At 63.2% G+C, this 113,091-nt stretch carries 110 protein-coding genes, 2 tRNA genes and 1 other RNA gene (2 of these 113 running past the window's edge); 66 read left to right on the top strand and 47 right to left on the bottom strand.

The annotated features are described in order from the left end of the window. The 6 genes from HBA99_RS18020 to HBA99_RS17995 form a co-directional block, all read left to right on the top strand. Positions 1 to 528, top strand: partial view of a TIGR02569 family protein gene (locus tag HBA99_RS18020; RefSeq protein WP_030096948.1) — the 3' portion only. 327 nt of this gene lie to the left of the window's left edge; the window shows 528 of its 855 coding nt (coding positions 328–855); the start codon falls outside the window, past its left edge; the stop codon is at positions 526 to 528. Between the two features lie 136 nt (positions 529 to 664). Then, positions 665 to 2,110: a nitrate/nitrite transporter gene (locus HBA99_RS18015; RefSeq protein WP_030096949.1), complete on the top strand. Its 1,446-nt coding sequence runs from the start codon at positions 665 to 667 to the stop codon at positions 2,108 to 2,110. A 5-nt stretch (positions 2,111 to 2,115) separates the two neighbouring features. Beyond that, positions 2,116 to 4,629 (top strand): nitrite reductase large subunit NirB, encoded by a 2,514-nt coding sequence (gene nirB / locus HBA99_RS18010; RefSeq protein WP_057966894.1) that lies wholly within the window; start codon positions 2,116 to 2,118, stop codon positions 4,627 to 4,629. A gap of 120 nt (positions 4,630 to 4,749) precedes the next feature. Continuing rightward, positions 4,750 to 5,103: a nitrite reductase small subunit NirD gene (nirD, locus tag HBA99_RS18005; protein ID WP_057966910.1), complete on the top strand. Its 354-nt coding sequence runs from the start codon at positions 4,750 to 4,752 to the stop codon at positions 5,101 to 5,103. Beyond that, on the top strand, positions 5,093 to 6,247 hold the full coding sequence (locus HBA99_RS18000) for a uroporphyrinogen-III synthase (protein ID WP_030096952.1): 1,155 nt from the start codon (positions 5,093 to 5,095) through the stop codon (positions 6,245 to 6,247). The genes nirD and HBA99_RS18000 overlap by 11 nt, the downstream gene beginning before the upstream one ends. Further along, positions 6,240 to 6,968, top strand: coding sequence for a sirohydrochlorin chelatase (locus HBA99_RS17995; RefSeq protein WP_070952144.1), 729 nt, complete (start codon positions 6,240 to 6,242; stop codon positions 6,966 to 6,968). The genes HBA99_RS18000 and HBA99_RS17995 overlap by 8 nt, the downstream gene beginning before the upstream one ends. Here HBA99_RS17995 and HBA99_RS17990 read toward each other — a convergent pair. Next, entirely contained in the window at positions 6,942 to 7,238 is a 297-nt protein-coding gene (locus HBA99_RS17990) for an MGMT family protein (RefSeq protein WP_005056371.1), read from the bottom strand. The two genes, HBA99_RS17995 and HBA99_RS17990, sit on opposite strands and share 27 nt — an antisense overlap. Before the next feature lie 2 nt (positions 7,239 to 7,240). Then, entirely contained in the window at positions 7,241 to 8,023 is a 783-nt protein-coding gene (locus tag HBA99_RS17985; RefSeq protein WP_070952145.1) for an alpha/beta fold hydrolase, read from the bottom strand. Positions 8,024 to 8,113: 90 nt separating this feature from the next. Between HBA99_RS17985 and HBA99_RS17980 the strand changes: the two genes are divergently transcribed. The 4 genes from HBA99_RS17980 to nudC all read left to right on the top strand — a co-directional run bounded on the left by HBA99_RS17980 (position 8,114) and on the right by nudC (position 16,591). Further along, positions 8,114 to 11,290 (top strand): ATP-dependent helicase, encoded by a 3,177-nt coding sequence (locus HBA99_RS17980; protein WP_070952146.1) that lies wholly within the window; start codon positions 8,114 to 8,116, stop codon positions 11,288 to 11,290. Then, positions 11,287 to 14,529 (top strand): ATP-dependent helicase, encoded by a 3,243-nt coding sequence (locus tag HBA99_RS17975; protein WP_070952464.1) that lies wholly within the window; start codon positions 11,287 to 11,289, stop codon positions 14,527 to 14,529. The genes HBA99_RS17980 and HBA99_RS17975 overlap by 4 nt, the downstream gene beginning before the upstream one ends. Before the next feature lie 72 nt (positions 14,530 to 14,601). Beyond that, entirely contained in the window at positions 14,602 to 15,687 is a 1,086-nt protein-coding gene (locus HBA99_RS17970) for a potassium channel family protein (RefSeq protein WP_030096957.1), read from the top strand. Position 15,688: 1 nt separating this feature from the next. Continuing rightward, the gene (nudC, locus tag HBA99_RS17965; protein WP_057966899.1) at positions 15,689 to 16,591 is read left to right on the top strand and encodes an NAD(+) diphosphatase; all 903 of its coding nucleotides are present in this window, start codon (positions 15,689 to 15,691) and stop codon (positions 16,589 to 16,591) included. Positions 16,592 to 16,609: 18 nt separating this feature from the next. On the opposite strand, the gene HBA99_RS17960 is transcribed toward nudC, so the two are convergent. Next, positions 16,610 to 16,882 carry a mycoredoxin gene (locus tag HBA99_RS17960; protein ID WP_057966900.1) on the bottom strand — a complete coding sequence of 91 codons (273 nt, stop codon included), beginning with the start codon at positions 16,880 to 16,882 and terminating at the stop codon, positions 16,610 to 16,612. Between the two features lie 99 nt (positions 16,883 to 16,981). Between HBA99_RS17960 and HBA99_RS17955 the strand changes: the two genes are divergently transcribed. From HBA99_RS17955 to HBA99_RS17940, 4 genes are all read left to right on the top strand, one after another. Then, positions 16,982 to 19,051 carry an ATP-dependent DNA helicase UvrD2 gene (locus HBA99_RS17955; RefSeq protein WP_070950734.1) on the top strand — a complete coding sequence of 690 codons (2,070 nt, stop codon included), beginning with the start codon at positions 16,982 to 16,984 and terminating at the stop codon, positions 19,049 to 19,051. 55 nt (positions 19,052 to 19,106) lie between these two features. Then, positions 19,107 to 19,931, top strand: a complete 825-nt coding sequence (locus HBA99_RS17950; RefSeq protein WP_057966902.1) for a dienelactone hydrolase family protein — start codon at positions 19,107 to 19,109, stop codon at positions 19,929 to 19,931. A gap of 166 nt (positions 19,932 to 20,097) precedes the next feature. Continuing rightward, positions 20,098 to 20,301: a hypothetical protein gene (locus HBA99_RS17945; RefSeq protein WP_030096962.1), complete on the top strand. Its 204-nt coding sequence runs from the start codon at positions 20,098 to 20,100 to the stop codon at positions 20,299 to 20,301. 170 nt (positions 20,302 to 20,471) lie between these two features. Then, positions 20,472 to 20,756, top strand: coding sequence for a WhiB family transcriptional regulator (locus tag HBA99_RS17940; protein WP_070940605.1), 285 nt, complete (start codon positions 20,472 to 20,474; stop codon positions 20,754 to 20,756). Between the two features lie 67 nt (positions 20,757 to 20,823). Here the strand turns inward: HBA99_RS17940 and HBA99_RS17935 are convergent, their stop codons facing one another. The 6 genes from HBA99_RS17935 to HBA99_RS17910 form a co-directional block, all read right to left on the bottom strand. Continuing rightward, a complete protein-coding gene (locus HBA99_RS17935) occupies positions 20,824 to 22,173 on the bottom strand; it encodes an ABC1 kinase family protein (RefSeq protein ID WP_064409361.1) in 1,350 nt (449 codons plus the stop codon). A 52-nt stretch (positions 22,174 to 22,225) separates the two neighbouring features. Further along, on the bottom strand, positions 22,226 to 23,557 hold the full coding sequence (locus tag HBA99_RS17930; protein WP_030096965.1) for an ABC1 kinase family protein: 1,332 nt from the start codon (positions 23,555 to 23,557) through the stop codon (positions 22,226 to 22,228). Between the two features lie 56 nt (positions 23,558 to 23,613). Then, positions 23,614 to 24,963, bottom strand: a complete 1,350-nt coding sequence (locus tag HBA99_RS17925) for an ABC1 kinase family protein (protein WP_070952147.1) — start codon at positions 24,961 to 24,963, stop codon at positions 23,614 to 23,616. A 49-nt stretch (positions 24,964 to 25,012) separates the two neighbouring features. Then, complete coding sequence (locus tag HBA99_RS17920) at positions 25,013 to 25,891, bottom strand: hypothetical protein (RefSeq protein ID WP_070952148.1); 879 nt, start codon at positions 25,889 to 25,891, stop codon at positions 25,013 to 25,015. Between the two features lie 98 nt (positions 25,892 to 25,989). Next, on the bottom strand, positions 25,990 to 27,342 hold the full coding sequence (locus HBA99_RS17915) for a zinc-dependent metalloprotease (protein WP_030096968.1): 1,353 nt from the start codon (positions 27,340 to 27,342) through the stop codon (positions 25,990 to 25,992). 70 nt (positions 27,343 to 27,412) lie between these two features. Continuing rightward, positions 27,413 to 27,826, bottom strand: a complete 414-nt coding sequence (locus HBA99_RS17910; protein ID WP_070952149.1) for a thiol-disulfide oxidoreductase DCC family protein — start codon at positions 27,824 to 27,826, stop codon at positions 27,413 to 27,415. Positions 27,827 to 27,887: 61 nt separating this feature from the next. On the opposite strand from HBA99_RS17910, the gene HBA99_RS17905 reads away from it, so the two are divergent. The 4 genes from HBA99_RS17905 (at position 27,888) to HBA99_RS17890 (ending at position 32,764) form a co-directional block, all read left to right on the top strand. Next, positions 27,888 to 28,922 carry a YlbL family protein gene (locus tag HBA99_RS17905; RefSeq protein WP_070952150.1) on the top strand — a complete coding sequence of 345 codons (1,035 nt, stop codon included), beginning with the start codon at positions 27,888 to 27,890 and terminating at the stop codon, positions 28,920 to 28,922. Positions 28,923 to 29,039: 117 nt separating this feature from the next. After that, complete coding sequence (locus HBA99_RS17900) at positions 29,040 to 32,006, top strand: UPF0182 family protein (protein ID WP_070924746.1); 2,967 nt, start codon at positions 29,040 to 29,042, stop codon at positions 32,004 to 32,006. Positions 32,007 to 32,155: 149 nt separating this feature from the next. Beyond that, positions 32,156 to 32,229, top strand: a tRNA-Met gene (locus HBA99_RS17895). A gap of 97 nt (positions 32,230 to 32,326) precedes the next feature. Next, positions 32,327 to 32,764, top strand: a complete 438-nt coding sequence (locus HBA99_RS17890; RefSeq protein WP_070933106.1) for a VOC family protein — start codon at positions 32,327 to 32,329, stop codon at positions 32,762 to 32,764. Positions 32,765 to 32,861: 97 nt separating this feature from the next. Here the strand turns inward: HBA99_RS17890 and HBA99_RS17885 are convergent, their stop codons facing one another. Then, the gene (locus HBA99_RS17885) at positions 32,862 to 33,221 is read right to left on the bottom strand and encodes an MmpS family transport accessory protein (RefSeq protein ID WP_057966983.1); all 360 of its coding nucleotides are present in this window, start codon (positions 33,219 to 33,221) and stop codon (positions 32,862 to 32,864) included. Positions 33,222 to 33,352: 131 nt separating this feature from the next. Here HBA99_RS17885 and HBA99_RS17880 point away from each other — a divergent pair, with 131 nt between their 5' ends. After that, complete coding sequence (locus tag HBA99_RS17880; protein ID WP_081347695.1) at positions 33,353 to 34,159, top strand: hypothetical protein; 807 nt, start codon at positions 33,353 to 33,355, stop codon at positions 34,157 to 34,159. A gap of 7 nt (positions 34,160 to 34,166) precedes the next feature. Here HBA99_RS17880 and HBA99_RS17875 read toward each other — a convergent pair whose 3' ends face one another. Beyond that, positions 34,167 to 34,613, bottom strand: a complete 447-nt coding sequence (locus HBA99_RS17875; protein WP_109494396.1) for a Clp protease N-terminal domain-containing protein — start codon at positions 34,611 to 34,613, stop codon at positions 34,167 to 34,169. A 52-nt stretch (positions 34,614 to 34,665) separates the two neighbouring features. Between HBA99_RS17875 and HBA99_RS17870 the strand changes: the two genes are divergently transcribed. Then, positions 34,666 to 34,962, top strand: coding sequence for a hypothetical protein (locus tag HBA99_RS17870; RefSeq protein WP_030096976.1), 297 nt, complete (start codon positions 34,666 to 34,668; stop codon positions 34,960 to 34,962). A 191-nt stretch (positions 34,963 to 35,153) separates the two neighbouring features. Further along, on the top strand, positions 35,154 to 37,226 hold the full coding sequence (locus HBA99_RS17865) for an AMP-binding protein (protein ID WP_234798103.1): 2,073 nt from the start codon (positions 35,154 to 35,156) through the stop codon (positions 37,224 to 37,226). Here HBA99_RS17865 and HBA99_RS17860 read toward each other — a convergent pair whose 3' ends face one another. After that, positions 37,227 to 37,649 (bottom strand): TIGR03668 family PPOX class F420-dependent oxidoreductase, encoded by a 423-nt coding sequence (locus tag HBA99_RS17860; protein WP_070952154.1) that lies wholly within the window; start codon positions 37,647 to 37,649, stop codon positions 37,227 to 37,229. Positions 37,650 to 37,651: 2 nt separating this feature from the next. Next, positions 37,652 to 38,155, bottom strand: a complete 504-nt coding sequence (locus HBA99_RS17855) for a hypothetical protein (RefSeq protein ID WP_070952155.1) — start codon at positions 38,153 to 38,155, stop codon at positions 37,652 to 37,654. Positions 38,156 to 38,272: 117 nt separating this feature from the next. On the opposite strand from HBA99_RS17855, the gene HBA99_RS17850 reads away from it, so the two are divergent. Together HBA99_RS17850 and HBA99_RS17845 are read left to right on the top strand one after the other, a co-directional pair. Then, complete coding sequence (locus HBA99_RS17850) at positions 38,273 to 39,112, top strand: ABC transporter ATP-binding protein (protein ID WP_070952156.1); 840 nt, start codon at positions 38,273 to 38,275, stop codon at positions 39,110 to 39,112. Beyond that, on the top strand, positions 39,109 to 40,194 hold the full coding sequence (locus tag HBA99_RS17845; protein WP_070952157.1) for an ABC transporter permease: 1,086 nt from the start codon (positions 39,109 to 39,111) through the stop codon (positions 40,192 to 40,194). Before HBA99_RS17850 ends, HBA99_RS17845 begins: the two co-directional genes overlap by 4 nt. A 66-nt stretch (positions 40,195 to 40,260) precedes the next feature. Here HBA99_RS17845 and HBA99_RS17840 read toward each other — a convergent pair whose 3' ends face one another. The 3 genes from HBA99_RS17840 to hisN all read right to left on the bottom strand — a co-directional run bounded on the left by HBA99_RS17840 (position 40,261) and on the right by hisN (position 43,889). Beyond that, complete coding sequence (locus HBA99_RS17840) at positions 40,261 to 41,472, bottom strand: acyl-CoA dehydrogenase family protein (RefSeq protein WP_030096980.1); 1,212 nt, start codon at positions 41,470 to 41,472, stop codon at positions 40,261 to 40,263. A 32-nt stretch (positions 41,473 to 41,504) separates the two neighbouring features. Next, the gene (locus tag HBA99_RS17835) at positions 41,505 to 42,908 is read right to left on the bottom strand and encodes an acyl-CoA dehydrogenase family protein (protein WP_057964393.1); all 1,404 of its coding nucleotides are present in this window, start codon (positions 42,906 to 42,908) and stop codon (positions 41,505 to 41,507) included. Between the two features lie 189 nt (positions 42,909 to 43,097). Next, on the bottom strand, positions 43,098 to 43,889 hold the full coding sequence (gene hisN, locus HBA99_RS17830) for a histidinol-phosphatase (RefSeq protein ID WP_070924738.1): 792 nt from the start codon (positions 43,887 to 43,889) through the stop codon (positions 43,098 to 43,100). A 23-nt stretch (positions 43,890 to 43,912) separates the two neighbouring features. Here hisN and HBA99_RS17825 point away from each other — a divergent pair, with 23 nt between their 5' ends. Further along, positions 43,913 to 44,431, top strand: a complete 519-nt coding sequence (locus HBA99_RS17825; protein WP_044105224.1) for a hypothetical protein — start codon at positions 43,913 to 43,915, stop codon at positions 44,429 to 44,431. Here HBA99_RS17825 and HBA99_RS17820 read toward each other — a convergent pair whose 3' ends face one another. The 4 genes from HBA99_RS17820 to HBA99_RS17805 form a co-directional block, all read right to left on the bottom strand. Beyond that, positions 44,432 to 44,908, bottom strand: coding sequence for an SRPBCC family protein (locus HBA99_RS17820; RefSeq protein ID WP_070924736.1), 477 nt, complete (start codon positions 44,906 to 44,908; stop codon positions 44,432 to 44,434). Between the two features lie 28 nt (positions 44,909 to 44,936). After that, positions 44,937 to 46,286 (bottom strand): FAD-dependent oxidoreductase, encoded by a 1,350-nt coding sequence (locus HBA99_RS17815; protein WP_070924735.1) that lies wholly within the window; start codon positions 46,284 to 46,286, stop codon positions 44,937 to 44,939. 147 nt (positions 46,287 to 46,433) lie between these two features. Next, on the bottom strand, positions 46,434 to 48,173 hold the full coding sequence (locus HBA99_RS17810; RefSeq protein ID WP_070952158.1) for an acyl-CoA dehydrogenase family protein: 1,740 nt from the start codon (positions 48,171 to 48,173) through the stop codon (positions 46,434 to 46,436). A gap of 78 nt (positions 48,174 to 48,251) precedes the next feature. Then, positions 48,252 to 48,917 (bottom strand): SDR family oxidoreductase, encoded by a 666-nt coding sequence (locus tag HBA99_RS17805; RefSeq protein ID WP_070924731.1) that lies wholly within the window; start codon positions 48,915 to 48,917, stop codon positions 48,252 to 48,254. Positions 48,918 to 49,029: 112 nt separating this feature from the next. Between HBA99_RS17805 and HBA99_RS17800 the strand changes: the two genes are divergently transcribed. From HBA99_RS17800 to HBA99_RS17790, 3 genes are read left to right on the top strand one after another with little or no spacing between them, the layout of a single operon-like run. Continuing rightward, a complete protein-coding gene (locus HBA99_RS17800) occupies positions 49,030 to 49,920 on the top strand; it encodes an IclR family transcriptional regulator (RefSeq protein ID WP_070924729.1) in 891 nt (296 codons plus the stop codon). 49 nt (positions 49,921 to 49,969) lie between these two features. Next, the gene (gene prfB, locus HBA99_RS17795) at positions 49,970 to 51,073 is read left to right on the top strand and encodes a peptide chain release factor 2 (RefSeq protein WP_030096989.1); all 1,104 of its coding nucleotides are present in this window, start codon (positions 49,970 to 49,972) and stop codon (positions 51,071 to 51,073) included. Next, a complete protein-coding gene (locus HBA99_RS17790; RefSeq protein WP_070952159.1) occupies positions 51,066 to 52,097 on the top strand; it encodes a mechanosensitive ion channel family protein in 1,032 nt (343 codons plus the stop codon). Before prfB ends, HBA99_RS17790 begins: the two co-directional genes overlap by 8 nt. A gap of 124 nt (positions 52,098 to 52,221) precedes the next feature. Here the strand turns inward: HBA99_RS17790 and HBA99_RS24880 are convergent, their stop codons facing one another. Then, positions 52,222 to 52,572: a hypothetical protein gene (locus tag HBA99_RS24880; RefSeq protein ID WP_234798106.1), complete on the bottom strand. Its 351-nt coding sequence runs from the start codon at positions 52,570 to 52,572 to the stop codon at positions 52,222 to 52,224. 29 nt (positions 52,573 to 52,601) lie between these two features. On the opposite strand from HBA99_RS24880, the gene ftsE reads away from it, so the two are divergent. From ftsE to smpB, 3 genes are read left to right on the top strand one after another with little or no spacing between them, the layout of a single operon-like run. Continuing rightward, positions 52,602 to 53,291: a cell division ATP-binding protein FtsE gene (ftsE, locus tag HBA99_RS17780; RefSeq protein WP_064409347.1), complete on the top strand. Its 690-nt coding sequence runs from the start codon at positions 52,602 to 52,604 to the stop codon at positions 53,289 to 53,291. 12 nt (positions 53,292 to 53,303) lie between these two features. Then, positions 53,304 to 54,206 (top strand): permease-like cell division protein FtsX, encoded by a 903-nt coding sequence (gene ftsX / locus HBA99_RS17775; RefSeq protein WP_030096993.1) that lies wholly within the window; start codon positions 53,304 to 53,306, stop codon positions 54,204 to 54,206. 9 nt (positions 54,207 to 54,215) lie between these two features. Beyond that, a complete protein-coding gene (gene smpB, locus HBA99_RS17770) occupies positions 54,216 to 54,695 on the top strand; it encodes an SsrA-binding protein SmpB (protein ID WP_030096994.1) in 480 nt (159 codons plus the stop codon). Positions 54,696 to 54,705: 10 nt separating this feature from the next. Here smpB and HBA99_RS17765 read toward each other — a convergent pair whose 3' ends face one another. Then, the gene (locus HBA99_RS17765) at positions 54,706 to 55,170 is read right to left on the bottom strand and encodes a DUF2834 domain-containing protein (RefSeq protein ID WP_057964390.1); all 465 of its coding nucleotides are present in this window, start codon (positions 55,168 to 55,170) and stop codon (positions 54,706 to 54,708) included. Between the two features lie 81 nt (positions 55,171 to 55,251). On the opposite strand from HBA99_RS17765, the gene HBA99_RS17760 reads away from it, so the two are divergent. Next, complete coding sequence (locus HBA99_RS17760; RefSeq protein ID WP_070919378.1) at positions 55,252 to 55,857, top strand: TetR/AcrR family transcriptional regulator; 606 nt, start codon at positions 55,252 to 55,254, stop codon at positions 55,855 to 55,857. Between the two features lie 52 nt (positions 55,858 to 55,909). Beyond that, positions 55,910 to 57,472 carry a phytoene desaturase family protein gene (locus tag HBA99_RS17755; protein ID WP_070933127.1) on the top strand — a complete coding sequence of 521 codons (1,563 nt, stop codon included), beginning with the start codon at positions 55,910 to 55,912 and terminating at the stop codon, positions 57,470 to 57,472. A gap of 154 nt (positions 57,473 to 57,626) precedes the next feature. On the opposite strand, the gene HBA99_RS17750 is transcribed toward HBA99_RS17755, so the two are convergent. After that, positions 57,627 to 58,196 carry a hypothetical protein gene (locus HBA99_RS17750; RefSeq protein WP_070952160.1) on the bottom strand — a complete coding sequence of 190 codons (570 nt, stop codon included), beginning with the start codon at positions 58,194 to 58,196 and terminating at the stop codon, positions 57,627 to 57,629. Between the two features lie 122 nt (positions 58,197 to 58,318). Between HBA99_RS17750 and ssrA the strand changes: the two genes are divergently transcribed. Beyond that, positions 58,319 to 58,687: a transfer-messenger RNA gene (gene ssrA, locus HBA99_RS17745) on the top strand. A gap of 103 nt (positions 58,688 to 58,790) precedes the next feature. Continuing rightward, a complete protein-coding gene (locus HBA99_RS24875; protein WP_234798079.1) occupies positions 58,791 to 59,432 on the top strand; it encodes a hypothetical protein in 642 nt (213 codons plus the stop codon). Between the two features lie 234 nt (positions 59,433 to 59,666). On the opposite strand, the gene HBA99_RS17735 is transcribed toward HBA99_RS24875, so the two are convergent. From HBA99_RS17735 to HBA99_RS17720, 4 genes are all read right to left on the bottom strand, one after another. After that, positions 59,667 to 60,155: a Pycsar system effector family protein gene (locus HBA99_RS17735; protein WP_199252979.1), complete on the bottom strand. Its 489-nt coding sequence runs from the start codon at positions 60,153 to 60,155 to the stop codon at positions 59,667 to 59,669. Beyond that, entirely contained in the window at positions 60,155 to 60,868 is a 714-nt protein-coding gene (locus HBA99_RS17730) for an adenylate/guanylate cyclase domain-containing protein (protein ID WP_070952161.1), read from the bottom strand. Before HBA99_RS17730 ends, HBA99_RS17735 begins: the two co-directional genes overlap by 1 nt. A 55-nt stretch (positions 60,869 to 60,923) precedes the next feature. Then, positions 60,924 to 61,658, bottom strand: a complete 735-nt coding sequence (locus HBA99_RS17725) for an adenylate/guanylate cyclase domain-containing protein (RefSeq protein ID WP_070952162.1) — start codon at positions 61,656 to 61,658, stop codon at positions 60,924 to 60,926. Between the two features lie 442 nt (positions 61,659 to 62,100). Next, positions 62,101 to 62,481: a hypothetical protein gene (locus HBA99_RS17720; RefSeq protein ID WP_131822826.1), complete on the bottom strand. Its 381-nt coding sequence runs from the start codon at positions 62,479 to 62,481 to the stop codon at positions 62,101 to 62,103. 754 nt (positions 62,482 to 63,235) lie between these two features. Between HBA99_RS17720 and HBA99_RS17715 the strand changes: the two genes are divergently transcribed. Continuing rightward, positions 63,236 to 63,799 carry a hypothetical protein gene (locus tag HBA99_RS17715; RefSeq protein ID WP_070952164.1) on the top strand — a complete coding sequence of 188 codons (564 nt, stop codon included), beginning with the start codon at positions 63,236 to 63,238 and terminating at the stop codon, positions 63,797 to 63,799. A 61-nt stretch (positions 63,800 to 63,860) separates the two neighbouring features. On the opposite strand, the gene HBA99_RS17710 is transcribed toward HBA99_RS17715, so the two are convergent. The 3 genes from HBA99_RS17710 to HBA99_RS17700 all read right to left on the bottom strand — a co-directional run bounded on the left by HBA99_RS17710 (position 63,861) and on the right by HBA99_RS17700 (position 65,574). Next, complete coding sequence (locus HBA99_RS17710; RefSeq protein WP_070952165.1) at positions 63,861 to 64,370, bottom strand: GNAT family N-acetyltransferase; 510 nt, start codon at positions 64,368 to 64,370, stop codon at positions 63,861 to 63,863. A 114-nt stretch (positions 64,371 to 64,484) separates the two neighbouring features. After that, positions 64,485 to 64,841 carry a hypothetical protein gene (locus HBA99_RS17705; RefSeq protein WP_044105227.1) on the bottom strand — a complete coding sequence of 119 codons (357 nt, stop codon included), beginning with the start codon at positions 64,839 to 64,841 and terminating at the stop codon, positions 64,485 to 64,487. Positions 64,842 to 64,932: 91 nt separating this feature from the next. Continuing rightward, positions 64,933 to 65,574 carry an O-methyltransferase gene (locus HBA99_RS17700; RefSeq protein ID WP_070952166.1) on the bottom strand — a complete coding sequence of 214 codons (642 nt, stop codon included), beginning with the start codon at positions 65,572 to 65,574 and terminating at the stop codon, positions 64,933 to 64,935. Between the two features lie 48 nt (positions 65,575 to 65,622). On the opposite strand from HBA99_RS17700, the gene HBA99_RS17695 reads away from it, so the two are divergent. The 3 genes from HBA99_RS17695 (at position 65,623) to HBA99_RS17685 (ending at position 68,408) form a co-directional block, all read left to right on the top strand. Next, on the top strand, positions 65,623 to 66,249 hold the full coding sequence (locus HBA99_RS17695) for a TetR/AcrR family transcriptional regulator (RefSeq protein ID WP_070952167.1): 627 nt from the start codon (positions 65,623 to 65,625) through the stop codon (positions 66,247 to 66,249). Between the two features lie 28 nt (positions 66,250 to 66,277). Next, on the top strand, positions 66,278 to 66,706 hold the full coding sequence (locus HBA99_RS17690) for a nitroreductase/quinone reductase family protein (RefSeq protein WP_057968159.1): 429 nt from the start codon (positions 66,278 to 66,280) through the stop codon (positions 66,704 to 66,706). Positions 66,707 to 66,827: 121 nt separating this feature from the next. Further along, positions 66,828 to 68,408: an LCP family protein gene (locus HBA99_RS17685; protein ID WP_070952168.1), complete on the top strand. Its 1,581-nt coding sequence runs from the start codon at positions 66,828 to 66,830 to the stop codon at positions 68,406 to 68,408. Between the two features lie 5 nt (positions 68,409 to 68,413). Here HBA99_RS17685 and HBA99_RS17680 read toward each other — a convergent pair whose 3' ends face one another. Further along, positions 68,414 to 68,887 (bottom strand): nucleoside deaminase, encoded by a 474-nt coding sequence (locus HBA99_RS17680; RefSeq protein WP_070924713.1) that lies wholly within the window; start codon positions 68,885 to 68,887, stop codon positions 68,414 to 68,416. A 64-nt stretch (positions 68,888 to 68,951) separates the two neighbouring features. On the opposite strand from HBA99_RS17680, the gene HBA99_RS17675 reads away from it, so the two are divergent. Then, entirely contained in the window at positions 68,952 to 69,860 is a 909-nt protein-coding gene (locus HBA99_RS17675) for a LysR family transcriptional regulator (protein WP_057968156.1), read from the top strand. Here the strand turns inward: HBA99_RS17675 and HBA99_RS17670 are convergent. Beyond that, positions 69,857 to 70,372 carry a DUF1990 family protein gene (locus HBA99_RS17670; protein ID WP_070952169.1) on the bottom strand — a complete coding sequence of 172 codons (516 nt, stop codon included), beginning with the start codon at positions 70,370 to 70,372 and terminating at the stop codon, positions 69,857 to 69,859. The genes HBA99_RS17675 and HBA99_RS17670 overlap by 4 nt on opposite strands. Further along, the gene (locus HBA99_RS17665; RefSeq protein ID WP_070952170.1) at positions 70,369 to 70,794 is read right to left on the bottom strand and encodes a winged helix-turn-helix transcriptional regulator; all 426 of its coding nucleotides are present in this window, start codon (positions 70,792 to 70,794) and stop codon (positions 70,369 to 70,371) included. Before HBA99_RS17665 ends, HBA99_RS17670 begins: the two co-directional genes overlap by 4 nt. Positions 70,795 to 70,911: 117 nt before the next feature. On the opposite strand from HBA99_RS17665, the gene HBA99_RS17660 reads away from it, so the two are divergent. Continuing rightward, positions 70,912 to 72,105 carry a thiolase family protein gene (locus tag HBA99_RS17660; RefSeq protein ID WP_070950753.1) on the top strand — a complete coding sequence of 398 codons (1,194 nt, stop codon included), beginning with the start codon at positions 70,912 to 70,914 and terminating at the stop codon, positions 72,103 to 72,105. Positions 72,106 to 72,120: 15 nt separating this feature from the next. Here the strand turns inward: HBA99_RS17660 and HBA99_RS17655 are convergent, their stop codons facing one another. Further along, a complete protein-coding gene (locus HBA99_RS17655; RefSeq protein ID WP_070950754.1) occupies positions 72,121 to 73,587 on the bottom strand; it encodes a DUF4185 domain-containing protein in 1,467 nt (488 codons plus the stop codon). 272 nt (positions 73,588 to 73,859) lie between these two features. Here HBA99_RS17655 and HBA99_RS17650 point away from each other — a divergent pair, with 272 nt between their 5' ends. From HBA99_RS17650 to HBA99_RS17625, 6 genes are all read left to right on the top strand, one after another. Beyond that, positions 73,860 to 75,380: a carboxylesterase/lipase family protein gene (locus tag HBA99_RS17650; protein WP_070952171.1), complete on the top strand. Its 1,521-nt coding sequence runs from the start codon at positions 73,860 to 73,862 to the stop codon at positions 75,378 to 75,380. Between the two features lie 44 nt (positions 75,381 to 75,424). Then, a complete protein-coding gene (locus HBA99_RS17645) occupies positions 75,425 to 76,930 on the top strand; it encodes a carboxylesterase/lipase family protein (RefSeq protein ID WP_057968163.1) in 1,506 nt (501 codons plus the stop codon). Positions 76,931 to 76,956: 26 nt separating this feature from the next. Next, complete coding sequence (locus tag HBA99_RS17640) at positions 76,957 to 77,280, top strand: YbjQ family protein (protein WP_030097012.1); 324 nt, start codon at positions 76,957 to 76,959, stop codon at positions 77,278 to 77,280. A gap of 49 nt (positions 77,281 to 77,329) precedes the next feature. Continuing rightward, positions 77,330 to 78,961, top strand: a complete 1,632-nt coding sequence (gene pgm, locus HBA99_RS17635; RefSeq protein ID WP_070952172.1) for a phosphoglucomutase (alpha-D-glucose-1,6-bisphosphate-dependent) — start codon at positions 77,330 to 77,332, stop codon at positions 78,959 to 78,961. Then, positions 78,946 to 80,223 (top strand): MFS transporter, encoded by a 1,278-nt coding sequence (locus HBA99_RS17630; RefSeq protein WP_109494286.1) that lies wholly within the window; start codon positions 78,946 to 78,948, stop codon positions 80,221 to 80,223. The genes pgm and HBA99_RS17630 overlap by 16 nt, the downstream gene beginning before the upstream one ends. A 55-nt stretch (positions 80,224 to 80,278) precedes the next feature. Beyond that, positions 80,279 to 80,354: transfer RNA gene (locus HBA99_RS17625), tRNA-Ala, on the top strand. Between the two features lie 102 nt (positions 80,355 to 80,456). Here HBA99_RS17625 and HBA99_RS17620 read toward each other — a convergent pair. The 4 genes from HBA99_RS17620 to HBA99_RS17605 form a co-directional block, all read right to left on the bottom strand. Continuing rightward, entirely contained in the window at positions 80,457 to 81,620 is a 1,164-nt protein-coding gene (locus tag HBA99_RS17620; protein ID WP_070952173.1) for a DUF3322 and DUF2220 domain-containing protein, read from the bottom strand. Then, positions 81,617 to 85,009 (bottom strand): ATP-binding protein, encoded by a 3,393-nt coding sequence (locus HBA99_RS17615; RefSeq protein WP_070952174.1) that lies wholly within the window; start codon positions 85,007 to 85,009, stop codon positions 81,617 to 81,619. The genes HBA99_RS17620 and HBA99_RS17615 overlap by 4 nt, the downstream gene beginning before the upstream one ends. Next, positions 85,006 to 85,581, bottom strand: a complete 576-nt coding sequence (locus tag HBA99_RS17610) for a DUF4194 domain-containing protein (protein ID WP_165615246.1) — start codon at positions 85,579 to 85,581, stop codon at positions 85,006 to 85,008. The genes HBA99_RS17615 and HBA99_RS17610 overlap by 4 nt, the downstream gene beginning before the upstream one ends. A 74-nt stretch (positions 85,582 to 85,655) precedes the next feature. After that, positions 85,656 to 87,176, bottom strand: a complete 1,521-nt coding sequence (locus HBA99_RS17605) for a DUF3375 family protein (protein ID WP_070952176.1) — start codon at positions 87,174 to 87,176, stop codon at positions 85,656 to 85,658. Positions 87,177 to 87,640: 464 nt separating this feature from the next. Between HBA99_RS17605 and HBA99_RS17600 the strand changes: the two genes are divergently transcribed. The 8 genes from HBA99_RS17600 to HBA99_RS24950 all read left to right on the top strand — a co-directional run bounded on the left by HBA99_RS17600 (position 87,641) and on the right by HBA99_RS24950 (position 92,301). After that, the gene (locus HBA99_RS17600; RefSeq protein WP_070952177.1) at positions 87,641 to 88,012 is read left to right on the top strand and encodes a hypothetical protein; all 372 of its coding nucleotides are present in this window, start codon (positions 87,641 to 87,643) and stop codon (positions 88,010 to 88,012) included. Further along, the gene (locus HBA99_RS17595; protein WP_070952178.1) at positions 88,002 to 88,571 is read left to right on the top strand and encodes a DUF3558 family protein; all 570 of its coding nucleotides are present in this window, start codon (positions 88,002 to 88,004) and stop codon (positions 88,569 to 88,571) included. Before HBA99_RS17600 ends, HBA99_RS17595 begins: the two co-directional genes overlap by 11 nt. A 78-nt stretch (positions 88,572 to 88,649) precedes the next feature. After that, positions 88,650 to 88,943, top strand: coding sequence for a hypothetical protein (locus HBA99_RS17590; protein ID WP_070952179.1), 294 nt, complete (start codon positions 88,650 to 88,652; stop codon positions 88,941 to 88,943). Next, entirely contained in the window at positions 88,940 to 90,301 is a 1,362-nt protein-coding gene (locus HBA99_RS17585) for an NlpC/P60 family protein (RefSeq protein WP_070952180.1), read from the top strand. Before HBA99_RS17590 ends, HBA99_RS17585 begins: the two co-directional genes overlap by 4 nt. After that, positions 90,298 to 90,846 (top strand): hypothetical protein, encoded by a 549-nt coding sequence (locus tag HBA99_RS17580; protein WP_070952181.1) that lies wholly within the window; start codon positions 90,298 to 90,300, stop codon positions 90,844 to 90,846. The genes HBA99_RS17585 and HBA99_RS17580 overlap by 4 nt, the downstream gene beginning before the upstream one ends. An 8-nt stretch (positions 90,847 to 90,854) precedes the next feature. Further along, a complete protein-coding gene (locus tag HBA99_RS17575) occupies positions 90,855 to 91,439 on the top strand; it encodes a hypothetical protein (protein WP_070952182.1) in 585 nt (194 codons plus the stop codon). 71 nt (positions 91,440 to 91,510) lie between these two features. Next, positions 91,511 to 91,708: a hypothetical protein gene (locus tag HBA99_RS25135; protein WP_234798080.1), complete on the top strand. Its 198-nt coding sequence runs from the start codon at positions 91,511 to 91,513 to the stop codon at positions 91,706 to 91,708. Between the two features lie 467 nt (positions 91,709 to 92,175). Next, positions 92,176 to 92,301 carry a hypothetical protein gene (locus HBA99_RS24950; RefSeq protein ID WP_268968002.1) on the top strand — a complete coding sequence of 42 codons (126 nt, stop codon included), beginning with the start codon at positions 92,176 to 92,178 and terminating at the stop codon, positions 92,299 to 92,301. Positions 92,302 to 92,364: 63 nt separating this feature from the next. Here the strand turns inward: HBA99_RS24950 and treA are convergent, their stop codons facing one another. Then, entirely contained in the window at positions 92,365 to 94,005 is a 1,641-nt protein-coding gene (gene treA, locus HBA99_RS17565; protein ID WP_268968094.1) for an alpha,alpha-trehalase TreA, read from the bottom strand. A 697-nt stretch (positions 94,006 to 94,702) separates the two neighbouring features. Between treA and HBA99_RS17560 the strand changes: the two genes are divergently transcribed. Next, entirely contained in the window at positions 94,703 to 95,422 is a 720-nt protein-coding gene (locus HBA99_RS17560) for an alpha/beta hydrolase family protein (RefSeq protein WP_070952184.1), read from the top strand. A gap of 68 nt (positions 95,423 to 95,490) precedes the next feature. On the opposite strand, the gene HBA99_RS17555 is transcribed toward HBA99_RS17560, so the two are convergent. Together HBA99_RS17555 and HBA99_RS17550 are read right to left on the bottom strand one after the other, a co-directional pair. Further along, positions 95,491 to 95,841: a hypothetical protein gene (locus HBA99_RS17555; RefSeq protein ID WP_078322593.1), complete on the bottom strand. Its 351-nt coding sequence runs from the start codon at positions 95,839 to 95,841 to the stop codon at positions 95,491 to 95,493. Between the two features lie 163 nt (positions 95,842 to 96,004). After that, entirely contained in the window at positions 96,005 to 96,307 is a 303-nt protein-coding gene (locus HBA99_RS17550) for a WhiB family transcriptional regulator (protein ID WP_064409326.1), read from the bottom strand. 282 nt (positions 96,308 to 96,589) lie between these two features. Between HBA99_RS17550 and HBA99_RS17545 the strand changes: the two genes are divergently transcribed. Continuing rightward, positions 96,590 to 97,402 carry an N-acetylmuramoyl-L-alanine amidase-like domain-containing protein gene (locus tag HBA99_RS17545; RefSeq protein ID WP_420063467.1) on the top strand — a complete coding sequence of 271 codons (813 nt, stop codon included), beginning with the start codon at positions 96,590 to 96,592 and terminating at the stop codon, positions 97,400 to 97,402. 28 nt (positions 97,403 to 97,430) lie between these two features. On the opposite strand, the gene HBA99_RS17540 is transcribed toward HBA99_RS17545, so the two are convergent. Beyond that, a complete protein-coding gene (locus HBA99_RS17540) occupies positions 97,431 to 97,757 on the bottom strand; it encodes a hypothetical protein (protein WP_131822828.1) in 327 nt (108 codons plus the stop codon). 9 nt (positions 97,758 to 97,766) lie between these two features. Then, the gene (locus tag HBA99_RS17535; protein WP_070952186.1) at positions 97,767 to 98,423 is read right to left on the bottom strand and encodes an MspA family porin; all 657 of its coding nucleotides are present in this window, start codon (positions 98,421 to 98,423) and stop codon (positions 97,767 to 97,769) included. An 81-nt stretch (positions 98,424 to 98,504) separates the two neighbouring features. On the opposite strand from HBA99_RS17535, the gene HBA99_RS17530 reads away from it, so the two are divergent. Then, entirely contained in the window at positions 98,505 to 98,975 is a 471-nt protein-coding gene (locus HBA99_RS17530; protein ID WP_057969869.1) for a MarR family winged helix-turn-helix transcriptional regulator, read from the top strand. Here HBA99_RS17530 and HBA99_RS17525 read toward each other — a convergent pair whose 3' ends face one another. From HBA99_RS17525 to HBA99_RS17515, 3 genes are all read right to left on the bottom strand, one after another. After that, entirely contained in the window at positions 98,976 to 99,500 is a 525-nt protein-coding gene (locus HBA99_RS17525; RefSeq protein WP_057967198.1) for a hypothetical protein, read from the bottom strand. A 157-nt stretch (positions 99,501 to 99,657) separates the two neighbouring features. After that, a complete protein-coding gene (locus HBA99_RS17520) occupies positions 99,658 to 100,026 on the bottom strand; it encodes a SpoIIAA family protein (RefSeq protein ID WP_057967193.1) in 369 nt (122 codons plus the stop codon). Positions 100,027 to 100,057: 31 nt separating this feature from the next. Then, positions 100,058 to 101,101, bottom strand: a complete 1,044-nt coding sequence (locus HBA99_RS17515) for an acyltransferase family protein (RefSeq protein WP_057967192.1) — start codon at positions 101,099 to 101,101, stop codon at positions 100,058 to 100,060. Positions 101,102 to 101,309: 208 nt separating this feature from the next. On the opposite strand from HBA99_RS17515, the gene HBA99_RS17510 reads away from it, so the two are divergent. The 8 genes from HBA99_RS17510 (at position 101,310) to HBA99_RS17475 (ending at position 110,987) form a co-directional block, all read left to right on the top strand. Next, positions 101,310 to 102,059, top strand: a complete 750-nt coding sequence (locus HBA99_RS17510) for an SIR2 family NAD-dependent protein deacylase (protein WP_057967191.1) — start codon at positions 101,310 to 101,312, stop codon at positions 102,057 to 102,059. Between the two features lie 27 nt (positions 102,060 to 102,086). Next, positions 102,087 to 102,407: a P1 family peptidase gene (locus HBA99_RS17505; RefSeq protein WP_081346168.1), complete on the top strand. Its 321-nt coding sequence runs from the start codon at positions 102,087 to 102,089 to the stop codon at positions 102,405 to 102,407. A 105-nt stretch (positions 102,408 to 102,512) separates the two neighbouring features. After that, complete coding sequence (locus HBA99_RS17500; RefSeq protein ID WP_234798104.1) at positions 102,513 to 103,403, top strand: SDR family NAD(P)-dependent oxidoreductase; 891 nt, start codon at positions 102,513 to 102,515, stop codon at positions 103,401 to 103,403. A 246-nt stretch (positions 103,404 to 103,649) separates the two neighbouring features. Further along, positions 103,650 to 104,885: an FAD-dependent oxidoreductase gene (locus HBA99_RS17495; RefSeq protein ID WP_070940584.1), complete on the top strand. Its 1,236-nt coding sequence runs from the start codon at positions 103,650 to 103,652 to the stop codon at positions 104,883 to 104,885. A 10-nt stretch (positions 104,886 to 104,895) separates the two neighbouring features. Continuing rightward, the gene (locus HBA99_RS17490; protein WP_198541575.1) at positions 104,896 to 106,434 is read left to right on the top strand and encodes a tryptophan halogenase family protein; all 1,539 of its coding nucleotides are present in this window, start codon (positions 104,896 to 104,898) and stop codon (positions 106,432 to 106,434) included. Further along, positions 106,331 to 108,136, top strand: coding sequence for a flavin monoamine oxidase family protein (locus HBA99_RS17485; RefSeq protein ID WP_109494403.1), 1,806 nt, complete (start codon positions 106,331 to 106,333; stop codon positions 108,134 to 108,136). The genes HBA99_RS17490 and HBA99_RS17485 overlap by 104 nt, the downstream gene beginning before the upstream one ends. Then, on the top strand, positions 108,133 to 109,767 hold the full coding sequence (locus tag HBA99_RS17480; protein WP_070952188.1) for an FAD-dependent monooxygenase: 1,635 nt from the start codon (positions 108,133 to 108,135) through the stop codon (positions 109,765 to 109,767). Before HBA99_RS17485 ends, HBA99_RS17480 begins: the two co-directional genes overlap by 4 nt. After that, the gene (locus HBA99_RS17475) at positions 109,764 to 110,987 is read left to right on the top strand and encodes a cytochrome P450 (protein ID WP_070924805.1); all 1,224 of its coding nucleotides are present in this window, start codon (positions 109,764 to 109,766) and stop codon (positions 110,985 to 110,987) included. The genes HBA99_RS17480 and HBA99_RS17475 overlap by 4 nt, the downstream gene beginning before the upstream one ends. On the opposite strand, the gene HBA99_RS17470 is transcribed toward HBA99_RS17475, so the two are convergent. After that, positions 110,984 to 112,630 (bottom strand): FAD-dependent monooxygenase, encoded by a 1,647-nt coding sequence (locus HBA99_RS17470; protein ID WP_081347698.1) that lies wholly within the window; start codon positions 112,628 to 112,630, stop codon positions 110,984 to 110,986. The genes HBA99_RS17475 and HBA99_RS17470 overlap by 4 nt on opposite strands. Positions 112,631 to 112,815: 185 nt before the next feature. On the opposite strand from HBA99_RS17470, the gene HBA99_RS17465 reads away from it, so the two are divergent. Then, positions 112,816 to 113,091 carry the beginning of a class I SAM-dependent methyltransferase gene (locus HBA99_RS17465; RefSeq protein ID WP_030097046.1) on the top strand. Its footprint extends 444 nt past the window's final position, so 276 of the gene's 720 nt are visible here — the first part of the coding sequence; the start codon lies at positions 112,816 to 112,818; its stop codon lies beyond the right edge, outside the window.

Genomic DNA, 113,091 nt, shown 5'->3' with positions numbered 1-113,091 from the left:
TCCAAGCTGGAACGTCCCCGATTCTTGACCCAGCCTCCCGTGGCGCCCTGGGCCGATGTCGATGTGTTCATCGCGGCCGATCGTGCGGCCTGGGAAGACCGGCCGCTGCAATCCTGGCCCTCTGCTGCCCGGGTGTCGCCCGGCTCGCCCGATGGCCAGCGATCCATCGATCTGATCAACCAATTGGCGAGTCTGCGGCGGCCCACCAAGAGTCCACCGCAGCTGGTCCACGGCGACTTGTATGGCACCGTGCTTTTCGCGGGCGCGGCCGCGCCCGGTATCACCGACATCACCCCCTACTGGCGTCCCGCGTCCTGGGCGGCAGGTGTCGCGGTGGTGGACGCACTGTCCTGGGGCGACGCGGACGACGGTCTTATCGAACGCTGGGCGACCTTGCCGGAGTGGCCGCAGATGCTGTTGCGGGCCTTGATCTTCCGGCTGGCCGTGCACGCACTGCACCCCCGTTCGTCGGCACAGTCCTTCCCGGGGCTGGCGCGCACCGCGGCTCTGGTGCGGCTCACGCTGTAACGCGCATCACTTTCGAGCCTGGATGTGACGCGTTCGGGGACCCTCACCGCGACATGACAGACTCATGTGAGCGAGATGTGATGGCTCGGTCATCGCCAGCAGCGCCGCTGCAACAAGATTTTTCTACCTTGCTTGCATGGCGAACAACACGGCAGCAGCCCCAATTGCACGGCGCGGACGCTGGATTGAGAACTGGGATCCGGAGGATGTCGCCGCCTGGGAAAACGGCGGTGCGAAAGTGGCGCGGCGCAACCTGATCTGGTCGGTGGTCGCCGAACACGTCGGATTCTCAGTTTGGTCCATCTGGTCGGTGATGGTTCTGTTCATGCCGCAGAACGTCTATCACATCGACGCGGCCGGAAAGTTCTTCCTGGTGGCCATGCCCACCCTGGTTGGTGCCGTGCTGCGGCTGCCGTACACCTTCGCCACCGCATGGTTCGGCGGGCGTAACTGGACCATCTTCAGTGCCCTGGTGCTGGCGGTGCCGACCTCACTCACCTTGTACTTCATGGCGCACCCGGAAACGTCGTACACCACCTTCATGATCGTGGCGGCGGTCGCGGGATTCGGTGGTGGAAACTTCGCCTCCTCGATGACCAACATCAATGCCTTTTACCCGCAACGGTTCAAGGGCTGGGCGCTGGGCCTCAACGCGGGTGGCGGGAACATCGGCGTCCCGGTGATTCAGGTGCTCGGCCTGCTCGTCATCGCCACCGCCGGGAACCGTTCACCGCACTGGGTGGCGGGTATCTACCTCGTGCTGATCGCCTTCGCCGCCGTGGGTGCGGCGCTGTTCATGGACAACCTGGCGAACCAGAAGACCGACGGCCGCTCGCTCATCAACGTGATGAAGTACCGGGATTCGTGGATCATCGCCTTCCTGTACATCGGCACCTTCGGGTCCTTCATCGGGTTCAGCTTCGCGTTCGGGCAGGTGCTGCAGCTGAACTTCCTTGCCGGGCTCGCTCACAGCGGCCTGACGCCGGCGCAGGCGGCGGCGCAGGCATCGCTGCACGCCGCGCAGATCGCGTTCATCGGGCCGCTGCTCGGCTCGCTGGCCCGACCGTTCGGCGGCTGGCTTTCGGACCGCACGGGTGGCGGCAAGATCTCGCTGTACGCCTTTGTCGCGATGATCTTCGGCGCGGGCATCCTGGTGTCCGCCGGAACCATCGACGACCGCACGGCCGGCGCGCCCTCCGGAGCCATCATGACCGCCTACGTCGTGGGCTTTATCGTCCTGTTCGTCGTCTCCGGAATCGGTAATGGCTCGGTGTACAAGATGATTCCGTCGATCTTCGCCGCCAAGGCGCATAGCGCCGGGCTCGATGAAACCTGGTCGCGAACCATGTCCGGTGCCTTGATCGGTGTGGCCGGAGCCATCGGCGCCCTCGGTGGTGTGGCCATCAACCTGGTGCTGCGTGCCTCCTACCTCAGCGCCGCAAAGTCGGCCACCATGGCGTTCTGGGTGTTCCTCGCCTTCTATGTGGTCTGCGCGGCGGTCACCTGGTACGCCTACGTGCGGCGCCCGGTGGGAGTTCCGGTGCCGGTAGTTCTCGATTCCAAAGACGAAGTGGCGGTGTGAAAGTCATGAACAAGAAAGTCGTCGTCATCGGCCACGGAATGGTCGGCCACCGATTTGTCCAGGTGCTTCGCGAGCGTGACGCCACCGATCAGTGGCAGGTCACCGTCCTCGGCGAGGAATCCGACGCCGCGTACGACCGCGTGGCGCTGTCCTCGTACATCGAGAGCTGGGACCGGGACTCGCTGGCGCTCACCGGAAACAGCTATACCGATGACCCCATGGTGACTCTTCATCTCGGCGACCGGGTGGTCGGCATCGACCGGGCCGGGCAGACGGTCACCACCGAAGCCGGCACCGTCCTGGACTATGACGCACTGGTGATGGCCACCGGTTCATACCCGTTTGTGCCCCCGGTGCCCGGTGGCGACGCCGACGGTTGCTTCGTCTACCGCACCATGGATGATCTGGATGCCATCAAGGCCGTCGCCGACAAGTCGCCGGGTGCTGCGGGTGTCGTCATCGGCGGTGGCCTGCTCGGCTTGGAGGCTGCGAATGCGTTGCGCCTCATGGGGTTGGCCCCGCATGTCGTGGAGCTCAATCCTCGCCTCATGCACCTGCAGGTCGACGAGGGTGGCGGTGCCCTGCTCACCCGGCTGGTCACCGACCTCGGACTGACGGTGCACACCAGTGTGTCCACGGCGGCCATCGAGAAGGCAGAAGACGGAACGCTGTCCGTACAGCTGTCGGACGGGTCCACGATCGACGCCTCGGTGCTGGTGTTTTCGGCGGGCATCCGGCCGCGTGATGAGCTGGCCAGGGAATGCGGGCTTGAGTTGGCCGAACGCGGAGGCATCTTCACCGATGCCGGTTGCCAGACAAGCGATCTGCACATCTATGCGATCGGTGAAGTAGCCGCCATCGAAGGTCGTTGCTATGGGCTCGTCGCGCCCGGGTACACCACCGCCGAGATTGTCGCGGACCGGCTACTCGGCGGCACTTCCGAGTTTCCGGGCGCCGATCTGTCCACCAAGCTCAAGTTGCTCGGGGTGGATGTTGCCAGTTTCGGCGATGCCCACGGTACCTCCGACGGTGCCCTGGAGGTCGTCTTCAATGACGCAACCAAGGGCACCTATGCCAAGCTTGTGGTCTCCGATGATGCGCGAACTCTGTTGGGCGGCATCCTCGTCGGTGATGCCAGCGCCTACGGCACCCTGCGGCCCATGCTGGGCCGGGAATTGCCGGCAGACCCGGCCGCACTGATCGCGCCCTCGGGTGCGGAGATCGGCGTCGGCGCACTGCCCGATGACGCGCAGATCTGCTCGTGCAACGCGGTGACCAAGGGTGCGATCTGCAGTGCTATCTGTGAGGGCGCCACCGATGTGCCGGCTCTCAAGGCGGCCACCTGCGCCGGAACATCCTGCGGTAGCTGCATTCCGATGCTCAAGCAGATCCTGGCCGCTCAGGGTGTCGAGCAGTCCAAGGCACTGTGCGAGCATTTCGCACAGTCGCGCGCCGAGCTGTTCCAAGTGGTGCAGGTGACCGGGATCCGGACCTTCTCGGAGCTGATTGCCAAGCACGGCACGGGAACCGGCTGCGACATCTGCAAGCCCACGGTCGCGTCCATCTTGGCCTCCACGTCCAGCGATCACATTCTGGAAGGGGAGCAGGCCGCGCTGCAAGACACCAACGACCACTTCCTGGCCAACATGCAGAAGAACGGCACCTATTCAGTGGTGCCGCGTCTGCCGGGCGGCGAAGTGACTCCGGAGAAGCTCATCGTCATCGGCGAAGTAGCAAAGGAATTCGGGCTGTACACCAAGATCACCGGTGGTCAGCGCATCGATCTCTTTGGTGCTCGCGTCGAACAGCTCCCGCTGATCTGGAAGCGGCTCATCGACGCCGGTATGGAATCCGGGCAGGCTTACGGCAAGTCCCTGCGCACCGTGAAGAGTTGCGTGGGTTCGACGTGGTGCCGGTACGGGGTTCAGGATTCGGTGGGCATGGCCGTCGAACTCGAGTTGCGCTATCGCGGACTGCGTTCCCCGCACAAGCTCAAGATGGGCGTGTCTGGATGTGCCCGCGAATGCGCCGAGGCCCGGGGCAAGGACGTTGGCGTCATTGCCACCGAGAACGGTTGGAACCTCTATGTCGGAGGTAACGGTGGCGCCACCCCGGCGCATGCCAAACTGCTCGCCGGAGATCTGGATTCGGAGACGCTGATCAAATACATCGACCGCTACTTGATGTTCTACATCCGCACCGCGGACCGGCTGCAGCGCACGGCGCCGTGGCAGGAGGCGATCGAGGGTGGCCTCGATCACATCCGGGCCGTGGTGTGCGAGGACTCGCTTGGTATCGCCGATGACCTGGAGGCCGCCATGGCCCGCCACGTTGAGGGCTATTCCGATGAATGGGCGGCCGTCCTGGCCGACGAGAGCAAGCTGCGCCGATTCGTGTCGTTCGTGAACGCGCCCGAGGAACTCGATTCCACCATCGCATTCGACGACAGCGGTCCGCGGAAGGTACCGGTGCTGTTGGGTACTCCGGGATTCAGGTCTGCCGCCGAGTCCGCAACGTAGCGGGCCGGTGGGGGTAATACTCGGGTAACACAACTCGGGTAGACATGACATACACAACGAGAAGGAGGGCCGGAGATGACAATTCTGGACGCGCGCCCCCGTCTGAAGCGATACCAGTACGTGTGGTCGACGGTCTGTGCGGTGGATTCACTCACCCCGGGCCGTGGTGCTGCGGTACTCCTTCCGGACGATGTACAGGCCGCACTTTTTCTGCTGTCCAATGGAGAGCTGTACGCGGTCGGTAACATCGATCCATACGGCCAGGCCGCGGTCATGTCGCGCGGTTTGACCGGTGACCGTGGCGGTGAGCCTACGGTGGCATCACCGCTGCTCAAGCAGGTCTTCTCGCTAATAGACGGGCGTTGTCTCGATGATGCGTCGCGCCGGTTGCCAGTCTTCGAGGTGCGGGTGAGCAATGGAAATGTCGAAATCGGAATGCTCAGGAGCCGACACCGGAACGCGGTTGCCGCGTAACGAACAAGAGCGTCGGCTCGACGGATTCACTATCGGTGTCACTGCTGCGCGCCGGTCGGAGGAACTGATCGCGCTCCTGGAACGCCGGGGTGCTGCAGTGGTGTACGCCGCAGCCATCCGGATCATCCCGCTCGCGGATGACGCGGAGTTGCGTGAGGCCACCGAGCTCGTCATCGCCGACCCGCCCGACGTCACGGTGGCCACCACCGGAATCGGGTTCCGTGGCTGGATAGAAGCCGCTGACGAATGGGGTGTGGCTGAAGGTCTCAAGTCGGCGTTGGAGTCCGGGCGTTTGGTCGCCCGCGGGCCGAAAGCCACTGGGGCGATTCGCCAAGCGGGTCTGCGTGAAGAGTGGTCACCGGCGTCCGAGTCGTCAGCGGAGGTGCTGGATAGGCTCCTGGAAGAGGGTGTCGAGGGCCGGCGTATCGCCGTGCAGCTTCACGGTGCTGCCACCGAGTGGGAGCCCATCGCCGATCTCTGTGAAGCGCTGACAATCGCTGGCGCGCAGGTTATTCGGGTGCCGGTGTACCGCTGGGAACCTCCGGAGGATCAGCGGCCGATGGACCGCATGATCTCCATGGCCATCAATGCCGAGCTGGACGGGATCAGTTTCACAAGCGCCCCCGCGGTGGCATCAATGCTTGGTCGCGCCAAGGCAACCGGGCGATTGGATGAGCTACTGTCCGCGCTGCGGGGCAGAGTGGCGCCGCTGTGTGTCGGCCCGGTGACCGCGGCGCCGCTGGAAGTACTGGGTGTGCAGACAACGCAACCCGAACGAGCGCGGCTGGGGGCGTTGGCCCGGCACGTTGCTGATGAATTGCCTAGGCGTGCACCACGTTTCCATGCCGGCGGGCATGTTGTGAGTGTGCGCAGCTGCGGGATTGCGGTTGACGGCGAGACGCGTCAGATCTCTCCGGCGGGAATGGCGTTGATGAAACGGCTGATGGTGCGTCCCGGTCAGGTGGTGTCTCGCGAAGATCTGTTGGGTGTCCTGCCCGGCGGCGGAGACGACACCCATGCGGTGGAGACGGCGATGACGCGCCTGCGGTCTGCGCTCGGTGCGCCAAAAGTGATTCAAACAGTGGTCAAGCGCGGTTACCGGCTGGCGATCGATCCGACCATGATTGGGGAATGCCATGGATGACGGTCTTCGCACATGCGGTTCGTCCGCTGTCGAATACGTCTTGGTCGCGCATGGAACGCGTTCGGCCGCCGGCGTGGAGAACATCGCGGCGCTCGCCGAGGCGGTGTCGCTGCGCATAGGTGCGGTGCGCACCGCATTCGTCGACGTGCTGGGTCCTACCCCGTCAGAGGTGCTGTCGACGATCGAAGGTCCCGCGGTCTTGGTTCCGGCCTTTCTGGCATCGGGATACCATGTGCACCAAGATATTCCGCAGCATGTTGAGCTGAGTGGACATCCCAATGTCGCGGTGACCCAAACATTGGGGCCCGATCCGGTGCTGGCCAGTGTGATGGCCGAGCGGCTGCGCGAGGCCGGGTGGCGTCATGGTGACGCGGTGGTGCTCGCGGCGGCAGGGTCTTCCGATCCCCGGGCTCGCCATGAGGTGCACACCGCGGCGAACATGCTGGCGCATCACACCGGCCCCGTCAGGGTGGGCTATGTCGCCACGGGCGAACCGCGGGTGCCCGACATGGTCGCAGCAGCGCGTGCGACCGGTCGGCGCGTCTTCATCGCGTCGTATCTGTTGGCGCAAGGTCTGTTTCAGGAGCGCCTGGCTGCGTGCGGCGCCGATGGTGTCGCACAGCCGTTGGGTGTGCATCCCGAGATTGTGAATCTCCTGGTGCGCCGATTTGCTTCGGCGGCGGTGCCGGGTGGGCTAGAAACCGTGGCGGACGTCGCGTAACGCGATTCGTCCGTCCACCGCCAGCACGCCCTCGGCCCTCAACAGTTCGAGCTGTCGGGTGCGGATATGAGGTGCGGGGCGACCGCTTGCCCCGATGACACGATGCCAGGGTAGGTCGGCCGAGTCGGTTCGCATGATCCATCCGACGATTCGTGCACTGGAAAGGCCTGCCGCGTCGGCGATATCGCCGTACGTGGCCACCCGACCGGCCGGTATCGACGCGACCAGCGAGCGCACCAGCTCTACTTGTTCTTCGGTGACGGCCGCCATGTTTACTCCAGGTGTGACCGTATCGCGGCGGCGGTTTCGGTGGGTCGTGATTGGGACACCATATGGTCGCAGTCGACGTCTACCAGCTCGAACCGGTCGCCAAGCTTGGCGGCAAGAGCATCCAGCAGTCCGGTGGTGACATAGGGCGGTGAGGTGCGGGTGGCGCGCAACAGGGTAACGCGAATGATGTTGTCCGGCAGGGCGATATCGCGTGCCAGCTCGCTCCACGCGGTGACCACGGCAGGCAGGTGCATGCGCCAGCCCCACCGGCCGTTCGGCAGTTGGATCAGGTGTTCATCCAGTTCTGCCTCGATGACGTGGTCCGGTACGTCCGACCACGCTCCGGCGACCTTGTCCGACTTTGCCTCGGCGCGGTCGGTGTAATCCGGATAGGCCACCATCTGCTCGGCGATCTGACGCATCCAGTCACCGTCCAGTCCGATCGCCGGGTCCAGCAGCACGAGCGACTTCACGAGGTCGGGTCTGCGTGCGGCCAGATGCAACGCGGTGGCGCCGCCGAATGAGTGCGCCACCACCACAATGGGCCCTGATTGCGTTTCGTCGAGCACCGCGGCAACTGCATCGGCATGCGCTTCCAGCGACCATGGCGCGGGTGCGGGGGAGCGCCCGTGGCCCAGTAGATCCAGTGTCAGGGTGGGCACATCGGGGAGGTGCTCGTCGAGAAGCGGCGCCCAGCGCTTGCCGTGCCCGGTGAGCCCGTGCAACGCCACCAGACGCACGGGTTGGTCGGGGCCGTACCGGTGGGTCTTCAACGTCGGTGTCACCCGCGGAATCCTGCCACGATCCGCGGGTGATCTCCGCGCGGGACACCCAGGTCAGGTCCGGTTGTCAGACCCTCGTGCTGTGATCTGCACATGCTGGCGCCGACCACCTCCCCCCGATCGTGGGATGGTGCGGCGGCAGATCTGCTGGACCCGGCCCGGCAAGGCCGGTTCGTCGTGGTCGGCGGTAGCGGAACCGGCAAGACGAGCCTGCTGGTAGACATCGTGGCGGCGCGGACCGCCGCGGGTGCGAGCCCGGAATCCATTCTCGTGCTCACCGGTTCCACCCGGGCCAGCGTCGAGCTGCGCAGCCGGATCTCTGCGGCGGTGTTCGAGCACCGCGGAACCATCGCCATCCGTGAACCCATGGTCCGCACCGTGCACTCGTATGCCTTTGCCATGCTTGCCGCCCACGCGGCCCGTCAGGGCAATCCGCCGCCGCGTTTGATCACCGCTGCCGAACAGGACAGCATTGTGCGGGACTTATTGTGCGGCAACGCTGAAGACAATGGCGGCTCCTGGCCCGCCTCGCTGCGGCCCGCGCTGACGACGGCCGGGTTTGCGACCGGTGTTCGAGATTTCATGGCGCGGTGCACCGAGCGCGGTGTGGACGCCAGAGACCTTCGCGCTATCGGGCGGCGGCACAACCGACCGGAGTGGGTCGCGGTTGCCGACCTTGCGCGACAGTATGAGGAGGTCATGCTGCTGCGGTCCTCGGTGGGGATGGCGGCTCCACAGGCCACGGTGCCCGCACTCGGCGCAGCCGAGTTGGTGGGATCGGCGCTGGAAATCTTCGCTGTCGATCCGGGAATCCTTGCCGCCGAACGCGATCGGATCGGCCTTCTTCTCGTTGACGATTCCCAGCATCTTGATCCGCAGGCGGCGCTGTTGGTGCGACTGCTGGCGGGGGGCGCCTCGCTGTCGGTGTGCACCGGTGACCCCAATCAAACCGTGTTCGGATTCCGCGGGGCCGACGCCCGGCTGTTGCAGACCGGCGCCGACGACGGGGCCACGACCATCGAACTTCACAGTTCATATCGCTGCGCGGCACCGGTCGCCGAACTTGCGAACACGGTGGCGAGACGGCTGCCGGGAAGCTCGCCCGCCCGCGTGATCGAGGGGGCGGAGAGTGCTCCGGGGGCTGCCGTGCGTCTTGCCGCCGTGCCCACCGAAACCGCGGAGGCATCTCTGGTTGTCGACCTGCTGCGACGCTCCCACTTGATCGATGGGGTGCCGTGGTCTCAGATGGCGGTCGTCGTCAGGTCGGTGCCGCGCAGTGGCGCGGCTCTGCGCCGCGCTCTGCAGTCGGCCGGCGTCCCGGTGCACGCGGAGTCCTACGACGGTCCGGTGGCCGCTGTTCCAGCCGTACATGCGCTGCTGCTGGCGGTGTCCTGTGCGCAAGGCAGTCTGAACGACGAGGATGCGGTGACATTGGTGACCGGCCCGATCGGGCGCGTGGATCCGGTAGCGCTCAGGCGGTTACGCCGCCAACTGTTGCGGGCCGAGGAAGCTGCGGGAGGGGATGCGAACAGCGCTGCGCTGTTGCGTTCGGTTCTGGTGGACGCCGAAGACACGCGCCTCAGGGTGCTCACCGATATCCAGGCCGCACCACTGCGGCGCGTGCGTGCGGTGATCGCCGCTGTGCGCGAGGCCATCACGTCTGATGCAGGCGTCCTCGATGTGCTGTGGGCAGCCTGGATCCGATCGGGTCTGCAACGCCGTTGGGACGGGCTGTCGCAACGTGGGGGTCCACTGGGCGCGCAAGCAGACCGGGACCTCGATGCGGTGTCCGCACTGTTCGACCTGGCATCCGAACATGTGGCGCGCACACCAGGCATCGGAGTGACGGGATTGATCGACCACATCCGGTCGTTGGCGCTCGCGGGTCAGCGCGCGGCGGGTGAGCCCGACGCGGTCTCCATCGTCAGTGCGCACGCTGCCGTGGGCCGGCAGTGGGATGTGGTCGCGATCCCCGGTGTGCAAGAAGGGCTGTGGCCGAACACGGCGCCACGGGGCGGGGTGCTGCGCACCCAGGAGCTGATGGATGTGCTGGCGGGCATTGACCACGCCGCGTATGTCGACGGGGCGGCGGTGGCACTCGCTGAGGAGCGTCGGCTGCTGCTGCTGGCAGTGGGCAGGGCGGCTCGCCGCGTTCTTGTCTCGGCCGTCGACAACGAGAATGCCGATGTGGGCGGCGGCTCCGCGATGGCCTCCCGTTTTCTCACCGAGCTCATGGTCGCGCATCCGCAATGGGTGATGCCGGAATATCGCGCGGGAGTGCCGGAGTCCCGGACCTTGACCACCGCCAGTCTCGTCGGCGAACTGCGGGCCGTCGTGACCGCATCCGCGGGTACCGTGAGCGATGCCCGTCGTCGCGCGGCGGCGCGTCAGCTGGCTCGCCTCGCGGAGGCCGGTGTTTCCGGCGCAGACCCCGGGTCTTGGTACGGGCTCGCCGATGTCAGTAGCGAGGATCCCCTATGGCACGCTGAGGACGGCCCGGTCCGCTTGTCGCCGTCCAATGTCGAGACGCTGATGGCCTGCCCGCTGCGCTGGCTGCTGGAACGGCATGGCGGCACGGATCTGACCGATCCGCGCCGTGCGCTCGGAACATTGGTGCATGCGCTCGTCGGTGAGCATCCCGCGGATAACGAGGCCATGTACCGCGAGCTCGACAAGGCTTGGGAATCAATGTCATTCGAGTCACAGTGGTATGCGCGTAACGAGCTACGCAGGCATCATGAACTGCTGGAGGCCTTTTCCGCGTGGCGTATGGCGACGCGCGGTGAACTCACCGAAGTTGGTCGAGAGATCGGCGTCGACGGAGTGCTCACGCACGCCGATCACCCGCAGGTGCGGCTGGTCGGTCGCATCGACCGGTTGGAACGTGACGCCGAGGGACGCGCCGTCGTCATCGATATCAAGACCGGCAAGAGCCCCGCCACCAAGGACGACGCGCAACAACACGCCCAGCTCGCCACCTACCAGGTCGCCGCTGCCGAAGGTCTCATCGCCGGACAACCCGCGGGTGAGCCCGGTGGTGGCCGATTGGTGTACGTCGCGAAACCGAACCTCGATGACGGGGCCACTCAACGCCATCAGGATCCGTTGACGCCTGCCGCTCAGCAGGCCTGGCGTGACACCATCCACACTGCGGCGGCCAACACGAAGGGGCCGCTGTTCATCGCCCGGGTCAATGATGGATGCGGGCACTGCCCGCTACGCGTATGCTGCCCCGCACAGGCAGAAGGGCAGGCGGTGTGCCAGTCGTGAGCACCTACTCTCCTTCCGAACTATCCAGGGCTTTAGGGCTTTTCGAGCCCACCGACGAGCAGGCCGCCGTCATCGGCGCGCCACCTGGCCCGATGGTGGTCATCGCGGGTGCTGGGGCGGGTAAGACCGAGACGATGGCCGCGCGGGTGGTGTGGTTGGTGGCCAACGGCTATGCCACCCCTGGCCAAGTGCTCGGGTTGACCTTCACACGCAAGGCGGCGGGCCAGTTGTTGCGCCGGGTCAGATCGCGACTGGCCCGGCTGGCGGGAAGCGGGATCATGGCTCCCGTCAGGGCCGACGAGCCCGATCCGGTGATCGCCACGTACCACGCCTATGCGGGAAACCTGCTGCGCGAGCATGGATTGCTGTTGCCCATGGAGCCCAACGCGCGGCTGCTGACGGAAACGCAGTTGTGGCAGCTGGCGTTCCGGCTGGTCTGTGACTTCGATGGGGATTTGGACACGGAGAAGACGCCCGGCGCGGTCACCGCTCAGGTGCTCGCGCTGGCCGGTCAGCTGTCCGAACATCTGGTGGACACCACCGATCTGCTCTCCTCGCACGATGAGCTGGAACAGCTGATTCACACTCTGCCCCCGGGCCCGTACCAGCGGGAGGGCCGCCCAAGCGCCTGGCTGCTGCGTCTGATCGAGACACAGCATGAACGAACGCAGCTCGTCGCGATCGTCGCCCAGCTGATGGAGCAGATGCGTGCCCGCGGTGTCCTCGATTTCGGAGCACAGATGTCGCTGTCGGCCCGTCTGGCCGCCGAACACCCCATCGTCGGACAGACCCAGCGAGATCGTTATCGGGTAGTGCTTCTCGACGAGTACCAGGACACCGGGCATGCTCAGCGCATCCTGTTGTCGTCGTTGTTCGGGCGCGGCGTCGATCCCGAGCTGGCGTTGACGGCGGTGGGTGATCCCATCCAGTCCATCTATGGCTGGCGGGGCGCCTCGGCGACGAACCTGCCCCGATTCACCACCGATTTCCCGCTGCCGGACGGTTCACCGGCGCCCACACGGGAGTTGCGCACCAGTTGGCGTAACCCGCCGGAGGCTCTGCACTTGGCCAACGCCGTGTCCGAGGAAGCGCGACGGCGCTCGGTGGCGGTGCGGCCGCTGCGCCCCCGCCCGGACGCTACCTCCGGCAACATCGCCTGCGCGCTCTTCGGCGATATCGTCGCCGAACGCGAATGGGTCGCAACGAAACTGGCCTCTGTGTACGAGGGGGCACGTCGCGGCGGGAACCGTCCGCCGTCGTCGGCGGTGCTGGTCCGCCGCAACAGTGATGCCGCCCCCATGGCTGAGGTCCTTGCTGCGCACGGTGTTCCGGTCGAAGTGGTCGGCTTGACGGGTCTGCTCGGTCTTCCTGAGGTCGCCGACACCGTGGCGATGCTTCGTCTTGTCGCGGACCCGACCGCGGGTCCGGCTGCCCTGCGGGTGTTGACCGGCCCGCGATGGCGCCTTGGCGCTCACGACCTGGCCGTGTTGTGGCGGCGGGCGATGGGGTTTGGTCGCGCCGGCTCCGACATGGCAGGGGAGAATGCCGACATACCGTGTCTGGCCGATGCCATCAGCGATCCCGGTACACCCGAACAGTATTCGGTGGAGGGCTGGACGCGCCTGACGGCCTTGCGGCGGGAACTGACCGCATTGCGCACCCGGCTCGGTATGCCGCTCACCGACCTGATCTGCGAGGTGCAGCGAGTGTTGGCGCTGGATGTCGAGCTCATCGCGGGGCAACGCAGCAGCGGCCTGGACCAGCTGCGCGCATTCACCGATGTGGCCGCCGGATTCGCCGAGGCTGCCGACCAGAGCGACCCGGTGAGCGTGATCGCCGCGTTCCTGCAATACCTGGATGCGGCATGGGAGGTCGAAAAAGGCTTCGCGCCGGTGGAAGTCGCGAGTAGCCCGGGCAGGGTACAGATTCTGACCGTGCATTCGGCCAAGGGTTTGGAATGGGATGTGGTGGCGGTTCCGCATCTGAGTGCCGGGGTGTTTCCCTCGGGTGTGGCCGCGCCGACCTGGCTGACAAGTGCCACCGAGCTGCCGCCATTGGTGCGCGGTGACCGCGCCACCCTCGGAGATCGTTTCGGGGTTCCGCAGCTGGACACCGAGGGCATCACGAACCGCAAACAACTCTCCGACGCCATCGCGCGACACAAGGACAGCCTGGCCACTCGCCGGATCGACGAGGAACGCCGACTGCTGTACGTGGCGGTCACCAGGTCGGCCGAGCATCTCTTCGTCTCCGGACACCACTGGGGCCAGACCGGACTCAAACCCAAGGGGCCGTCCGATTTTCTGGTCGAGCTGCGCGATGTCATCGAAGACGCGATCACCCAGGGCATCCCGTGCGGAATTGTCGAGGAATGGGCCCCCGCGCCTGCGGCCGGCGAGCGCAACCCCATGCTCGATCAGACCGTTGAGGCGCAATGGCCCGCCGACCCGCTGGCGGGCAGGCGCGGCGATATCGAAGCAGGGGCGCAGCTGGTGCGCGAGGCGCTCGCCGATACCGCCGCGCCGGCCGAGGATGAGGATCCCGACGGCTGGGCCGCCGATGTCGACGCTCTACTGCGCGAACGAGAGCAGGCCCATCGTCGTCCGGAACGGACTCTTCCTCAGCATCTTTCGGTGACCAGCCTGGTCGAGCTGCGTCAGGATCCGCAGGCGCTCGCGCGCAGGCTTGCCCGCCCGCGCCCCACACGTCCGGACCTCGAAGCCCGGCGCGGCACCGCCTTCCACTTCTGGGTGCAGCGCCACTACGGAGCGGTGCGTCTCATCGATTTCGAAGATCTGCCGGGCGACGGCTACGGGGAGTTCGAAGACGCCGAGGATCTCGCGGCCCTGCAGTCGGCCTTCCTCGCCTCGGAATGGGCGGATCGCACGCCCGTCGATATCGAGGTGCCGTTCGAGATCTCTGTCGCCGGGACCGCCGTCCGCGGCCGGATCGACGCGGTGTTCGGACCCGACAACAGCACAGAGGGAATCTGGACAGTGGTGGACTGGAAGACCGGGCATGAGCCGTCAGGTACCGAGATGGAAGCCGCAGCCCTGCAGCTGGCCGCGTACCGGCACGCCTGGGCGGCGTTGCAGAACATCGATCCGGCGCGGGTGCGCGCGGTGTTCCACTACGTGCGGACGGGGCGCACGGTGGCGCCTGCCGAACTGCCCGAGCTGCCCCAGGCAACCGAACTCGCGAAGCTGACTTCGGAGGCAACTTCGGCGCCAAGTCGCTAGCCAACGCGAATGACGGGCGCCATGTGAGTAGATTGACACCCGTGCAACCGGTGACTCGGACGCGATCGGCATATGGCCGGTAAGTTTCGCCAGCGGTTCCGTGGCATCGACCAGGCGCTGACCGCACAGCCAGACCATGCTCTTGTCGGCGTCCTGCGTATCCCGCAGAACGCCGCCAGCCCATGGCTCGCCATCGGAAAACGAATCCTCATCGCGGTCGGCACGCTCTTCGCCGCGGTGCTCGTGGTGTACGCCGATCGCAGCGGCTACCGCGATGTTGCATCCACCCCGGAGGAAAGCGATCCGCTCAGCTTCCTCGATTGCTTCTATTACGCGACCGTCTCGCTCTCCACCACCGGCTACGGCGACATCACCCCGTACACCGAGGGCGCGCGGCTGGTGAACATTCTCGTGATCACGCCGCTGCGGCTGCTGTTCCTGATCGTTCTGGTCGGCACCACGGTGGAAGCGCTCACCGAACGTTCGCGTCAAGCACTCAAGATCCAGCGATGGAGGTCCCGCGTGCGCAACCACACCGTTGTCGTCGGATACGGCACCAAGGGAAAGACCGCCGTCCAGGCGATGCTCTCCGATGGCGCTACCCCGGCCGAGATCGTGGTCGTTGACGAAGACCAGATGGCCCTGGATTCGGCGGCTGCCGCAGACCTGGTGACGGTGCGTGGCAGCGCTACCAAATCGGACGTGTTGCGGCTCGCCGGTGTGCAAAACGCCAAGTCGATCATCGTGGCCGCCAACCGGGACGATACCTCGGTGCTGGTCACGCTCACCGCACGTGAGTTGGCGCCCAACGCCAAGATCGTCGCCGCGATCCGCGAGGCAGAGAACGTGCACCTGCTGCGCCAGTCGGGTGCCGACTCGGTGGTGGTCTCCTCGGAAACGGCGGGACGGCTGCTCGGCATCGCCACCTCGACACCGCGCGTCGTCGAGATGATCGAGGACCTGCTGACCCCGGAGGCAGGGTTCGCGATCGCCGAACGCGAGGTGGAGCGCAGCGAGGTAGGCGGTTCGCCGCGTCATCTCTCGGACATCGTCTTGGGTGTGGTGCGCGACGGCACCCTGCACCGGGTGGATGCGCCAGAGGTCGATTCCATCGAGGCCTCCGACCGCCTGCTCTACGTCCGCAACGCCGGAGCATGACATGACTTTCCGTCTTCGCAACATTCCGCTGCTGTCACGCGTCGGGCTCGATCGGGCCGACGAACTGCGTTCCAACCCTGAGGAATTGGCGAAGGGTTGGGCCGAGGCGGGACTGATCACGCTGGACGTGCGGGGCCGGGTGAACATTGTCGACGGGCGGGTGGTTCTCGAAGACGCCGCACGCATCGGCGATGTGCCGCCGGAGCATGCGGTGTTCCTCGGGCGCATCCCGGGCGGCCGCCATGTGTGGGCGGTGCGCGCCGAACTCGACGACAGTGCGCCCCTGCTGGATTTGCGCCGCTCCGGACAATTGTTCGACGACACCAGTGCGGCCCTGCTGGCCACCGCGATGGCGATGCTGGCCTGGCACGACAGTGCCGGTTACAGCCCCGTTGATGGATCGCCGACCACTCCGGCCAAGGGCGGTTGGGTCCGGGTGAATTCGTCGACCGGCCAGGAAGAATTTCCGCGCACCGACCCTGCTGTCATCTGCCTGGTGCACGACGGCGGTGACCGCGCGGTACTTGGTCGTCAAAAGTTCTGGCCGGAGCGGATGTTCTCGCTGCTGGCGGGTTTCGTCGAGGCGGGCGAATCGCTGGAGGCGTGTGTGGCCCGCGAGATCGCCGAGGAAGTGGGTCTGACCGTCACGGATGTGCAGTACCTGGGCAGCCAGCCGTGGCCCTTTCCACGATCGATCATGCTGGGCTTCCATGCCGTGGGCGATCCATCGCAGCCGTTCTCGTTCAACGACGGTGAAATCGCCGAAGCAGAGTGGTTTACACGCGATGAGGTGCGCGCTGCACTGGAAGCAGGGGATTGGACCACCGCGTCCGACTCGCGCCTGATGTTGCCCGGGTCGATTTCCATCGCCCGGGAGATCGTCGAATCCTGGGCTTACGCCTAAATCAACCGGGCCCTGGGTTTAGACGCCGAGCTTGGCCTTCACCTGGGACAGCGACGGATTGGTCAACGCGCTGCCATCAGGGAACTTCACGGTCGGCACGGTCTGGTTTCCGCCGTTGACGTTGGCGACATAGTCGGCCGCGGCCGGGTCCTGCTCGATATCGATCTTGGTGTAGTCGATGCCCGCGGCCTTCAGCTGCGTCTCGAGCCGACGGCAATATCCGCACCAGGTGGTGCTGTACATGATGAGGCTGGAGTCGCTCGCTGTAGTCACACCGGCATTCAACGTCATACCCCTGGTGGGTGTTCCTCCGGGGGTATGTGAGATGTCTCAACGCCGAGAACGGGGTCAGCGACCGGTGTTGTCGGCGGTTGCTGCGAAGATGGCGGGGTGGCGCGTTCTCTCCTCGATGGTCTCGACGATGAGCAGCGTGCCGCCGTCACCGCGCCGCGCGGTCCCGTCTGCGTGCTCGCCGGAGCGGGCACCGGTAAGACCCGCACCATCACCCATCGCATCGCTCACCTGGTCGAATCCGGGCATGTCGCTCCCGGTCAGATCCTCGCGGTCACCTTCACCCAACGGGCGGCAGGGGAGATGCGCGGGCGGTTACGCGACTTGGGCGTGGGATCGGCTCAGGCCGTCACGTTCCACGCCGCCGGTCTGCGGCAGCTTCGCTACTTCTGGCCGCAGCTGGTCGGCGATACACGCTGGGAGCTCATCGACAGCAAGTTCACCATCGTGGCCCAGGCCGCCAACCGCGCCAAGCTGAGCACCAGCACCGACACCGTGCGCGACCTAGCCGGTGAAATCGAGTGGGCCAAGGCCTCTTTGATCAGCCCCGAGGCCTATCCGGCGGCCGCGGCCAAGTTCGCGCGGGATACGCCGGTGCCCGCCGAGCAGGTCGCGAAGGTCTACGCCGGTTACGAGAAGCTCAAGGCCCGGCCGGACGGATCAACCCTGCTTGATTTCGATGACCTGCTGCTGCACACCGCGGCAGCCATCGAGAACTCCGCATCGGTGGCCGACGAGTTCCGGGATCGCTATCGCTGTTTCGTAGTCGATGAATACCAGGACGTCACCCCACTGCAGCAGCGGGTGCTCGACGCGTGGCTGGGCCCCCGCGACGACCTGACCGTTGTGGGTGACGCCAACCAGACCATCTATTCGTTCACCGGCGCCACCCCGCAGTATCTGCTGGGCTTTTCCCGCAGATTTCCCGAAGCGACAGTGGTCCGTCTTGAGCGTGACTATCGCTCGACCCCGCAAGTGGTTTCGCTGGCCAACCGGCTGATCGCCGCGGCGCAAGGACGGGTGGCGGGCAGCAAGCTGCAACTTATCGGTCAACGGGCCGAAGGGCCTACCCCCAGATTCTCCGAACACGACGACGAGGCCGCCGAGGCGAAGTCCGTGGCGAAATCGATTGCGACACTGTTGGAATCCGGAACCCCGGCATCGGAAATCGCGGTGCTGTACCGGATCAACGCGCAGTCAGAGGTATACGAGGAGGCGCTCACCGAGGCGGGCATACCGTTCCAGGTGCGTGGTGGTGAAGGGTTCTTCACACGCCAGGAGGTGCGGCAGGCGCTGGTGGCGCTGCAGCGTGCCGCTGAGCGAGATCATGCAGACACTCCTGTGCCGCAACAGGTTCGGGAGATTCTGGAGCCGCTGGGTTTGTCGGCAGAGGAGCCGCACGGCGCCCAGGCGCGTGAGCGGTGGGAATCACTGCGCGCGCTCGTGGAACTCGCCGAGGAAGAATGTGTCCGTCTGCCGGAGCTGGATCTGTCGGGGCTCGTGCGCGAACTGCGGGTGCGGGCCGAGGCGCGTCACCCACCGACCGTGCAAGGCGTGACGCTTGCCTCGTTGCATGCGGCCAAGGGCCTGGAATGGGATGCGGTGTTCCTGGTGGGGCTGGCCGACGGCACCCTGCCCATCTCGCATGCCCTGTCGCGTGCCGGCGATATCGAACCGGTCGAAGAGGAGCGGCGGCTGCTGTACGTCGGGATTACCCGTGCGCGTGTGCATCTGAACCTGAGTTGGGCGCTCGCGCGCGCGGCCGGTGGCCGCAAGTCCCGCAAGCATTCGCGGTTTCTCAACGGAATCGCCCCCACCGCGCAACTCCCGGCCGCTGCTACGCCAAGACGTCGGGGCAGCGGTGCGCGCTGCCGAATCTGCAATGCCGCGCTCAGCACTCCGGCGGCGGTAATGCTTCGGCGTTGCGAGAGCTGCCCATCCGATATCGATGAGGAACTCCTTGTCGCGCTCAAGGATTGGCGGCTCAAGACAGCCAAGGAGATGAAGGTGCCCGCGTTCGTGGTGTTCACCGACAACACCTTGATCGCCATCGCCGAGCTTCTTCCGGGGGATGACGCCGCCCTAGTGGCCATTCCCGGAATAGGCGCGCGCAAGCTGGAGCAGTACGGACCCGATGTACTGCGTTTGGTCCGTGCCAGAGCCTCGTAGTTCCTTGTTCAACACGTGTCTAGCGCGCAGCGCAATCTCGTCCTAGGCTCGCCCCATGGCCGACGATGACCTCCGCGATTTCGAAGCAGGCACCTTCACGCACGAGGGTGAAACCAAGATCGTGTTGAGAAAGGGCAGTGGACCGGCGGTGATCGTCATCGCCGAGATGCCGGGAATCACCCCGAAGGTCGCCAACTTCGCACGCAAGGTGGCCGACATCGGCTGCACCGCCGTCATGCCGCACCTGTTTGGGAATCCCGGACAGAACACGGACCCCCGGGAAGAGGGGTGGTTGCGTACCGCGACCTATATGGCGTCCTCGATGTTCCGCGGCTGCGTGAGCCGCGAATTCACGGTCCTGGCCACCGGAAAGAGCTCCCCGGTGGTGGCGTGGTTGCGGGCACTCGCTCAGAACGAGCACGAGCGCAACGGCGGTCCCGGGGTGGGTGCCATCGGTATGTGTTTCACCGGGGGATACGCGCTGGCCATGGCGGCCGATGACAGGCTGTTGGCGCCCGTGCTGTCGCAGCCATCGCTGCCGTTCGGGCTCACCAAGTCGCATCGCTACAACATCGATATTTCTCCGGAGGACCTGCAGAAGGTCAAGCATCGCTGTCAGCACGACGGGCTCACGGTGCTCGGTATGCGCTTCACCTCCGACAAGCTGGTGCCTGCCGAGCGATTCCAGTTCCTCAGAGATGAGCTGGGGGATGCGTTTGTCGCCATCGAATTGCCCGGCGACGTGGCCAACCCCCATTCGCCGATGCCGGCGCATTCGGTGGTCACCGAACATCTCATCGACGAGCCGGGACAGCCCACGCGCGCGGCCCTGGATCAGGTATTGGATCTGTTCCGTTCCCGACTACTGACATCTGTGTAACCGGAGATCCGGAAAAGATGCCAGTTCGGAAAAACTGGTTTTGAAGTATCGCCGCAGGTCAAAAATAACTTGTCAACCAATAGATGACCTTTTACTCTGGGCTTCAGGAATTCGCGAGGATTCCAGACCAGACCTGTTCACGAGTGAGTAGACGGAAGGAGGAGCGATGAACACACCCACCAATTACGGCGACACCTTGTGGCGTGATGCCCATGGTGCCTTTGTCGTATCGCCGCTCGCTCCGCCGTCGCTCCTGACGCATGCCGCCGCTGCCAAGCCGGCGGCTCAGAGCATGTCGGCCGTCGGCATTAAGCACCGCGCCGCCGTCGCCGCCGCGAATGTCGCGTCCGTGAATAGGGGATACATCTAGGTAGCCCCTCAACCGCCTCCCAGGCCACGGACCCGACACCACCGGGATCCGTGGCCACTTTTGTTTGAGCCCCAAAACCTCAGACGTGGTTCCGGATCTCGATCGATAAGACACCGATACGAGACCAGCAGTTTTACGAGGAACCGAAGAGGAAGCAGGTGAACGGACACATGATGACCGTCGAAGTGGAGGCCCGAAGACTCGCGCTACCGTGCCACGTCGCGGATGCGGACCTGTGGTTCGCGGAAAGCCCGGCGGACCTGGAACGGGCTAAGACGCTGTGCGCGGACTGCCCGATCCGGACGCAGTGCCTGGCTGCGGCGCTGGATCGCGCGGAGCCCTGGGGCGTGTGGGGTGGCGAGATCCTGGAGCAGGGTGCCATCGTGGCGCGTAAGCGTCCGCGTGGACGCCCGCGCAAGAACTCGCTGCCGGCCGCAGATCCCGCCGCGGCATGACCCGGCATGTTGTGGGCCTCGACAACCAATGCTCCCCATCGCCATGTGGCGGTGGGGAGCATTGTCATCAGGGCGTTTTCGCGTTCGGTTCGAAGAACCCCGGCATCCATTCCTCGGCGATCGCCGCGTAGTTCACGTGCGCGCCGAGCTGCACCAGAACCCCGATCATTCCGCCGAGCGTGCGCAGCAGCATGACGTAACCCGGCGGCACCGTCATCTGACGTGCCAGCTTGAATCGTTCGGTGAATCCCTCGTCCAGGAGGTCCGTCGACGCCACCGCGGCTTGCTGGAACCATTCACGCGTGAAATGGAATTCACCGGAGCGCAGCGGATCGACATAGGGCCACAGCGGCCGGATGTAGTCCATCACCTGATCCCCGGACAGCTGGACCTCCGGTGGCATGAATCCGAGCTGCTTGATGAGCCGGATCACCTGCTCCCACTGCTCATCTCGGGCCCAGCACAGCACCTCGCCGAATTCGGGCGGAATGCCGCCGGGGTGCTCGGAGACCGCGCCGAAATCGATGATGCCGAAACGCCCATCGGGTAACAGCATGAAGTTGCCCGGATGCGGGTCGGCGTGCACCAAGCCCACCTTTTCCGGTGACTTGACCGTGAATTCGAGCATCAAGGCGCCGGCGGAGTCCCGTTCCTCGCGGGTGCCCTCGGAGATGATCTTCGAGAGCCGCCGCCCCTCCATCCACTCGGCGATGATCACCTTGGGTGCGCTCGCCACCACCGCCGGGACGAAGAACTTCGGATCTTCGGTGAAGGCCTTCGCGAATGCACGCTGGTTGGACGCCTCCTGGCGGTAGTCCAGTTCGGCCTCGATGCGGTCGCTGATCTCGGCCACCAGCCTGTCGATATCTGCTTTGGGCGCAATCTGTTTGGCCAGCGGCGTCATCCGCTGGATCAGCTTGAGATCGGCGCGCAGCGCATCGTCGGCGCCCGGGTACTGGATCTTGACGGCCACCTCGCGGCCGTCCTTCCAAATCCCTTTGTGTACCTGGCCGATGCTGGCCGAGGCGACGGGCGTGTCGTCGAAGGACTGGAATCGGTCGCGCCACTTGGTGCCGAGCTGTGCGTCGAGCACGCGATGTACCTTGGCCGCGGGCAGCGGCGGTGCCTCGCTCTGCAGTTTGACCAGAGCCTCACGGAATGGATCGGCGAACTGCGGCGGTATCGCCGCCTCCATCACCGACAGGGCCTGGCCGACCTTCATGGCGCCGCCCTTGAGCTCGCCGAGCACGTTGAACAGTTCGTCGGCGGCCTTCTCCAGGAGTTCGGCATTGACCTCGTCGGCCGAGGTTCCGGTCAGCCGTTTACCCACCCCGATGACCGCGCGACCGGCCATACCTGCGGGCAGGCTTGCCAGTTTGGTCATTCGGCTGAGCCCGCCGCGGCGAATATCTGCCATGTCACCTCATATCGTTCAGTGTGGCGTCGTTGCCTCACGTCTTCACGGAATGCTAGCTGGCAGCAACGGGCTCATCCTCGCGGAATCCGGGAACCCAGTCGCCGATGATCTGCGCGTACGGGACCGTCGCGTCGAGCTGGGCCAAAATGCCCGACAGACTGCCGAGAACGCGGAACATCATGAGATAGACGGGCGGCAGATCCAGATGCCGGCCGGTCTGGAACTGTGCCCCACGCAGGTCACTGGATTTGGCGGCGACCCGCTGCATCCACTTGCGGCTGAAGTGGAACTCGTCGGACTTGAGCGGATCGATGAACGGCTTGAGATACTCGTCGATCTCCTCCGGTGAGACCTCGGTGCGCGGCGGAATGAATCCCTCCTCGCGCATGAGGGGGATGAGCTCATCCCAGATCCCGTCGCGCTCCAGACGCCAGATGGGGCCCAGGTTCGGAGGGAACCCGCCCTCATGGGTGGCGACGGCGCCGAAGTCCATGACGCCGAGGCGCCCGTCGGGCAGCAGCATGAAGTTTCCGGGATGGGTGTCCGCGTGCAGCAATCCACATCGGTACGGGGAGCTGACCGTGAACTTCAGCAGCAGGCGGCCGCACTCGTTGCGTTCGTCTTCGGTTCCGCTGCTGATGATTTCGGAGAGCTTGCGGCCCTGCATCCATTCGCTGATAACGACCTTGGGTGCCGAGGCCACGACCGGTGACACATAGAACTCGGGGTCGCCTTTGAAGGCCTTCGCGAAGGCCCGCTGATTGGTGGCCTCGATGCGGTAGTCAAGTTCTTCCTCGGTGCGCTCGATCAGTTCGTCGATGATGCTTTTGACGTCTGCTCCGGGCACGATCTGTTTGAACAGCGAGGACAGCCGTTGCATGGTTTTCAGATCTGAGCGCACGGCCTCGTCGGCACCGGGGTACTGCACCTTCACCGCGACAACGCGCCCGTCGCTCCAGACAGCCTTGTGTACCTGGCCGATGCTGGCCGAGGCGACGGGCTTGTCGTCGAAGGACTGGAAACGTTCGCGCCACTTGGTGCCCAGCTGTGCGTCCAGCACGCGGTGGACCTTGTCGGCGGGCAGCGGCGGGGCATCGCTTTGCAGCTTGGTCAGCGCCTCGCGGAAGGGTTCGGCAAAGGCCGGCGGGATGGCGGCCTCGAACACCGAAAGGGCCTGCCCGAGTTTCATGGCCGCGCCCTTGAGCTCGCCGAGAACCTGGAACAGCTGTTCGGCCGCCTTCTCCATCATCTCGGCGTTGACTTCGTCCTTGGACTTGCCGGTCAAACGTTTTCCGACGCCCAGCGCGGCTCGACCGGCGATGCCTGCCGGTAGGGATGCCAGTTTTGCAGCGCGCGCGGCGCGGCCACGACGGATCTCAGCCATGCGTTACATCATGCCGGGGGCGGCGAGAGTCTGACAACGCAGGTTTTCCATCTCACCTACGTGGCGGCTGGAGCCTTGCTGTCCTCGTGGAACCCTGGAACCCACTTGTCGATGATGGCGGCGTAGTCGACCGGGGCGTCGAGCTGTGCGGCGATACCGATCAGACCGCCGAGAACCCGGAAGAACATCAGGTAATTCGGCGGCAAGTTCATCTGCCGGCTGGTCTTGAACGACTCGAGGAACTCCTGGCTGCGGAAATCAGTGGCCTTGGCGGTGAGCCGCTGCAGCCACTTGCGGCTGAAGTGGAAGGTCTCGTGGTTGAGCGGTTCGATGTACGGCTCAAGGTAGGAGTTGACCTCTTCGTGAGACACGGAGGTTGCGCTCGGCGGAATGAAACCCTCCGAACGGAGTACCTCGGTGAGCTCTTCCCACTTCTCGTCGCGGGCCAGGCGCAGGATTGGACCGAAGCCCGCGGGCAGACCACCCTCGTGCGCAGCGCAGGCGCCGAAGTCCATGATTCCGAACCGGCCGTCTTCGAGCAGCATGAAGTTCCCGGGGTGGGTGTCTGCGTGCAGCAGTCCACACCGATACGGCGAGCTGATGCTGAATTCGAGGAGGAAATGCGCGCACTTGCTGCGTTCCTCTTCGGTGCCCTTGGCAATGATTTCGGAGAGCTTCCGGCCTTGCATCCACTCGGTGATGATCACCTTGGGTGCCGAGGCCACGACCGAGGGGACGTAGAACTCGGGGTCGTCCTTGAAGGCCTTGACGAAGGTGCGCTGGTTGGTGGCCTCGATGCGGTAGTCGAGTTCTTCCTCGGTGCGCTCGATGAGTTCGTCGACGATGGCCTTGATATCGGCGCCCGGGGCCACCTGCTTGAACAACGAGGACAGACGCTGAATGGTCTTGAGGTCCGAGCGGACGGCCTCGTCGGCGCCCGGGTACTGCACCTTGACGGCGACGGTCCGGCCGTCCTTCCAGACGGCCTTGTGTACCTGGCCGATGCTGGCCGAGGCGACGGGCTTGTCGTCGAAGGACTGGAAACGTTCGCGCCACTTGGTGCCCAGCTGTGCGTCCAGCACGCGGTGGACCTTGTCGGCGGGCAGCGGTGGGGCATCGCTTTGCAGCTTGGTCAGCGCCTCGCGGTACGGCTCCCCGAACTCGGGGGGAATAGCGGCCTCCATCACCGAGAGCATCTGGCCGATCTTCATGGCCGCGCCCTTGAGCTCGCCGAGAACCTGGAACAGCTGCTCGGCAGCCTTCTCGACGAGTTCGGCATTCACTTCGTCTTTGGATTTCCCGGCGATCCGCTTACCCACACCGAGTGCGGCACGGCCCGCGATTCCGGCCGGAAGCGATGCGAGTTTTGCGGCGCGTGCGGCGCGGCCACGACGGATCTCTGCCATGTGCACATCATGCCCGGTCGTGATGAAGTTAACAAAAAGTGGGTCTTCGTCAATTTCCGGTGAAATAGGCGCCGCACGGGCACAACGGATGTGCGGTCCAGTGCCGGGCCGTCAACGCGTGAGTGGCCAGGTCGAGTTCAAGCGTCGCGTTGAGCGTTACCAGTGGTCCCGGCGCCTGTCCGCGAATCGCCGACAGCACTCGGTCTATCTGCGCCAGCGCCACCGCCGCGGTGCCCAGCACCGTGGCCGGCGCGGCGACACCCACGGTTCCGGTGAGTTGAGCGGCCACCGCGGGCCACTGTTCGTCGCGATCACGCCGGTGGCGGTCGGCGCATTGCAGGCAACTGGTGATACCAGGTAAAACCATGGGCCCAATCAGACCGGTGCCGTCGCGCGCCCGGACGGACAGATGCGGCACCTCGGCATCGGCCAGTACCCGAAGTAGCCGGGTGTCGGCAATCAGGTCATCGGCGAGTATCGCCAAATCTACGTGTTGCCAAGACTTTCCGTGTGCCGACTGGGTTGAGCGCTGGATACGCGCCGAGGTGTGCCGGAGCGCCTCGGTGAGGGCGTCGGACAGCGGGCCGCGGCCCACGAGCCGGATCACCGGCGAAGCGGCCGTGACGGATCGGGTGCGCCGGATGACGGCGCCGGTGTCGACCAATTCCTCCAGTAGCGACCGGATGTCCTCAGCGTCATGAAAGTCCTTGACGCACTGAAGGCCAAGGATCTGACTCCAGGTGAGTTCGTCGGTCAGGGAGTGCAGCAGCTGGCGTACCGCCGCGGCGGGCGCGGTGGATGAGGGGCGCACGATCACCGCATGACGCGGCATCCACCCGATCTGAACCCCGTCATCCGGCCTCGGCAGCACCGGACGTGCCGGATCGAGGGTGAAGGTCGGCTCGCTGGACATGACCCACTGTGGCATATCCGGCGTGCGCGCCGGGCGGCTGAAAGCCGTTTATCCACAGCCTTATTCGACCCCTGACCAGCGCCGAATGTGTGAGCCGCAGAATTTCTCCGGTTTTATTCGGATGTGCCCGGATCGAGCTTCTCGATCTGCGCGATCGGGTCGTCGATGGCGTCGGTGTCTCCGCCGACGATGCGATCGATAAAGGCGGCCGGGTTGTCCAGGTCGCTGGCATCGGGAATCAGATCGGGGTGTGCCCAGATCGCGTCGCGCTTGTCCACACCCACGGCGTCGGTGAGCCTGCGCCACAGATCTGCGGCCTCGCGCAGCTTGCGCGGCCGCAGCTCCAGGCCCACCAGGGTGCCGAAGGTCTGCTCGGCCGGGCCGCCCGTGGCGCGGCGGCGCCGCAAGGTCTCGCTAAGGGCCGCGGTCGCGGGGATGCGCTCGCCGAGCGCGTCGGTCACCACTGTCTGCACCCATCCCTCGATGAGCGCTAGCAGGGTTTCCAGGCGTTCCAGGGCCTGCTCCTGTTGCGGCGTGGTCTTCGGCTCGAAAATGCCTTGGGACAGAATCTGTTCCATATCGGACGGATCGCCCAGCGAAGCGGGGTTGAAGCCGCGTGCGGCTTCTTCGATGGCGCTCATGTCGATCGAGATGCCCTTGGCGTACTGCTCGAGGGTGTCCATCAGCCGGATGGTCAGCCAGCCCACGCCGCTGAACAAGCGGTGGTGCGCGGCTTCCCGGGCGGCCAGGAAGGTCATGATCTCGCTCTTGGACTGTTCAAGGCCCTCGGAGAACGCCTCGATGGCGACCGGAAGCAGAGCCGCGGTGCCCTTGGGGCCCAACGGCAATCCGATATCGGTGGAGGTCAGCACCTCTCGGGACAGCTGTCCGAGCGCCTGGCCCAGCTGCGATCCGAAGGCCATGCCGCCCATCTGGGTCATCATGCCCAGCAGCGGCCCGGCCATGCCCTGGGCCTCTTCGGGCAGGTTCGCCGCCCACATGCCTGAAATCTGTTCGGCGACAGGGTCGACGAGCCGCTTCCAGTTTTCCAGGGTGTTGTCCACCCAGTCGGTCGCGGTCCAGGCTGCGGTTCGGGTGGCCCCGGCGGGCAGCGCGGTGGCTCCGTCGAGCCAGGTGTCGGCCAGGTGCACCGCATCGGTGATCGCCGATTGGGTGCCCTCGGTGATAGGCGCGACGAAACCGATTGAGCTTGAAGCGAGTTGCCGGGCGATGTCGTAGTTGACCGCGCCAGCGGACTGACCACTGGCCGCACCGGCGGCAGCCCCGCTGAACATCTGGCCCAGCTGGGTGAAGATCTGCCCGAGGTCGGCGGGATTGAATCCACCAGATCCGAAGCCGAATGGGTCCGCGCCCGACGGTCCCGAGCCGGGGCCCGGCCGCGCGCCGTCGCCCGGCTCACGGTCGGGGTCGTCGCCAGCAGCGAATCCAAAGGGGAGGTCGGCCATATCTCCACGGTACCGCTGGTAGACATGGCCGGATCACGCTGTCAGTGAACGCACCCGTTTTGGCATGGGATCAGGCCAGGAAGCGCGCCCGGACCTCCGGAGGCGGCAACGGGCAGGTGTCGTACCGCCCGAACACCCGGTATCGGGTTCGGGCGACCAGCCGGTAGAGCGCATCGCGGATGGGGCGCGGAACCAGTGCGATGAGGGAGGCTCGTCGGGTGCCGCCGAGATAGTCGATGATCCGCACCACTCCGTCGGACCGGATATGAATTCGTTCGGCAGGATCGCCCGGGTTGTCGACGATCACGAAGGAATCGACACCGACGAGTTCGGGGTGCCGCGCGACCACCTGCTTGCCGTATTCACTGTCGAGCGCCGCGAAGCGCATCGTTCCGACCTTGTCGTCCCGCAGGATCTTCTTCACCGCCCCGTTGCACAGTGCGCACACGCCGTCATACAGCAGGACGGGGGCATGATCGTTCATCGGACCTCCACCATGAGACTACCGACGGGGTCCCGAGCAGGGCTTGCCATAGGGTGCAGGCATGAATCGCCGCGTAGCGACGCTGCTGGTCGCGCTGGTCCCGATCATCGCCTTCGCGTTGTTGATGTCGGTGATCACCGTGCCGTACGTCTCCCTGGGACCGGGCCCGACCTTCAACACCCTCGGTCAGGTCGAGGGCAAGGAGGTCGTCGACATCAAGGGCACCAAGGTCGACCCGGTGTCGGGCCACCTCAACATGACGACGGTCTCCCAGCGCGACGGACTGACATTGGCCGACGCGCTGCGGTTGTGGGCGAGCGGGCGTGAGCAGCTGGTTCCGCGGGACGCGGTGTACCCGCCTAATCGGTCCAAGGACCAGGTGGACAAGGAAAACGACCTCGAGTTCAAGAAGTCCGAAGAAAGTGCCGAATTCGCGGCGCTCGGATACCTCAAGTACCCGACGGCGGTCACCGTCCTGACCATCAGCGATGACGGACCGTCCAAGGGCAAGCTGCAGGAGAACGACGCGATCACCGCGGTGAACGGGCGACCGGTCGCCAACCTGGAGGAGTTCACCGGAGCGCTCAAGGCGACTAAGCCCGGTGAGGTGGTGACGCTGGACTACAAGCGCAAGAACCCCGAGGGCAGCAGTAAGACCGAATCGGTGAAGATCACGCTCGGCAAGAACGGGGATCGTGACTACGGGTTCCTGGGGGTCGGAGTTGTGCAGGCACCGTGGGCGCCGTTCACCATTGATTTCAACCTGGCCAATATCGGTGGGCCGTCGGCCGGGCTGATGTTCAGCCTCGCGGTGATCGACAAGCTGACGCCCGGTGAACTCGACGGTGGAAAGTTCGTTGCCGGAACGGGAACCATCGACGCCGAGGGCAAGGTGGGGCCCATCGGTGGAATCACGCACAAGATGCAGGCAGCCAAAGACGCTGGAGCAACGGTGTTCTTGGTGCCGGCGGCCAACTGTGCCGAGGCCAAGACGGACGGTGGGCAGGGGCTCACCATGGTCAAGGTCGGCACCTTGGCCGAAGCGGTTGACGGGCTCAACGCCCTTGATCGCGGTGGTCAAGCGCCTAGTTGTTAGCGAGCCTCACCACCCACGATGCTGGCCGATGCCCACTGTTCTGCGGCTACAGTGGGCCTGAGAATCGAAGCGCGAAAATTGAGCCGTGCTTGAACACTCGACGAGGAGCGTAGCGACGTGGGAATGCGGCCGAATGGGGCTCTGCCACGATTGACCCGACGGAGCCGGCGACTGGTCGCCGCGGCGTTGGTGATCGTGGTGTTGTTGTTGATCGGCCCGCGCCTGGTCGACACCTACATCAATTGGCTGTGGTTCGGTGAGCTCGGATTCCGTGGCGTATTCACGACCGTGCTGCTGACCCGGCTGGCCTTGTTCCTGATCGTCGGAATCTTGGTCGGTGCTGTGGTTTTCGCGGGCTTCGGATTGGCATACCGGGCGCGGCCAGTGTTCGTGCCCACCAAGGGGCCGGGTGACGCGCTGGCGCAGTACCGTGCTCTGATCCTCTCGCGGGTGCGGCTTTTCGTCATCGGTGTTCCGGTGCTTATCGGTGTGCTGGCCGGCATTGTGGCCCAAAGCTATTGGATGCCCGTGCAGCTGTTCCTGGAGGGCGGGGACTTCGGTATCAAGGATCCACAGTTCGGCCTGGATCTCGGGTTTTTTGCCTTCGAGCTGCCGTTCTATCGATTCGTGCTGACGTACCTGTTCATCGCGGTCTTCGTCGCGCTCATCGTCAACGCCCTGGTGCACTACATCTTTGGTGGCATTCGGCTGTCCGGTCGTTCGGGCACGCTGTCGCGTCCGGCACGCATCCAGCTGGTGACTCTTGCCGGAATTCTGGTGCTGCTCAAGGTCGCCGCCTACTGGCTAGATCGGTACGAACTGCTTTCGCACACGCGGGCCGGTAAGCCGTTCACCGGCGCCGGTTACACCGATATCAACGCGGTGCTGCCGGCCAAGCTCATCCTGCTGGCCATCGCGGTGATCTGCGCGGTCGCGGTGTTCTCGGCGCTGGTGCTCAAGGATCTGCGGATTCCCGCGATCGGCCTGGCGCTGCTGCTGCTGTCCTCGTTGGTGGTCGGCGCCGGCTGGCCGCTCATCGTGGAGCAGTTCAGCGTCAAACCCAATGCCGCGCAGAAGGAAAGTGAGTACATCGCGCGCAGTATCAAGGCGACGCGCGACGCCTACGGACTGACCGACGACGTCGTGACTTACCGGGACTACAGCGGTACCGCATCGGCGCCCACCGGCAGTGAGCAACTGGCCAAACAGGTTGCGGCCGACCGTTCCACGATCGCCAACATCCGCGTTTTGGATCCCAACATCGTGAGCCCGGCCTTCACTCAATTGCAGCAGGGCAAGAACTTCTACGCCTTCCCCGATTCGTTGTCGATCGATCGGTATCAGGACAGGAGCGGCTCGCTGCGCGACTATGTCGTTGCCGCACGCGAGCTCGATCCGGCCAAGCTTCGTGATAACCAGCGCGACTGGATCAACCGGCACACCGTCTACACCCACGGCAACGGATTCATCGCCGCACCGGCCAACACCGTGCGCGGGGTGGCCGATAAGCCGGACGAGAACGGCGGGTACCCGGAATTCCTGGTGAATGCCGTCGATGACAACGGCAAGGTTCTTTCCGACGGCCCGGCGGCGCTGGCTCAGCCGCGCGTCTACTACGGCCCGATTATCGCCAGCGACACCAACGACTATGCGATCGTCGGCAAGAACGGTGACGATCGTGAGTACGACTACGAGAACAACTCCGGAACCAAGAACAGCACCTACACCGGTACCGGCGGCGTGCCGGTCGGCGGTGCGCTGGCGCGGACGGTCTTCGGTCTGAAGTACGCCGAACGGAACTTCCTGTTCTCCAACGTGATCGGGGACAACAGCAAGATCCTGTTCAACCGGGACCCAAGCCGGCGGGTGGAAGCGGTGGCGCCGTGGCTGACGGTCGACAGCGGGACCTACCCGGCGATCGTCGACAAGCGCATGGTCTGGATCGTCGACGGCTACACCACGCTGGACAACTACCCGTACTCGCAGCAGACGTCGTTGTCGGAGGCCACCTTTGACAGCCAGGTCGGCAAGACCGGGGGAGCGCTGCCCAACCAGCAGGTGTCGTACATCCGGAACTCGGTCAAGGCGACGGTGGACGCGTACGACGGCACCGTCACCCTGTATCAGCAGGACGAGAAGGATCCCGTGCTCAAGGCATGGATGAAGATCTTCCCCGGAACGGTTAAGCCGAAGAGTGACATCTCGCCGGACCTCGCGCGCCACCTGCGCTACCCGGAGGATCTTTTCAAGGTGCAGCGGACGCTGTTGGCGCGCTACCACGTCAACGACCCGGTGACCTTCTTCTCCACCAGTGATTTCTGGCAGGTGCCCGATGACCCGAACGCGTCCACCGGTTCGCAGCCGCCGTATTACATCGTCGCGAAAGATATTACGAAGAACGACAATTCGGCGTCATTCCAATTGACCAGTGCGCTGAACCGTTTCCAGCGTGACTTCCTGGCTGCCTATGTCAGTGCCAGCTCCGATCCCGAAACCTACGGGAAGATCACCGTTTTGACGGTTCCCGGAACGGTGCAGGGCCCCAAGCTGGTGAACAATGCGATCACCACCGACAACCAGGTGTCTTCGCATGTCGGCATCATCAAGAACCAGAACATCCTGCGGTGGGGCAACCTGCTGACACTGCCGGTGGCCAACGGTGGATTGTTGTTCGTCGAGCCGCTGTATGCCTCGCCGGGCCAGGGTGATCAGTCCTCGTATCCGCGCCTGATCCGTGTGGGCATGTTCTACAACGGCAAGGTCGGCTACGCGACCACGGTCAGGGATGCTCTGGACATGGTGTTCGGGCCCGGTGCCGGTGCGACGGCCACCGCCCCGGCGGCCGAACCCGGAAATGTGAACCCGCCGCCGCCCAGCGGTCAGAATGTTCCGATCGTTCCCCCGGCTGCCGTGCCGCCGGCGGGGTCCTCGGAACTGTCCTCGGCGAAGGCCGCCGCGCTGCAGGAGGTTCAGCGGGCCATCGGCGAGGTGAAGGACGCCCAGAAGAGTGGCGACTTCGCCCGGTACGGACAGGCCCTGAAGAGCCTTGACGACGCGATGACGAAGTTCACACAGGCCAAGTAATTTCCGCCGAATGTCGACTTTTCGGGCCAAAGTCCGAGATGGAAGTCCGGAAAGTCGACACTCGGCCGAGGCGTTCGTGGGTGCGTAACTGCAGGCCAGGTAAACGATTTGGCGCCACGCACTGCGCCCGGTAACCTTGTGTTCACCACCGCGGGGTGGAGCAGCTCGGTAGCTCGCTGGGCTCATAACCCAGAGGTCGCAGGTTCAAATCCTGTCCCCGCTACTAGGTACGCAGGCCAGAGACTCAGTCTCTGGCCTGCGTCATTTTTACTCTGAGATGTTCGGCCACTCTCGCTGCCCGGCTCGGTAGCATCCCTGCGATGGCCATCAAGCTCGAAAACGTCGGCATCGCCGTTGAGGATCTCGAAGCCGCTATCGCGTTTTTCACCGACCTCGGGCTCACAGTCCTCGGTCGCGCCACCGTCAGCGGTGAGTGGACTGACACGGCCGTCGGTCTGGACGGCAATCACGCGAACATCGCGATGCTTCAGACGCCAGACGGCCATGGTCGGATCGAACTCTTTGAGTACATCCACCCCGAGGCAATCGCGTCGAAGCCCACTCGTCCCAATGACATTGGCATGCATCGCGTCGCGTTCTCGGTCGACGACATCGATGAGGCCATGGAGATAGCCGCCAGGCACGGCTGCCATCCGCTTCGCGGTGTCGCCACCTACGAGGACGTCTACAAGCTCACGTACCTTCGCGGTCCCAGCGGCATCCTCGTGATGTTCGCCGAGGAGCTGAAGAAGGGTTGAGGGAGGGTTGGCGGGCCGACCCGCCGAGACATGGAACGCCGTGGACTCGGCAATCCTGCTGACGGTCGCGAAGCATCGCTGAGCCGCGCGGCGAGGGCTATCCGTGGCAGGTGGCGGTTGAGTCCTGCGCCGCGGCGGTGTTTTCGACCTTGACTTTGCCGTTGACGATCAAGCGGCACGTCGCTTCGGCCCCTGCGGACTGGGCGCTGACGAAGTACGGGGGATCGGTGATATCGCTGGTAAAGGTCCAGGTCCAGGTGCGCTGAGAGCCGTCAACGGGCTGCTCACGCATATGCCCGAGGCTGTCTCGCCAGGTGATCGCCGTTAACGGGCGATCTGAACTGATGACGTAGAGAACAGTGTCCGGGGGCTGCGGAGTGATGGCGAGCGACGCGCCGAATGCTGTCGCACCGACCGCAGTGGTGCAGACGGTGATCAGAGTTGCTGCGAGTGCCACGGATCAGCCCTCGTCGCTCTCTGGGGTCGAGACCATGAGCTTCATTGCCCGTCCTTATCTTGTTGTGCTGAGGGCACAGTACGCCCGATCACGTTCACGCCGTGGCGATTTGACGGTCTGAATTCAGAGGAATCGATCCCCGTCGCGCGCGTGGACCCCGGCCGCGAGATGATGGGCATATGGGTCTCATCGCGTTACCAAATGCCGTGCTCTCCGATGCCGATATCGCCGACGCATTGAGCCGCGCTGTCCGGGTGATCAACCCCGTCCTGACCGTGCTGGCGCAGTCCGATCCCTTTGGACTCAAGGAGCGCACCTACGAGCTGGGCGAAGGCGACGGAGTCGTTGACAAGGCGCTTGATGCCCTGGCCTGCGCTCTGAACACGGCCACTACCCCGGGCACCCGCGCCTGGGAGCAGCTGGACACGCGCGGAAAGGTGCACTGGTGGGTGCAGCGCGTGGGCGCCGTCAACACCGTATTTGTCGCGTTCCCAGGGATTTTCGGTGCACTCGCCGCACGGCTGCCTGTGCAGGACCTGCTGGGATTCTCCAACCAGGCCATTGTCCTGGTGGCCATCGCCCGCGAGCTTGGTATCGGTGATCACCAGGAGCAAGTCCGGCTGCTGGCGAAGGTGCTGTGCAATCGCACCCTCAGCGATGCGGCGCTGGCCGGCGCCGACGATCAGGACCCGGAGACGCCGCGGAGCTGGTCGCCGTTCGCCCTGGCTCGCACCCTGTGGCACCTGGCGGGCATCCTGCGGGCCATCGGCGATGAGCTGGAAAAACGGCCGCAGCCCAAGCCGATTTTCCGTTATTTGGGAATGCTGCCTGCGGTGGGCAGTGTGGCCGGATATTTCGGCGAGTACGGGGCTCTGCGGCGGGCCGCGACTGCGGGGGAGAAGAGCATCGCCGCGCAGTCACGACCTGCGTACGCCTAACCGCGTCCTAGTCGCCGAGGTTCTCGTCCAGGTGGGCCCGGACATTATCCCAGAGGTCCAGAACGTCCACGTTGAGCTTCTCCCAGATTTGGATGATGAGGGGGTCGGCCGCGTCCACGAGCCCCAAAAGTAGGTGCCCCGTGCAGATTTCCGTGTGCCGCCTGCTTGTGGACGCGGTCATCGCCAGCTCGAGTGTCTGCTGGGCGCCCGGAGTGAACGCCATTTTCTCGGTTGGCGGCTCCTGGCCCAACGGCACGATCTGCTGAATGACCCGTGACCCGTTCTCAAAGCGGACTCCGGCGGTAGCGAGCAGCCGAGCACCCAGGCCGGTGCCTTCGCCGAGCAGACCCAGCAGGAGGTGTTCTGCTCCGAGATAGTTGCGCTGGCGTTCGCGTGCTTCCTCCTGTGCGATCACGATGACCTGTCGCGAGCGCTCGTTGAACAGATGGAACATGACCCTCCCTATCTCCGGCTCAAGGTACATCTTGCCGGAGCAGGGTTCGGTGATGAGTTACTGTCACGGCATGAGCGCTGTGAAGGTCTTGGCTGGAACCGGTTTCGTGGCAGTCGCACTGCTCTCGGGATGCTCGGGTGTCATCAATCAGGGTGGGGATACCCCATGCAAGGACTTCATCGCTGCCGAGGAGCAGAAGCAGAACGACGCGGTGAGCAAGATGCTCAAGGATCAGCGTGGGCGTGATGCCTCGAATCTGGAGATCTCCGCGACACGTACCTCGGTCACGATGTACTGCAAGACGCTGGGGAACGACAGCAGCAAGATCCGCGAGGCTCCCCACATCTAGGTAGGGCCTTCCACACAGTGTTTGCCTGGCCGCGGATATGTCCGGCTGGGGTTGCGGGCAATCGCCCCGCGCTGCGCTGGGCAATCTGGTCACGGCAGTGATAGGAACCACATCCGTTCCTGGGCAGTGATCCGCGTCATCGGGTACGCTCGCGCGGTGCATGACCGAAAACCCCAGGTAGGACTACTATTATAGTCGCTGATGTAATTAGTTGCGACAAGTTGCTCAGTCACCCGCGCGGGCTGGTGTGGGAACTGATCAGCTCACCCGACATGTACCCGATGTTCTTTACCGGGGTCGGTTCCTGCGAGACCTTGATCGAGAACACCGAGACGGGACCCGATCCCGAATACCTGGTGCTGTCGGCCAAGACCACGGCCCGCGTTCGGCTGATTCTCAGCAACACCAAGGAAAGCCTCGCCATCGAGGGCGTCGATAACGACGGTCTGATCTCCGTCCGGTTGTTCGAGGAACGTTCGGCGCAGACCCGGGTACGCATCACGGTGTTGCGGGCGGCCTCCGTCTTACCGCCCGGTATCAAGAAGCCGAGCGTGGCGGTAAACCAGTGGTTGATGGATGGGCTGGACAAAATCGACGACTATCTGTCCGGCGCGTCGACTTCCACCGTGTCCAACATGGGTGATGGCGGAAATATTCAACTCAGCATCGCCCGGCTGATGGTGGGGGTCGGCGTGGTGCGTATCCCGCGCCCCGACCGCGGACTTCGCCAGTTGGGCTCACTGGCGCGGTGGGGATTTACTCTTCAGGGTGGATACGCGGCCGCGGCGGCCCGCGCCCCCAAGCAGCTCGCGATTGCCGATGACGCCGGACAGCTGACCTTCGAGCAACTCGACCGGCGCGCCGAGGCGATGGCTACCGGTCTGATGCGCGACGGCGTCAATGAAACATCCAAGATTGGCCTGCTGGCTCGCAACAACATTGCCATGGTCGAGTGCCTCATTGCCTTCGGCATGCTCGGTGTGGACGTGATGCTTCTCAACAACGCATTGGCAGCAACCCAGATCCAGATTGCTGTGGCGCGGAACAATCTCACCAAGGTGTTCGTCGACGACAATCTGGATGAACTCGTCAGGTACGTGCCCTGGGAGGTCGAGCTCGTCAGCACCGGTCGGCGCAGTGCCATCAATGGCCGCCGCGGGCTCGATGACTTCGTTGTCGCCGACAAGCCGGGAGTGTTGCCGCCCACCCGTCCCGGCCACCAGGTGGTGCAAACCTCCGGAACGTCAGGAACCCCCAAGGGAGCGTTGCGGCCGACGCCGCGTGGGTTCGCCGTCATTGCCGCGATGCTTTCGCGGATGCCGATGAAGATGAACGAGACCATGCTCATCTCGGCGCCTGTCTTCCATGCCTGGGGACTGGGCTGCCTGCAGATCAGCACCCCGCTGCGCGCGACGGTGATCCTGCAAGAGAAGTTCGATCCGGAAGAATGCCTGCGGGCCATCGCCACCCGCAAGGTGACCACGCTGATTGCCGTCCCCGTGATGTTGCAGCGCATCGTCGATCTGCCCGCCACGGTCCGCCAGAAGTACGACACCTCGAGCCTGCGACTGGTTGCATGCAGCGGGTCGCCTCTGAATGCCTCACTGGTGCAACGGTTTACCGAGGCGTTCGGTGAAGTGCTCTACAACTTCTATGGCTCCACCGAAGTGTCTTGGGCCACCATTGCCGACCCCGCGGATCTTGCGATCGCTCCCACCACCGTGGGGCGGCCGCCGTTGGGCACCACCATCGCGATTCTCGATGCCGACCGGCGCCCGGTGCCGCGCGGCGTGACGGGGCGAATCTTCGTCGGCAATGAGATGTTGTTCGATGGGTACGTCGCCGATCCGTCTCCGGCCTCGGTCAACGGTCTGCTGGACACCGGCGATCTGGGTCACCTGGATGCCGATGGTCGTCTGTACATCGATGGGCGCGACGACGAAATGATCATCTCCGGCGGTGAAAACGTGTTTCCCCGGCCGGTGGAAGACGCGTTGGCCTTCTTGCCGCAGGTTGCCGATGTTGCCGTCGTCGGGACCTCCGATGACAGCTTCGGTCAGCGGCTGTCGGCGTTCGTCGTGCTGCACAAGGACGCCGGTCTCGACGGAGACATGGTGCGCGCCTTCATCAAGAATCGGCTCAGTAAGTTCCATGTGCCCCGCGACGTGTACTTCGTCAACGCGCTGCCGCGTACGTCCACCGGCAAGGTCATCAAGCGACTGTTGCTCGCGGACTGCGCGCGCGATGGGATCAGGCCGGAGTAGTCACGCCTGAAGGGGGGAGGCGGTCCACCCGCTCCATCGGGAAACATCGGTCAGCACCATAGGGCCGGCTGGCGGAGTTTCTCGATACTGCCGATATTTGTTGGCAAGCAGGCTGATCCAGGCCGGATCGGGCTTGTCGAGTGTCCGGGCTATGCCATCGGCGCGCGCCCACCACAACGCTGACCAATCCTCGTCGTAGTGGTCCACTAGGAAGCTGACGGCGGGATTCGCGGCGACGTTGCGCAGTCGCTGTAAATCGTTGCGTGACTTCGGCTTGTGATCAACCGCCCAGCAGATGACATCATCGGCGACCACGAAGGTCACCGGAACCAAGTGCGGCACAGTCGATGCGTGCACCGTCGCCAGCCTCGCCACCGTCGCCGTTCGGAAACGGCTCCGTGCGTCGGCCGGGTCGAGTCGCACGCCTAGTGCGCGCCCCCGTTGCAGATGTTGGACAGCACGTGGAAGTTGTTGACGCCGTCGAACAGTAGGCCCCCCACCGCAGCGCCACGATCGATGATCTCGGGGGAGGAGCGCACCTCGGGGGCGGCCACCAGCCACGTTCCGGAGAGGTCGTAGGCGCCGCTCAGGCCGTCGGCGTAGGCGGTGAGCTGCTGGCGGGGCCCGGGTTCGGTGATGCCGTCCAGGTTGGCGCGTACGCCGTCGTTGACTCGTCCCCACATGTCGCGGGCCTGCCCAATGGCATCGACCTGACGGTCCAGGCCGGAGTAGGCGGGGTTGTCGCCGCGCAGGTACATCAGGGCCTCGGTGACGATCGGGCCGTTGTTGGCCGGGTCATCGACGGCCTTGGACATCTGGTTGATCGCGGCGCAGGTCGATTCGTCCGCGCTGGCCACCGGGAGGCCCGCGCCGAACGGAATGAGGGTGCTGACGGCGACCGCGAGCAGACCAGATCGAACCCACGCCATGAAGTCCTCCAGAGGTGAAGCAAAGCTACTTGTCTCTAATTGATCAGCGCAGCCTATCCGAAGTGAGGCATTCCAGATACCTGAGCGGTGCCCGACGGTCAGCTAACATCGGCGAGCATGACTCTGGTTGCGGAGGGGCTGGCGCGGACTTTCAAGCGTCAGGTTGCGGTTGTTGAGGCCGACATCACACTCGTGCCTGGCCAAATCACCGGGCTGGTCGGGCCGAATGGCGCTGGAAAGACCACCTTGTTACTGATGCTGGCTGGTCTGCTGCAGCCCTCCGACGGCAGCATCCGAATAGACGGCGAGGTGGTAGATCCCGTTCGGCTCCGCGAACGTGTGGGCTGGATGCCCGATGTGTTCGGAACGTGGGAATCATTGACCGCCCAGGAGATCTTGATCGCTTTTGCGCGGTTGCACGGCCGGTCGATAGCGCAGGCGCGGCAACGTGCGGCGGCTCTGCTTGCCGAAGTGCATCTGACCGATTTTGCCGGGCGTCCGGCGCAGGAGCTCTCGCGGGGCCAGAAGCAACGACTGGGTTTCGCACGCGCTTTGGTTCATGAACCCCGTGTGCTGCTACTCGATGAGCCCGCCTCCGGTATGGATCCCAGATCCCGTGTCGAACTGCGTGATTCGCTGAGAGCTCTGGCGGATGGAGGTTGCGCGGTACTGGTTTCCTCACACATCCTGAGCGAGCTGGGGGAGCTGGTCGATCACGTCGTGATGATGAGGGCGGGCTGCACCACGCCGCCGCCGGCCGCATTGGGGAGCACGTGGCGGATCCGCCTCTTGGGTCAGCCCGTTGGCGCGTCGACTCAACTGACCTTCGCAGACGATGATGAGGCAGCTCAATACCTTGCGCACACCGTCGGTTCAGGGACCCGGGTGCTTGAGTTCGCGCGAGCGACGAGCGCCTTGGAAGATGCGTATTTCGCACTGGAAGCGGAACGTACATGATCGCGTGGTGGCAGCCCATCGGGACCATTGCCGGATTGGAACTGCGTCAACGTGTCCGGACTACACGTTGGTGGATGACCCTGGGGGCCGCCTTCCTGGTCATCACCCTGCTGGTATTCGGTTCGCGCTATGCCGCAACGGCAACCGGTGATGGTTCGGCCTCGGGCTGGGACCGGGAGTTCTATGCGATAGTCGGCGGGTTCGTCCTGCTCCTCGGGTTGGTGGTCGCACCAAGCATGACGGCGACATCGATCAACGGCGATCGCAAGGACGCGAATTTGGCGGTGGTACAGGCGACTCCGATTACCGCGGTGCAACTGGCAGTCGGCAAGCTGCTCGGAGGCTGGACTGCCTCGCTTGCGCTCCTCGCGGTATCGGCGCCCTACCTGATCTGGGCGGTATTGGTGGCGCCCTATTCGATCGTTACCTCGTTGTTGGGCATCGCCGTCGCCGCGTTGTTATTCCTGTGTTACTGCGGTATCGGACTCGGGTTCTCGGCGCTGTCGGCGCGCCCGGTGAGCTCCGCAGTGCTCACCCAACTGACAGTCTTCTTCCTGATCCTTGGCCTGCCGGCGATCATGGGCCTACTCACTCCGTTTGTCCGGGAGACGTCCGTTGTGCTGCGGCCGCGATGGGACTACTACAGCTCGGTGCCCACCAGCTGTAGGGAAGAGCCTCAGACGGTCACGGTCACCCATACCGAGCGAACCTGGTGGCTGGTGGCGGCCAACCCTTTCGTAATGGCCGCCGATGCGGTATCGCAGAGCGATCCGGCGTTGACTGCTAAGCCGGAGTCGCGCGGTGACGTCGTTGTGCACGAGCCCTATGACACGATCCTGCTGTCGCTGGCACGGGATGTGTCGCAGCTGCGGTCAGGATCCGAGGATAACCGGGACATCGGTTGTTCCGAGCGTTCCCGTAGCTGGGTCGAAGAACAGGAGCAACGCAGTCGTTTCGTGGGTGACACCTGGTATCTGGGTCTTGTGGTCAATCTCGCGTTGGGTGCGGGAGGCCTCGCGATTGCCATACGCCGCTTACGGGTGCCGGTCGAGACGTTGCCGCGCGGAGTGCGGATCGCCTGAGGCACAAACCACTGCGGCCCCTCCGGGTGAATCCCGAAAGGGCCGCAATGGATCTTGATCAGTGCATCACTTGAGTTCTGCGGAGCTCAGCCCCAGCAGGCGGCGGGCCACCACCAGCTGCTGGATCTGCTGGGTGCCCTCGAAGATGTCCAGGATCTTCGAGTCGCGGCCCCACTTCTCCAACAGGGTGCGCTCGGAATAGCCAGTGGTGCCGGCCATTTCGACAGCCTTGAGGGTCACATCGCTACCGACCCGACCGGCCTTGGCCTTGGCCATCGACGCTTCCATCGAGTTGGGGATGTTGTTGTCGGCCTGCCATGCGCTACGCAGGGTCAGCAGGTACGACGACTCCCAGTCGGCTTCCATGCGCAGGAACTCGGCCGCGGCCGCGTGCTGAGCGTGAGCAGGCCGGTCGTAGGAGATCTCGATGCCGGCGTCTTCAAGAATCTTACGCAGTTCCTCGAGCGAGGCCCGCGAGACTCCGACGGCCATGGCCGCGACGATCGGGCGGGTGTTGTCGAAGGTGCTCATCACACCGCCGAAACCCTTTTCGGTGTTGATCTCCGGATCGGACAGGATGTAGTCCTTGGGGATCCGTGCATTGTCGAAGCGGATGACCGCGGTGTCGGACGCCTTGATACCGAGCTTCTCCTCGAGACGCTCGATCGTCACGCCCGGGTGCTCACGCGGAACCAGGAAAGACTTGATGGCCGGACGGCCCTTGGTCTTGTCCAGGGTGGCCCACACCACGATGTGGGTGGCACGCGAACCGGCGGTGACGAAGATCTTCTCGCCGTTGATGACGTACTCGTCACCATCGAGCTTGGCGGTGGTGGTGACCGCGGCGGAGTCCGAACCGAAGCCGGGCTCGGTGATGGCCATGGCGGCCCACACCTTGCCGAACTTGTCGGCGTCTTCCTTGGTCGTCACGCTCGACACCGCGGCGTTGCCCAGCCCCTGGAAGGGGATGGTCAGCAGCAGACCGCAGTCGCCCCAGCTCATCTCGAGGGCATTCAGCAGCGCGGACATGTTGGCGCCGTTGACGTTCTGCTTCTCGGTGTTCTCCTCGGCGCGGAAGGCCTCGGCACCGGCGAAGGCGAACGTGCCCGCGGCGGTGACGCCGGCGAACAGCGTCTCCAGGGTGTCCAGCTCGACGGGGTAGGTGTGCTCGGCCAGGTCGTACTTGCGGGAGATCGGCCGTACCAGCTCGGCAGCGCCCTGGTGCCCCTTCTCCTGAACCGCCTGCAACTTCTTGGGGAGTTCCAAATTGATTGCCATGGAAAGACTTTCGTTTAGTAGAGGTTCGGGGCTTAGAGGACTACGACGCCTTCGGCGACACCGATGGCACGCAGGTTGCGGTACCAGCGCTCCACCGGGTGCTCCTTGGTGAAGCCGTGGCCGCCGAGTAGCTGCACGCCGTCGAGGCCGATCTGCATGCCCTTGTCGGTGGCCAGCTTGCGGGCCAGGGCGGCCTCGCGGATGAACGGCAGGCCCTGCTCGGCACGGGAGGCACCGCGCAGCGTCACCAGACGAAGGCCGTCGAGCTCAATGGCGATGTTGGCGCACATGAAGGCAACGGCCTGGCGCCGGGCGATGGGCTCGCCGAATGCCTCGCGCTGCTTGACGTAGGGGATCACGTAGTCGAGCACGGCCTGGCCGGTGCCGACCGCCAGGGATGCCCAGCCGAGACGGGCCAGTGCGACGGCCTCCGAGTAGTCGGACTCTCCGGCTCCGTCCTCGCCCAGCAGGCCGGCGGCGGGAACCGCGACGTTGTTCAGGTTCAGCCGGCCCAGGGCCGCGCCGCGAATACCCATGCTCGGGTCTTCCTCGACCGTGATGCCCTCGGTGCCGGACTCGACGATGAACAGCGACGGGCGGCCGTTGTAGTTGGCGGCCACGATGAACAGCTCGGCCTGGGCGGCAGCGGGAACCAGCGACTTGACGCCGTTGAGGCGGAAACCGCTGGGGGTGCGGGTGGCGGTGGTCTTCAGGCTGAACGGATCGAACAGTGCCTGCGGCTCGGCGATGACGACAGAGGCCTGCGGCACGTTCTCGCCCGCGAACTCCTTGAGGTAAGTGGCCTGCTGGTCGGCGCTGCCCCAGTTGGTCAGTGCGGAAGCCACACCCGACGGCGCGAGGATCGGCAGTGCCAGACCCAGGTCGCCGTATGAGAGAGCTTCGGCGACAAGGGAGTTGGTGACGGTCGAGCGCTGCGAGGCGATGCCGTCGAAATCCTCGGGGATGTTGATGGCGGTGACGCCCAGCTCGGCGACCTTGCTCAGCAGATCGGCGGGGTAGGTCTTGTTCTTGTCCGACTCGTAGGCGGCCGGACGGATGACCTCGACGGCGAATTCCTTCACCGTGTCGGCGATCATCTTCTGCTCGTCCTCGGGAGTGAGGTCGAAGTAGTCGGCGTTCGCCTTGTCGAGGCGCTTGGGGGCGCCCTTGCTGCCGGTCACCTTCTTGAAGGTGCGGTTGGCAACGCCGAGGGTGGTGAACAAGCCCTTCGTGGTCTCGAAGATGCCCTTGTTGAAGGCTCCGCGCAGGTTGTACTTGTCCAGCAGCTCCGAACCCGCGATCGGGGTCAGCACCGCGATGAGGATGTCGATCGCGCCGCGCTTGTGCTTCTGGAGGCCGACGCCGGTCTCGTGTTTCGCCAGGCTCTTGCTCTTGGCGGCCTTCTTCTCGTCGCGCGGGGTCAACGTGTTGGTCATGTCACCAGCCGTTTCTGGGGTCAAAGTGGGGTTCTGCCGGAGTAACTGATCGTTACCTTACTCCGAAGTAAGAACCGTATCTTACTAAGCGGTAAGGTCCGCACAAAACGAGGTGCATGTCACACCGATGGACCCCGCGGCACGCGGGCTCTACCGCTCGCGGCGCTGGGAGTGCGAGAAGCTGGGCCCTCAGGACAGGGCGCGCAGTACTTCCTCGTGCAGCAATGCGTTGCTTGCGACGGCACTACCGCCATGTGGGCCGGGCTCACCGGCCAGATTCGTGAAGGTGCCGCCGGCCTCGCGGACCAGGATGTCCAGCGCGGCCAGGTCCCACAACGAGACCTCGGGTTCGGCCGCGATGTCGACCGCTCCCTCGGCCACCAGGCAGTACGAGAAGAAGTCGCCGTATCCCCGGACCCGCCACACCGCGTCGGTGAAGTCGATGAATCGATCGCGCGTACCGCGGTCGGCCCAGCCCGACAGGCTGGAGAACGACAGACTGGCAGACGCCAGCTGGTCGACCCCGGAAACATGGATCAGCTCGTCCTCGCCGGAGCCGACCCGGCGGTGGGCACCGAGCCCGGCGGCCGCCCACCACCGGCGGGACAGCGCCGGGGCACTGATCACTCCGACGACGGGGACGCCGTCTTCAAGCAATGCGATGAGCGTGGCCCAGATGGGGACGCCACGTGCGAAGTTCTTGGTGCCGTCGATGGGATCGACCACCCACTGCCGACCGCTGAAGGCGGCCTCTCCGCCGTATTCCTCGCCCAGCACCGAGTCCGCTGGACGTGCTCGATGCAGCAGGGAGCGCAGGACGGACTCCACCGAGGTGTCTGCGTCGGTTACCGGCGTCAGGTCGGGCTTGGTGTCCACCCGAAGATCGAGCGCGCCGAACCGCGACGTGGTGATTTCATCGGCAGCATCGGCCAATTCGAGTGCCAGCCGACGATCTTCGCGCAAGGAGACGGTGGGCGTCATGCCTGCAGTCCTACCATGGACGTGTGTGGGAATTCGTGGTGCTACTGCTCATCGGCGGCTCGCTGGTTTTCGTCATCATGCAGATGCGACGCGGCAGGCAGGCGCAATCCGGTACGAACGCGGCGCAAGGGACCCTGTTGGTGACGGGTGTGAGCCCTCGTCCCGAGGGAGTGACGGGTGAGCAGCTGGTTACGATCACCGGTGCGCTCAATGGTCCGACGGTCGCCGAATACATCACCTATCGGCAGATCGTGCGTGACGTCAACGATTGGCCGCGCATCGGCGATCTGATTCCGGTGCTGTACTCACCGAAGAATCCCGAGCGTTGGGATGTGTTGTTAGCGCCGTCGCCGGGGGCCACCACTGCGCAGCAATACCCGAGCGGGCCGCCATCGATCGAAAACATCGATCCGGTACCCCCTCCACCGCCGCCTGCAACGCCGCCGCCACCTCCGGCAGCTTTTGGGGGTCCGTCGTCAGCGGAGGATCCGGCCAAGAAGCACGAACCGCCGCCGCGGTACTACGAACCTCCGCCGCTGTAGCTACGCGGTCTGCTGTAAGAAGTTCGCCAATGCGACGAGGCGATTCTCGGTCTCACGCTTGAACATTCGCTCCGCGATGGGCTCGATGATCGCCGGCCTGCAGGTGAAGGTCATGGTGTATGTCGCCAGCGACATGTCCTCGCGGTGCTCGGTGGCGAGGTCGGTGTCGTCACTGTCGATCGGTTCATGACGGAGCGAGGCGGCCCACTTGCTGAAGAAGGGCGGCGTGGATTCGAGCTTGATGGCCGCCAGATGCGGTGGTTTGAACGTGACGTATCGGGTGCGAAATGAGTAGCCGCCCAGGATCCAGCGCGCGGTACAGACAGCCACCTTGCCAACGTCGGCCTTGCCGCCCTCCACCGACGCGCGGCGTAGCAGGGTGTCCCATTCCAGTCGCCGGCCGTAATCGTGGAGCAGGTCGAACGTCCGCTCGCAGCTGGCGGGCATGACCTGTGACACCACGATATGGACGGTCACGGATGAGCCTCGTGGGCGAAGACCAATGTCATGGTTCGCCGTGTCGTCCGGTTGCGGCGAGCAGGTCGGGCACGGTCTCGAGCTTCACCCGGGGGCGGCCCTGTGGCTCGCCAGTTGCGCGCTCATGCGAATCGATGGTCAGCCAATCAGACTGGGACACGATGTGTGGTTCGTGACCCAAAAGCCATTCCTCCAGGGCTGCGGTATCTGGTGCGGCGCCCAGGTCGGCGGTCGTCAGATCCGCGAGCAGCGTGTCGACCGTCTCCTGTGAGTCGCTCTTGTTGGTTCCGATGACGCCGACCGGGCCACGTTTGATCCAGCCGACCACATACTCGTTCTCGCGGCCCTCGATGCGTCCCGCGTTGTTGAGGATGACCCCACGTCGGGAATCGAAGGGCAATCCCGGCACCGGAACTCCGCGATACCCGATGGCACGCACCACCAGGTGGGTGGGCAGCGTCTCGCGTTCGCCCGTGTCGCGGGCCGCGACGTACCCGTCTTCATCTACTAATTCGTTGTGGCCCACAGTGATTGATTCGACCTCGGTATCACCGTGCAGCTCGATGGGGGAGGTGCGAAACCGGAACACCACTCTGCGATGGCCTTCGGTGTGCGGTCGTTCCGAGAACTTGCGCAAGGTGTCGATGTTGGTGCGGGTGGGCTTGGGTGCGGCCGCCAACTGCTCGTCGGTGATGTCGGCCAGGTCGTCAGGGTCCACCACGACGTCGACGCCGGGCAGATCGCCCATCTCGCGCAGCTCCAGTGGGGTGAAGGTGGCCTGCAGCGGTCCGCGCCGGCCGATGATAACAACCTCACGGATCGCGTTGTGGTCCAACGAATCCAGGGCGCGATCGGCGATGTCCGTGGTGTGCAGCGACTCCGGATCCATGCCCAGAATGCGTGCGACATCCAGGGCCACGTTGCCATTGCCGACGACCACCGCGCGTGCGCCCGACAGGTCGACCGACACCTTCTGGTACGTGGGGTTGGCGTTGTACCAACCCACCACGTCGACGGCCGCGATGCAGCCCGGCAGTTGATCGCCCGGGATGCCCAGGGGCTTGTCGGACTGGGCTCCCACCGCGTAGATCACCGCGTCATAGCGCGACGCTAATTCCTCGGCGGTGATCTGTTCTCCCACTTCGATATTGCCGAAGAACCGGAAGCGCGGGTGCGTTGCCGTCTTCTCGAATACCGCACTGACCGACTTGATCTTGGGGTGATCCGGTGCAACCCCAGACCGGACCAAACCCCAAGGGGTGGGCAGCATTTCGAGCATGTCAACATGCACGTCGAAATCGGGGTGTTTGAGCAGCGATCCGGCGGCAAAGAAGCCCGAGGGCCCCGCACCGACGATGGCGACGTGAACGGCGCGCACCCTCGTCCATCCTTATCTGCCCGCCAGGGGGCAGCGGCTGTCGTCGGCTATGGGCTGGCCGACAGGGGGCTGGCCGCGGTCCTGTGCGGACGGGTTACCCCACCGATGCTAGCGACGGTTACGAGGGTGCGCGGGTAGACCTGCGGACTAGGCCCGCATTTCGTACACACCGGACAGCGCCTCGACCCGATTCCAAATCGCGTCGAAGCGTTCGGAATTGAATACCGGTTCTGAAATCACGTCCTTGGCCCACTGCCGTTGGGACGCGGTGGCCTCGCGCTTGCCGATCAGATCGACCGCGTACTGCGAGAAATCCCGGTTGAGGATCTCGAAGATCTGGTCGATGAGCTGCTCGTCGGCACCTCGCAGCTTGGCCTGTTCCAGGATCAGACCGCCGTAGACCACCAGGGTGAACAGCTCGCCGATGCTGAGCTGCAGATCCAGTCCGGCGCTCTTGATGGCGTCCTTCTCCGCGGCCACCAAGGTGGCCAGCGCCTCGGCGCGCTCGGTGAAGGCCGCGACATTCGGGATGCCGGCGTTCTCCGCGAACGGCTTGCGCCAATCGTGGAACTGGACCTTACCCAGGCCACTGGCCGGGCCCTGGTTGAACAGAAACTCGTCGTCGCGGGCTTCCAGCTGCACTCCGGGAACCGCGAGATCCTGGGAATGGTGCAGGTAGGCGGGCATGAACTTGAGGATCAGCGCCAGGTTGACGGCCACCGTGCCCTCGAGCTTGGGCAGGCCGGCCACGTCGATACGTGCCGCGGTGGTGTAGGTCTCGGCCTCGAATGCCTTGGCCGACATGACATCCCCCAGCAACGCCAGCACCTTCTCGGCTTCGGTGGTGGCCTTCATCTTGGTGACCGGGTTGAACAGCAGGTAGCGCCGATCCTCGGGGCTGGCGGTGCGGAAGTAATCCACGGCGCGCTCGCTGAACAGCTTCATGCCCATCAACCGGGCGTAGGCGTCGACGAACTCGCGGCGCACGTGGTCGAACTTGGTGACCGGGCTGCCGTACAGAATGCGGTTGTGTGCGTGGGTGACCGACTCGTACAGGGCGTGAGTCGACAGGCCGATGCCGCCGAAGCACAGGTTGAACTTGCCGATGTTGACGGTGTTGAGCGCGGCGCTGAAGGCGTCGGCGCCGACGTGCAGGATGTCGTCCTCGCTGACCGGGTACTCGTCGAGTTCGAACTCTGCGACGTACATCTGCGACGGCACGACGTTCTTGATCACCGTGTAGTTGGGGTGCTCGCTGTCGGCGAGGAAGAAGACGTACTGGTCCAGTCCGTCGCGGCCTTCGACCCGGCCGAACACCGACACGATGCGGGCGCAGTTGCCATTGCCGATGTAGTACTTGCGGCCCGATGCCTTGTATCCGCCACCTTCGACCGGAGTGAGCACCAGGTCGGTGGAGTAGATATCGGCGCCGTGGGCCTGCTCGGACAGGCCGAAGGCCGCGACGGCCCCACCGTCGAGCAGGTCGGCAGCGCGCTTGCGCGGGTCGGTGTTGGTGCTCTGCCACACCGGCCCGAGCCCGAGCACGGTCACCTGCCACGGGTACCAGTAGTTCAGGCCGTAGAAGCCGAGGATCTCCGACAGCTTGGCCACCCGGGCGGTGTCCCAGCGCTTGTCGGTGTTCCCGGCGCCGTCGGCGGCCGGGGTGAGGAAGGTTGCGAACAGCTTCTCGCTCGCCGCGAAGTCCAGGAAGTCCTGGTAGAAGACCTTGTCGACATAGTCCTTGAGCAGGCGCGTCTTGCCGCGATTCTCGAACCAGTCGACGGTGGCCTTCAGGAGCCGGCGTGTTTCACCGTCGAATTCGGCGAAGTCGTCCTGGGTGGGGTGAAGCAGCTCGGTCTTGGGGGCGATGTTCGTATCCTGACTCACGGTCAGGAACTTACCAGTGCGTCAGTTTGGATAGGGAGGGACGGGGATTTGAACAGCACGTGCACAACCGTCGGTGGGTCAGTTGGCGTCGCGTGCCGTGCGCCGGTCGGTCTGGTCACGTTGGTGGGTGCAGTGCCGGTGGCGCCGCCGTCCCAGGCGGGCCAGCGCCATCAGCGCCAGGTCGTCGGCATCCATCGCGGGCCGGTGCGGCACGTAATCATCGAGTAGGGCTACCTCGACGCCCTGCTTGTCCAGGTCATCGCGAATGCCCGCCGTAAACGTCGAGTCGGCGCTGCGGGGTTGAGTGTGGTGCGAAATCCTTTGTGTTGCCAGCGATCTCACCATGATGATGCCGCCCCGGCCGCGATCGGCGATGCGGTGGCCAAATCGATGGGTGAGGTAGAGCGTGCGCATTCGGTTCAGCACCGGTTCGCCGAAGCGGCTGCTGCCGCTGTCTTCGTCGGTGATGCATACCAGCAGGCCTACGTCGATATCGTCGGTCGCCGCGGCGAGCTCGCCGGTGAAGACGTCGGGCGATGCGGTTCGCACGCTCACGCCCGAGGTCACGGCCAGTGTGTAGGCGTCGGCCCGTCCGCCGTGCGCCGCGAGCACCACGTTGATGCCGTTCGCGGCGATATGGCGCGCGAATGCGGTCGCCGTTTCGGTCTCTCCGGCCGCGATAACGGCCCATGGCCCGTACCGTGATCTTGGTAGCGCGGCCAGCTGCCGCCCGAAGGAGTACATGTCTTTCGAGTCCCCCGGGTAGCTAAGTAGTTGAGTATTGCATTTCTTGTTGAAATTCGATATATCAAATTCAACGGAATAGTAACAGCCGGATAGTCGGATCGGGGTGGAAATGACGAAGTCCGCACCCGCGGTCGTGCGCGCAACCCAGGTTCTCGACTACCTGGCAGCGCGGCCCGTTCAGCCGCTGTCGATGACCGAGATCGCCGAGGCAATAGGCGTCAACCCGGCATCGACGCTCGCGATACTTCAGGCGCTCACCGAGGCCGGATACGTCGTTCGCCATCCCCGCCACAAGACGTATTCGATCGGTCCCTCCCTACTGATTACCGGTCATGCCGCCCGGATGCGATTTGAGATCGCCGACGTCGTGGACGCCGAGGTGAAACAACTCGCCACCGCTTTCGGCACGGCATGTACGGGGTCGATGATCGCGGGGGAGGACGTCGCGGTGATCGCGTCGTACGGTCGCTCACCCAGCGGTGGCAGCTACCAGGTGGGGCAACGCATTCGGCTCAGCGCGCCGGCGGGCCTGGTGTTCATGGCGTGGGCGTGCGATGCGGACGTGCGGCAATGGCTGCTTCGCGCTACTCCGGTGATTACCGATGAACTCTGGGACGGGATGCAGGCCATGCTGGCCGGCATTCGTGCGCAGGGATATTTCGCGTCCGTGCACAGTGATCGTGTCGACAAGTTCTACATGCAGTTCGGCGAGGCAGCTCGCCACGGCAGCGTTGGCGAGAAGCGCGACATCATTCAGTCGGTGCTCGCCGCTCTGTTGGCCCGCATGGGCGAGCCGATCGACTTCAGTGAGCCACGCCGGATCGGGTTCCTGGGGGCGCCTGTGTTCAACGCCGAGGGAGAGGTTGCCGTGATGCTCAGCGTGCTGGGAACACCCGACAGCCTCACCGAAGCCGAGGTCACCGACGCGGGCAATCGTCTGCGCTACAGCGCCGACCACATCACGTCGGTCACCCACGGCAGGCAGGGCGCCAGCACCTAGACATCGGGTCGGAATATTGCGCTCAGTCAGCCCGGTAGCCTGAACAGTTGTGGATCTGGACTGCCAAGCCGACATCGCTGACCTCGACACGACCCTCACCACGGTGGAGCGGGTGCTCGACGTCGACGGTCTGCGTGCCCGGATCAAGACACTCGAAGAAGCCGCCGCCGACCCCAACCTGTGGGATGACCAGGCGCGCGCCCAGCAGGTGACCAGCCAGCTCTCGCACGCACAAGGTGAGCTGCGTCGTGTGGAAGCACTGCGGCAGCGTCTCGACGATCTGCCGGTGCTCTACGAGCTCGCCGAGGAAGGCGATGACCCCTCGGTGGTGGCAGAGGCCGATGCCGACCGTGCCAAATTGCGCGAGGACATCGAGGCCATGGAGGTCCGGACGCTGTTGTCGGGCGAGTACGACGAACGCGAAGCCGTGGTCACCATCCGGTCCGGTGCCGGCGGTGTGGACGCCGCGGACTGGGCCGAAATGCTCATGCGCATGTACATCCGCTGGGCCGAGGCGCACAAATATCCCGTCGAGGTTTTCGACACCTCCTACGCCGAAGAGGCGGGTATCAAGAGCGCGACCTTCGCAGTGCACGCACCCTTCGCCTACGGCACGCTGTCGGTCGAGCAGGGCACGCACCGGTTGGTGCGAATCAGCCCGTTCGACAACCAGAGCCGGCGGCAGACTTCGTTCGCTGATGTCGAGGTGCTGCCGGTGGTGGAGACGACCGATCACATCGACATTCCCGAAGGCGATCTGCGCGTCGACGTGTACCGATCCAGCGGCCCGGGTGGTCAGTCGGTGAACACCACCGACTCGGCGGTGCGTTTGACTCACATCCCGACGGGGATCGTCGTCACCTGCCAGAACGAGAAGTCGCAGCTGCAGAACAAGGTCGCGGCGATGCGCGTGCTGCAGGCCAGGCTGCTGGAGCGTAAGCGGCAGGAGGAGCGCGCCGAGATGGATGCGCTCAAGGGTGATGGCGGCAGTTCATGGGGCACCCAGATGCGCTCCTACGTGCTGCAGCCGTATCAGATGGTCAAGGACCTCCGTACCGAGTACGAGGTAGGTAATCCCGCGGCGGTACTGGACGGGGACATCGACGGATTCATCGAGGCGGGAATTCGGTGGCGCAATAGGCGCGATGACTAGCGCCACCGAGTTCAACGCGGCGAGCCTTCGCCTCCACGAGCGCTGGAACACCCTGTGGTCCAGCGAGGTTGGTCGCTGGCTACTCGACAGCGGTCTGCAGATCGTCATCGCCGTCCTGGGTGCGATGATCCTCGTGCGCTTCATCAACTGGGGCGCGCACAAGATCACCCGCCGGCTGGACCGTTCGTTTACGCAGAGCGATGCGCTGGTGCGCTCCGAGGCCAGTAAGCATCGCCAGGCACTCGCCTCCGTCGTCTCCTGGATCGTCGTGGTGCTGGTCGTTGTCGTCACCACCGTGCACGTCGTTGGGGTGCTGGGCATCTCGATAGGCGGGCTCGCAGGTCCCGCCGCGGTGCTCGGTGGCGCGCTCGGTTTCGGCGCCCAGCGCGTCGTCCAGGACCTGTTGAGTGGCTTCTTTCTCATCACCGAAAAGCAGTACGGCTTCGGTGATCTGGTGGAGCTCTACGTGCAGGGACAGACCACCGAATCCCGGGGGACCGTCGAGGAGGTCACCCTGCGGGTGACCAAGTTGCGTTCCAGTGAGGGCGAGGTCATCACCATTCCGAATGGGTTGATCGTCAAGGCGGTCAACTTGTCGAAGGACTGGGCCCGCGCGGTCGTCGATATCCCGGTGCCCACGAGTGTGGACCTGGCCCGGGTCAACGATGTGTTGTACGACGTCTGCCAGCAGGCGCTGGTGGACCGTGATCTGTCGCAACTGCTGCTCGACGCCCCGTCGCTGATGGGTGTGGAGAGCATCGAGGTGGACCGGGTCAACGTGCGCATGGTGGCGCGGTCGCTGCCCGGTAAGCAGTTCGAGGTGGGCCGGCGGCTGCGCGCCAAGGTCATCGCGGCGCTGGCCAAGGCCGGCGTGGCGTTGGTGGGAGACAGCCGCCCGGTGGTGCGCACCATGTCGTCCTCGAGCTCCGGAGAGCTCAAACGTGACACCAAGCGCGAGGAGGGCCGCGAGGAGGGCGTTGACACCAAACCCCAACCGATCGTGAAGGACGAGGATCTCAAATGAGTGAACCTCGCCAGGAACCGCTCTGGGAGAAGCTTCTGTCCTCGGCGGCCAAGATTCGGGCAAAGGTCAGGATCCGCACCTCGACCGCCATGCTCATTCTTGCGTTCGTCGCGGCGAGCTGGCTCTACGAGATCAACAAGCCCGAGCCGGCGCCTCCGCAGCCGCCGCCGGGATACACCTGGGTGCCCAAGCCCAGCGTCACGACGACCACGCCGCGACCGGTACCGAGCACCACGAGGCGTCCGACGACCACTACGGCGCCCACCACGACCACGACGACGGAGCCCACGAACACCATCGTCACGACATTTCCGACGCTGACACCCAGCGGAACGCCGCCGACACCCCCGACGACAACCCCACCTCCGCCACCCGGATGGTTGCCCCCCTGGCTGGTCCCGCCGCAGCTTCCGCCGCCGGGTGCACCTCCCGCGACGCCTCCAAGCCCCGCGCCGTAGTGCGCCCTCACGGTCATCACGGGTTTCCCGGCTAGACTGGCGTGCCGTGATCAGCCTCGAAAAGGTAACCAAGCTCTACAAATCGTCGGCTCGGCCCGCGTTGGACAACGTGAGCCTCGAGATCGACAAGGGTGAGTTTGTGTTCCTCATCGGACCTTCGGGTTCGGGCAAGTCGACATTCATGCGGCTGCTGCTGGGCGAGGAGCTGCCCACGAAGGGCGAAATCCAGGTTTCCAAGTTCCACGTCAACAAGCTGCGCGGCCGCGAAATCCCGCACCTTCGGCAGACGATTGGCTGTGTTTTCCAGGACTTCCGGCTGTTACAGCAGAAGACGGTCTACGAGAACGTGGCCTTCGCGCTTGAGGTGATCGGCAAGCAGACTGACATCATCAACCGCATCGTGCCCGAGGTACTGGAGATGGTGAACCTGACCGGTAAGGCCAGCCGGCTGCCCTCGGAGTTGTCCGGTGGCGAACAGCAGCGTGTCGGTATCGCGCGCGCGTTCGTCAACCGTCCGCTGGTGCTGCTGGCCGATGAGCCGACCGGAAACCTGGACCCCGAGACCAGTGAGGACATCATGGCGCTGTTGGAGCGGATCAACCGCACCGGCACCACCGTGTTGATGGCGACACATGACCATCACATCGTCGACTCGATGCGCCAGCGCGTCATCGAGTTGGAGCTCGGCAAGCTGATCCGCGACGAGCAGCGCGGTGTCTACGGGGTAGATAGGTAAGTGGAATAGAACATGCGATTTGGATTCCTGTTCAACGAGGTCCTCACCGGCCTGCGTCGCAATGTGACCATGACGGTGGCGATGATCATCACCACCGCGATCGCGATCGGATTGTTCGGTGGTGGTCTGCTGGTGATATCGCTGGCCAAGAACTCTAAGGCCATCTACCTGGACCGCGTGGAGACGCAGATCTTCCTCACCGAGGACCTGTCGGCCAGCGACACCGACTGCAGCAGCGATATCTGCAAGGGTCTGCGCGATGAGATCGAGAAGCGTTCCGATATCAAGTCGGTGCGCTTCGTGAATCGCGAGGACGCGTACGCGGACGCGGAGAAGCGGCTGCCGCAGTTCCGGGACCTGATGAAGGACGTGAGCAAGGATGCGTTCCCGGCCTCGTTCATCGTCAAGCTCAAGAACCCGGAGACGCACGCAGATTTCGACGAGTCATTCGTCGGCAAGCCCGGTGTGAAGGGTGTGCTCAACCAGAAAGATCTGATCGACCGCTTGTTCGCGGTGCTGAACAGCCTGCGTGACGCGGCGTTCATGATCGCGTTGGTCCAGGCTGTCGGTGCGGTTCTGTTGATCGCCAACATGGTTCAGGTCGCCGCATACACCCGGCGCACCGAGGTGGGCATCATGCGTCTGGTGGGTGCCACCCGTTGGTACACGCAACTGCCGTTCCTGTTGGAGGCGGTGATCGCGGCGCTTGCCGGTGTCGCGCTGGCGGTGATCGGTCTGATCGTGGCGCGGGTGACCATCCTCAACGGCGCGTTGGAACAGTTCATTCAGGCCAACCTGATTGCCCCGATCACCTATGGAGATGTGTTCCTCGCGTCGATTCAGATGGCGGCGCTGGGCATTCTGCTGGCCGGAGTGACCGCCTATGTGACCTTGCGTCTGTACGTGCGTAGATAGGTCCTGGCGATGAGTAAGAAACCGACCGACGGGCGCCAGATCATCGCGTCCAATCGCAAGGCGCGGCACAACTATTCGATCCTCGACGTCTACGAGGCCGGGGTGCAGCTGGTGGGCACCGAGGTCAAGACCCTGCGCGAGGGCAAGGCCTCTCTGGTAGACGCCTTCGCCACCATCGATGACGGCGAGGTCTGGCTGCGCGCGTTGCATATCCCGCAGTACGACCACGGAACCTGGACCAACCACGCACCGCTGCGGAACCGGAAGTTGTTGCTGCACAGAGCGCAGATTGATCAGCTGGTCGGCAAGGTTCGCGATGGCAACCTGACGCTGGTGCCGTTGTCGCTGTACTTCCTGGACGGCAAGGTCAAGGTGGAGCTGGCGTTGGCGCGCGGTAAGCAGGCGCACGACAAGCGTCAGGATCTGGCCAAGCGGGACGCGACCCGCGAGATCACCCGCGAATTGGGGCGGCGCGCCAAAGGCATGTAACCCGAACGGGTTACGCGGCCACCGCCAAGGCCTTCTCGTGTCTGCGCTGGCGCTCGACGGTTACCAGGTAAAAGGCCCATGCGAACGCGAAACTCGTGAAGAGGCTCGATACGAAGTAAAGCCATGGGCGCCGGATGCCGCGGCGGTACCCGTCGATGATCGTCATCAGCGGTAGCAGAATGACATTGCCGATCGTGTAGTCCTGGCTGGCCGAGCCCGCCGCGGGATTGACGAACATCAGCTTGATGTAGTCGATCCACCCGGTGATGGGGTTGGACACGTGGTACTCGGCGACGTACCGGATGTTGAAGTACCAGCCCAGTGCGATCGAGGCAATGCCGACGGCGTAGTACACGATTTCGAGCAGCGATAACGCGGGACCCGTTGCGGTTCGGGCGAATATCGGTCGATTCGAGGCGACGATGAGCGCGATGACGGCGATTCCGAGGATCGCGTGCACGATGAGCGACACCATGTCCGGAGCCTGACAGCGCTCTGAAGTTTTGTCAATAGTGACATAACTTGCCTTGATTGATCCTTGCGGTACCTTTCGAGCATGGTCAGACCGGCCCAGACCGTCCGCAGTGAGCGGACCCGTGCCGCCCTTCGGCAGGCGGCGATCGTGCGCTTTCTGGGTCAGGGCGTGGAGGACACCTCGGTCGAGCAGATCGCCGCGGATGCCGGAGTCTCGTTACGTACCTTCTATCGTCACTTCGAGTCCAAGCATGACCTGCTCTTCCCGGACTACGACCTCGGTTTGGAATGGTTTCGCAGCGCGCTGGACGCCAGGATTCCCGGCGAGCCCATCCTGGAATCGGTGGAGTCGGCGATCTTCAGTGCGCCCTATGACGTCGACGCGGTGGTCAAGATCGCGACGCTGCGTAACCAGGAGCTCGACCGCGCGCGCATCGTGCGACATATCCGGCAGGTTGAGGCCGAGTTCGCCGAGGCGATCGAGGAGCATCTCGTTCGCGATGGTGACGGCGACACCAATCCTGATGTGCGCCTGCGTAATACCGTGACGGCGCGCAGCATTGCGGCGGCAGTCTTCGGCGCCATGGACGCGTGGATGCTGGGCGAGAATCGCTCGCCCGAGGAGCTTGCGCGGCTCAGTCGTACCGCGCTGGACTTCCTGAAGGCGGGAATTGGCGACGCCTCCTGAAACTAAGTTTTGTCACTATTGACAAAACTTAGGCGCCATGTCAGCGTGAGGCATGGCGGACTTCGAGGCGATCGTGATCGGCGCGGGGCACAACGGACTTACCGCAGCGGCGAAGCTGCAACAGTCGGGTCTGCACACCCTGTGCCTCGACGCGAAGTTGTACGCCGGCGGTATGGCGTCGACGGTGGAGCTGTTCGACGGCTACCGATTCGAGATCGCCGGATCCGTCCAGTTTCCGACATCTGCTGTCTTGAGTCGCGATCTCGGGCTCGACATGTTGCCGACCGTCGACCTCGATGTTGTGTCCGTGGCACTCAGGGGGATTGGTGACGAGCCGCTTGTCTACTACAGCGATCCGATGAAGCTGTTGACCCATCTCAACGAGGTGCACGGAGCCGAGGCGGTCAACGGCATGGCGGGGATCATGGCGTGGAGCCAGGCGCCCACGAGGGCGTTGGGGCGATTTGAGGTGGGGCGGCCGCCGAAAACGTTCGATGAGATGTACGCCTGTGCGACAAATGAATTCGAGCGGGCAAGCATCAACGACATGCTTTTTGGATCGGTCACCGATGTGCTGGACCGCTACTTTCCCGATAAAGAAAAACATGGCGTGCTGCGCGGAATGCTGGCGTTTCTGGCGCTCAACATGACCTATCGCGGTCCGGAAACTCCCGGTAGCGCTGCCGCACTGGCCTTCGGGTTGGCGATGCCGGACGCGACCGCGTTGCAGATGAAGAAGCTTCGTGGCGGCATTGGGGCGTTGACCTCGCATCTGCACGATCACTTCGTCGGGCACGGCGGGGAGGTGCGGCTCCGCAGCAAGGTGACCCAAATCCTGACATCTGATGGTCGGGTGAGCGGCGTCGGTTTGGAAGATGGCTCGACAATCACCGCGCCGGTTGTTATTTCTTGCATCGCACCGGATATCACCGTGGTGGAGATGTTGGACTCCTCTGTTGTTCCACCCGATCAGCGGGACCGATTCGCACGGGTCGATCACCGCGGCAGCTACCTGCAGATGCACTTCGCTCTCGACGCGCTGCCGGAGTTCGCGGCGCCGTACCAGGATCTGAACAATCCGGAGATGCAATCGACGGTCGGGATGTACAGCACGCCCGAGGAGTTGCAGGCGCAGTGGGAAGACTGTCGCCGGGGTGTGGTGCCCGCCGATCCCGCGGTGGTGTTCCAGATTCCGTCCCTGCATGACCCGCAGCTGGCGCCCGAGGGTAAGCACGCGGCCTCGGCGTTCGCCTTGTGGTTCCCCGTGGAGACGGGGCATGCCCGGTATGGCGAGATGAAGGTAGAGATGGGGGAGCGGGTGATGGACAAGATCTCCCGGCTGGCACCGAATTTCAAGGACACGGTGCTGCGGCACACCACATTCACGCCCCGCCACATGGGCACCATGTTCGGGGCGCCGGGCGGCGACTACTGCTTCGGGCTGGTGCACGCGGACCAGATCGGCGTCAACAGACCGGGGCCACGCGGATACCGGGGCGATCCCTTACCCGTCGAAGGCCTATATCTCGGGAGTGCGGGATGTCATGGAGGACCGGCGATTTCCTTCATTCCCGGATACAACGCCGCGCTGGAAGTGTTAGCAGACGCGCGCTAGAGCGCTCCTGCGCCGTGACCCCCTTCGCGCCGCCCGGCCGCGCCGCCCCCTTCGCGTCGACCCCCCTCGCGTCGACCCCCCTCGCGTCGAGACCAAGGTTGTGGCGGGTTCGTCTCGCATTTTTTCGCCACAACCTCGGTCTCGGCGACGGCGGCTAGAACGCTCGGCTGCCCGCAGGGGACAGCACGAATCCGTGCGGGCCGTCACCGGTGAAATTGTTGGGCAGTAGGCAGATCGTCTCGCGCTGCTCGCTCACCCCGCAGGTGATCACCTTGTCGGTGCCCTTGAGTCCGTAGGTGATCTTCTGGCCAGAGGTCAGCGGCCGATAGGCGCTGGGGTCCACGGGTGCCGGTCCGGCCGGGGAGGCGTCGGGCCGCGCGACGATCTCCTGCTGGCCCAGGTCGGCCATGTGGGTCAGGCTCGCGGTCGGAGTATTGAGCGACACCGCGGCGACGTTCTCGTCACCCGCGACGCCGGGGAGCTTGCCCCAGCAGGTGCCGTCGACTCCGGTGGCGCGGGAGTTCGAGGTGATGCGGCAGCGCAGGCCATCGGGGGTGAGGAACTGCACACCCGTGGTGGCGTACGCCGAGTACGTCTCAAAGGCAGTGGGCTCGACCGCCGTGTAGCCGTCAAGGCTGGGTATTGACGGCTCGGCGTACGCCTGAGCAGCGAATACGGTCGCGCCGGCCGCAACGGCGGCATAGGTACTCAGCAGCATGCGCATGGCGGTGACTCCCCAGGTTTGGCGATTTCCCGCACGTTACCGTGGCGTGGACGGGTAATTCGGTGGCTTCATGGATCTGCGGCGGTAGGATGGAGTGTCCCACCGAAGGTCGGTGGGGTGACGGGGCTGAAAGGTTTCGACAGCGAGTCTCGACTTAAGGGAAGCGTGCCGGTGCAGGCAAGAGACCACCGTAAGCGTCATTGCAACCAATTAAGCGCCGATTCTCATCAGCGCGACTACGCACTCGCTGCCTAAGCGACTGCGTGTCTGTCAGACCGGGAGCGCCCTCGGCCCGGACCCTGGCATCAGCTAGAGGGACAAACCTACGGGTTCGGTCGCGGGACCCGTAGGGACATCAAACAGCGACTGGGATCGTCATCTCGGCTTGTTCGCGGGACCGAGAGATCCAAGTAGAGGCATAGCGAACTGCGCACGGAGAAGCCTTAATGAACGGCCGTTGGACCCGGGTTCAATTCCCGGCAGCTCCACCGATAGCACACAGATAACTTCATATTTGAGACCTCCTTGCCACCGAGCAAAAGTGTCATACCCGTGGAGTACCACTGGATGCACAACCGGCAAGGAGGTCTCTGTATGCGGATAGTCGTGATCCAAAGAAGCGCTCATCCGGGCGACGTGCTGCGCACTCGGGACGGCGCGGGGTCGCTCCCGTGGTCGTCGGTTGTGGAGGTGCTCGACCGGCACGAGATCCCAGACGGCTTGCCGTTCATTGTCGACGACGACGGTTCTCTGACCGGTTACGATCGACTCAACACGTATCTACTTGCCGCGTGGCGTCAACGCGCCTACGACCTCCTAGTCCCACGCGAAAGCGCGTCAGCGATGCCGTCATGCAGGCCGTCGTCGATGCTACGACCAACATCCAGAACAGCGCTGATATGCCGCACCAAACGGCAGATCGAAGCGATCACCGGGCGAAGTCACGACGCTGTTGCGCACGCATTCGTCCAGGACCGAATCGAGAACAGTTCGTACCGACTGAGCGCTCGCTTCGAGCAACTCACCGCGAACCTGACGAGAGGCGACAGCCTGAATGACGCTGCGGTTCGCAAAGACCGGCAGACCATCGCTGAACTACGCCAGAAGAACCGCGATCTACACGATCAACTCGACCGCTTTGTCACCGCGCTGTTCGCGCGGCATCTCGACACCCAGACCGAACGACCGGAAATCGAACTTGTCACACGTATCCGGCGGGGGCAGGGAGGGGAGTGACCAGCCGTCTGCACACCATAGCGTCACACCTACGCCGGGCGGCGCCAAACAGTCACGCGGGCATGGCGAGCGGCATGTTGAATGTCTCCTGCGGAGCGAACTCCCGCACCTAATCGACATCGAGAGCGAAAGCTCCGCGGGACCGTGCCAAACACCTCGATCAGCCGGGAACGCAGTCCATACACACCCTGCTGACGCTGGCGACGCAGCAGGTAAATGTCGCCGCGATCCCAGTCAGTATGTCGCGCAGATGCCGAGTGCCAGGACACCAACAGGTGCCAGGCTCATCGATAGCTGCACGAGGCGGTGCTTCAACCACGCAATCTTGCTCATCTCCACTAGCTGCTTCGAAAGAACTGGGAGGAGCTCGGCGTTTTCAAGCCGCTCCTGAACAGTTTCGGGCATGAGATGTCGTAGATGTCCGAAGTAAATGAAGTTGTAGGCGGACTCTGCTTTAACTTCCGTCTTCCGAAGACGCGGGCGTACTACCCATGCAGCGCATAGAACGGCGGCAATCAGCAGAAGGATGCCAAGCACGTACCACGCCACCGCCCACCCGCTGAGGTTGCTAAAGACGCGCTTATCGCCAGACAGTGTGACGACTCCGGCGAGCAGCGCGGCTTCGATTGTCAGGGCGAACGATGCCTTTGTGTCGACCTTGCCAGTCCAGTCAACAATCGCGGCGTGGATTTTCCAGCCGGTATCGATGGGGTCGGGAGTCATCAGATGCCCCAATAGACGGTTGAGCCGTAGACGGTGTTGTACGTACCACCGATTTGTACGGAAGAGTGCAGCTTAGACCAGCAGTTCTGCCGATATCCGTTCGGCTCGTAGTAGAGGAGGTTATCGGTAAGTTCGCCGTATACCCGGTCGGTGATGTATGTCGTGTGACCATTCTTCAGGTCGCTGAGCTTCGCCGCGATGTTCGGTGCCGCACCGACTGAGATGAGGTCGCTGTTGTTACGCGCGCCGCCGCGGACGATCAGGGACTCACCTGTGTCGATGCCGACGCGGTGGCTGATGTTGCAGAAGTCTTCGCCGTCACTCCAATTCGATTTGATGGCAGGTCGAATAACCTCAACTACTGCCCAATTGATCGCAAATGCAGCACGCACCGCATTCCAATTTTTATCGTCGCCGATGAAAATCGCCATGACACGATCGCCGTCGAAGGACCGGATCTCTCCGCCGAAGTTCCGCAGAATCCGCGTAGCGCTGTTGACGAACGCGCGGATGATTTTTGCGGCAGCTTCCTTTTTGAGGGTTTGTGCGATCTTGCTCGAGTCGGCAAGATCGGCGTAGGCATACGTTGCGTCTATAAGTCGCCCGCCATTCCTCATGACGATGTCTTCGGTGGTGGGTACCACGGTTCCGTTCGTGATGCTCCAAGCGGCAGTCATAATGTCCGCAACGCTGGATTCGACCGTTGGGATCAACTTTGCTCCTCATCCGGATCCGACTGTCTGTCGAACGTGGGACGCGCGACGGGGTTTACGAGAATGTCCAGTGGTAGCTGCTCCGGTAATAGCTGTAGGTCTTATCTCCGATGTTCATCGAATATGTTCCTTCCCACATGCCCTTTCCTTTAGCCAACTTGTGTGAGTCCGAGAGGGCGTCGTAGGTGCCCTTCCCGATACGAGTCACATAGCCAGCCTCGGTCCCGTCACCGCGGATGTCGCTGAGCTTTGCTGCGAGATTGGGTGCGACACCTATCGAGATCATGTCGTCGCTTCCCCGAAAGCCTGCGCGGGCGAGCAACGTGTCCGCGGTTGCGATGCCACTTGTCTGCCTGAGTGTCCAGCCAGCCTCCTTGAGAGCAGGAATCTCTTTGTGAAGCGCGGGCGTCACGATGGTGTTGACTGCCCACTTGATGCGCATTGCAGACTTCACGGCGCGATCTTCCTTGTTTGGTCCAGTAAAAATGCCCATGACGCGATCGCCATCGAAACTCCGGATGTGGCCGTCCAGATGCCGAATGATCTTCGTACTGACATTGAGGAAAGCGCGGAACGTCCGGGCCGCATCCTCCTTATCGGCTGTGGCCGCGAGACCTGAGGAGTTGAGCATGTCTGTGTATAGATAGGTGGCAGAAATGAGCTTGCCTTCGGCGTATCCGAGGTCGACGGCTTCGGGAACAGACGTGTTGGATTGCTGCGTCTTTATGACAGTCATCCGCTTGTTGACTGTCTTTTCGAGTTGCTCGTTGACCTCGTCGAGTAAACCCATGTCACCTCCAGCGCTCCAAGGAAGCTCACTCTATTCGAGACGTCTGACATAGGAAGCGAACATCCGCGATCACCTTCGGGGCCGTTGCGAGAATCCGAGCGGGCACGTGCCTCCTCTGTCGACCTGTTTGGCTGGGCGGCACACCGATAGTGACAGGTTGACTACGGGATTGTGCCCCCGCCGTCGGCGGTGCCGATCTTGATCGGTGTTCGCGCCGTCATCCGTACCGGGCGGAATGCGCCAGACACGGATGACACTGTGAACATGACAGTTAGCTCCACCGTGAAGAAACAGGTCAGGGATCTAATCCCTGACCTGTTCTCTTTTCTATCAAACCCCGATCAACAATCGGGGTCTAGGCCATGCCGGTCATGGCATCACTGTGCAACGGCAGGCCGCGCAAAGACGGCTCTCAGTAAATAGTCCCGCACTGCCTGCGTGACTACGTAACTCGTGGAACTGTCGCCATTCGCAGCATATGGACCTGTCCCGCTGCGGGGGACATTTGCGGTCTGTGTACAGCGATCACTCGCGCTATCTCAACTTGGAAGCTTTCGACCGCGTAGTCAGGGTCTGGGTCTGGCGGCACCGTCAGCGGCTTACCCAGGGCGTCGAGGAGTTCGACCTCGTAGTAGGCCCTTTTCCCCAGCCCGAACAGCATCTGAAGATTTTCGAGGTGCTGGCGATCGGGCATGCATACTGCCCAGGCGTGCGCGAAGTCGCGATTGGAAGTGACATACAGCTTGTTGATGTCGTAGATGCGCCCGCTTGCGAAGTCGGGAACCTTCGATTGAGCACGGGCCTGCTGAATGCCAGCGCGCATGCATTCGGCGTAGAAGCTCTCCTGTTTCGCGATTGGCAGCAGGAGCTCACCGACCTTTCGCCCAGACCAACCCCCATGCCAGTAACGCACCGATCGGATTTCACGACGGTTCGTACTCATCGGGCGACGACCTTGCCCGATGAGTTGGCCGATAGCAGGGTGAAGACGACCGAGGCCAGCGGAAGCTCGGCACCCAAGTCAGCAACAAGCTCGACGTCGTCGGCAATCGGCACTACCCCACCGTAGGACTGTCTTGCGATGAAACTCGTGCGCGACACCCGCCAGGTCTTCGCATGGTCGTCGCCCGGTTCACCCTTCCGGCACCGTCCGGTTCTTCAGATTCCTGCAAGATGGGTCGGCGTACGAGCGGACCGCCCGCTTGATCGCATCGAGGTACTCGGGCGGTGTTGCTCGGACAAACCGCATGAAATCTCGTTGGCCGCCCGTCAGGCATCGTGATCGTCGTCGGCGATGTCTTCACCGAATGCCTACACAGGATTCGGTGTCGGCGAGGACTGACCATTCAGGACTTGAAGGAACGGGGGCAAGCTAGGCGTCGGACTCGAGAAGCACACGTGTTGGTGTCTCCAGTGTTGCAGGGCGATGATTGGGCAGGCTCGGTGTCGGGGGACTGTGTGGCCGGCTTGTTGAATCGAGGAGCTGTTTCGAACGTCGCGCGATCCGCGGCGATTAGCAGACGGGTGGGTTGGTGATAGACGCGATGCCTTGGAATGACTTCCTTCGAACTCCAGCGGTGGCTGGCGCCGCTGCGTTGATAGCCGCTTTGGTGGCCCTTTTTGGGGTTACCACCACGACACTCGCGGAGAATCGCCGACGTACACAACAGTTTCGTGTTGACGCCGTAGAGGAAGCAATTAAAGAGCTCCATAGGTCTCTGCATGCGATTCGGCAACGTCACTTGACCTTTCGGGAGGGTTCGAAAGCGGGCGAGGAGCTGAAGGAGAAGCGGCGTGACGAGGCGACCGCGCGGAACGCAACGCTGCCTGCTGCGCGTGCTCGCCTGAAGGTCGTTGGACTAAGTACAGGTAGCTTCGAGGCGGCGCACAGAGCTGTTGATGCCTTTTCTGAACGCAGTTGGGACGCTACAGACCCCGATGATCCTCCGCTAACGCGAATTCCAGACGATGAGATCTGGGCGAAGATGCGCGAGGCTCGAGAACAGATTTCAAAGTTCACAGATGATGTGACGGATGAAGTGAACCGTAAGCGCAAGTGGTGGAAAGCAACTGCAACGGTACTTGCCGTTCTTGTCGCAGCGGCCGTCTGTGTCGTTCTATCGGGAATACCGCTGAGCTAGTCCTGGTAGATGCGATCCTCGCTGCCGACCGTTTTGTTGAATCAGATCAACGGAGCGTGCGTCAGACGCCGAACGCTGCCGGGTAGACGATCTGGCCGCGCGGCGTTTCGCGCTGCGGGTCTAACGCCAGCGCGAGGAACGTGTCATCGGTGACGTCGAAGCCCGCGCTGACACCGAAGGCCGATGCCGGTGTGAATCCGAATCGTGGGTAGTAGAGGGCATGCCCGAGCACCACGATCAGGTTCTCGCCCAGACTGCGTGCGCGCTCGAGGCCGGCGCGAATGGCCGCCGAACCTGCCCCGGTGCGCTGACACCGTGGCAGCACCGCGCACGGCCCCAGGGCCAGTGCGGGTGCTGCGCCCACGGTGCACCGGGTGAGCAGTGAATGCGCCACGATTTCACCCCCGGTGTCGACACTCACGGTGGACAGGCCGTCGATCCATGCCGCCGGATCCGCGCGCAACGCATCAACCAAGTCGGCCTCGTCATGGGCAGGGAAGGCCGCGATATTGACCGCACGTATCGCCGAAACATCCTCGGGAAGCTCGGCGCGGGTGGTCCACGTCGTCACGACAGAAATCCTCTATCCGGAGAATGGTCAGCTACCTTGCGGCACTGATGATTTCAGGCATGCTACGTCTCCGGGGCGGCTCACGCATCCCATTATTTGCCAATCGCCACTAGTTCATTTCGCGGCGCGTTTGCACGCCACCGTGATGTATGCGATCTGGTGGTCAACATCGTGGCTCCACGTGACGCCTCCGCGGGTTCCGGCTCCGTCTCCAACGCCGCCACCGGCCTTGGTCTGGGTGGTGGTATCGGCCCACACCGCCGGGCCAATCCGGGTGCCGACCACCGAGCCGGCGTCCAAGGCGCAGTTGCCGATTCGTTCGTACTGAACTTTATAGCCCTGCGATTGCAGCTGGGCACCGAGTTCGCTGGGTGTCTGTGGGGATTTGGGTCCCGCGGAAGCGGGCGCCGCAGACAGCAATGCGAGCGAAGTACATGCCACTGCCGACAGGCCGAGGGTAGATTTGAACATGCCACACCTTCCTGGAGTGGTTCTGAAGGCGTTGGCGGCGGGAGACTTTGGCGAGACGACCGCCGCCAACGCTTTGGGTGAGATTGCACCGTTACGCACAACGGCAGCTGAGCTCCATGCATTCCCCGATGGGTGAGGCCACACTCACATAGCCGTTCTCTGGGGTACGGATGTACTCCAAATATGGCTTGCTGCTTTCAAATCCGACGTTGTCGGCGATGACGAGCGCGCCGGGTGCCAGCTTGTCCTCGAGGAGCTTGAGGATCGGCAGGTCGAGGTCCGGCCAGCCGTCAAGCAGCAGAAATTCGATGGGCCCCTCAACCGTCTTCAGCGTCTCGCGGGCGTCGCCCTCCAGGATGGTGATCAGATCGGACACCCCAGCCTCGGCGAAGGTCGCGCGGGAAGCCGCGATCTTCGTGGTGTTCATCTCGGTGGTGATGATGCGTCCAAAACCGTTATCGCGAACAGCGGCGGCCGAATGCAGGGTCGAGATGCCGTACGACAGGCCGTACTCGACGATCGTCTTCGGCTTGGCCGCGCGGACCAGGCTGTAGAGCAGCCGTCCGGCATCGGGCGCGATGGGGACGTAGGTGTTTTGGAACAGCTTGACGCGCTCCTCGACAGACTTTGTGTGGAAGGTGTCCCGGTCGACGGGGGGCGCATCATGCGACGCGTTCTCGAAGAGCCGGTCCACGATCGTGGCGAATTCAGGTTCATGAAGTGTTGTTGTCATGCGTTTAGAATAGACGCAACGTCTCGTCTAGTCTAGGGTGATGATTCGATGAATGTTGTGAAGGAGACGGCGAAGGCTCGCGAGTCCGACGAGGCGCGCCGTCATTACGGAAACCGGCATGGCCGCAGCGAGACCGCGCGCGAAGCGATCATCCATGCGGCCGATGATCTGCTGGTCGCCAAGGGCTATGCCGGAGTCACCATGGAGGGCATCGCCAAGGCTGCCGGAGTGGCCAAGCAGACCGTCTATCGATGGTGGAACTCGAAGGCGGACGTGTTGATGGACGTCTTTCTGGAAGATGCCGCTTTCCAGCTCGATCCACCAGACCTCGGCGGCCTCGAAGCCGACCTGCGGCACCACTTGGCCACCACCGCACAATTTCTCACCACCGACGACGCCGGCGCGGTGTTCCGGGCCTTGATCGGCCAGTCGCAGCATGACCCGCAACTCGCCGATGCGTTCCGCGCCCGCTATCTACGCGAGCAGCAGGCGCGCGACCAGATTCCGATCGCGCGCGCCGTGCGCCGAGGGGAGCTGCCGTCCGATGCGGATGTTGCTGGTCTGGCCGAACGGTTGGTGGCGCCGTTGTACTACCGCGTCATCGTGACGGGTGAGTCCGTCGACGGCGGGTTCGTCGACAGACTCGTCAAAGATTTCTTGCGGCGATCGGAATAGTGTCAGCTCGATTGACATTGAACCTGTTATGACCGAGACGACCCCCAATGATTTCCACGCCAATGTCATGACCGAGATCCGCGAAACCGGCGGTGCCGGTGGCTTCTTTGCGCAATTCGACATGTTGATCCTGCATACCGTGGGTGCCAAGTCGGGCGAGCCTCGTCAGAACCCGATGGCCTACCAGCCGGGCGGGGAGGGTGGCGAGATCTACGTATTCGCCTCCAACAATGGGCGGGAGAACAGCTCCGGTTGGTACTACAACGCGCTGGCTCACCCGGATCAGGTATCGGTGGAGATCGGCGACGACCACTACCCGGTGGCGGTGCGTGATGTGGTGGGTGAGGAGCGCGACCGGATTTACGGGCTCCAGGCTGAGCGCTTTGAGAACTTCGCCGAGTATGAACGCAAGACCACCCGCGTCATCCCGGTCTTGGGGCTCACGCGCGCGGATTAGCGAGCGGCCCTGGCAAATTCACACCTACCTCACAGTCGAACGTTGAAGGAGGACTCGCCGGAGAGGTCGGTGCGCGCTTGCCCTGTTTTGGCCGGATTGTCCAGAACAATGGTCAATCGTCATGGGCGATCTACAAACTGGGCAGGCGCAGCGCTGGGTGCTGCAGAAGGGCCGGCTGGTCGCCGGTATTGCTGCGGCATTTGTCATGGCCATCACGGGTTTTGGCTGGGCCGGGTACAACACGACGGTCGGGCAGATCATCACTTCGCATGTGTTGCCCGGAGTGCTGACACCTGCCGGGCAGGATCAGAACATCTTGCTCATGGGCCTGGATAGTCGGCTTGACCAAAATGGCCAGCCGCTGCCGCAGGAGATGTACGACGCGCTGCACGCCGGTGACGAGACGTCCGGTGGATACAACGCCAATGTGCTGATTGTGGTTCACATCCCGGGCGATGGTGGTCCCATGACGGCGGTGTCGATCCCGCGTGACGACTACGTGGATTTGGCGGGTTGCCCCGGGTCGGTGTGTAAGGGCAAGGTCAAGCAGGCGTACGGATTCGCCTACCAGCAGGCGCTGGATCGGCAGGCCAGCGGCGGCTCCGATGTGGCGGGCGCCAACGATCTGACCGCGCGCGAGCAGGCCGCCCGCGAGGCAGGGCGCAAGGCCCAGATCGACACGGTGAGCAACTTTCTGGGTGTGCCGATCGATCATTTCGTGGAGGTGACCCTTGCCGCGTTCTTCCAGATCGCCAAGGCGGTGCAGCCCATCACCGTGTGCCTGAACCACGACACGATCGACGAGTTCTCCGGGGCCAACTTCCACGAGGGCGTTCAGCAGATCGACGCATCCCAGGCGATGGCCTTTGTCAGGCAACGACGGGACGAAAACGACGGCTCGTTTACGGACATGGACCGCACCAGGCGCCAGCAGGCCTTCCTCGTGTCGCTGTTGACCGCGGTTCGCAAGGGCGGGGTGATGTCCAATCCCGCTGCGATACGCAACATCCTGAACGTCGCACACGAGAACGTCGCGATCGACTCCGGGCTCAACCTCGTCGACTTCGCAGCGCGCGCCTCTCAACTGACCAAGCGGCCGATGTCTTTTTACACGCTGCCCATCTCTGACTTCGGCCACGATGCCAACGGCTCGGACGTCAACATCGTCGATCTGCCCACGATCCGGCAGATCGTGCATGACCGCTTCTCCGCCGATATCCCTCCCGCGCCGCCCGCTGCGGCCGCGCCGCCGACGGCAGTTTCTCTGTCGGCGCCCGTAGTGCTCAACGTTGTCAATGCGACGGATCGGGATGGGCTGGGTGCGGCGATCGAAGATGCCTTTACCGCCCGGGGATTCACGCGTGGTCGGGCGACGACGGCAGAGTCCATGTCGACCGAGAGCTCGATCATGTACGGCTCAGATGCCCAGGAGGGCGCGCAAGCGCTCGCCGATCAACTGCACCTGCCGATGACGGAATCCGGTGCGGTTGCACCCGGGACGGTCCAGTTGACGGTGGGCTCGCAGTTTCCTGCGGACGACTACATCGCGCACCACAGTGCCGGTAAGAAGGCCGATTCGTCGGCGGAGGCCAATTCCAGCGACGTGATGACCGCAGTGGCGGCAACGGGAACCGGTGTTCAGGCGCCGGCGCCGACCGACTTGAGCCAGATGGGTGCCGACGGCGTCGCGTGCGTCAAGTGAGCTGATCAGCCGTTGCGGAAACGGACATGCAAGGCGTGTACCTCTGCTGCGAGATCCGGCACCGGACCGTCGGTCTCGATACCGGGGGCCACTGCATTGATCGACAGCGCCGCGACCGGACTCGGGGGCGCACCAAGCGCGGTGAGCCACTGCGTCAGCTGGGCCGAGGAGCTGGCGTACACGATCCGCCCTAGGCCGACCCAGGCATGGGCCGCCGAACACATTGGGCAATGCTCACCAGAGGTGTAGACGGTGGATGCCGCGCGCTCGCCCGGTGAAAGATGCTCGGCAGACCACCGTGCGAGTTCGAACTCGGGATGACGGGTCGAATCGCCTCCACCAACGCGGTTGCGATCTTCGGTCAGCACGGTGCCATCGGGTCCGGTGAGTAGTGATCCAAAGGGCTCGTCGCCCGCGTCAAGGGCTTCGGATGCCAGCTCGACACAGCGCCGAAGGTGGTGGATATCGTTGTCGTCCATAGCCTTCCCATCGTAATCAGGGGCAATGACCAGGCATTTTGACGGAACCTCATAAACTGTACTTATGCCTCTACCTCCGGGCACGCCCGACCTCGATGTGCTGGACCTGCTGGTGTCCGTTGCCGAGACGGGCAGCCTCGGGGCGGCGGCCCGCAGGCACGGCATCTCCCAGCCCGCGGCTAGCATGCGAATGCGGGCTTTGGAACGCCGTCTGCGGCTGGTGCTGCTGGAGCGAGGTCCCACCGGGTCTCGGTTGACCGACGCCGGACTTGCGGTGGTCGGCCACGCCGCCCCGGTCCTGGCGGCGGCGCGAGAGTTCGTTGCGGGTGTGGCGGCTCTGCATTCCGGTCACACGCCGCGTCTGGTGGTCGCTGCCTCGCGTACCATCGCCGATCACCGGATGCCGCTGTGGCTCACGGCACTTCGTGGACGGCATGCCGACGTCCCGGTGTCACTTGAGGTCGGCAACACGCAGCAGGTGTGCGAGCTGGTGCGGGCCGGAAGCGCGACCCTGGGATTCATTGAGGGACCGCACGCACCCGCAGGCTTGGCTGGGGAGGTGCTGGGCGCTGACGAGCTGGTCATCGTGGTGGGGCAGGGGCACAAGTGGGCGCGGCGCCGCAAGCCGGTGACGCTGCGTGAGCTCGCGACCACGCCGCTGCTGATGCGCGAGCCGGGTTCGGGAACCCGCGACACCGTCTGGGAGGTGCTGAGCCAGGTGTGCCAGCCGGCGGCACCGGCGGCGGAGCTGGGTTCAGCGGCCGCGATCAAAGCGGCTGCGGCAACGGGATTGGCACCCGCGGTGATCAGCCGCCTCATCGCGGCGCCCGAACTGTCGGCCGGGACGTTGGTCGAGGTGACGCTCGCCGACGGCACCGACTTCACGCGCCAGTTCCGGGCGGTGTGGCGACCAGGTGCTGCGCCGACTGGACCGGCACGCGCGTTGGTGGACCTCGCGGCCTCCGACGCCTAGGAGCGCAGCGACCGTAGGTATCGGCGGCGGAAGACCCATTGCGCCACCAGAAGCGCCGGAAACACCAGCCTCCAGAATCCGGATGGTGCAGGCTGCGTCAACGAGCGCAGCGTGAGGAACACCGTCCCGTCGTCGTTCCGGTGCACGATGAATGCTTCCTCGCCCGACACGGGATGGCCCGGCAACGTTCCGTACGCGAAACCGCACCGGTCGTCGGTGTTGGTCACGGTGACAACGCGTACCGGCTCGTGAACGCTGAATGGCCCCCATCCGAGGCTGATCTGAAACTCGGTACCCTCACACGCTGTCGCCTCCGGATTCACCCGGAACCCGCTGCGGCGCTTGACACCCCAGTTCAGCACTGCTTGCGAAGCCTCTTGCCATGCGTGCTCTCCGTGCCCGATGGTGACGGTCCGCTCGTATCGCCGTAAGGCGGGCGGGGTGGCGGGCCAGCCACTTTCGGTCAGGTATGTGGCTCCTGCGGGCTGATAGGTCAAAGGCTTTGAGCTCATCGCACCTTGCCGATTCGTCGCGCGGTAATGTCGTCGAAGGTCACTGTCTCTCCGCAACTTTCGCAGGCCGGATGGATATGCAGCACCGACCCGCATTCGTGTTCCCACACGCTCGGCGGAGGACCCTGCGTGACGAACTTGTCGCCCCAGTCCATCAAGGCGAACAGCACCGGCCGCAGCGCACGCCCCGATTCGGTCAGCAGGTATTCATAACGGGGAGGACGCTGTTCGTACTGGCGCTTCTCCAGCACGCCGGCGGCCACGAGCTTGCGCAGCCGGGTGGCCAGGATGTCGCGGCTGGCGCCGGTGTTGCGAACAATCTCGTCGAAGCGTCGATTGCCCAGCATGATCTCGCGCAGGGCCAGCAGGGTCCAGCGTTCCCCGATCACATCGAGGGTATTGGCTATCGAGCAATTTCTCATAGTCGTGAAATCCAACTTAGCACGTTATGCACTTGGTCACACTTAGTTGTGAATTCCAACTGACCGAGCGTATACCGGCAGAAGAGGAGTTCAACGGCGAATTCAGGAGGCAGGGCAATGAGAGATGCAGTCATCGTCGACGCGGTGCGTACACCCGTCGGAAAGGGAAAGCCCGGGGGATCGCTCTCGGGTGTGCACCCGGTCGATCTACACGCACACGCCATTCGCGCACTCGTCGAACGCACCGGGATAGATCCGGCTCTCGTGGATGACGTCATCAGTGGGGCGGTCGGGCAGGTGGGGGAGCAGAGTTCCAACACCGCGAGGTGGGCGGCGCTGGCAGCCGGATTGCCCGAGACAGTCCCGGCGGTCACCGTGGATCGGCAATGTGGCAGCAGTCAGCAGGCCATTCACTTTGCCGCGCAAGGGGTGATCGCAGGCGCGTATGACGTCGTGATCGCTTCGGGTATCGAGTCGATGAGTCGGGTACCCATGGGCAGCCAGAGCCTGGGCAAGGACTTTTTCGGCTCGGGGGTTGCCGGTCGCTATCCGGAAGGTCTCGTCCCGCAGGGCATTAGCGCGGAACTGATCGCGCAGAAGTGGAACCTGTCGCGCCGGGATCTGGATGCCTTCGCGGCCGAGAGTCACCGTCGCGCCGCGCAGGCCTGGGCCGAGGGGAGATTCGCGCGCGATGTGGCGCCGATCAAGGCCCCCAACGTCGATGGTGAGTTGGTTGAGGTGCTCACCGACGAATCCGTGAGGTCATCGACCACTGTGGACGTCTTGGCGGGGCTCAAACCCGCCTTCCGTAATGAGTTGTGGGAGCAACGCTTCCCGCAGATTGACTGGAAGGTGACGGCGGGGAATTCGTCGCCGATCAACGATGGCGCATCGGCTGTGCTCATCACCTCCAGTGAGACCGCCAAGCGTCTTGGGCTGACTCCGCGGGCCCGCGTGCATTCGGTGGCGGTGGTGGGTGATGATCCGTTGTACATGCTTACCGGAGTCATCCCCGCGACCGCGAAAGTCCTTGACCGCGCGGGTCTATCGTTGGCGGATATCGACGCCTTCGAAGTCAACGAGGCCTTTGCCTCGGTGGTTCTGGCCTGGCGGGCGGAGACCGGTGCCGATTTGTCCAAGGTCAACATCAACGGCGGCGCCACCGCCATCGGGCACCCGCTGGGGGCCAGCGGTGGGCGGTTGATGACCACACTGGTATCGGTGTTGGAGCAGACCGGCGGACGCTATGGTTTGCAAACCATGTGTGAGGCAGGCGGTTTGGCGAACGCGACCATCATTGAGCGGATTTAGGGCTGACGCGGCAAATTACGGAAGGGTTGTTCGCATCAACATCACGTTGTAGGCCGACCACAGCGACAAGTTGAAGTACAACTCCTTGCCGGTTGTCCACGGATGCAGGTACGGCGCGTAGGGGCCACCTGGCATCTGTGATTCGGTGACGATGACCTGTGGTGGACTCCACGGGCCCTGCGGCGCCGGGGAGGTCGAGAGCAGGACGTCTCCCTGCTTGTCGCCGTACATCACCAGGTACTTCTTGAGGTAGGTGTTGTATTGCGCCGACATCTCACCCACCGGGCCCGAGAGGATCGGGGTCGCCGCATTGGGGTCACCCGGCACCCAGGAGCCCCGGTCGGTGTTCCAGAACTCATGCTTGGTGGCGTCGGGCAGGTTGCCGGGCAACGCGCGCGACACGAAGCCGGATCCGCTTCGCCCGGAAGGGGTTCCGAAGATGTAGATGTAGCCGTCGTTGCCTTTGACGTAGGCGGCCTGTTGAAAGTTCTCATTGCCCGGCGTGAAGGGAACCTGGCTGATGGCGTCGGGGGAGGCCGGACGAATGCTCTGCGGGAAGGTCTTCCAGTTCTGACCGTTGTCGTTGGACACCGCGGTGGCCGAGTAGTTGGTGGTCCATTCCCCGGCGCTGTCCCAGCTCTTGATGGACATGTAGTTCATGTACTGCGTACGTCCGACGGAGATGGCGGCCGTGGGAATGATGCCCCGTTCCTGGGCGGCCCACTTGATGGGCGGGATGATCTGCTTGGAATAGCCGGGGCGTGACTGTGGAGATCCGGCGTACGGATTGGAGGTCGATCCCTCCGCCACGGCCAGGCCGCGTGAAAGCGACTTGTCCTGGGTGCGCAGCAGGGTGTTGTACCGCCACTGCTGGCTTCTCATTCCGCAGTATCCGTAGGTATCGCCAAAGGCCATCAGCACCTGGCGGCCGGCGGAATCGCCGTTGTCCCACATGATTCCGAGGTCGGTACCGGAGATGCTGAACTTCTGAAGGGTGTTGGCGCCGGTGTCCACCCCGGTCACCCAGCCGACGACCGACGTGCTCGGGGAGACGGCGGCCTCGGCGGCCGGGCCGACGGCAGGAGCCGGAGGAGCGGGAGCGACGGCAGCGGCCTGCTGATCTTGCAGATTGTTCGGTGAGCCGGGTTCTGGGGGGTTGGGCAGGCCCGGATGCGCCAGCTCCTGAGCCCATCCGGGCTTCTTCTTGGCGCTCTGTTGAGGCAGGACCTGCTTGAGGATGGCCAGCGGCAGCTTGCCCAGCTCCGGCAGTGGGGCCTTGTCATTGGCGCCCGCGGGCCTGCGGCCGATCGGGGGAGCCTGGCCGGGCATACCGTCGTCGGGAACCGGGGTCGGTGGCTGCAGGCCCGCGGCCGGGCCGGTGCATGGGTCGGCGTACGCCAGGGGCGCAACATCGATGGCGACGCTTGATCCGATAACGGCCGAGGTCATCAAAACCACGGAGATTCGGCGACGCCTCGACATGTCAGACCTTCCCGGGGCAGGACGCCATCTCGACGTCAGCAATTGACTCCCGTGACGATAGTGGCCTGTGGGGCCAATGTGGCTATTGGTGCATCGATAGGTATGTTCCCGTGACCGGGCTGAAATCAGCCGAGATGGCGGGCACTGATTTCTGGAGACCGTGATCAGTTATCTGTGGCGGAGGGCGTTGCTGCACTCGAATTACCCCGATTTGCTCAGTTTTCCGGCAACCAGCACGGCGCTCGACGTCGCGGACAGCTATCTTGACTGCCATGGCATCAGGGTCGAAGACGCCCACTGTCCGCGTGAGCACTCCCAACGGAATCGTCGAAGGCTTCGTGCGGGGAGGCGTGCGGCGCTTCCGGTCCATTCCCTACGCCCGCCCGCCGATCGGATTACTGCGCCTGCGGGCGCCGCAACCGGCTCTGCCGTGGGACGGGGTGCGTGACTGCACCGAATTCGGCGCGGCGGCACCGCAGCGGCGCCGCTACCGAGTGCTGGGGCCCGGGCGCGTGCAGCGGGCCAGCGAGGACTGCCTGACGGTCAACGTCGTCACTCCTGACCGCCCATCCAACGAACCGCTACCGGTGATGTTCTTCATCTACGGCGGCGGTTACCTCCTGGGTAGCTCGGCCACCCCGCTGTACGACGGCGGCTCGCTGGCCCGGCGCGGATGTGTGTACGTCTCGGTGAACTACCGGGTGGGAGCACTGGGCGCGCTCGATCTGTCATCGCTGTCCAATCGCGAACACACCATTGACGGCAACCTGTTTCTGCGCGATGTAGTGCTGGCCCTGCAGTGGGTGCATGACAACATCGCCACTTTCGGCGGTGACCCGCAGAATGTGACGATTTTCGGCGAGAGCGCCGGAGCGCACTGCGTGGAGACGCTGATGGCCACCCCCGCAGCCGGCGGCCTGTTTCACCGTGCGATCTGTCAGAGCACCGCCAGTGGAATGGCCGTGCCCGCCGATTCGGCTGCGCTTTATGCCCAGAAATTCGCCCACATCCTCGGGGCAGCACCGGAAGCGGCCGCACAGGCGGTGCTGCGTGCGACCCCCGCCGAACTGGGGGCCGCCCTCGACGCACTGATTGCCGACATCGTGACGAACATGCCCGGCGGATCGTTTGCGATCGGTCCATGCATCGATGGTCACTATCTGCCGCGTCACCCCGTCGAGGCCATGGAACACGGTGAGGCACATCGCGTTCCGTTGATCGTCGGGCACAACGCCGACGAGGCCAAGCTGTTCACGCGGGTGCTCAAGATGATGCCGTTGTCCGAGGAGGCGCTGGAGGGGATGCTGATGCGGGGCGGGCCCGTCCATCGTGACCGCATCGTGGCGGCATATCCGGGATATCCGGGGCGATCCGCACGGGTCAAACTCGCCGGAGATATGAATTTCTCGACGGCCGCCTGGCAAATGGCGGAGGCGCACCATCGGTACGCACCGGTGTATTTCTACCGGTACGACTATGCGCCCGGTGCGCTGCGCATGGCCGGAATGGGTGCCACACATGCCACCGAATTGCTCGCGGTGTTCGATAGTTACCGCGGTGCGATGGGCACTGTGATGGCGGGAGCTCTTGGCCAGCGTGATGCGGTGCGAGTCAGCAATGATGTGCAACGACGCTGGCTTGCGTTCGCGCGCAGTGGAATTCCCGGTGACGGTTGGCCGGTCTACGAGCCGTCGGATCGCGCGGTGATGGTGTTCGACCACGCCACGCGCGTGGAGCTGGACCCGGAGGCGACACGTCGCGCGGCGTGGGAAGGCTTCAGCCTCACCCTTTGATTTGACCATTGTGGCCCAACCGGTTGGTTACCTAGGATGTGCCGATGGCAAAGAAGCCCATCCGCATCAACACCGTCAACGGCACCGTCGAAGGATTCACCCGAGGCGGCGTGCATCGCTTCCGTGGGATTCCCTACGCTGAGCCGCCGGTGGGTCCGCTGCGCCTGCGCGCGCCACGCCCGGCCCAGCCGTGGACGGGAGTGCGCAAGTGCCGCACCTGGGGTGCGGCCTCCATCCAGCAGCATCGCTTCGCGATCATCCTGCCCGGCAAGCCGCAGAAGCTCAGCGAGGACTGCCTGACCCTCAACGTGGTCGCGCCCGAGGGGCCGGTCAGTGGGCCGTTGCCGGTGATGTTCTTCATCCATGGTGGTGGTTACTTCCTGGGTAGCTCGGCGACCCCGCTGTATGACGGCGCGAGTCTTGCACGCCGTGGATGTGTGTATGTGTCGGTCAACTACCGCTTGGGTGGGCTCGGCTGCGTGGACCTCTCGTCGCTGTCGGACGAGAAGCACACCATCGACAGCAACCTGTACCTACGGGACTTGGTGCTGGCGCTGCAGTGGGTGCGCGACAACATCGGTGCCTTCGGGGGTGATCCCCACAACGTGACGATCTTCGGGGAGAGCGCCGGGTCGCACGCCGTGAACACGCTGCTTGCGGTGCCCTCGGCCGCAGGACTGTTCCACCGGGCAATCTGCCAGAGCACCGCCAGCGGGCTGGTGGTCAGCGCCCAGGATGCCGTGGTGAACGCGCGCCAGTTCGCGAAGTATCTGGGTGCGACCGACTCGAACGCGGCCGAAACAGTTCTCTCCGCGAAGCCGAAGAATCTGGTGAAGGCCCTGTTCCGGCTGATCGGATCGGCCAAACACGTACCAGGGCTGTCGCTGCGGATCGGGCCGAGCGTCGACGGTGACGTACTGCCTCTCGATCCGGTCGAGGCCATGGAACGCGGTGAGGCACATCGTGTTCCACTCATCATTGGGTACAACGCCGAAGAGGCGACTCTGTTCACCAAGATCCTCAAGATCCTTCCGATCACCCCGGAGGCGCTGGAGCACGCGTTGTCCAAGGACGGGCCGGAGTTTGTTCAGCGCATTGTCGATAGTTACCACGGGTATCCGTCGGAGAAGGCGCTCCTACAGCTGGCCGGCGACCTGGCATTCGGCTCGGCGGCATGGCGCGTGGCAGAGGCGCACGGCCAATACGCGCCGACGTACTTCTACCGGTACGACTACGCGACGCGCGCATTACGCCGTTACGGGCTGGGACCCACCCACGCGATCGAACTCCTCGCGGTCTTCGGTACCTACCGGACCGTCGCCGGGCCCATCCTGGCGGGACGCAAAGATCGCGCCGCCGCACGGGCCGTCAGCGACGAGATGCAGAGGCGCTGGCTGTCATTCGCGCGCACCGGGAGCCCCGGTGACGGCTGGCCCGCCCACACGGTGCCGGAGCGTCAGGTGTTGATCATCGATAATCCGTCCAGGCTAGAGGCCGATCCCGACGGGGATCGGCGCCCGCTGTGGCAGGACGCCACGTCGATCGTCTGATCACGTGGCGGCGGTACCTTGGGCCCATGATCATTGTGACGAGCAACGACATCCCCGGGTACAAGATCGCCGCGGTGTTCGGCGAGGTCTTCGGTTTGACCGTGCGATCGCGGCACATCGGCTCCAACCTTGCCGCTTCGTTCAAGTCGATTGCGGGCGGTGAGCTCAAGGGCATCACTCAGTTGTTGCACGAGAGTCGTCGCGAGGCACTGTCCCGATTGGCGGCAGAAGCCGAGTCGCGCGGCGCGAATGCGGTGGTCGCGTTCCGATTCGAGACCACCGAGTACGCCAACACGGGCGTCGAGGTGTGTGCCTACGGCACCGCCGTCGGCATTCAGCCACTCCAATAGCGACCGTTCGGTAAGACACGGTTCACTTGATCCGGGCAGAATCAGGCGGGTGAGCAACGCGCGCGCCGGACAGCCGGCCCAGCCGGAAGACCTCATCGACATCGCCCACGTGGTGACGGCGTACTACGCGATTGACCCCGACCCGGGGGACGTGGCACAGCAGGTCGTCTTCGGGACCTCCGGGCACCGGGGGTCGAGTCTCGACGGCGCCTTCAACGAGGCGCACATCGTCGCTACTACCCAGGCCATCGTCGAATACCGGGCCTCGCAGGGCACCAGCGGGCCACTGTTCATCGGCCGTGACACCCATGCGCTCTCCGAACCCGCGTGGACCAGCGCCCTGGAGGTTTTGGTCGCCAATGGTGTTGTGGTGGACGTGGATTCACGGGACCGATACACCCCGACTCCGGCGGTGAGCCACGCCATCCTGCGGCACAACCAGGGCAAGACCACGGGGCTGGCCGACGGGATAGTCGTTACCCCGTCGCATAACCCGCCCCGCGACGGCGGGTTCAAATACAACCCACCGCATGGCGGCCCTGCCGATACCGATGCCACCGGGGCGATCGCCGCGCGGGCCAACGAGATTCTGCGCTCGGGCTGGCGCTCGGTGAAACGGGTCCCGCTGGCAGAGGCGCTGAAATCCGTGCAGCGGTATGACTTTCAGCAGACATATGTGGACGACCTCATCAACATCATCGACCTCGATGTCATCAAGGGCGCAGACATCCGGATCGGCGCCGACCCGCTGGGCGGGGCCAGCGTCGACTACTGGGCGGCCATCGCCGATCGCTGGTCGCTGGACCTGACCGTGGTGAACCCGCTTGTGGATGCCACCTGGCGGTTCATGACTCTGGATCATGACGGCAAGATCCGGATGGACTGCTCCTCGCCCGATGCGATGGCCTCGTTGGTGGCGTCGCGGGACAAGTACCAGATCGCGACCGGGAACGACGCCGACTCGGATCGACACGGCATCGTGACTCCCGATGCGGGACTGATGAATCCCAACCACTACCTGGCGGTGGCCATCGACTACCTGTTCAGCCACCGGGACGGTTGGGCCGCCGAGACCGCCGTAGGCAAGACGCTGGTGAGTTCGTCGATCATCGACCGGGTGGTGGCCGGGCTGAACCGAACGCTGCTCGAGGTGCCGGTTGGATTCAAGTGGTTTGTGGACGGGTTGATCGGCGGGACAATCGGTTTCGGTGGCGAGGAGAGCGCCGGGGCGTCCTTCCTGCGTCGTGACGGATCGGTGTGGACCACCGACAAGGACGGCATCATCGCCGCCCTGCTGGCCTCGGAGATCCTCGCGGTCACCGGGGCTACGCCCTCGCAGCGCTACGCGCAGCTGACCGAGAAGTACGGCGCGCCAACATATGCTCGTGTCGATGCGCCCGCGAGCCGTGAGCAGAAGGCTGTGTTGGGCAAGCTATCGCCCGAGCAGGTCAGCGCCACCGAACTGGCCGGTGAGCCCATCGTCGCCAAGCTGACCAATGCGCCCGGCAACGGTGCACCGATCGGCGGGCTCAAGGTTGTCACCGAAAATGCCTGGTTCGCGGCACGGCCGTCGGGTACCGAGGATGTATACAAGATCTATGCAGAATCGTTTCTGGGGGCAGAACACTTGCGGCAGGTGCAGGACGCTGCCCGCGAGGTGGTCTCATCGGTGATCGGGTAAGCGGCTGTCCCGGTAACGAGGCGGACACTGAACCGCGCCTGCCTTGGGAGATCTGGGTCCTGGTTGTCGCGTGCCTGGTGATCGCGCTGGGGTTTGGCGTGGTGGCACCCGCATTGCCGCAGTACGCGCGCAGCTTCGGGGTCAGTGTCACGGCGGCGACCGCGGTGGTGAGTTCGTTCGCCGCATTCCGGCTGGTGTTCGCACCGGCCGCCGGCGCGCTGGTGCAGCGGCTGGGGGAGCGCTGGGTCTACATGTCCGGGCTGCTGATCGTCGCGTTATCCACCGGGTGCTGCGCCTTCGTGCATGACTACTGGCAGCTGCTGGTGTTCCGTTCGCTCGGCGGTGTCGGCTCCACCATGTTCACCGTGTCGGCGGCCGCGCTGCTGGTGCGCATCGCGCCCGAAGAGATTCGCGGGCGTGCACAGGGTCTGTACGGGTCGAGCTTCCTGCTCGGGATGGTGGCCGGTCCGGTCTTGGGTAGTGCCGTGGTGGGCCTGAGTCTTTCGGCACCGTTCATCATCTACGCGGCGGCGCTGGTGGCCGTCGCCGTGCTGGTCCACTTCGGGCTGCGGCGCTCCACGCTGCTGGAGGTCGCCGACGAGCATCACGGCGCTCCGGTGACACTGAAATCCGCGCTGCATCACCGAACCTTCCTGGCCGCGCTGATGTCGAATTTCAGTGCGGGGTGGGCCATCTTCGGAATCCGTGGGGCCTTGCTGCCGCTGTTTGTGATCGAGGCGCTGCATCAGCGACCGGGCGCCGCTGGACTGGTGTTCGCCGCATTCGCGGCGGGGGACGTGTCCACGGCTTTTCTCGCGGGATCGTGGTCCGATGACATCGGGCGTAAGCCGCTGGTGGTGGCCGGGTTGGTGGTCTGCGGTTCGACCGTGGTGGCGATGGGCTTCACGTCGTCGCTGCCGGCGCTCATCGTGCTGTCGCTTATCGGTGGGATAGGCGCCGGTTTGTATGCGTCGCCGCAACAGGCCGCGGTGGCCGATGTGGTGGGCAGCCGGGGCCGGGCAGGGACGGCACTGGCGACCTTCCAGATGACCTCCGATATCGGGCTGGTGATAGGACCCGTCGTCGCGGGGGTCATCGCCGAGCACACGTCGTACGGATGGGCGTTCGTGGTGGGTGGTGCGATGCCGCTGATCGCGGCTGTGGCGTGGGTGTTCGCACCGGAGACGCTGGGGAGACTTGCGTCACCGCAGGTTAGGAGTATGCAGGAAGTAGCAGAGGATGTCGGCGGTCCTGAGCGCTGAGATTTTGAGAGCCCGTCGCCGTGGTGTAACTTCGTCCGAGCACACAACTAAACATGGGGCTATGGCGCAGCTGGTAGCGCACCACACTGGCAGTGTGGGGGTCAGGGGTTCGAGTCCCCTTAGCTCCACCAAAGAGGTTGCAGTTCAGGGACACTTTCCGTCAATCGGGGTAGTGTCCCTTCTGCTTGATGTCCCAAAGCTGTCCTAAGGATGTGCGAGCCTTCCTGGCCTCTTCAGCGCTGAGCGGTGAGGCGTTGCAGCTCCGCGATCGCGACCGGGAACGGGATTCGTTCCTGCTCGACGCGGCGATGCTGTGGCCAATCGGCGCTGACCAGGCACCGATAGACGGACCGTTCGCTGTCTGTGAGTGCGCCGAGGGGGTTCTCGGCTTGCGCGGCGAGACGACGGCCTCCTGGTGCGTCGCTGGTGCCGTACTGCTCGTATTGCTCATAGGCGGCGGCGTCCATCAGGATCGACTGTACGGTCGGCAGGACTTGGCGGAGTCGGTCGAGGATTTGGTAGCCGTCGGCGTCGATGTCACCCCAGTAGAGGACCTGTGATGCGCGCGCCACCCAGTCGAGTTGAGCGACGCGATGAGCGGCGTTGCCTTCAGTCCACACACTGATCAGTCCAGGAAAGCGCGGGAAAAGCAGTGCGGTGTCTTTGTTTTCGCACAGCACCACGACGCTCGGCTGATAAACCGGGCTGACGTTGTCGCCGAGCGTGTGCGAGTCCCATTGCCGCCCGCCGCTATCGATGTGTTGTGGGTCGCAGTACCGGAACCGAACCTCGCTGGGTCGCTGCGCGAGGTCGATGGACTCGATCCCGGCAAGCGCGGCGATCTCGCGGCGTTTGGAGTCGGTGAGCCATTTCGCGTGCACCCCGGCGATCGGAACTTGTCGAGGCGTTAACCCTTGCCAACTAGCGGGATTGGCGCGGAACCAGTCGGCGGCTCTGAGCAGGATGTCGAAGTCGAGTGCGTCCCAATCTCGGGTCCTGCGAAATACTGCCCCGATAAAAGCCGTGTCGAACTGCGCCTGTAGCCGGCTGAAACGGTACTGAGCTTGCTCGCGTCGGACTGTCCAGCTTCCGCCGGCGAACTGGACGCATGCGTCGAGGGAGGCGATGTCGATGTGCGTGGGGATTTCTTGAAGTGAGGTACCGACTCGGCGGGGCGTCTCGCGAAGGGTCACCCCGTCGGGGAGCAGAGCAGCAAACCACGTCGCCGCCCAGGGTTGAACGGTGTGCCAGCTCTTTTGCAGCGCACTCTTACTCGTCGACGGCAGCAGCGGCACCGTCAGTGGCTTGGGGAACGGCTCGTCGCCCGCAACGATCGCATGCAGGTGACTGTTCAGCCACCGGTCGAGGTGTACTCGAACGTGGTCGACTGTTTTCACAGTTGGTTCTCGGCGTTCTTCAATGTCATCTGCCACAGGCGGGATCGTTTGCGGTCGTCGATCGCGACTTCGTACACGACAGACGTTGCGTAGGTCATCGACATCGCCTTACCAACAGGCGTGGACACGATCGGTTGGAAGCCGAGTTTGCGCCACACATTCAGCGCCCGGAGCGTGTGCTCCGGGCCGGCTTTCGTCAGGGCTTCATCGAGGATGACTGTTGAGAATCGGGGCAGGGCAGAGCCTTCGCCGCTGACGTAGTAGCGGATCGCTGCGGCGAGGATGAACGACGTCAGTTCCTGCGTTTCACCACCGGACTGCTCACCAGAGAGCCGGTCGTAGGTGACTGACGGCATCACACCGGCAGGGTCGGATTTGCGGGCTTGCAGTTGCATGTGTTTGCGGACGTCAAACAATGTCTTGATCTTGTCGTCGGTAGATATCATGTGCATCACCGAGTCGAACCGCTCGTACCGGGCCGCGACGTCCTCATGCGACAGCGATTTTGTGGTGCGCGCAGCAAGCTCGCCGAGCGCGACCTGGAAATCCTTGGCTTCCTGCGGTTGTTCTTCGCGGACAATTTCCACTTCGAGGCGGCAGGAGCCATCGAAGTCGGCTTCGCGGAGCAGTGAGTTGACTTCATGCAGCCGGGACTTGATGTCGCGGCGAGCTGCTTCATAGCCTTCCGTCACCTGTCCGACGGTCATGTTGGTGTAGTCCATGACCTGCTGGGCGAACAGCTCCTGCGCCTCCTTGAGCCCCTCCAACGTGTTCTGGTTCAGGATGTATTCGTATGCCTCGTAATTCGCTTCAACCGCGCTCGCGATCTCGAAGTCCTTTGCCGCTGAAGCCTTTGGTAGCGCGTTGCCGAGCGGACCCGGCGGGAACGCGGCGTTGTATGAGTGCATCACCGCGAGAAGCGATTTCGCTGCGTCGTTCCGAGTCTTCGAGGCGGCTTGCAGCTTGGCGCCGAAGGCTCGAATCAGTGTTTGGGTGTTGGCTGGAACGAAGTGCTCACTGGCCAGTGTTTCGGTGCCGAAGGTCTCCCTAGCTTCAGCGTCAAGCCGCGCAGTGGTGGCGTCGTCGAGGGCAGCAACGCGCTCTTTGAGCTTTTCGATTTGCGCGTAGGCCAGGTCCTGGCGGGCAAGGTGCGTATCACGGTTCAACGTTGCTTGTTCGTACCACAGCCCGGCCCGTGCGGAGTCGCCTTGGGCTTTGGCGTGCGCCTTGTTCGCTGCTTCGGCCGCGTTCCGCAGCGCGATGACTTTGTCGCCGGACAATGCGTCGCGCTCAGCGATTTTCGCGGCGACGACGGCGGCTGCGGCGTGTGTGTCGTATGCCGGCCAGTTGTCTGCGGCGTCGATGAACCGCGTGTGTAGGTCCGCCGAGGCCGCGAGTTCGTCTTTTACGGTTTTCAGTTCGTTGCGGAGATCTGATGCTGCCTCCCATTCTGAGCGCAGGTCGGCGATTTCGGTGTGCAGTTTGGCGAGCAACGCTTCGGGTGAGAATCCGATGGAGCGTTGATCGGGTCGCAGTCCGCCGTGGACGCCGTCGTCGCCTTGGCGGACCTGCCCGTTGAGGCTGACACCTTTCTGGTTCGGGTTGAGTGCGTTGAGGGCTTCACCGTCGGCGACGCACATGTGCGCGAAGCGGTGGGCGATTTCGTGGGACAGCCAGCCGGTGTAGCGGTGGCTGGCGTATTGCAGCTTGGCTGCGAGTTGTTCGTCTGGTGCTTGGTGCAGATCCCGTGCACTGGTGGGGATTGCCTTGGAGCGGATGCGGGGTGGGCGTTTGTCGGCGTCGACTTTGCGGCGGAAGTCTTTGATCCGATCTTGCGGGACGAGCAGTGTTTGCGCGAACGAACCCATCACGCCTTCGGCGGCGGTACGCCACTGCTCGTGCTGAGTTTTGAGGTCGATCAGCTCTCCGACGAATTTAAGGTCTTCGGCGGGGATGCCGGTGATCCGCGCCCATTCGTCGCGGCGTTCGGTGAGGTGGCGGCTGAGGACGTCTTTGCGGCCGTTGTAGTAGTCGAATGTCTGTTGCTTGTCGTCGAGTTGGCGTTTGGTGTCGAAGAAGTATTGCTGCGCCGCTTCGAGTTCACCGTCGATGACCGTGGTCTGCGATTTCGCGTAAGCAAGGACTTGGGTCGATGCTGCGCGTTGTTCGTCGCGTTCGGCCACTGTTTCGGGGAGCGTGATTTCGTGGCCGATTTGCTCGGTGAGTCGTTCGCGTTGGAGGCGGACGGCTTCGAGGTCGCGGCGCGCGTAGGTGAGTTCGGTTTCGACTTCGCGTAGTCTTTCGCCGCCGCCGTTGCGGTATGCGCGGTCGGTGTCGAGCATTTCCTGCTTCGCCTTTTCGGTGGCAGCTTCGGCTGCGTCCCTGGCTCGGCGCGCTTGCTGTGCGGTGTCTTCGAGGGCGTCGTGTTCGGCGGCGAGCAGGTCGTAGCTGCGTTGGTGGAACCACCGGTAAAACGGGGTGTTGTGGTCCATTGAGCCGCGTTCGACGCCGAATCCGATGTCACGGTAGAACTTTCCGGTGGTGGTACTGCTGCTGTAGGTGTCCCACTGTCCTGGCAGGCTTTGCAGGATTTCGTGGCGCGTTTCGCGGTCGGTCATCTGCTGGTATGTTTCGCGGACCTTTTCCCATCCGCTGCGGGACTCGCGGACGGCGGCGAACAGCTCTTCGGGTTCGTCGAGGATGATGCCGGAGAACAGCCAGTTGACGGTGGGGATCTCGCTGCTCGATTGCAGTCGGTACAGCACGTCGGTGAGAGATTTTTCGCGGTCGCTCATCCCGAATTGCTCGAACAGCCATTGCCGGTTTCGGGTGCGGTTCTTCGCGATTGTCATGCCGGGGAATGCTTCTCGCAGTGCTGCTGGTTTGAAGACGGGTGCGTTGTGCGGTGACTTGGTGTACGGGTCGAGGTTGGTGATTGCGAACTGTCCGTCGATGTGGCCGTGAACCTCAGCACTTGGCTTGTCGTCGTGCGTATTCATGTACCAGGCGGAGAACATGGTGACGGTGCGACCGTCGATGTTGCACCACGTTAATGCGACACCACTCCATGTGGCGCGGCCTCCGCGCAGGTCGTAGTAGACGGTGCTGCGGCCGTCGCTGTCTTTGCCGTAACGGCCTCGGACGTAGGTCGGGATTGAGCGTGGAGAGGAGCCGCTGCCGCTGGATGCGCGGTTGAAGTCGCGGCCGGGATGTAGCAGCGCAGATACGGCGTCCATGAGGGTTGATTTGCCGGTGCCGGAGTCGCCGCTGATGACGGTGACCTCGGTGGGTGGTGCCGGGTCGAGTTGGAAATGCCCGTTAAACCCGCCCCAGTTGTAGGTTTGCAGGCCGTACAGGCACCAGCGGTCGATCCTCAGCGCGGTTGTCATTCCGTGTCACCAGCCTCGGCGTCGGTGTCATCTTCGCTGTTGGGACCGCCTAGCATTTCGGCCATGTGGTGCAGCGCGTCTGCTGTGTAGATGACGGGAACTGCGGGCGAGATTTCCCATTCTGTTGCGCCGTCGCTTGGTTTGGCGCCGACGATCAGGTCGGCTTCGTGGAGCGCTTCGAGGGCTGCGCTGGCGTTGGATGCGCGCGCAGTGCGGTTGCGGTCTGCGTCGGTGAGTAGGGAGTTGAATGCTTCCTCGAAGTCGCGCAGGGTGACCTTCGTGGTGGCGCGGTTCGCGAGGCGCGCGCGGTGCCAGCGGTCGTAGACGGTGAGCACTCCAGCGGCGAATTCACGGCTCATGCGCCGTGAACGCAACACCTTCAACGGCTTGTGTTTGTCGTCGGATGGTGTTATCTGCGCCTTGTACGCTATACGTTGCTCGGTGCTGATGATGATGTCGATGTAGAATTCATGGAAGCGTGACCGGATCAGTTTCTCGTGCTTTTCGAGGGTCTGCCATAGCTGAAGGTGCTTGTTGCCGTTGAAGACTCGATCCATGAGCAGGCGGATCATCACCTGGCGGACGTCGGCGTCAGTGGTGCCGAGATCGCCGTCGAATAGTGGCTCGTTGCGTGTTGTGAGTTCGCTCATTGTCGTATATCCGTGAGTTTGATGAAGGAGATGGCCGGCACTTCGCAGGCGATCACTTCTCCTTCTGGTCCGGTGGTTTCGATAGTTACTCGCCTACCGGCGTGTTCGTGGATTGAACCGTCGTCGCCGTGTCGGGTGGCGTAGGTGAAGTATGGGAATAGCTCAACCCAGCGGCGAAGATTGTGCGGTGCATCGGCCCAGACGTCCGCCAATGAGATTGTTACTCCGTCATCTGCATCCGTCAGGGCGCGGCTGATATGGGCTTCAATTTCGCGTGGATGCGGTTCGCCCCAGCGGGCGAGATAATCCAAATTCATTGGTGCGGCGTCGGATACGTCGCCGTTGTCCAATGGCGGGGTGTCTTCGGCGACCGCGCGGACGATTGGTGAGGCAGGTGCGGCACCAATGTCTGCGTTTACAGGTTCGGGCAGAGCATCGATAGGCAGTGTGCGACTGTCGTTGTCGCGGAGCGCTTTCCAGGCGCGCCGCAGTGCGTCGGTCCAACCGCCGCGGGCGAGGGATTCTGTCCGACGCCGGAATGCGTCTGCTGCGTCTTCGAGGTTGTCGGTAAATACGGTTAGGAGCGGAGCGAACTGGTTGTAGAGCCCGACGGGGTAGTCGCGCAATTCACGGATTTCGTTGGCGAGTAGCACTTCGGCTTGCTCGCTATTGATGATGGCGTCGGTGTTGCGTCCGAACTTCAATCTCAGTTCGGCATCGGAGAGGATGTCGCTGGCCTCGCGGGCGGCGCGGCCTTGCGAGTTGTCGAGCACCCTGCGCCATGCCTCGTCGTAGGCGTGGATGTGGGTGATGCCGTCCATCTCGTCGGCGGCGATTTCGTCGAGGAACTTGCGGCGCTCTTTCGGAAGTTGCTGCGCCGCATACACTATTCCGAGTCTGATGCGGCGTTGGAGGGCGCGAATGTTGTCGTACCAGTGTTGGAAGTCGTCGAGGGTGATACCCGCTTCTTCGCCTTCGAGGATGCGTAGTTCGCGTTCTTCGAGTGCGGCGATTTCAGCGCGGATGCGGGCCAGTTGGCGGTCGCGGTCGCCGCTGACCTTGGCGGCCATATCTTCCATCTGTTCGATGAGGACGCCGACCTGACGGGCGCCGGTGTCGCGGCGTGCGGTGGTGAGCTGTCGAAGCCATTCAAGGGATTCGTGGGTTTCTGCCGTGCGGCTATAGACGGGTGTTCCGGCTTCGCCATCAGGCGTCTTCCATAGCCAACCACCGTCCACCCAGCTTCGACACAGAGCTTGTACGGAAGCGCTGCCGCCATCGACTTCACGGGTGCGTGGTGTTGCGATTCCTGCCTGGTGCAGTGTCCGGAGGACTGTTTCAACATCCCCCTCGAACTCGTCCGCGGGGATTGCTTCACGGTCGGGCGCGAAGGTGTTGTCGAGCACCGTGACGAGCACTTCGGGGTGCTCTAGTCGGAGCAGGGTGACTGCCGCGTGTTTGCGGGTGACGTTCACAAGCGTGTTGTGATCGACGATCAACTCGGCAATCGGTTTCATGCGCGCACCATGTTCAACTAGCCCCCTGACACAAATTGTGGACTACTAGAGTCTGTTTACCTGGTGCTACCGACAAAACGCCTCGGGTCAGTGCAACGGCCCGGGTAAACACCTGGTCAACACCCACTTTCGCTGACATCGACGGGTGGACGCCTCACATCCAGCGCTGGCTGGCGCGGCGAACCCGATACCGAGGCCAGCTGGGACTAGTGCGGCGGCAGCTACGACGATGCGCATTCGGCTGGCGACGCTAATGGTTGTTTTCTCCCTCCGTTGAAGTTGAGCGGCAGATTGCAAGATCACGTGCAGGTCGGGGGTGGTAACGCCGGAGTCCAGGGTGCCTGCGGGCCCTGGCTTACGTGGTACCCGATCTATCTCCTTTGCCAAGCGCCCGGCTCGCCGGGGTTTCCTGGCCTACGATTGGCGCGTCGGCCGCACGCACGGCCACCATTCGGAGGGGAACGATGTCGATCGAAGACCTGATCAGCAACGCAAATGCTGGGCAGCTGGTGTTGCACATGGATGACGAGGCTTTCAACCAGCTGATCACGGCCTGCGATACCTACGTTGATTCGTTGCGCGATTTGCACCGCGATGCAACGAATCTGAGCTATCACCGTCTGGGGTTCTCGGAGGATCACCTTCCCTCGGGCGCCCAGCTTGCGCGCGAGTTCCAAGACAAGGCGGGCGCTCCGCAGAACAGTGCGGCAGCCACCTTCAAGTCGCACATCGATCGCGTCGAGGAGTTCAAGTCGCTGTTCATTGCAGCCCGTAAGGCGTACCAGCAGACAGACGAACACAACGCGCGCAACTTCAAGCCGGGCGATGGCCACTAGCCGATGCGTGCGGCCGGCCGTCGCGGCGGTGTCGGCCGCCTTGCTCGTCTCGTGCAGCCACTCGGGTATTCAGCCCAGCGCAAGCACCACGAGCGCCGTAACCACCACAACGTCCGCCGCTGCTACCAACGCTAAGGGTCGCCCCACGGTCACATTCGATCCGTGCACACAGATCCCGGCGGGTGTCATCGCACAGCAGAAACTAGATCGACGCCCGCCTAAGCCGAATCGCTCAAGCGACGGGGACATCGAGAACAACACCTGTGGTTACCTGGCGCAGAAAGACTACGGAGTGACGGTCGCCGCCTCGAACTACACACTCGACATGGACAAGAAGGCATACCCCGATTCGACGGAACTCGAAATCAACGGTCGGCGGGCGCGGAGCTTCCACCTGTTCGAGGGAAACACCGATACATGTGCCATCGACGTCGAGGCGCCTTTCGGTGTCTACGGGGTCAAGATCGACAGCACCTCTAGCAAGTTCGGTGAGTTCCCCGACTGCTTGGCCGCAGCACGTGCGCATCTGGATGCTTTCCTGCCCTATCTCCGTGCGTAGCAAACGGTTGGACTCTGGCCGGGACCGGTAACTACACGTATAGTTTTCCGGATATCCACGATCAGAGGGGGGCCTCTTATGCCTGAAGAACCGCTTAGCGTCCATCCCGAGACGTTGATCCGGCAGGCGAATCTGCTATTGGACGGAGTAGCTCAATCCAAGTCCGAGCACAGCGGCCACCACGACGCCCTCGCATCGACTGGATTCGGGATGCTCGAAGCCAGCAAGGCGGCCTTGACGAAGGCGCACGAGGCGCTGGTTGACCAGATGCGCATGCTGCACCACCAGCTGACCCAGCACGGGGTAGCGACGCAGGAGTTCAGCGGGTCGGTTGTCCAACTGGACGATCAGAACCGGGACGGCTTCAAGTGACCACCTGCGACGGTGTTGAGCACTGGGACGCCGAAGGGCTCAAAAACGTCATCGGGACCATGGATGGTATTCACACGTCACACGTCAAGCTCGGCGACACCCTCGACGGCGTGCAGGCCAACCTCGAAAGCTGGGGCGGACTCACGGCTGAGGCATGGCGGGCATATCACGGCAAGATACGCGTCGACGTCGATGCACAAGGACACCAAGCCAAGGCTGTCGCAGACAAGCTGCGACCTTTGTACGACGAAGTTTTGGGCATCAAGAGCCGGTTCCGCTACCTCAAGGCGACGATCGAGAACAACGGTCACTTCGGCGACGACGGCCAGATGGTGCACTGGAAGCTCAACAATGACGGCTCCATCGACACCGGCGGTACCACCAAGAGCGCCGATGAGGCCTTCGCCAGGCAACAACTCGAAGATGAGATGAAAGAGCTGCTGCACAAGGCCGATGGCGTAGACCGAGAGATCGCCGACGCGCTCGCGGCCATCACCACCCCGGGCGGGGTGCCGGCGAACGGGCCGCACTTCGGGCAGCCCGCGCCGACACCTACTCAGGAGCCGAAGCCGGACGATCCGCGCAAGCCTGACCCGACGATCGCTGCGGGTGCACTCACGCCCGCCGATCAGCTTCCGTTGCCCGCCAAGGACGGAACCCTGCCGAGCCTCACGGAAGCGAACGCACGGCACACGGGGCCGGAAAACGGCAAAGACTTCCTGCACAACAATCCCCGGCCTTCGCCGCTCCTTGCAGGGCTGTCGGCGAACGAATGGCGGCAACGGCTGGCCAACTTCAAACCAGGCGATCCGCTGCCCGATCCGCGAACTCCCACGGGCGACAAGAACATTGACACCATTGCACACGCTGCCGGGCAACAGAACACGACCTACGCATGGGGTGGCAACCGGGACAAAGACGGCCCATCTGTCGGCACACTGCACGGCGACCCTCCACCGGGCACTCCCGGTGAGGACCCTCTCGGCGGCGGTGCCCACAAGTACCAGGACAACCTGCGAACCGGCTACGACTGCGGCGGCCTGGTCCGCTACTCGCTGGAGCAGGGTGCAGGCATAGACGTTGACCAGGGCACCAACACCATTGACCGGGGTGGAAGGCTGGAGCGCGTGGCACCATTGGTCCCCGGCGCGAGTGTCGGCAACGACAACACCCAGGCTGGCAACATTCTGATATTCGGAGGCTCTCAGCCTTGGGCGGCCAACTGGGACACGACGCACACGGGCATCTACATCGGCAACGGGTTCATGATCAACGCGCCACAATCGGGCGACGCGGTACGGGTGGATGCTGTGAAGGGCCACGGTGACGCCGACATTCTGCGGATACCGGGATCATGAAACGAGCGATCGTCGTGCTGGCCGCCCTGGCAGTGGCCTGTACACCAACGGCGACGGAAACCAAACCTGTCGCCACAACCACCGCGATCAGTGATCCGGCGCTGAGCGCACGATTCACCAAGGTCCTGTGGCCAACGATCATGGACTACAGGTACTACGGCCAAGGGGACCCACAATCCCCGCCGGGACCGGATTCCGATATGGCCAAATTCAAGGCGGTGTTAGCGCCGGGAGCAACGGCCGACGTCAAGCACCGCGCACAAGGCATTGGCGAAGTGCTCGGACCCGATGGGGTAGCGCTCGGCGAGACCAACAATGTGAATCTCGCGAACACCTCAATTACGGATCTCAACGGTTCTGATGCGACGGTACTTGCTTGCTACACATACGACTTCACCGCGCGTAGCGAGTATCCCCACACCAACGACCACGCGGTTCCAGGCGCATCAGAAGTCACATTCACCCTGCATAAGGGCAACGACTGGCTCGTGAGTGACATCGCCAATAATCACACGGTGCCCGACTGCCAATCCAGTAAGGCGTAAATCGATACATGACCACTCTGATTTTCGCGGCCGATCAGGCCGACAAGGGCTCCGAATTGGCGGCGCTGGTGGCCTTTGTTTTTAGCAGTGGCGTTCTCGGCTCGATCGTTGGCATCGGTTCCTACGAGATGCTCGCTGATCTGGCCGCTCGCCATTCTAAGTACACCCGGTGGCTCGCATTCTGTTGCTTCCTTGTCGCATTCTGTGCGTTGGCATTCGGTGTCGGGGCGGGCGTAATTTCCGCTTTCACAGGCCAGTTTGATGGGCGTACCTACCTGGCGCTGGGAGGCCCCACGTTAGGGGGCTTCGCATACGCCCTCAACAAGTACTCGGCCGGGCAATCGGATCGACACGCCTTGGAGAGGTCGCGCATGATCGCTGAACTCACAGCTGAACGCCTAGCGACCCACGAAGCTGAAATGGCAATCGACGAAAGGCAGGCGAAGGCCCGGATCATGGATATCGAAATGGCCAAAGCTGAGCTCGACCTTCAGCGGGCCAGTCTCGAGCTTGAGCGGGCCAGTCTCGACCTTGAGCAGAAAAGGAAGCAGCTCGGACTCAGCGAATCACCGGACGACTCGGATCGATCCTGATTACGCCGCCCGCAACGGAGCCCCACTGCGGGGTTCCGCGAGCGGGGACACACCCTTAACATCGAACACACGTGTTCGATCGATGGGCCAGCCACTCGAGGTTCCCAACACTCAAGCGGGTCTATTGCCAGGTGTACGTCAACATGCGCCGGGCGCTGCTGGAGAGCGTTGGCGGGGCCATCGGGAGATGCATCATCTCGGTGCGCGCGGAGGGGCTCCGCATCGAGGAGTGGATGCGCGGCTATCAGATCGCGTGGATGCGGACGTAGGGTGGTCCAGATCGACGTGCTCAGTGACAACGAAATGTTGAGTGTGACGATGGCCCTCTGGTTAGCTCCGAGCATGTTCCATGTCGACCGGCCGGACGGTTTCTACGAGAGTCCGTACCGACGTCGCTATCGGTGAATGCTCAGATTGGTGTGTTGAATCTTTCAACAACCGTCGGGTTCCTGCAGGCCGCATCAAGTCTCAACAGGTCCGAATCTGTCCGGGAAATGACCTGCGTATATGCTCTCAAGTCAAGGGGTTCGAGTCCCCTTAGCTCGACCATAACGGGCCTACGCGAACCCCTGACCGTCACGGTCAGGGCGAGTCGGTCCGCTCTGGGAGAACCAACGCTAAGAGCCTCGGCAATGCCGGGGCTCTTGTGTTTTTTGTAGGGACTGGTAACGCGGTTGTGGCTGGTCTGGCGTCGTGTGACCGCTGTGCAGGCGGGGGATCGGCAAAAAGTGGTGTTGTGGTCGATGATGGCATCGTCGACTTGTTCAGCGGCCAGGTATGGCAGATCGCAGAGGCCGTCTTGACGGGCGTGGCACAGGAAGTAGCCGTAGCGGCGTCCACCTCGCCGGTGGCTTCGGTGTAGAGGAGGCGCGCAGATTCTGACTACCCGGCTCAAGTCGGGGCTAGCGGTGCGAAACTACCGGCCTCACATGCCGTAGAGGTCAAGCAGTTTCAGTGTGACGCCATTGGTCCAGCCGAAGCCGTCTTGCAGCGGGTACTCGCCGCCGCCTCCAACCCGCGCGCTGCCGCCCTCGACCACGTACTTCTCGACCAGCTTATCTTCTGTGGAATAGACGTGTTTCACGGTGTCGAGGAAGCGGACGCCGATTTCTTTGGCAAGCGCGGGCTCTCCATAGCGGCGCAAGCCATCGACCGCGATCCATTGCAGCGGCGCCCAACCGTTGGGTGCGTCCCACTGTTGGCCGGTGGTCGTGGTGGTCGTTAGCAGACCGCCGGGTTGCAGCAGCGTGTTGCGCGTTGCGATGGCTGTCATCTTGGCGCGCTCGGGTGACGCAACGCCGGTGAACAACGGATATAGGGAGGCCGCGGTGATCGCATCACGGGGCTGACGCAGCTGCCAGTCGTAGTCGCCGTAGTAACCGTGTTCGTTCCAAAGGTAGCGGTTGACTGCACTGGCGCGCTGCTGGGCGCGAGTCGAGAAGTCGGCAGTGCACGAGGCATCGCCCGTGATGGTGCAGCCTTTGGCGATTGTTGTCTCAAGTTGGAACATCAAGCTGTTCAGGTCGATTGGCACGATCGCGGTAGTTCGGATGCTCGCGAGCGTCTTGCCATCGCCGAGCCAGCGTGAGCTGTAGTCCCAGCCGCTCTCGGCGCCGGCCCGTAGGTCGCGCCATACTTCGTTTGCAGGACGGCCAGGTGCTTCCTCGGCGGTCTTGGTGTCTTCGAGATATGACTCATCACGTCTGGTGTCGCTGGCGTCCCAGTAGCGGTTGAGGACCGTGCCGTCGGGCATGGTAACCACATGGCGTGCCGCGGTGCCTGGCGGAGTTTCGTGCTCGCCCTGCATCCAGTACTCGTGCTCTTTGCGCAGCGCTGGCAGGTACTTTCGATAAATGCCATCGCCTTCCGCCTGCGCGGCGAGGTCCACCATGTTCGCGAAGAAGGGCGGTTGGGAGCGGCTCGCGTAATACGTGCGATTGCCGTTTGGCACATGACCTATCGTGTTGATGAGGTGCGCGAAGTTGTCGAGCATGTCATCGACGAGGTCCTCACGTCCGGACACCTGCAGGCCGAGCATGGTGGAGTACGTGTCCCAGTAATAGCCCTCCTGGAACCGTCCGCCCGGCACTACATACGGTTTGGGTAGCGCGATCAACGAACTGTTCGGCGGCACAGTGACGCTCGCTCGTGTGAGCCTGGGCCACAGCCAGTCGATGTGTTCGCGCAGTGTCTGGTTTGGCGGTGGCGTGATGTGCTCAGCGGCAGGTGGTGTGAAGTGCTGTTCGGTGAACGCCTTGAGGGAAAAACCCGGTTCTGCTCTTTGTTGCCGGTATAGCTGAACGATTGAGGCCGGGTCCGTATCTAACGTTGAATCGACAAAAGTCTTTTGATCGGGGTAAAGCTGTGCGCTCTGCACCGCAACGAAGAGATCGCCATAGAGTTGGTTTGGTGGCTGCGGCAGCGCCGTATTCGCGGTCGGCCGCGCCGGCTGTGTATCGGCCCGGTGGTCGCTTTCTGTCTGCGAGACACAGCTCGTGATGGTCATGCAGGCGGTGACTATTGCAAGGGTTTTGCGAAGCAGTGGTGCAGATTTCGGGTTAGTCAACCTGGCTGGTGCGGCCTGCAGTCGATTCAACGTGCGTGTCTCCTATTGTGGTTCTTGGGGTTTAGCCGCAGAGGTGACCTTACGGCAGGCCAACCGCAAGAAACCCGACGCCTGCGGGGTGCAGGCGCCTTCCTCGGTGGCGCAGTGACTGCGCCATCCGATGTCCAGGTCTCGTGCCGTGGATGCCTCTGCGGTGGCGTGGATAGGAGTTTATACGTAGGTCGGGAATGATGGTGGCGGTCCTCAAATTGAAGCCGCACGAAGACGGAAGTGGCTGACCGCGATTCGCCGCGAACCCCAAACATCATGGGGAGCTTGCAAGCTTTGCGCGTGACGTTTTCGACGCGACAGTGGCTCACTGGTCCAGTCCATTGCGACAAGCCGTTCTTGAACAAGCTGCGGACCGCTGTGGGTGCTGGGCAGAAGCTTGCGAAGGCGCCGGCTGTGGCACAGACATCCCAGCCCTGGCTGCTCGTGTGCTCAGTGATCGCTAGTCCGATCCCACGTCCGCACCGGTAACCAATACAGAAGGCATCTGTTTCTCATCTCGCCGCGTTGGGTTGAGCGGAGATACGCGGTCCCACCTGAAGCGGGCTATACCAATTGGTCTACTATCACTTTGGTGGTGCACGCTTGGTTTAGGCCCCGTGACTCTGTTCAATGCTTGTACGTGTGAACCTGATTCGGAAGGGAAGCGATGCCACAAAAGAGGCGACTGGTCTACGGAGATCACCCGAGTCAATACGTCGACATTCTTGAGCCGGCCGCGCCTGCTCTGGGCCTGCTTTTTGTTATCCATGGCGGTTTCTGGCGAGAAGCGCTGGGTGCTGAACTCACCGCACCGATAGCCGAAGACCTGTGCGCCGAGGGCTTTCTCGTCGCGAATATCGAGTACCGCAGGGTCGGCGGTGGCGGAGGGTGGCCACAAACATTTGACGATGTCACCGCGGCGGCCGAAGCGGCCAGACGCGCCAATCCAGATCTCACGCAATCATTTGTGGTGGGACACTCCGCCGGCGGACATCTCGCTCTTCTTGCCCTTGCTGCCGGATCGGCCGACTTCGCCGTCGCGTTGGCTCCTGTTAGCGACATCGACCGCGCATTGCGGGAGAATCTCGGTGATGGTGCTGCGGCAGAATTTCTTGGGGCCGTGGGAATTTCGCCGAATGAGGTTGCGTCGGCATCGCCGGTTCGCAAGCTTGGGCACCGGCGGCATCATGTCCTCGTACATGGCGTGCGTGACATCAATATCCCCGTCGAACACTCCCAGCACTACGTCTCCGCTGCGAGAGCACTGGAGACTCCCGCTGACTATTTCGAATTCTCCGAACTGGACCACTTCGATCTGATCGACCCGTCCTCGTCGGCTTGGTATGCGGCCAAACAGTGGATTCGGTGTCAGCTGAAGCCGAGGTAAGCCGGTCTCCGCCCGCAGGCCCGCCGCACGGATTACCGGTACGGCGGGCCGAGCGTGTGGCCCCGTGCTTAGGCCACGAAGACGGCGAGTTGCACCCTGATATCGACTCCGAAGTCGATGAATCCGCGGACTCGTACGCCGCCGTTGTCAGGCACAACATTGTGGACTTGGCAGACGGCGTTGCCCTGGAAGGGCACATCCTGGGCGTTGACTTCCGAAGTGGACACCATGACCACACTGAACGGACTCACGCCCGGAATAGCCAGGCGCGTTCGATATCCGCCGTGGGATGTCACAACAAATCGCTTCACGATGGCCTGAACGTCGGCCTCTTGGCTGTCGTTTTCTCCCACAGCGTCCAACGGCTCGGCCACCGTGTCAGTGAATGTCGTCTCGGAAACTTTCTCGCTAGTTGTCATTGTTCCTCCATGAATTGATGACGTCGGCAGGAATTGTGATGCACATAATTCCCAATGGGCCCTTAAATTTTCGGCCTCACAATGACCTCAGGCACGAGTAGTTGACTACCTGCGTTGAGAAGTAGTTAACGGCGCAGAACGCCAGGCGTGGATCGCACTTCGGTCAGCCGATCGCAGACTTCCGTGCGGCGATACGTAGCCGGATCTTTTGGCGTTCGGCTTCGGACATGCCACCCCACATCCCATGAGGTTCTTCGATCTCCAGAGCGTAGGTAAGGCAGAGCGTTGTCACGGGGCAGCGTCGACACACTGCTCTGGCGTGCTGTTCCCGGAGTCTTCGTTCAATGGGGCGTTCGTCGTCATCGGAGTAGAACAGGTCGTGGTTGGCGTTTCGGCACGCGCCCAGTAGCTGCCATGCGAACCCCGCGCTAAGAGCCGTCGTCTCGGCTACCCGAACATCTTCCACGCAAATCCTTCCCGCGCATGTCCGCTACCTTCAGCGTTGTTGACAGAAACCTCACACGAATTGGTTGCCTTGATGTGAATTAGACGTTGCACCAATGAAATCAACCGTCAGGCGGTGTCCATTCGTCTCGTAGGAGCCCAAAAGTGCACGCGCATTGCGTAAAGTGCGGCAGAGTGGGCGTCGGGCGAGGCCGGTGACCAGCCTGGTTCTGCTCTGCACTGTGATGTGTTAGCTGAGCTATCCGGGACGTGGAGAGGAAGGCGTCAGACCGTGACCCCGATAATGCGACGAATTTCAGAACGACGCGGTTACCGCATGTTCGCATTGCTCGCACTGATCTGTGCGTTGTGCGCCCCGCCTGTGGCCGCGGCTGACACTGTGCAGATCAGCCCGGCGAATGAACGTCGGCTCCAAGAGCTACTGGCAGAGCGAAACCGTATTGGAGCCGATTACCCGGGGCAGCTGAGTGCCGCGGTGTCGGCACTCTTTCTGCACGTGCCCTACGGTGCCAACACCTTGATTGGATCCGCTTCGGTCCCCGAGCAGTTGGTCGTTGAACTCACGCACGTGGACTGCTTCACGTACGCCGACTATGTCGAAGCGTTGAAGCGGTCCAGTAATCGCGCCGATTTCATCGCTCAGCTGACACAGATCCGGTACCGCGGGGGTGAAATCAGCTTCACGCAACGCCGCCACTTCTTTACCGATTGGGCCGCAGACGCTCCCATCAATGCCACCGATGTGACGGCCAGCCTCGGGGCAGCCGCGGAACAGGTCGCCAAGATACTGAATTTGAAGGATTCCGGCGGAAACTACCTGCCCGGACTCCCGACGCGGCCGCGCACGGTTACCTACATACCGAGCGCCCGTGTTTCCGATGGCGTCATCGCGAATCTCCACGACGGTGACTACCTCGGCGCCTACGCGACGGCTGGCGGGCTCGATGTCACCCATGTAGGAATCTTCCTGCACACATCGAACGGGCCGGTGCTGCGCAACGCCTCGTCATTGCGTGCGAACAACCAAATCGTCGACACGCCGCTGGGGGAATATCTGGGCACGGTTCCGGGAATTGTCGTACTGCGACCGATTTGATGAAGCCCACAGTGGCGCCTGCTTCTGACTAGGGGGCGGGGCTCAGCGTATCCGCCGAAGTGCTTACTCCTGAGATGCCACGGGAAGCGTTGGGCGGAAACAGGGTTGATGCCGCGGGACTCAGGGTGTCCGCCGATACGGATACCCCCGAGCGTCCTGGGGGTAGCAGTGGAACCCCTATAGCCGCGGGGTATCCCGGAGGTCCGTACTGCAGCGCCCCGATCACCGGTGGGGGTGGGGGCGCTACCGGGCCGGGGTCGGCGTATGCGATGCCGGTGCTCGCGAACAGCACCAGGGTGCTGCTCGCGAGCAGGACGGCTCCACCATGCTGACAAATTATGTTGAACAGAAACATGTCTCGCTCCTAGTTCAGGACGTAGGGGTCGCCATACACGGACAGTTGTGTTTGTTGAACCGCGCTGGCGACCGCGAATGTCGCGTAGGAGCGCACAGTCACCGGGCCGCCGCAGGCATCCACCTTCAAGTGGACGTCTTGCATATCTAGTCGCCCTACGCCTGCCGTCACCGGCATGGTGCCCATCGCGACGGTGGTGATCACGCCCGGTTGCAGGTCGGTTTGTACGAAGCCGCCGATCGCCCCGCTGCCGCCTACCTGTACTCCCGGCTGGCCGCTGACGGTCGCCCCGACCGACCCCGTCAACTGCCCGGTGCCGCCAATCTGAAGGCCCTGCGACACGTCGATCTGGCAGCCGACTTGGTAGCCCGCGACGAAATTGGCCGCGGTGACGGGATTGCTGCCGTTACCACCGATGTTCGCCTGCGCGGACAGCGTCATGAACGCCTCGCGCGAGTTCTGTGCGCCGGCCAGGTTTGGGGCCGCATTGATCACCTCGCCCGAGAGGGCAACGGTCAGATTCCAGCCATCGAAGGTCGTGCGTTGGCTGGATTGCGGAGCCATCTCGGCGGGGGCGGCCCAGCTGGATGCCGGCATCGCTAGGGCGCACCCGATGGCCACCACAGTCGCTCCGGCGAACCAACCGGAGCGCTTCGATCCATCCATAATGATCGCCTCCTCAAATAGTTTGTATAACACTAACGATTTGATTAAAACAGATGATCAAGATAGATGTACTGTTGGGGCATGACCGAGTTCCCGCCGGAGGATCACCCCAGGCCAGCGGGGTTGTTTGGACCACTGTTCGAGATTCTTCTGCGTCGCATGCATGTCGAAGTGGCTGCCGTACTGGGTGAGCACGAACTGCGACTCCTGCATATCGGCGTGCTCAACGTCTTGGATGCGGCCGGCAAGCAGTCGCAGGCGGACCTCGCCGACGCCTTGCGGGTAGACAAGACCACGATGGTTGGGCTTTTGAACGATCTGGAAGCTGTTGGCTTCATCGAGCGGCAGCGGTCCCCGGAGGATCGCCGCCGCCACGATGTGGTGATGACTCCGCTCGGAAAGCGCCGGTACGCCGAGATAGTCGACGGGCTCAGGGGAGCAGAGGCCCGGGTGCTCTCCGCCTTGAGTGCCACACAGCGATGTGAACTTTTCGTGTTGCTCGAAAAGGCATTCCTGGCGGAGTCCGGGGATGCCGCGGCCGACGGCGATTGATCAGGTGAGGCCGGTGACGAACCGGATTCGGCCCTGCACCGTGATGTGATAGCTGATGCGGTGGAGCACCGCATCGCTGTCGCGCACGGCCAGATCGACGAGTAGGCCGTCGAACAGACTCTGGATCGTCTGTCCGGGCTGTAGTCCGATGCCGGTGCGTGTCCTGAAACGCCAACGGTCGACGGCGAATCCGGCGTCGATCGCCTGATGCCGATCGAAGATCGAGCTCAGGGTTGCGAAGGGGATGGCGCTGTCCACCTGGAACCACGGGAAGGCCCCGGCAGGAATAGGAATGTTGTGCCGCGTCGTGATCGCCTTGAAGGCATCGCTCATGTTCGGGGAGATCAACGCTTGATTTCGTGACCAATCCACGCTGGTCTGTCCGGGCATGTTGACGATGGCGACGCCATTTGTCTGGAAGACAAAGCGTTGATCGACGATCGACGACGGTTGTTGCTCGTTGACCGCCAGCGCCACCGGAGTGAAGAAGTGTGACTGACTTTCGAAGTTCGGAATGAGGACCATGATGCACGCGCCTTTCGTCGCCGGATGAATGTTCTTCCAGCGCAGGGCCATTGCGATAGATCCGTTGTCGTGCTCGGCCGAACGTTGGTGATGCGACGGTATGGGGGCGCCGGAGCAGAGGCGCGAGTAGTGCGCTACCCGACTTCGGTTTACGGTCTCAGTGTGCAGCCCATGCTTTGGCGCGCTCCAGCTCGTTCAGGCCGAACATCGCGATCTCGCCGGGAACCATCCATGAGAGCGCATGCAACGTGTGCGCTACCCATTCCTTGTCAGTCACCACGGCGATCTTTTTGAAGGCCGAATGGCGCTGGAAAAGCATCCCGAAGCCCAGCTTCAGATCTTCGGCCAGCCCGCCGGAGCCAAAACCCTCGTAGTCGCTGGCGATGACCTCAACGATCCGTAGTTCATCTGACGCCAGTGATTGTTCGATGACTGGTGTGAACTCGCGTAGTTCGTCGCCGGCCAGCCTGCCGGACACCCGGAATCCAATGACGCCCTCCGGCATATCAGTCAATTTTTCGATCATCGTTCCATCGTGCTGCAGACCCGTTTGCCTATCAAGGCACGGGTGCACGCCGGAATCGAGCTTTGAGCGACATCGCATGTTTTTCCACCACGAACCAGCTCAGTGCCGCCAGTGGCAGGGTGAGTGCAGTCGCAACCAGGAAGAACAGGAATGGTGGCAGGACGGCGAGTCCTGCGACGGCCAGCAGCTGCTGGATGGGGAATGCGTAGATGTAGACGCCATACGACAAGTCGTTGCCTAGGTTGAGTCTTTTGTCATGGATGAGGGCACCGGACACGATGACCACATACGCCAATGGCAGGGCGCCGATTACTCGATAGTTGGAGGTCAGTCCCGAGAGCGCAAGAATGCCAAGGCATATCGCGACAAAGGACCATCGTGCGGGCAGGGCGTCTCGATACTGGTGTAGCAGCGCCCCGGCCGCGAACATCAGCGCAAACCGCGCCACCATCTGCGGAATGGTCTCCATCGCGAAGACCGGATACGACAGATATGCTGCGGCACAGAGGAATAACACGAAAGCGGCGGGAACAACCCATTGCCGCTTCAGTGCTCCCGTTATTCCCAGAGCCGCCACCGCGATGTAGCAGACGAATTCGAAGATGAGCGTCCAGATCGACCCGTTCCAGATGCCAGGCCACGGAATGTTGCGCGGTGTTCCGTCGATACCGGCGTAGAACACGTTGAGCATGGCGTTGTTGAGGAAGTACTCGAACGGTTTGGAAGAGCCCAATAAGCTCGCTGCCGAGCCGCCTTGGATGGCGACGCTGACGGGGGCGATGACGAACGCCGTGATCGCCAGGCATATCCATAAGCCGGGGAAGATGCGCAAAGCGCGGGCGATGAAGAAGTCGCGCGGACTGGGGTGGCGCATCCAGCTTGCGGTGATGAGAAACCCTGACAATGCGAAGAAGCCGTCGACACCTACTTGTGCCAGTAGTCCTTCGTATGCGGGGAACGGCAGGCGGTGTCCGGTGAGTGGCCAGGAATGCCACAAAATGACGGTCGTCGCCAACCCGAGCCGCCACGCGTTCAGCGCGTTCTGTCGAGGATCGAATACTTGTCCGAGAGTCATCTGACCCCCTGCGTAGAGCTAGGTGCGCACCCACTAGGTGGCGTTGTCGAACTATGCGGCGAATGCTTACGCCCGTTGCGCGGCCCCGTGCGACCGGGATGAGCGCACCATGCGCCCAATCAAGATCATGGATGACGATTTCTCGGCCAGATAATTGGAAAACGCCCATTTTCGACCTGGCTGGTCGGTGTAGGCGAGAATTTGGTTGATGAAACAGGTAGAGGTACCCGAAGAGCTGGTCGCCGCCGCGGCGAAGGCGCGGACCGTCGCGGTGCTCACCGGCGCTGGCATGTCCGCCGAAAGCGGGCTGCCCACCTTTCGCGATGCGCAGACCGGACTGTGGTCGAAGTACGACCCGATGACATTGGCGACACCGGAAGCCTGGAACGAAGACCCTGGGCTGGTGTGGGCGTGGTATCAGAATCGGCGCATCCAGCTGATGGCGGTGCAGCCCAACGACGGCCACCGCGCGTTGGCGCAGTGGGGATCTCGCCGTGACGTCAAGATTGTCACCCAGAACGTGGATGACCTCCATGAACGTGCCGGCAGTGCAGAGGTCACCCATGTTCACGGCAGCCTGCTCAAATCGCATTGCGACACCTGCCGGACAGGATTTGACGTGAGTGTCGCCGTGCCCGAGTCCGAGCGGGTCGCACCGCCCGAGTGCGACTGCGGCGGAAAAGTCCGGCCGAGCATCGTGTGGTTCGGCGAGATGCTTCCCGAGGTCGAGTTCGGTCACGCCGTCGCGCATGCGCAGAACTGTGAATTGATGTTGCTCATCGGGACCTCCGGCATCGTGTATCCGGCGGCGGGACTGCCGCAGCTGGCACTGAGTCGTGGGGCGACGGTTATCGAGATCAACCCGCAGGAGACCGACCTGTCCTACCGTGCGGATCTCGTGTGGCGGGCCACCGCTGCCACTGCACTGCCGGCCCTGGTAGAGGCACTTTCGCTCTAGCGGGCGGGCTGAGTACCGTTGGCCCGTATGGGAAACACACGAAGTATCGGCATCCCTCGGGTAGGTGTGGGGCACTGGACCAACGGGGCGGCCGAGACCGGCTGTACCGTCATATCTCTGCCGCCGGGCACATGCGCGTCCTGTGAGGTGCGCGGCGGTGCGCCAGCCTCCCGCGAGCTGGCCGCGTTGGCTCCGGACAAGTCGGTCGTCGCGATCGATGCGGTGGTACTGACTGGTGGTTCCGCCTTCGGACTCGCGGCCGCCGACGGCGCCATGCGATTCTTCGAGGAGTCGGGTAGGGGAGTGCCGTTCGTGCCGCCCACCCTTGCGCCGGTTACGTTATTTTAGATAACGTATCTATCGAGACGGGTATTCACCTCAACGTCGAGGTGAATGTGGATGGAGGCATGCGTGTTTGAGCAGCCGGGCAATGACATCCGATTCGACGGACGGGTGGCGATCGTCACCGGCGCCGGTGGTGGGCTTGGGCGCGAATACGCTCTACTGCTCGCCAGTCGCGGCGCCAAGGTCCTCGTCAACGACATCGGATCACCCGACGAACTGTTGGGCACCGGGAGCTCCGATACCCCGGCCAATTCGGTGGTCGCCGAAATTCACGCACTGGGTGGTGAGGCCATCGCCGACACGAATACCGTCGCCACCGGGGACGGCGGACGGGCGATTGTCGCCGCCGCCTTGGACGCATGGGGGCAAGTTGATGTCGTCATCAACAACGCCGGAATCGTCGGCCCGATCAAGACATTCGCCGAACTCACCGACGAGGACGTCGATACCGTGCTCGGTGTTCAGTTGCGCGGCCCGTTCAATGTACTGCGTCCGGCGTGGAAGGCGATGGTGGACCAGGGATACGGGCGGATACTCAACATCTCCTCCAGCAGCATGTTCGGCCAGGGTGAGGCGTGCACCTATCCGACCGCCAAGGCCGCAATGATCGGCATGACAACCAATCTGGGTCTCGCCGGACCGGCGTACGGCATCAAGGTGAACGCGCTACTCCCGGTCGGGTTCACGCGGATGGTGGAAAACATGCCCGAGCCTGCGCTCAGTTGGCTTCGTGAAACCTTCCCGGCGGCAGCCGTGGCGCCGGTCGCGGCCTTCCTGGTGTCCGAAGATGTGCCATGTTCCGGTATCAGCTTCAGCGCCGGTGGTGGACGTTTCGCACGGGTTCTCCTCAGCGAGACGCACGGGGTGACCTCGACGGATCTCACCATCGAGGAGGTGCGCGAGAGATTCGACGCGGCGATGGAGACTGCCGGCGCCGCCCCTATCGCCAACGTGGGTGATGAACTAGCGCTCTATGCGGCCGCGCTTACCGCGACATGATGGCGTGGTGTTCCTGGACAATGCCGCGACCAACTGTCGCATCAGCCCACAGTGGCTGACCTGGTACAGGTTCGATTGCTCTGCGGTGCTCCTACTGGGTTGCGTGGGATCAAAGACTGAACTGGACGGTCGGCAGACTCGAAAAGCACAACGCCACTGACCATATTCGTGATGTGGAGCGCGCAACCCGGCGCGCAACATCGATACCAAGGAACCTGACAAGTCGTCTGGGTGAGGTGGTGAACGATGGCCGATTTTCGGACAACGGTGTGCATTGTGGGAGCGGGCCCAGCAGGCATGCTGCTGGGCTTGCTATTGGCCCGTGCCGATATAGAAGTAGTTGTACTAGAGCAACATTCAGACTTCATTCGGGACTTTCGCGGCGATACGGTGCATCCCTCGACCTTGGAAATCATCGCCGAGCTTGGCCTGTACGATGAATTTGAACGGCTATCACACCAGAAGGTCTCAACTGTCGGTGTGGTGCAGGATGGGAAGCGTTTCAACATAGCCGATTTCAATAAGCTCGCTGTTCGTTTCCCTTACATCGCATTGGTGCCACAGTGGGACTTCCTGTCCCTTCTGGCGCGAGAGGCAAAGCGATACGACAATTTTCGGCTTCTCATGTCAACTCAGGCGCTGGGCGTGACGCGCGATCGCGGTCGCATCACGGGCGTCAGGTTTCGCGACCGTTCAGGAGAATTTCGTATCGAGGCGGCACTTACAGTGGCTGCCGACGGTCGTCATTCGGCACTGCGCAGCGATATCGCGTTTACACCGAAGGATCTTGGATGCGCCCTCGATGTTGTCTTCTTCAGGCTGCCCCGACTGGAAACTGATCCCGCAGAGGGCATTTGTGTGCGCCTGGGACGGGGAAAGATCTTCGGAGCTACCGATCGCGGCAACTACTGGCAGATGTCGTATGAGACAAGTCGCGGTGGTTTCGAAATACTGCGGAGTCAAGGGATAGAAGCCTTGCGTGCGGACTTGGCGCGGTTGGTGCCGTTCATGGCAGACCGAGTTGACGATATACGTGGGATCCACGATGTCAGCGTGTTGCAATGCCGTATCGACCGGCTTCGTCGCTGGCATGTACCCGGGCTGCTTTTCATCGGTGACGCGGCGCATGCCATGTCGCCGGTGGCCGGACTTGGCGTCAACCTCGCCATCCAGGACGCGGTGGCAGCCGCAAATATTCTGTGGCAGCCCATACGGCTTGCACAGGCAGCTGGTATCGAAATTGACTGTGCCGCTTTGGCGAAGGTTCAGCGCAGACGGTGGGCGCCGACAGTGCTGTCGCAAGGATTGCAACGAATGGTTCAGCGGTTCGGTATCGATGGCGCCTTGAGCGGAAGGCGGCAGCCGCGGTTCCCGGAGGTTCTCGATCGATTTGAAGTGCTGCAAAAGTCCATGAGCCACGTGATTGGTGTCGGGTTCGGGCCCGAGCACGTGCGCTCCCCGCAGCACGCCTGCGCTAGATGAGGAGATGGTTGTGCTGGAAGAAGTTGTGATCGTTGGCGGTGGTACCGCAGGTTGGATGACTGCGTCGTACCTCAAGGTCGCATTCGGTGACAGGATCGCCGTGACAGTGGTGGAGTCGGCGCGGATAGGGGCAATCGGAGTCGGCGAAGCCACGTTTAGCACAATTCGACACTTCTTCGAGTATCTCGGATTGGAGGAACACGAGTGGATGCCATCATGTTGCGCCACATATAAACTGGGCATCCGTTTTCAGGACTGGCGCAAGCCGGGCCATCATTTCTATCACCCCTTCGAACGTCAGCGGGTGGTAGACGGATTCGGTCTCACCGACTGGTGGCTGGACAATCCGAGGTCTGACAGCTTCGATCGCGATTGCTTTTTGATAGGTACCTTGTGCGACAACGATAAGTCGCCACGCCGCCTCGATGGATCGTTGTTCATGGGCACCGACGGCGAGAACACCGCATATCGAACGACACTGTCCGAACAGGACACGCAGTTTCCGTACGCGTATCACTTTGATGCGTCGCTGCTGGCGGACTTCTTGCGAGACTTCGCGGTACGCCGTGGCACCCGCCACGTAGTCGACGACGTAGTGGATGTTCTGCAGGACGATCGTGGCTGGATTAGCCAGGTGCGTACTCGCGCGCATGGCAGCATCGGGGGTGACCTCTTCATCGATTGCACAGGATTTTCCGGCCTGCTACTGGGACGTGCAATGGGGGAGCCCTTTGAGTCGTATCAGGGGAGCCTCCTCAACGATCGGGCGGTAGCCTTGCGCGTCCCGACCGACCGGGACCGCGGGCACCTGCCTCCCTACACGACCGCGACAGCCCAAGACGCTGGATGGATTTGGAGCATCCCCCTGTTTGACCGAATCGGTACCGGCTATGTCTACGCCGAGGATTACTGCAGCCCCGAGGATGCGGAGCGTGCTCTGCGCGACTTCGTTGGTCCGGAAGCGGAAGGGTTGGAAGCCAGTCATATTCGGATGCGCATTGGGCGGAGCCGAAGAAGCTGGGTGGGGAACTGTGTGGCGATCGGATTGGCCAGCGGGTTCGTTGAACCGCTCGAATCAACCGGGATCTTCTTTATTCAGCACGGCATAGAGCAGCTGGTAAAGCACTTTCCTGACGCGAACTGGGAGGAGAGTCTGCGAGACTCCTACAACCGCGTGATCAACCGATGTATGGATGGTGTCCGCGAGTTCCTCGTGCTTCATTACTATCTGGCCGCGCGCGTGGATACTCAGTACTGGCGTGACTCAAAATCCGTCCAGCTCCCTGCTGCTCTCGCAGAACGGATCGAGCACTGGCGCAGCAAGTTACCCGACACCGGGTCTGTCTACCCCCACTATCACGGATTCGAGCCCTACTCATACGTATGCATGTTTGTCGGGCTTGGTGGAATCCCGGCACGGCCGTCGACGGTTGTGAGGTACCTAGATGCGACGCGCGCGCAGCGTGAGTTCGACCTGCTTGCGCAACAAGCGTCACGTCTGCGGCATTCATTGCCGACCCACCGCGAGTATCTCGCTCAGATGTACTGAACCGCAAGAACCGAAGCTCGTACTCGGCCTGCCAGATCGATTCACTACATACGTGTGGGTTCAAGGTTTCGCCACCGCTGGCTTTGCGGTCCAGCGCCACCGTGATGTCTGGGCAGACGAGTGGTGTGGAGGCCGCCCCTGCGGACGGAGGATGAGAAGTGGACAAGAAACGAAACCCGAGGAGTCTTCGCGGATGATACTGGCGCCGAATGAAACACATGGCACAAAGGGACCCCTGCGCTCAAGGTGCGTGACCGTTATCGGCGCTGGTGTCGCGGGACTCGTGGCGGCGTATGAGCTGGAACAGCGCGGACACCGTGTTGAGCTTCTCGAGGCGCGCCCGACCGTGGGCGGGCGTTTGCATACGCATAGTTTCTCGTTGGGCCGAAAGGGACCCATCGCAGAACTTGGTGCGATGCGGATCCCAGCCCGGCACTGTCGAACGATGAAGTTGATCGATCAGCTCGGGCTATCTGATCGAGTACGGCAATTCCGCACCCTGTTCTCTGACGATTCCAACTACCTCGCAACACCCGATGGTCACGCACGAGTACGCGATGCGTCGCCGGCACTGGTAGCCAAGTTCCTTGCGGATAGTGCTCTAAGGCAGCGTTATCCAGATGATGCGGTGCTATGCGCATCATGGCTGGCCGCGAGTGTCAATGCAATTGCGCCCGATAGGTTCCGCCATGGTCTTGGCGCGGATCTCAATGTCGAGCTGCTCGATCTACTGCGGCGCATCGATCTATCGCCGTTTATCGTCACGCGAAGTGGTATCCAACGTGTTGATCTCAACCGGTTCTTCGCCAACCATCCAAACTTCGCGTGTGGAACCAGACTCAGGCTCTTCTTCGCCGATGTCGTTACCGAGACATCATCGGCACTGTTTCGCCTGGAGGGCGGAATCGATCAGATCGCTGTCCGTCTGTCGGCGCGGTTGCGCGGTCCAATCCACCGGGGGAGCCGGGTTACCGGCCTGCATGTTGTGCGCGACGGGGTATTCATAGAGACGCATCGCGGACTGAACACCGAGTTGATCCGGCGCGATTGCGTGTTGTGTACGGTGCCCTTCTCTGTTCTGCGTGGAATCCGGTTGTCCGGCATGACCGCAGACAAGATGACAATCATCCGCGATATGCGTTACTGGGCAGCGACCAAGATAGCTCTGCATTGTCGTGAGGCGTTCTGGGAGCGCGATGGGATAAGCGGGGGAGGTTCCTTCACCGGCGGATTGGTACGCCAGACCTACTACCCACCGGTCGAGAGCGATCCTCGACTGGGTGCGACATTACTAGCCAGCTACACAATTGGCCCTGATGCAGACTTGCTGGCGCAGATTCCGATGGAGCAACGCCTTGCCATGGTCCGCGCGGAACTCTGCAAGATTCACCCGGAGCTCAGTCAACCAAGCATGGTGTGCGGCAAGGTGATGAGAGCGTGGGGTGACGATCCCCTGAGCATGGGTGCGGCTTCGGTCAGATGGGGCAAGGATTCAGATACAGCGGAGGAAGAACGGGTGCTGGCGGCAGCACCTCAGGGCGGTCTGTTCTTCGCCGGAGAACACTGCTCGTCCGTCCCGGCTTGGATCGAGGGGGCTGTGGAGTCGGGGTTGAATGCCGTCAGTCAGATAGACGCCTACATGCAGTCGACCGGCGTGGGCGCCATGGTTTGTGACGGAGGCCGTGAGGGCGGTGCGGCGTGACTGCGTCTTCAGAACGTTCTGTCGATGTATTGGTCGTCGGCGGTGGGCCCACAGGACTCGCCATGGGAATGGAACTACGATCGCGCGGTGTCGATTTCGTGATCGTTGAGTCTGGCGACGGTACGGTCACGCATCCGAAAGTGAGTGGCATTGGCCCGCGGTCGATGGAGCTGTTCCGCCGCTGGGGGGTTGCGGAGAAGATCCGCCAGTCTGGTTGGCCCGGTGATCATTCACTGGATTGCGCATGGGTCACAAAGATCGGTGGCCATGAGTTGCATCGAGTTCGTGGATTCACCATGGATACGCGACCAGACTACGACCACACACCAGAACCGGATGCGATCTGTCCGCAGCATTGGCTGGCGCCTTTGCTTTATGCCGAGCTCGGCATCGCCCCCGCGGGTCCCATCTTGACACGTACCCGACTCGATAGCTTCGACCAGGACGACGAAAGTGTGTGCGGCCGGGTCACAGACCTCGTGACGGGTGCGCAATCGGAAATCCATGCGCGATATATGGTCGCGTGTGACGGTACTTCTTCAGACGTCAGGCACGCATGCGGTATCGCGGCACCGGCGTTGCACCGGACAGAGACGTTCCGCAACATACTGTTCCGTGCGCCCAAGCTACGCACGCAGCTGGGGGATGCGGCGGCCGGTTTCTACTATCTGATGATCTCCTCCGCGCTGAGATTTCCCGTTCGGGCGCTTGATGGTCAAGAACTCTATCGATTGACCGTCGGGCTGCAGGGCGATCGGGAGGCGATGGATGATGCAGAAGACTTGGTACGGAGAGCAATTGCGTTCAGCACTCCGGTTGAGGTGTTGTCAGACAACGAGTGGCGGCTGGTCCATCGCGTCGCGGAGACATTCCATCACGGCAGAATCTTCTTGGTCGGCGATGCTGCGCACACATTGTCTCCATCAGGCGGTTTCGGCATGAACACCGGAATCTGTGGCGCCGCCGACCTCGGTTGGAAACTAGCCGCCACATTGGGTGGATGGGCCGGGCCCCACCTGCTTGATAGCTATACGGTTGAGCGTAGACCGGTAGCCCTCAGGGGGGTGGAGGAGGCCAATCGGAATCTCGTCCGGGCGATGAAACGCGAGGTTCCGGATGGACTCGGGGATGATTCGGCGCACGGTGAGTGGTTGCGCGCCCGGGTTCGGGATGAGCTTGCCGACAGCGGGTTGGCGCGTGAGTTTGATGCGCCCGATATCCATCTTGGTTTCAGATATGAGAACTCTCCATTGGTGATTCCCGACTCCGAGGTGTGCCCCGCGGTGCACGTTCCGTCGGGCACAGAGGACGTGCGGCCCAGCACGCGCCCCGGATCACGCGCACCGCACGCCTGGTTGGCGACAGGAGAATCGACACTGGATCTGTTTGGCAATGGATTTGTACTGCTGTGCTTTGCGGCCTCCGGCCGGATCCGACGGGTGGAAAGAGCGTTCGCAGACAAGGGCGTGCCGTTGAAGGTTATCGCTGAGAGGCAGCGTGATATCGCCGAACTGTATGCGCGGCGATTCGTACTTGTCAGACCAGACGGGCACGTCGCCTGGCGTGGTGAACGGCCCCCGGTAAACCCGGAGGAACTTGTCGAACGGGTGCGGGGCTCGTACTCGAGATGACTGAAACTACGAATTATGGCGCGCTGCCACCATTTTCATTGACCGGATGGACTTCCGCCGATATCGCGAACCCGTACCCAGTGTACCGCCGGTACCGTGAGGTATCGACGGTCCATCGCGGCACCGACGGGACACATTATCTGCTCGGCTACGATGAGGTGGCGAAGGCGCTCTCTAGCAAAAGTTTTGGACGCCGCGCAGCGACTGCGGGTCATTCGGGGACTGGCGGCTTGGTTCCGGCTGAGTGCGCGGCCCTGCGGAGTATGGTGGAGAGCTGGCTGGTGTTTCTCGACCCGCCCCGTCACACCGAGATAAGATCCGTGCTCGCTGGGCGTTTCTCTCCTGCGGTAGTCGCTGGGTTGCGGCAGCGCATTGCCGAAATCGCCGTCTCATTGCTTTCACGCTGCGCCCTGGAACCGGAATTCGATTTGGTGCAGGCGTTTTCGGCTCCACTCCCGATCCTGGTGATTTCGGAGCTACTGGGCGTGCCAGCATCAGACTGGAAGTGGTTACGAGACAGGGTGATGGCCATTCAGGCGATAAGCAGCAGCCGAAGGTTGACGAGTGGCGTTGAGGTGTTTCGGCTCGCGGACGCCGCGGCGGCAGAACTCAGTGAGTACTTTGTATCGCAGGCGAGGCAGCGGCGCAGAGCGCCCAGAGACGACTTGGTGTCGTTGATGGCGTCCGATAACGCTCTTTCCTCTAGTGAAATCGCCTCCAGTTGCGTACATCTCATGTCAGCAGGACACGAAACGACGACGAATATCCTGGGCAAGGCGGTACTGGCTCTTGGCGCAGATCGGCGGGTGCTGAGCCTGCTACGGGCATCACGGGGTGTGCCGATCTCTGCCGTCGAGGAGCTGGTTCGATTTGATAGCCCGGTTCAGTCGGTGACCCGCTGGGCGTATCGGGACGTGTGTTTGGCGGGGAGCGACATTGCCCGCGGTACTCGGGTGGTCGCAGTGCTGGGTGCGGCCAATCGTGATCCCGCACGTTTTCCTGAACCGGATGTCCTGCGCCTGGATCGCGGTGCGGGCTGCGGTGTTGGGTTTGGGCACGGAATTCACTACTGCCTCGGTGCAGCGCTCGCCCGCGCCGAAATTGAGATCGGCCTCGATCTGTTGCTTGGCGTAGTCGGTGAGTTCACTGTCACAAGGGTGGAGTACCCATGCGACATGGTCTTTCATGGCCCCTCGTCGCTTGTGCTCCGCCGCAGCTAGCGTTCGTCGCGATGTTGATCGGCGCGAAGCAGAACTTTGTCGAGATGCCCTAGCACGCGGGTGATCGTTTCCCAACTGAATGGATTGGCGATGGCGGCGATATGTCCGTCTGGACGCACCAGGACGAGTTTTGTGCTCTTGGTGGCCCGGTATGCGCGGCATACTTCGGTTTCGTTTCCGGTAAGTAGATGCGTGTTGACGTCGGCGGTATATCGAGCCGCCAAGAGTTTCCGCAGCTGGGCGGCTTGAAATGGATCGATAGTTCCGATCAAGAGAATGTGATAGTTCGGTGAGTGCGTAAGTGCCATGACATCGCGGGCTGAGCCTCGGGGATTGGAGAGGGTCGCATAGGGTGCCCGATCGCCGGCGTGAGGGCCCCGGCCGCTGGCGTCCGAGTGATCTATGGCGGTACTGGTTCGGTAAGCAATCCATAGCTGGGAGAACATGTCAAAGAACAACTTGCGCACGGGCGGCAGTCGGCAGGCTAGCCCGATAGCACGCGTTGCGACGTGCGTCCGCATCCACAAGGCCACGGGGCTGGTTGATGTCTCTAGCTTGAATCCGATGTCAGTGCGGGCAAGCACGGCGGCGGCGACCGGGCGACGTTCGTTTTCATACGTTTCCAGGAGCGAAGCCGGCGCCTCGCCGTTGACAACCTGTGCAAGCTTCCACCCGAGGTTCACCGCATCGCCGACTGCAAGATTGAGCCCTTGTCCTCCCGCAGGGTTGTGAATATGGGCGGCGTCGCCAACGAGAAAGGAGTGGCCGATTCGGAAACTTCTGCTGATGCGGCTGTGAAATCGAAACATCGCTGCCCACACGATCTTCTGCAACTTCGCATCGACCGAGAAGTAGGACTCAAACCAGTGCCGCAGGTCGCTATCGTCGAGGCTTGCGTAGGCGTCGTGTGACAGGTTGTCCGCTTCCGGCCCGCGATGAAAGTCTGGGGGCACTACACCGAAGAGCCGATAGCGCCCGCTCGCCAGCGGAAGCACCCCCACGAATCCGCCACGTGTGAGATTCAGTCGCATCTTTTGCATACCAAGGTTAACCGCCAAGTCGACGTCAGCCAGAAGTCCCTTCTGCGTATACGTTTCGCCGCCAAACTCCTGACCAGTAAGACGCCGGACTGTGCTGCTCGCTCCGTCCGCGCCGACGAGCCAACGAGTAGAAATAGTGTTAGCACCCATGGAGCCCACAATGTTCACGCGCACCCCGTCGGCCATTTCAGCGATATCCTCTACCGCACTGCGCCATGAGACATGTATGCCATGCCTGGCAAGTGCGGCGACCAGAACACGTTCGGTTACGAACTGTTCTAAGGAAAGTGCGTAGGGAAACCTGGTTCGAGCTGCCGTTCCGGTGCCTGCTAAGGGCAACTCGCCCACGTGCCTGCCGTTCTCGTGAATGGCTACATGAGTTATCGGTACCCCGCTGGCAACGGCATGATCGGCGACTCCGAGACGGTCGAAGTGCTCCAGTGTCCGGGCGTGCACGATGGTTGCGCGAGATTGCTGTACGGGCCCGGGCTTTCGATCGACAATCTGTACCCGCACTCCGTGCTGCGCGAGCAGCAGGGCGGTGCATAGCCCGCTCGGTCCCGCCCCCACGACGAGAACGTCACAATCGAAATCTGTTTCCATAGCTCGTTTCACCTGCTGAACCTGTTGTCTAGTAAGAGGATTCCTGCGGCACTTTTCAGTATTCCGATGCTTGGCCGGGGGCTCATCCTGCGTGTGAAGCGATACACACCACGCATACGCATAGTTTCTATTGCGATGGCACTCAGCTCAGTGCCGCCTGATGAAGCCGGAAGTACCTTCGCGGTATGACCGCTGGTAACCCCAAAGATTTGATTCCGGATGAGACCCCGTACTTCGATGATCTCGCCGAGATGTACGAGAGCTTCACGGCAGTAAGGGACGCACGTACCAGTCCGATTCGTACATGGCTGGTCGAACATCTCCCTGCAGGCAAGCGCGCACTCGACGTAGGCTGTGGCACAGGCAACAACTGCGTCATGCTGGCCGAACATTACGACGATGTGGTGGGCGTGGACGTCGCCCAGCGCATGCTCGATTTAGCGGCCGTCAAAGAGAGCCGA

Origin of the sequence: Mycobacteroides chelonae, from assembly GCF_016767715.1 — a bacterium.
GTDB lineage: Bacteria > Actinomycetota > Actinomycetes > Mycobacteriales > Mycobacteriaceae > Mycobacterium > Mycobacterium gwanakae.
The sequence above is the reverse complement of the archived record's forward strand: the minus strand, read 5'-3'. Positions and strand labels throughout refer to the sequence as shown.

What these genes read in the sequence shown, in the direction of transcription:
- HBA99_RS17945 (WP_030096962.1), top strand. Translation starts at nt 20,098, where the DNA reads ATGAACACACCCACCAATTACGGCGACACCTTGTGGCGTGATGCCCAT.
- HBA99_RS17600 (WP_070952177.1), top strand. Translation starts at nt 87,641, where the DNA reads ATGTCGATCGAAGACCTGATCAGCAACGCAAATGCTGGGCAGCTGGTG.
- nudC (WP_057966899.1), top strand. Translation starts at nt 15,689, where the DNA reads ATGACTTTCCGTCTTCGCAACATTCCGCTGCTGTCACGCGTCGGGCTC.
- HBA99_RS17870 (WP_030096976.1), top strand. Translation starts at nt 34,666, where the DNA reads ATGAGTTACTGTCACGGCATGAGCGCTGTGAAGGTCTTGGCTGGAACC.
- HBA99_RS17835 (WP_057964393.1), bottom strand. Translation starts at nt 42,908, where the DNA reads ATGACCAACACGTTGACCCCGCGCGACGAGAAGAAGGCCGCCAAGAGC.
- HBA99_RS17920 (WP_070952148.1), bottom strand. Translation starts at nt 25,891, where the DNA reads ATGCCACAGTGGGTCATGTCCAGCGAGCCGACCTTCACCCTCGATCCG.
- HBA99_RS17980 (WP_070952146.1), top strand. Translation starts at nt 8,114, where the DNA reads ATGCTGGCGCCGACCACCTCCCCCCGATCGTGGGATGGTGCGGCGGCA.
- HBA99_RS17540 (WP_131822828.1), bottom strand. Translation starts at nt 97,757, where the DNA reads ATGTTTCTGTTCAACATAATTTGTCAGCATGGTGGAGCCGTCCTGCTC.
- HBA99_RS18015 (WP_030096949.1), top strand. Translation starts at nt 665, where the DNA reads ATGGCGAACAACACGGCAGCAGCCCCAATTGCACGGCGCGGACGCTGG.
- HBA99_RS17915 (WP_030096968.1), bottom strand. Translation starts at nt 27,342, where the DNA reads ATGGCCGACCTCCCCTTTGGATTCGCTGCTGGCGACGACCCCGACCGT.
- HBA99_RS17940 (WP_070940605.1), top strand. Translation starts at nt 20,472, where the DNA reads ATGATGACCGTCGAAGTGGAGGCCCGAAGACTCGCGCTACCGTGCCAC.
- HBA99_RS17905 (WP_070952150.1), top strand. Translation starts at nt 27,888, where the DNA reads ATGAATCGCCGCGTAGCGACGCTGCTGGTCGCGCTGGTCCCGATCATC.
- HBA99_RS17675 (WP_057968156.1), top strand. Translation starts at nt 68,952, where the DNA reads ATGCCTCTACCTCCGGGCACGCCCGACCTCGATGTGCTGGACCTGCTG.
- HBA99_RS17670 (WP_070952169.1), bottom strand. Translation starts at nt 70,372, where the DNA reads ATGAGCTCAAAGCCTTTGACCTATCAGCCCGCAGGAGCCACATACCTG.
- HBA99_RS17595 (WP_070952178.1), top strand. Translation starts at nt 88,002, where the DNA reads ATGGCCACTAGCCGATGCGTGCGGCCGGCCGTCGCGGCGGTGTCGGCC.
- HBA99_RS17505 (WP_081346168.1), top strand. Translation starts at nt 102,087, where the DNA reads ATGGGAAACACACGAAGTATCGGCATCCCTCGGGTAGGTGTGGGGCAC.
- HBA99_RS17580 (WP_070952181.1), top strand. Translation starts at nt 90,298, where the DNA reads ATGAAACGAGCGATCGTCGTGCTGGCCGCCCTGGCAGTGGCCTGTACA.
- HBA99_RS17685 (WP_070952168.1), top strand. Translation starts at nt 66,828, where the DNA reads ATGGGCGATCTACAAACTGGGCAGGCGCAGCGCTGGGTGCTGCAGAAG.
- HBA99_RS17695 (WP_070952167.1), top strand. Translation starts at nt 65,623, where the DNA reads ATGAATGTTGTGAAGGAGACGGCGAAGGCTCGCGAGTCCGACGAGGCG.
- HBA99_RS17535 (WP_070952186.1), bottom strand. Translation starts at nt 98,423, where the DNA reads ATGGATGGATCGAAGCGCTCCGGTTGGTTCGCCGGAGCGACTGTGGTG.
- HBA99_RS17910 (WP_070952149.1), bottom strand. Translation starts at nt 27,826, where the DNA reads ATGAACGATCATGCCCCCGTCCTGCTGTATGACGGCGTGTGCGCACTG.
- HBA99_RS17605 (WP_070952176.1), bottom strand. Translation starts at nt 87,176, where the DNA reads ATGAAACCGATTGCCGAGTTGATCGTCGATCACAACACGCTTGTGAAC.
- HBA99_RS17845 (WP_070952157.1), top strand. Translation starts at nt 39,109, where the DNA reads ATGATCGCGTGGTGGCAGCCCATCGGGACCATTGCCGGATTGGAACTG.
- HBA99_RS24880 (WP_234798106.1), bottom strand. Translation starts at nt 52,572, where the DNA reads ATGACCGTGAGGGCGCACTACGGCGCGGGGCTTGGAGGCGTCGCGGGA.
- HBA99_RS17850 (WP_070952156.1), top strand. Translation starts at nt 38,273, where the DNA reads ATGACTCTGGTTGCGGAGGGGCTGGCGCGGACTTTCAAGCGTCAGGTT.
- HBA99_RS17545 (WP_420063467.1), top strand. Translation starts at nt 96,590, where the DNA reads ATGCGACGAATTTCAGAACGACGCGGTTACCGCATGTTCGCATTGCTC.
- HBA99_RS17890 (WP_070933106.1), top strand. Translation starts at nt 32,327, where the DNA reads ATGGCCATCAAGCTCGAAAACGTCGGCATCGCCGTTGAGGATCTCGAA.
- HBA99_RS17575 (WP_070952182.1), top strand. Translation starts at nt 90,855, where the DNA reads ATGACCACTCTGATTTTCGCGGCCGATCAGGCCGACAAGGGCTCCGAA.
- HBA99_RS17720 (WP_131822826.1), bottom strand. Translation starts at nt 62,481, where the DNA reads ATGCGCGCTGGCATTCAGCAGGCCCGTGCTCAATCGAAGGTTCCCGAC.
- HBA99_RS17525 (WP_057967198.1), bottom strand. Translation starts at nt 99,500, where the DNA reads ATGGTCCTCATTCCGAACTTCGAAAGTCAGTCACACTTCTTCACTCCG.
- HBA99_RS17805 (WP_070924731.1), bottom strand. Translation starts at nt 48,917, where the DNA reads ATGTACTCCTTCGGGCGGCAGCTGGCCGCGCTACCAAGATCACGGTAC.
- HBA99_RS17735 (WP_199252979.1), bottom strand. Translation starts at nt 60,155, where the DNA reads ATGACTCCCGACCCCATCGATACCGGCTGGAAAATCCACGCCGCGATT.
- HBA99_RS17790 (WP_070952159.1), top strand. Translation starts at nt 51,066, where the DNA reads ATGACTAGCGCCACCGAGTTCAACGCGGCGAGCCTTCGCCTCCACGAG.
- HBA99_RS17750 (WP_070952160.1), bottom strand. Translation starts at nt 58,196, where the DNA reads ATGCGCATGCTGCTGAGTACCTATGCCGCCGTTGCGGCCGGCGCGACC.
- nirB (WP_057966894.1), top strand. Translation starts at nt 2,116, where the DNA reads ATGAACAAGAAAGTCGTCGTCATCGGCCACGGAATGGTCGGCCACCGA.
- HBA99_RS17560 (WP_070952184.1), top strand. Translation starts at nt 94,703, where the DNA reads ATGCCACAAAAGAGGCGACTGGTCTACGGAGATCACCCGAGTCAATAC.
- HBA99_RS17660 (WP_070950753.1), top strand. Translation starts at nt 70,912, where the DNA reads ATGAGAGATGCAGTCATCGTCGACGCGGTGCGTACACCCGTCGGAAAG.
- HBA99_RS17655 (WP_070950754.1), bottom strand. Translation starts at nt 73,587, where the DNA reads ATGTCGAGGCGTCGCCGAATCTCCGTGGTTTTGATGACCTCGGCCGTT.
- HBA99_RS17725 (WP_070952162.1), bottom strand. Translation starts at nt 61,658, where the DNA reads ATGGGTTTACTCGACGAGGTCAACGAGCAACTCGAAAAGACAGTCAAC.
- HBA99_RS17935 (WP_064409361.1), bottom strand. Translation starts at nt 22,173, where the DNA reads ATGGCAGATATTCGCCGCGGCGGGCTCAGCCGAATGACCAAACTGGCA.
- HBA99_RS17495 (WP_070940584.1), top strand. Translation starts at nt 103,650, where the DNA reads ATGGCCGATTTTCGGACAACGGTGTGCATTGTGGGAGCGGGCCCAGCA.
- HBA99_RS17645 (WP_057968163.1), top strand. Translation starts at nt 75,425, where the DNA reads ATGGCAAAGAAGCCCATCCGCATCAACACCGTCAACGGCACCGTCGAA.
- HBA99_RS17690 (WP_057968159.1), top strand. Translation starts at nt 66,278, where the DNA reads ATGACCGAGACGACCCCCAATGATTTCCACGCCAATGTCATGACCGAG.
- HBA99_RS17925 (WP_070952147.1), bottom strand. Translation starts at nt 24,963, where the DNA reads ATGGCAGAGATCCGTCGTGGCCGCGCCGCACGCGCCGCAAAACTCGCA.
- HBA99_RS17875 (WP_109494396.1), bottom strand. Translation starts at nt 34,613, where the DNA reads ATGTTCCATCTGTTCAACGAGCGCTCGCGACAGGTCATCGTGATCGCA.
- HBA99_RS17995 (WP_070952144.1), top strand. Translation starts at nt 6,240, where the DNA reads ATGGATGACGGTCTTCGCACATGCGGTTCGTCCGCTGTCGAATACGTC.
- HBA99_RS17930 (WP_030096965.1), bottom strand. Translation starts at nt 23,557, where the DNA reads ATGGCTGAGATCCGTCGTGGCCGCGCCGCGCGCGCTGCAAAACTGGCA.
- HBA99_RS17960 (WP_057966900.1), bottom strand. Translation starts at nt 16,882, where the DNA reads ATGACGTTGAATGCCGGTGTGACTACAGCGAGCGACTCCAGCCTCATC.
- HBA99_RS17755 (WP_070933127.1), top strand. Translation starts at nt 55,910, where the DNA reads ATGGCGGACTTCGAGGCGATCGTGATCGGCGCGGGGCACAACGGACTT.
- HBA99_RS17555 (WP_078322593.1), bottom strand. Translation starts at nt 95,841, where the DNA reads ATGACAACTAGCGAGAAAGTTTCCGAGACGACATTCACTGACACGGTG.
- HBA99_RS17855 (WP_070952155.1), bottom strand. Translation starts at nt 38,155, where the DNA reads ATGGCGTGGGTTCGATCTGGTCTGCTCGCGGTCGCCGTCAGCACCCTC.
- HBA99_RS17970 (WP_030096957.1), top strand. Translation starts at nt 14,602, where the DNA reads ATGGCCGGTAAGTTTCGCCAGCGGTTCCGTGGCATCGACCAGGCGCTG.
- HBA99_RS17615 (WP_070952174.1), bottom strand. Translation starts at nt 85,009, where the DNA reads ATGACAACCGCGCTGAGGATCGACCGCTGGTGCCTGTACGGCCTGCAA.
- HBA99_RS17680 (WP_070924713.1), bottom strand. Translation starts at nt 68,887, where the DNA reads ATGGACGACAACGATATCCACCACCTTCGGCGCTGTGTCGAGCTGGCA.
- HBA99_RS17700 (WP_070952166.1), bottom strand. Translation starts at nt 65,574, where the DNA reads ATGACAACAACACTTCATGAACCTGAATTCGCCACGATCGTGGACCGG.
- HBA99_RS17760 (WP_070919378.1), top strand. Translation starts at nt 55,252, where the DNA reads ATGGTCAGACCGGCCCAGACCGTCCGCAGTGAGCGGACCCGTGCCGCC.
- HBA99_RS17840 (WP_030096980.1), bottom strand. Translation starts at nt 41,472, where the DNA reads ATGGCAATCAATTTGGAACTCCCCAAGAAGTTGCAGGCGGTTCAGGAG.
- HBA99_RS17515 (WP_057967192.1), bottom strand. Translation starts at nt 101,101, where the DNA reads ATGACTCTCGGACAAGTATTCGATCCTCGACAGAACGCGCTGAACGCG.
- HBA99_RS17485 (WP_109494403.1), top strand. Translation starts at nt 106,331, where the DNA reads ATGCGACGCGCGCGCAGCGTGAGTTCGACCTGCTTGCGCAACAAGCGT.
- HBA99_RS17590 (WP_070952179.1), top strand. Translation starts at nt 88,650, where the DNA reads ATGCCTGAAGAACCGCTTAGCGTCCATCCCGAGACGTTGATCCGGCAG.
- HBA99_RS24875 (WP_234798079.1), top strand. Translation starts at nt 58,791, where the DNA reads ATGCGGATAGTCGTGATCCAAAGAAGCGCTCATCCGGGCGACGTGCTG.
- HBA99_RS17470 (WP_081347698.1), bottom strand. Translation starts at nt 112,630, where the DNA reads ATGGAAACAGATTTCGATTGTGACGTTCTCGTCGTGGGGGCGGGACCG.
- HBA99_RS17475 (WP_070924805.1), top strand. Translation starts at nt 109,764, where the DNA reads ATGACTGAAACTACGAATTATGGCGCGCTGCCACCATTTTCATTGACC.
- HBA99_RS17530 (WP_057969869.1), top strand. Translation starts at nt 98,505, where the DNA reads ATGACCGAGTTCCCGCCGGAGGATCACCCCAGGCCAGCGGGGTTGTTT.
- HBA99_RS17510 (WP_057967191.1), top strand. Translation starts at nt 101,310, where the DNA reads ATGAAACAGGTAGAGGTACCCGAAGAGCTGGTCGCCGCCGCGGCGAAG.
- HBA99_RS17640 (WP_030097012.1), top strand. Translation starts at nt 76,957, where the DNA reads ATGATCATTGTGACGAGCAACGACATCCCCGGGTACAAGATCGCCGCG.
- HBA99_RS17610 (WP_165615246.1), bottom strand. Translation starts at nt 85,581, where the DNA reads ATGATCCGCCTGCTCATGGATCGAGTCTTCAACGGCAACAAGCACCTT.
- HBA99_RS17650 (WP_070952171.1), top strand. Translation starts at nt 73,860, where the DNA reads ATGGCATCAGGGTCGAAGACGCCCACTGTCCGCGTGAGCACTCCCAAC.
- HBA99_RS17800 (WP_070924729.1), top strand. Translation starts at nt 49,030, where the DNA reads ATGACGAAGTCCGCACCCGCGGTCGTGCGCGCAACCCAGGTTCTCGAC.
- HBA99_RS17665 (WP_070952170.1), bottom strand. Translation starts at nt 70,794, where the DNA reads ATGAGAAATTGCTCGATAGCCAATACCCTCGATGTGATCGGGGAACGC.
- hisN (WP_070924738.1), bottom strand. Translation starts at nt 43,889, where the DNA reads ATGACGCCCACCGTCTCCTTGCGCGAAGATCGTCGGCTGGCACTCGAA.
- HBA99_RS17950 (WP_057966902.1), top strand. Translation starts at nt 19,107, where the DNA reads ATGGCCGACGATGACCTCCGCGATTTCGAAGCAGGCACCTTCACGCAC.
- HBA99_RS17520 (WP_057967193.1), bottom strand. Translation starts at nt 100,026, where the DNA reads ATGATCGAAAAATTGACTGATATGCCGGAGGGCGTCATTGGATTCCGG.
- HBA99_RS17705 (WP_044105227.1), bottom strand. Translation starts at nt 64,841, where the DNA reads ATGTTCAAATCTACCCTCGGCCTGTCGGCAGTGGCATGTACTTCGCTC.
- HBA99_RS17990 (WP_005056371.1), bottom strand. Translation starts at nt 7,238, where the DNA reads ATGGCGGCCGTCACCGAAGAACAAGTAGAGCTGGTGCGCTCGCTGGTC.
- smpB (WP_030096994.1), top strand. Translation starts at nt 54,216, where the DNA reads ATGAGTAAGAAACCGACCGACGGGCGCCAGATCATCGCGTCCAATCGC.
- HBA99_RS17765 (WP_057964390.1), bottom strand. Translation starts at nt 55,170, where the DNA reads ATGGTGTCGCTCATCGTGCACGCGATCCTCGGAATCGCCGTCATCGCG.
- ftsX (WP_030096993.1), top strand. Translation starts at nt 53,304, where the DNA reads ATGCGATTTGGATTCCTGTTCAACGAGGTCCTCACCGGCCTGCGTCGC.